General features: G+C 69.5%; 81 protein-coding genes, 3 tRNA genes and 3 pseudogenes (1 of these 87 running past the window's edge). 52 read left to right on the forward strand and 35 right to left on the reverse strand.

Annotation, left to right across the window (positions count from 1 at the left end):
• Positions 1-238 precede the first annotated feature (238 nt).
• Entirely contained in the window at positions 239-739 is a 501-nt protein-coding gene (locus BLS56_RS30815; protein WP_139190907.1) for a hypothetical protein, read from the reverse strand.
• 420 nt (positions 740-1,159) lie between these two features.
• Between BLS56_RS30815 and BLS56_RS30820 the strand changes: the two genes are divergently transcribed.
• Positions 1,160-1,630 carry a hypothetical protein gene (locus tag BLS56_RS30820; protein WP_139190908.1) on the forward strand — a complete coding sequence of 157 codons (471 nt, stop codon included), beginning with the start codon at positions 1,160-1,162 and terminating at the stop codon, positions 1,628-1,630.
• 156 nt (positions 1,631-1,786) lie between these two features.
• Here BLS56_RS30820 and BLS56_RS33090 read toward each other — a convergent pair.
• Positions 1,787-1,903 (reverse strand): annotated as a pseudogene (locus BLS56_RS33090) (Imm1 family immunity protein); the annotation flags it as partial.
• A 24-nt stretch (positions 1,904-1,927) separates the two neighbouring features.
• On the reverse strand, positions 1,928-4,690 hold the full coding sequence (locus BLS56_RS22330) for an FAD-binding and (Fe-S)-binding domain-containing protein (protein WP_228771837.1): 2,763 nt from the start codon (positions 4,688-4,690) through the stop codon (positions 1,928-1,930).
• A gap of 153 nt (positions 4,691-4,843) precedes the next feature.
• Here BLS56_RS22330 and BLS56_RS22335 point away from each other — a divergent pair, with 153 nt between their 5' ends.
• Genes BLS56_RS22335 through lexA form a run of 3 tightly spaced genes read left to right on the forward strand, consistent with a single transcriptional unit; the run spans position 4,844 to position 7,474 of the window.
• Positions 4,844-5,629: a hypothetical protein gene (locus BLS56_RS22335; RefSeq protein WP_091454312.1), complete on the forward strand. Its 786-nt coding sequence runs from the start codon at positions 4,844-4,846 to the stop codon at positions 5,627-5,629.
• Positions 5,626-6,762 (forward strand): XRE family transcriptional regulator, encoded by a 1,137-nt coding sequence (locus BLS56_RS22340; protein ID WP_091454314.1) that lies wholly within the window; start codon positions 5,626-5,628, stop codon positions 6,760-6,762. The genes BLS56_RS22335 and BLS56_RS22340 overlap by 4 nt, the downstream gene beginning before the upstream one ends.
• 49 nt (positions 6,763-6,811) lie before the next feature.
• The gene (gene lexA, locus BLS56_RS22345; protein WP_091454317.1) at positions 6,812-7,474 is read left to right on the forward strand and encodes a transcriptional repressor LexA; all 663 of its coding nucleotides are present in this window, start codon (positions 6,812-6,814) and stop codon (positions 7,472-7,474) included.
• Between the two features lie 6 nt (positions 7,475-7,480).
• Here lexA and BLS56_RS22350 read toward each other — a convergent pair whose 3' ends face one another.
• Positions 7,481-8,473: an SMP-30/gluconolactonase/LRE family protein gene (locus tag BLS56_RS22350; protein ID WP_091454319.1), complete on the reverse strand. Its 993-nt coding sequence runs from the start codon at positions 8,471-8,473 to the stop codon at positions 7,481-7,483.
• Between the two features lie 118 nt (positions 8,474-8,591).
• Between BLS56_RS22350 and BLS56_RS22355 the strand changes: the two genes are divergently transcribed.
• Positions 8,592-9,422: a helix-turn-helix domain-containing protein gene (locus tag BLS56_RS22355; RefSeq protein ID WP_091454401.1), complete on the forward strand. Its 831-nt coding sequence runs from the start codon at positions 8,592-8,594 to the stop codon at positions 9,420-9,422.
• Here BLS56_RS22355 and BLS56_RS22360 read toward each other — a convergent pair.
• A complete protein-coding gene (locus tag BLS56_RS22360; protein WP_091454403.1) occupies positions 9,419-10,306 on the reverse strand; it encodes a LysR family transcriptional regulator in 888 nt (295 codons plus the stop codon). The genes BLS56_RS22355 and BLS56_RS22360 overlap by 4 nt on opposite strands.
• Positions 10,307-10,408: 102 nt before the next feature.
• Here BLS56_RS22360 and BLS56_RS22365 point away from each other — a divergent pair, with 102 nt between their 5' ends.
• A complete protein-coding gene (locus BLS56_RS22365; protein WP_091454404.1) occupies positions 10,409-11,800 on the forward strand; it encodes an LVIVD repeat-containing protein in 1,392 nt (463 codons plus the stop codon).
• Between the two features lie 255 nt (positions 11,801-12,055).
• Positions 12,056-12,937, forward strand: a complete 882-nt coding sequence (locus BLS56_RS22370) for an SGNH/GDSL hydrolase family protein (RefSeq protein ID WP_228771838.1) — start codon at positions 12,056-12,058, stop codon at positions 12,935-12,937.
• 65 nt (positions 12,938-13,002) lie between these two features.
• Here the strand turns inward: BLS56_RS22370 and BLS56_RS22375 are convergent, their stop codons facing one another.
• From BLS56_RS22375 to BLS56_RS22390, 4 genes are all read right to left on the reverse strand, one after another.
• Entirely contained in the window at positions 13,003-13,698 is a 696-nt protein-coding gene (locus tag BLS56_RS22375; RefSeq protein WP_139190909.1) for a TetR/AcrR family transcriptional regulator, read from the reverse strand.
• Between the two features lie 64 nt (positions 13,699-13,762).
• Positions 13,763-14,380, reverse strand: a complete 618-nt coding sequence (locus tag BLS56_RS22380; RefSeq protein WP_091454406.1) for a GyrI-like domain-containing protein — start codon at positions 14,378-14,380, stop codon at positions 13,763-13,765.
• 5 nt (positions 14,381-14,385) lie between these two features.
• Positions 14,386-15,390 carry a hypothetical protein gene (locus BLS56_RS22385; RefSeq protein ID WP_091454408.1) on the reverse strand — a complete coding sequence of 335 codons (1,005 nt, stop codon included), beginning with the start codon at positions 15,388-15,390 and terminating at the stop codon, positions 14,386-14,388.
• Between the two features lie 50 nt (positions 15,391-15,440).
• Positions 15,441-19,037 carry an nSTAND1 domain-containing NTPase gene (locus BLS56_RS22390; RefSeq protein ID WP_175482979.1) on the reverse strand — a complete coding sequence of 1,199 codons (3,597 nt, stop codon included), beginning with the start codon at positions 19,035-19,037 and terminating at the stop codon, positions 15,441-15,443.
• Positions 19,038-19,249: 212 nt separating this feature from the next.
• Between BLS56_RS22390 and BLS56_RS22395 the strand changes: the two genes are divergently transcribed.
• Positions 19,250-19,708: a hypothetical protein gene (locus BLS56_RS22395; protein ID WP_091454412.1), complete on the forward strand. Its 459-nt coding sequence runs from the start codon at positions 19,250-19,252 to the stop codon at positions 19,706-19,708.
• An 11-nt stretch (positions 19,709-19,719) separates the two neighbouring features.
• Positions 19,720-20,136 carry a hypothetical protein gene (locus tag BLS56_RS22400; protein ID WP_091454413.1) on the forward strand — a complete coding sequence of 139 codons (417 nt, stop codon included), beginning with the start codon at positions 19,720-19,722 and terminating at the stop codon, positions 20,134-20,136.
• Between the two features lie 266 nt (positions 20,137-20,402).
• Here the strand turns inward: BLS56_RS22400 and BLS56_RS22405 are convergent, their stop codons facing one another.
• Positions 20,403-20,693 (reverse strand): hypothetical protein, encoded by a 291-nt coding sequence (locus BLS56_RS22405; protein WP_091454415.1) that lies wholly within the window; start codon positions 20,691-20,693, stop codon positions 20,403-20,405.
• A 44-nt stretch (positions 20,694-20,737) separates the two neighbouring features.
• Here BLS56_RS22405 and BLS56_RS22410 point away from each other — a divergent pair, with 44 nt between their 5' ends.
• Positions 20,738-21,748: an MFS transporter gene (locus BLS56_RS22410; protein ID WP_228771839.1), complete on the forward strand. Its 1,011-nt coding sequence runs from the start codon at positions 20,738-20,740 to the stop codon at positions 21,746-21,748.
• A 58-nt stretch (positions 21,749-21,806) separates the two neighbouring features.
• Here the strand turns inward: BLS56_RS22410 and BLS56_RS22415 are convergent, their stop codons facing one another.
• From BLS56_RS22415 to BLS56_RS22425, 3 genes are all read right to left on the reverse strand, one after another.
• Positions 21,807-24,155 (reverse strand): hypothetical protein, encoded by a 2,349-nt coding sequence (locus BLS56_RS22415; protein ID WP_091454418.1) that lies wholly within the window; start codon positions 24,153-24,155, stop codon positions 21,807-21,809.
• Entirely contained in the window at positions 24,152-24,409 is a 258-nt protein-coding gene (locus tag BLS56_RS22420; protein WP_091454419.1) for a hypothetical protein, read from the reverse strand. The genes BLS56_RS22415 and BLS56_RS22420 overlap by 4 nt, the downstream gene beginning before the upstream one ends.
• A gap of 1,333 nt (positions 24,410-25,742) precedes the next feature.
• Positions 25,743-25,818 (reverse strand) — tRNA-Lys (locus BLS56_RS22425).
• A gap of 165 nt (positions 25,819-25,983) precedes the next feature.
• On the opposite strand from BLS56_RS22425, the gene BLS56_RS22430 reads away from it, so the two are divergent.
• Positions 25,984-27,189, forward strand: a complete 1,206-nt coding sequence (locus BLS56_RS22430) for a L,D-transpeptidase family protein (protein WP_091454420.1) — start codon at positions 25,984-25,986, stop codon at positions 27,187-27,189.
• 7 nt (positions 27,190-27,196) lie between these two features.
• Here BLS56_RS22430 and BLS56_RS22435 read toward each other — a convergent pair whose 3' ends face one another.
• Together BLS56_RS22435 and BLS56_RS22440 are read right to left on the reverse strand one after the other, a co-directional pair.
• Entirely contained in the window at positions 27,197-27,409 is a 213-nt protein-coding gene (locus BLS56_RS22435; RefSeq protein ID WP_091454423.1) for an RNA-binding S4 domain-containing protein, read from the reverse strand.
• Positions 27,410-27,474: 65 nt separating this feature from the next.
• Entirely contained in the window at positions 27,475-28,248 is a 774-nt protein-coding gene (locus BLS56_RS22440) for a S1 family peptidase (RefSeq protein ID WP_091454425.1), read from the reverse strand.
• Positions 28,249-28,502: 254 nt separating this feature from the next.
• Between BLS56_RS22440 and BLS56_RS22445 the strand changes: the two genes are divergently transcribed.
• Positions 28,503-28,922, forward strand: coding sequence for a calcium-binding protein (locus BLS56_RS22445; protein ID WP_175482980.1), 420 nt, complete (start codon positions 28,503-28,505; stop codon positions 28,920-28,922).
• A gap of 339 nt (positions 28,923-29,261) precedes the next feature.
• Positions 29,262-30,029, forward strand: coding sequence for an AfsR/SARP family transcriptional regulator (locus tag BLS56_RS22450; RefSeq protein ID WP_228771841.1), 768 nt, complete (start codon positions 29,262-29,264; stop codon positions 30,027-30,029).
• 249 nt (positions 30,030-30,278) lie between these two features.
• Here the strand turns inward: BLS56_RS22450 and BLS56_RS22455 are convergent.
• Both BLS56_RS22455 and orn read right to left on the reverse strand, forming a co-directional pair.
• Positions 30,279-30,351 (reverse strand) — tRNA-His (locus BLS56_RS22455).
• A 74-nt stretch (positions 30,352-30,425) separates the two neighbouring features.
• Complete coding sequence (orn, locus tag BLS56_RS22460) at positions 30,426-31,034, reverse strand: oligoribonuclease (protein WP_091454431.1); 609 nt, start codon at positions 31,032-31,034, stop codon at positions 30,426-30,428.
• A 160-nt stretch (positions 31,035-31,194) separates the two neighbouring features.
• On the opposite strand from orn, the gene BLS56_RS22465 reads away from it, so the two are divergent.
• On the forward strand, positions 31,195-32,673 hold the full coding sequence (locus BLS56_RS22465) for a glutamate--cysteine ligase (RefSeq protein ID WP_091454433.1): 1,479 nt from the start codon (positions 31,195-31,197) through the stop codon (positions 32,671-32,673).
• A gap of 548 nt (positions 32,674-33,221) precedes the next feature.
• Here BLS56_RS22465 and BLS56_RS22470 read toward each other — a convergent pair.
• The 3 genes from BLS56_RS22470 to BLS56_RS22480 all read right to left on the reverse strand — a co-directional run bounded on the left by BLS56_RS22470 (position 33,222) and on the right by BLS56_RS22480 (position 36,535).
• On the reverse strand, positions 33,222-34,724 hold the full coding sequence (locus tag BLS56_RS22470; protein WP_091454435.1) for a PH domain-containing protein: 1,503 nt from the start codon (positions 34,722-34,724) through the stop codon (positions 33,222-33,224).
• Positions 34,721-35,212 carry a PH domain-containing protein gene (locus BLS56_RS22475; protein ID WP_091454438.1) on the reverse strand — a complete coding sequence of 164 codons (492 nt, stop codon included), beginning with the start codon at positions 35,210-35,212 and terminating at the stop codon, positions 34,721-34,723. Before BLS56_RS22475 ends, BLS56_RS22470 begins: the two co-directional genes overlap by 4 nt.
• A 90-nt stretch (positions 35,213-35,302) precedes the next feature.
• Entirely contained in the window at positions 35,303-36,535 is a 1,233-nt protein-coding gene (locus BLS56_RS22480) for an NAD(P)/FAD-dependent oxidoreductase (RefSeq protein ID WP_091454439.1), read from the reverse strand.
• A gap of 182 nt (positions 36,536-36,717) precedes the next feature.
• On the opposite strand from BLS56_RS22480, the gene BLS56_RS22485 reads away from it, so the two are divergent.
• A complete protein-coding gene (locus BLS56_RS22485) occupies positions 36,718-36,921 on the forward strand; it encodes a hypothetical protein (protein ID WP_091454442.1) in 204 nt (67 codons plus the stop codon).
• Between the two features lie 67 nt (positions 36,922-36,988).
• Positions 36,989-38,908, forward strand: coding sequence for an SDR family oxidoreductase (locus BLS56_RS22490; RefSeq protein WP_091454445.1), 1,920 nt, complete (start codon positions 36,989-36,991; stop codon positions 38,906-38,908).
• 108 nt (positions 38,909-39,016) lie between these two features.
• Here the strand turns inward: BLS56_RS22490 and BLS56_RS22495 are convergent.
• Positions 39,017-40,174: pseudogene (locus BLS56_RS22495) on the reverse strand (Bcr/CflA family multidrug efflux MFS transporter); the annotation flags it as partial.
• Positions 40,175-40,460: 286 nt separating this feature from the next.
• Between BLS56_RS22495 and BLS56_RS22500 the strand changes: the two are divergent.
• Entirely contained in the window at positions 40,461-41,474 is a 1,014-nt protein-coding gene (locus BLS56_RS22500; protein ID WP_091454446.1) for a tetratricopeptide repeat protein, read from the forward strand.
• A gap of 162 nt (positions 41,475-41,636) precedes the next feature.
• Positions 41,637-42,800, forward strand: coding sequence for a lactate 2-monooxygenase (locus tag BLS56_RS22505; RefSeq protein WP_091454449.1), 1,164 nt, complete (start codon positions 41,637-41,639; stop codon positions 42,798-42,800).
• A 1-nt stretch (position 42,801) separates the two neighbouring features.
• On the opposite strand, the gene BLS56_RS22510 is transcribed toward BLS56_RS22505, so the two are convergent.
• Positions 42,802-44,460, reverse strand: coding sequence for a bifunctional 3'-5' exonuclease/DNA polymerase (locus BLS56_RS22510; RefSeq protein ID WP_228771842.1), 1,659 nt, complete (start codon positions 44,458-44,460; stop codon positions 42,802-42,804).
• A gap of 173 nt (positions 44,461-44,633) precedes the next feature.
• On the opposite strand from BLS56_RS22510, the gene BLS56_RS22515 reads away from it, so the two are divergent.
• Positions 44,634-46,196: an acyl-CoA synthetase gene (locus BLS56_RS22515; protein ID WP_228771854.1), complete on the forward strand. Its 1,563-nt coding sequence runs from the start codon at positions 44,634-44,636 to the stop codon at positions 46,194-46,196.
• Between the two features lie 142 nt (positions 46,197-46,338).
• Here BLS56_RS22515 and BLS56_RS22520 read toward each other — a convergent pair whose 3' ends face one another.
• Positions 46,339-47,130, reverse strand: a complete 792-nt coding sequence (locus BLS56_RS22520; protein WP_091454452.1) for a pentapeptide repeat-containing protein — start codon at positions 47,128-47,130, stop codon at positions 46,339-46,341.
• A gap of 10 nt (positions 47,131-47,140) precedes the next feature.
• Positions 47,141-47,710: a TetR/AcrR family transcriptional regulator gene (locus BLS56_RS22525; RefSeq protein ID WP_091454455.1), complete on the reverse strand. Its 570-nt coding sequence runs from the start codon at positions 47,708-47,710 to the stop codon at positions 47,141-47,143.
• Between the two features lie 77 nt (positions 47,711-47,787).
• Here BLS56_RS22525 and BLS56_RS22530 point away from each other — a divergent pair, with 77 nt between their 5' ends.
• The 12 genes from BLS56_RS22530 (at position 47,788) to BLS56_RS22580 (ending at position 57,618) form a co-directional block, all read left to right on the forward strand.
• Complete coding sequence (locus BLS56_RS22530; protein WP_091454458.1) at positions 47,788-48,996, forward strand: acyl-CoA dehydrogenase family protein; 1,209 nt, start codon at positions 47,788-47,790, stop codon at positions 48,994-48,996.
• Complete coding sequence (locus BLS56_RS22535; protein ID WP_091454461.1) at positions 48,993-49,802, forward strand: SDR family oxidoreductase; 810 nt, start codon at positions 48,993-48,995, stop codon at positions 49,800-49,802. The genes BLS56_RS22530 and BLS56_RS22535 overlap by 4 nt, the downstream gene beginning before the upstream one ends.
• Entirely contained in the window at positions 49,792-50,541 is a 750-nt protein-coding gene (locus BLS56_RS22540) for an SDR family oxidoreductase (RefSeq protein ID WP_091454464.1), read from the forward strand. Before BLS56_RS22535 ends, BLS56_RS22540 begins: the two co-directional genes overlap by 11 nt.
• Positions 50,538-51,620: a phosphotransferase family protein gene (locus BLS56_RS22545; protein WP_091454468.1), complete on the forward strand. Its 1,083-nt coding sequence runs from the start codon at positions 50,538-50,540 to the stop codon at positions 51,618-51,620. Before BLS56_RS22540 ends, BLS56_RS22545 begins: the two co-directional genes overlap by 4 nt.
• Entirely contained in the window at positions 51,617-52,282 is a 666-nt protein-coding gene (locus tag BLS56_RS22550; RefSeq protein ID WP_091454470.1) for a histidine phosphatase family protein, read from the forward strand. The genes BLS56_RS22545 and BLS56_RS22550 overlap by 4 nt, the downstream gene beginning before the upstream one ends.
• 9 nt (positions 52,283-52,291) lie before the next feature.
• Positions 52,292-53,284, forward strand: coding sequence for an SMP-30/gluconolactonase/LRE family protein (locus tag BLS56_RS22555; protein WP_091454472.1), 993 nt, complete (start codon positions 52,292-52,294; stop codon positions 53,282-53,284).
• A 123-nt stretch (positions 53,285-53,407) separates the two neighbouring features.
• The gene (locus BLS56_RS22560) at positions 53,408-54,178 is read left to right on the forward strand and encodes a serine protease (protein WP_091454475.1); all 771 of its coding nucleotides are present in this window, start codon (positions 53,408-53,410) and stop codon (positions 54,176-54,178) included.
• A 263-nt stretch (positions 54,179-54,441) separates the two neighbouring features.
• Positions 54,442-55,389 carry an acyl-CoA desaturase gene (locus BLS56_RS22565; protein ID WP_091454478.1) on the forward strand — a complete coding sequence of 316 codons (948 nt, stop codon included), beginning with the start codon at positions 54,442-54,444 and terminating at the stop codon, positions 55,387-55,389.
• Positions 55,390-55,492: 103 nt separating this feature from the next.
• Positions 55,493-55,957, forward strand: a complete 465-nt coding sequence (locus BLS56_RS22570; protein ID WP_091454481.1) for a PPOX class F420-dependent oxidoreductase — start codon at positions 55,493-55,495, stop codon at positions 55,955-55,957.
• A 173-nt stretch (positions 55,958-56,130) separates the two neighbouring features.
• Positions 56,131-56,280, forward strand: a complete 150-nt coding sequence (locus tag BLS56_RS31680) for a hypothetical protein (protein ID WP_175482981.1) — start codon at positions 56,131-56,133, stop codon at positions 56,278-56,280.
• 227 nt (positions 56,281-56,507) lie between these two features.
• The gene (locus tag BLS56_RS22575; RefSeq protein ID WP_091454484.1) at positions 56,508-56,879 is read left to right on the forward strand and encodes an STAS domain-containing protein; all 372 of its coding nucleotides are present in this window, start codon (positions 56,508-56,510) and stop codon (positions 56,877-56,879) included.
• A gap of 316 nt (positions 56,880-57,195) precedes the next feature.
• Entirely contained in the window at positions 57,196-57,618 is a 423-nt protein-coding gene (locus tag BLS56_RS22580) for a hypothetical protein (RefSeq protein WP_091454488.1), read from the forward strand.
• Positions 57,619-57,743: 125 nt separating this feature from the next.
• On the opposite strand, the gene BLS56_RS22585 is transcribed toward BLS56_RS22580, so the two are convergent.
• Entirely contained in the window at positions 57,744-58,787 is a 1,044-nt protein-coding gene (locus tag BLS56_RS22585) for a fatty acid desaturase family protein (protein ID WP_091454490.1), read from the reverse strand.
• Positions 58,788-59,302: 515 nt separating this feature from the next.
• Between BLS56_RS22585 and kamB the strand changes: the two genes are divergently transcribed.
• On the forward strand, positions 59,303-59,965 hold the full coding sequence (gene kamB, locus BLS56_RS22590; protein ID WP_091454493.1) for a 16S rRNA (adenine(1408)-N(1))-methyltransferase KamB: 663 nt from the start codon (positions 59,303-59,305) through the stop codon (positions 59,963-59,965).
• 422 nt (positions 59,966-60,387) lie between these two features.
• Here the strand turns inward: kamB and BLS56_RS22595 are convergent, their stop codons facing one another.
• Positions 60,388-61,512 (reverse strand): DUF371 domain-containing protein, encoded by a 1,125-nt coding sequence (locus BLS56_RS22595; RefSeq protein WP_091454496.1) that lies wholly within the window; start codon positions 61,510-61,512, stop codon positions 60,388-60,390.
• A gap of 133 nt (positions 61,513-61,645) precedes the next feature.
• Between BLS56_RS22595 and BLS56_RS22600 the strand changes: the two genes are divergently transcribed.
• Positions 61,646-62,536 carry a sigma-70 family RNA polymerase sigma factor gene (locus BLS56_RS22600; protein ID WP_091454724.1) on the forward strand — a complete coding sequence of 297 codons (891 nt, stop codon included), beginning with the start codon at positions 61,646-61,648 and terminating at the stop codon, positions 62,534-62,536.
• A 3-nt stretch (positions 62,537-62,539) separates the two neighbouring features.
• On the opposite strand, the gene BLS56_RS22605 is transcribed toward BLS56_RS22600, so the two are convergent.
• Positions 62,540-63,847, reverse strand: coding sequence for a glycosyltransferase 87 family protein (locus BLS56_RS22605; RefSeq protein WP_091454498.1), 1,308 nt, complete (start codon positions 63,845-63,847; stop codon positions 62,540-62,542).
• 212 nt (positions 63,848-64,059) lie between these two features.
• Between BLS56_RS22605 and BLS56_RS22610 the strand changes: the two genes are divergently transcribed.
• The 9 genes from BLS56_RS22610 (at position 64,060) to BLS56_RS22650 (ending at position 87,654) form a co-directional block, all read left to right on the forward strand.
• Positions 64,060-64,410, forward strand: coding sequence for an MmcQ/YjbR family DNA-binding protein (locus BLS56_RS22610; RefSeq protein ID WP_091454501.1), 351 nt, complete (start codon positions 64,060-64,062; stop codon positions 64,408-64,410).
• Positions 64,411-65,126: 716 nt separating this feature from the next.
• Positions 65,127-66,365: a hypothetical protein gene (locus tag BLS56_RS22615; RefSeq protein ID WP_228771843.1), complete on the forward strand. Its 1,239-nt coding sequence runs from the start codon at positions 65,127-65,129 to the stop codon at positions 66,363-66,365.
• Positions 66,365-69,016, forward strand: a complete 2,652-nt coding sequence (locus tag BLS56_RS22620; protein ID WP_091454502.1) for a phospholipase D-like domain-containing protein — start codon at positions 66,365-66,367, stop codon at positions 69,014-69,016. The genes BLS56_RS22615 and BLS56_RS22620 overlap by 1 nt, the downstream gene beginning before the upstream one ends.
• Before the next feature lie 188 nt (positions 69,017-69,204).
• A complete protein-coding gene (locus tag BLS56_RS22625; RefSeq protein ID WP_091454506.1) occupies positions 69,205-75,420 on the forward strand; it encodes a protein kinase domain-containing protein in 6,216 nt (2,071 codons plus the stop codon).
• A 21-nt stretch (positions 75,421-75,441) separates the two neighbouring features.
• A complete protein-coding gene (locus BLS56_RS22630; RefSeq protein ID WP_091454508.1) occupies positions 75,442-78,333 on the forward strand; it encodes a DEAD/DEAH box helicase in 2,892 nt (963 codons plus the stop codon).
• Positions 78,333-82,475, forward strand: a complete 4,143-nt coding sequence (locus BLS56_RS22635; protein WP_091454511.1) for an Eco57I restriction-modification methylase domain-containing protein — start codon at positions 78,333-78,335, stop codon at positions 82,473-82,475. The genes BLS56_RS22630 and BLS56_RS22635 overlap by 1 nt, the downstream gene beginning before the upstream one ends.
• Complete coding sequence (locus tag BLS56_RS22640; protein WP_091454514.1) at positions 82,475-84,301, forward strand: DUF4357 domain-containing protein; 1,827 nt, start codon at positions 82,475-82,477, stop codon at positions 84,299-84,301. Before BLS56_RS22635 ends, BLS56_RS22640 begins: the two co-directional genes overlap by 1 nt.
• On the forward strand, positions 84,298-85,494 hold the full coding sequence (locus BLS56_RS22645) for an McrC family protein (protein WP_091454517.1): 1,197 nt from the start codon (positions 84,298-84,300) through the stop codon (positions 85,492-85,494). The genes BLS56_RS22640 and BLS56_RS22645 overlap by 4 nt, the downstream gene beginning before the upstream one ends.
• A 9-nt stretch (positions 85,495-85,503) precedes the next feature.
• Positions 85,504-87,654, forward strand: a complete 2,151-nt coding sequence (locus BLS56_RS22650; RefSeq protein WP_091454520.1) for a UvrD-helicase domain-containing protein — start codon at positions 85,504-85,506, stop codon at positions 87,652-87,654.
• On the opposite strand, the gene BLS56_RS22655 is transcribed toward BLS56_RS22650, so the two are convergent.
• The 4 genes from BLS56_RS22655 to BLS56_RS22665 form a co-directional block, all read right to left on the reverse strand.
• Positions 87,648-89,294: an N-6 DNA methylase gene (locus BLS56_RS22655; RefSeq protein WP_091454729.1), complete on the reverse strand. Its 1,647-nt coding sequence runs from the start codon at positions 89,292-89,294 to the stop codon at positions 87,648-87,650. The two genes, BLS56_RS22650 and BLS56_RS22655, sit on opposite strands and share 7 nt — an antisense overlap.
• Positions 89,295-90,057: 763 nt before the next feature.
• Positions 90,058-90,216, reverse strand: a complete 159-nt coding sequence (locus BLS56_RS31685) for a hypothetical protein (protein WP_175482982.1) — start codon at positions 90,214-90,216, stop codon at positions 90,058-90,060.
• A 220-nt stretch (positions 90,217-90,436) separates the two neighbouring features.
• Positions 90,437-93,511 (reverse strand): helicase HerA domain-containing protein, encoded by a 3,075-nt coding sequence (locus BLS56_RS22660; protein ID WP_091454522.1) that lies wholly within the window; start codon positions 93,509-93,511, stop codon positions 90,437-90,439.
• Positions 93,508-94,191: a hypothetical protein gene (locus BLS56_RS22665; RefSeq protein WP_228771844.1), complete on the reverse strand. Its 684-nt coding sequence runs from the start codon at positions 94,189-94,191 to the stop codon at positions 93,508-93,510. The genes BLS56_RS22660 and BLS56_RS22665 overlap by 4 nt, the downstream gene beginning before the upstream one ends.
• A 142-nt stretch (positions 94,192-94,333) precedes the next feature.
• Here BLS56_RS22665 and BLS56_RS22670 point away from each other — a divergent pair, with 142 nt between their 5' ends.
• Positions 94,334-95,356, forward strand: a complete 1,023-nt coding sequence (locus BLS56_RS22670) for an SEFIR domain-containing protein (protein WP_175482983.1) — start codon at positions 94,334-94,336, stop codon at positions 95,354-95,356.
• A 17-nt stretch (positions 95,357-95,373) separates the two neighbouring features.
• On the opposite strand, the gene BLS56_RS22675 is transcribed toward BLS56_RS22670, so the two are convergent.
• Positions 95,374-96,288 carry a hypothetical protein gene (locus BLS56_RS22675; RefSeq protein WP_175482984.1) on the reverse strand — a complete coding sequence of 305 codons (915 nt, stop codon included), beginning with the start codon at positions 96,286-96,288 and terminating at the stop codon, positions 95,374-95,376.
• A gap of 461 nt (positions 96,289-96,749) precedes the next feature.
• Between BLS56_RS22675 and BLS56_RS22680 the strand changes: the two genes are divergently transcribed.
• Entirely contained in the window at positions 96,750-98,927 is a 2,178-nt protein-coding gene (locus BLS56_RS22680; RefSeq protein WP_091454532.1) for an XRE family transcriptional regulator, read from the forward strand.
• Positions 98,928-98,932: 5 nt separating this feature from the next.
• Entirely contained in the window at positions 98,933-100,585 is a 1,653-nt protein-coding gene (locus tag BLS56_RS22685; protein WP_175482985.1) for a DUF6119 family protein, read from the forward strand.
• Between the two features lie 520 nt (positions 100,586-101,105).
• On the opposite strand, the gene BLS56_RS22690 is transcribed toward BLS56_RS22685, so the two are convergent.
• Together BLS56_RS22690 and BLS56_RS22695 are read right to left on the reverse strand one after the other, a co-directional pair.
• Positions 101,106-101,181, reverse strand: a tRNA-Arg gene (locus BLS56_RS22690).
• Positions 101,182-101,315: 134 nt separating this feature from the next.
• Complete coding sequence (locus BLS56_RS22695; RefSeq protein ID WP_091454537.1) at positions 101,316-101,870, reverse strand: DUF3558 family protein; 555 nt, start codon at positions 101,868-101,870, stop codon at positions 101,316-101,318.
• Between the two features lie 100 nt (positions 101,871-101,970).
• Here BLS56_RS22695 and BLS56_RS22700 point away from each other — a divergent pair, with 100 nt between their 5' ends.
• The 4 genes from BLS56_RS22700 (at position 101,971) to ettA (ending at position 106,622) form a co-directional block, all read left to right on the forward strand.
• Complete coding sequence (locus BLS56_RS22700) at positions 101,971-103,977, forward strand: cytochrome c oxidase assembly protein (RefSeq protein ID WP_091454540.1); 2,007 nt, start codon at positions 101,971-101,973, stop codon at positions 103,975-103,977.
• 157 nt (positions 103,978-104,134) lie between these two features.
• Complete coding sequence (locus BLS56_RS22705; RefSeq protein WP_091454542.1) at positions 104,135-104,521, forward strand: single-stranded DNA-binding protein; 387 nt, start codon at positions 104,135-104,137, stop codon at positions 104,519-104,521.
• A 60-nt stretch (positions 104,522-104,581) separates the two neighbouring features.
• Positions 104,582-104,839 carry a DUF7218 family protein gene (locus BLS56_RS22710; RefSeq protein ID WP_091454544.1) on the forward strand — a complete coding sequence of 86 codons (258 nt, stop codon included), beginning with the start codon at positions 104,582-104,584 and terminating at the stop codon, positions 104,837-104,839.
• A 106-nt stretch (positions 104,840-104,945) separates the two neighbouring features.
• Positions 104,946-106,622, forward strand: a complete 1,677-nt coding sequence (gene ettA / locus BLS56_RS22715) for an energy-dependent translational throttle protein EttA (protein WP_091454546.1) — start codon at positions 104,946-104,948, stop codon at positions 106,620-106,622.
• Positions 106,623-106,655: 33 nt separating this feature from the next.
• On the opposite strand, the gene BLS56_RS32415 is transcribed toward ettA, so the two are convergent.
• Positions 106,656-107,237 (reverse strand): hypothetical protein, encoded by a 582-nt coding sequence (locus tag BLS56_RS32415; protein ID WP_228771845.1) that lies wholly within the window; start codon positions 107,235-107,237, stop codon positions 106,656-106,658.
• A gap of 681 nt (positions 107,238-107,918) precedes the next feature.
• Between BLS56_RS32415 and BLS56_RS33095 the strand changes: the two are divergent.
• From BLS56_RS33095 to BLS56_RS22725, 3 genes and pseudogenes are all read left to right on the forward strand, one after another.
• Positions 107,919-108,176, forward strand: a pseudogene (locus tag BLS56_RS33095) (diguanylate cyclase domain-containing protein); the annotation flags it as partial.
• 4,398 nt (positions 108,177-112,574) lie between these two features.
• The gene (locus BLS56_RS32425; RefSeq protein ID WP_228771847.1) at positions 112,575-112,907 is read left to right on the forward strand and encodes a hypothetical protein; all 333 of its coding nucleotides are present in this window, start codon (positions 112,575-112,577) and stop codon (positions 112,905-112,907) included.
• Positions 112,908-113,167: 260 nt separating this feature from the next.
• Positions 113,168-115,343: the 5' portion of an NAD-glutamate dehydrogenase gene (locus tag BLS56_RS22725; RefSeq protein WP_091454550.1), read on the forward strand. It continues 2,798 nt past the right edge of the window; 2,176 of the gene's 4,974 nt are visible here — the first part of the coding sequence; the start codon lies at positions 113,168-113,170; its stop codon lies off the right edge, out of view.

Raw genomic sequence — 115,343 nt, forward strand, 5'->3', positions numbered from 1 at the left:
CAGATACCCTGACCCGATCCGAGAGTCCGAACAGCCCTACGCTGATGACTGTTCCGTGCACCACAACCCGGCCCATATCCACCAGATTTGAGCCGGTGCGACGATTACGGAGCTTTACCATCGCTGGTTTCTCTCGTACACCTTTCCGTCTCGCTTGCCGGGCACCAGGCCATCTGGCAGTACTGACCCGCCCCGGCTTTGTCGCGGCTGCTTCCCGTCCTCACCTGCGTTCCCAGGCTCAGACTGCCGCCAGCTTCACATTCTCTGCTACGACAGAAAATGGGTGAAGGTCTTCCACCTCCACTCGGTAAAATGACGCCTCGTGGCGCACCGGGTACTCGTCACATGACGCAGGTTTAAGTTCGACCTTCACCCGAGTCGTACACGCGAGGGCGCGCTTAGCCTCACCTGCCCCCTCTTCGCCCCTATGTAGCAGTGCGGGATGCCCGGCCGCCCACGCCTGCTGCGTGTGCCGCGCGATGTAGGGCATTTTAGCGGCATCGACCGGCAGAACGGCAAGATTCTTACAGCGCTTATCCTTGGTGAGCACTTCGGGGGTGCACTCCTTTATGCGACTAATCTGATCAGGTGGCACGATGATGTCCCCGGGTGCCGATTCTGGTTCCACTCCGAGGGAGTCGAGTACCTCCTGCCCCTGTTCGGTGAAGACAAGGAATCCCGTCACCAATGCTCCGACAACGATTAACCCGCCTAAGCCGCTACTCGTTTTCGTTCCCATGCTACCCCCTCGTTCGGTGTTGCTCTGGAATTGTGTTCCCTCAGCCGCTCATCGCCGCATAACTCGACTCTCCGAATACAACAGCAATCCTTCAATCGAACACCCGATAGACCAGAGTGGGCAATTCTATGAACTCGCTGGTGCACTCACCGCGGTGTGTGGCAACGGCGGCAGTGTAACGGCAACGGGAACTGTCAGGTCATAGACCAGCGCACGGTACGGGTTAGAATCGACTATTCTGCGTGGAGCATCGCACCGGAACGCGGGATGCTCGGCATCAACAGCGTTTTCTGCGAGGGCCAGGTGCTATGCCCGGAGTGGATCAACCAATTGGGAGCGGGTCGGACGGTGGACAACGGAACCGGCATTCACTATGTTGGAGCTGCTTCCTGAGTGAACGGTGAGAGGCCAGGGTGACACGTGGATAAGCCGGACAACGTGTACTTCGCGGACCTCGTGTCGGATGCGATGCGACAGTGGGCTGTCGCAGTCGCTCGCCATCTTGTGTGGCAAGCGGATGCGACGAAGTCTATGCAGACGGTGCGCGAGTGCTGGGTCGGCACAGGTTTCGTGCTGTACGTCCGGTATTTGAATCGAAGTGGCCGATTCGGCGCCCGGTTCGCCGGGTTGCACATCGACCCGACATCCGGTCAGCCGCTCGATCCGGCACTGCGTGTGCATTCGTCCGGGTCGGCCGCCCAGCAGGCATCCAACCTGATGGACGGCAGGATAGGCGGCGGCCCTCCGTCGGCGGCCGTCGAATGGACCGACGATCTCGGCTTCGGATGGTGGGGCGACTCCCCTCGGCCACTTGACTGGGCCGGCGCGGTGAACAGCCCCAGAATCGACACCGTCTATCCATTCATAAATCACCCACCACGGCTCCCTTGAATATGCGGCGAAACTCGCCGAATGATCCTGGTTGCGGCACCGTCCGCCCCGGAACTGCCCCGAAAGTCACCGCCGCTTTTGGGGCAGTTCTGTGAACATGTGCCCGGCTGGGGTCTCACCAGAGTCACTCCCCGTCGGGCTTTGAGGGCCGGACTGTCACTTGATTCCGCTTGGCTGTACACCTGTTGTCAGATGTTCTTCGAAGGCGCGGCGCACCTCGACCAACGGGATCTCGGCGTTTGATGGAAAACCGGTCCAGTGGTTCGCATAGAAGTACGCTAGTTCGTAATCGACACCTCAGCCACCAGCAAGCAGCTCAGCCAAGTGCAAGGCGCGCCGGTCAGCGAGATCAGCAAGCTGTGTCCGGCAAGAGAACCCGTCAGCCAGCACCACCGCGCCCGGCTCAGCCCGTGCCGCGGGCAGCAGGGCGGTTTCAGCCACGGCGACTGACACTTCGTAGTGCCCGCGTTCGACACCGAAGTTTCCGGCCAGCCCGCAGCAGCCGTCGACCCGCACGAGGTCGGCTCCCGCCTTGCGCAACAGTTCCTCGTCGGCATCCCACCGCAGCACGGCTGCGTGGTGGCAGTGCGGTTGCGCCAGAACCTTTGTCCCCGACAGATCCGGCGGACGCCAGTCGGAGGCAACCAGGAGTTCAGCGAGAGTGCGGGTAGCACCGGCGACGCTGGCGGCGGCAGGGGAGTCAAGCAACTCCAAGCTGTCCGAGCGCAATACCGCCGTGCAAGAAGGCTCCAGACCGACAATCGGGACTCCCGCCGCCGCAGCGGGAAGCAGGTCTTCCACAGTCCGGCGCAGAATCCGGCGGGCAGCGTCGAGTTGGCCGGTGGAGATCCAGGTGAGCGCGCAGCACGCGGACCGCTGAGGGATCGACACGGCGAAACCGGCGTCCTCCAGCACACCGACCGCCGCGATCCCGATCTCAGGCGCGAAATGGTCGGTGAAGGTGTCCGGCCAGAGCAGCACCGGCTTGCCCGGCCGCCGCTCGCGCCCGGCGAACCAGGACCGAAAAGTGTTGCGCGCGAAGGTAGGCAGCGTCCGCCGCTGGTCGACACCGGCGACCCACCGGGCTCCCCGAGCGAGAGCGGGCGAAGCGAGTGCGGAGTTCGCCAGCCCAGGCGCGAGCGCCGCCAGCCGGGCCCAGCGGGGGAGCCAGCCAAGCGTGTAATGACCGCGCGGGCGCAGCCGCCACCGGTAGGACTGGTGCAGGACTTCGGCTTTGTAGGCCGCCATGTCCACCCCGGTCGGACACTCGGACGAACATGCCTTGCAGGACAGGCACAAATCCAGCGCCTCGTGCACTTCCGGCGAGCGCCAGCCCTCGCGCACCAGTGAGCCGTCGACCATTTCCTGGAGAATCCGCGCCCGGCCCCGGGTGGAGTGCTTCTCGTCGCGGGTCGCCTGGAAGGACGGGCACATCGTGCCCTGGGGGTCCCGGCACCGCGCGATCCCGGTGCAGCGGTGCACCGCCGTGCCGAAATCGCCCCGATCGTGCCGGTACGCCAGGGCGAGCGGGGCGGGCAGCGGGCGCGGCGCGGGCCGGATGTCCGCGTCGAGCGGGCGGGGGCGCACGAGGACGCCCGGGTTGAGCCGGTTGTCCGGGTCGAAGACCGCCTTCACCTGGCCGAACAGGTCGAGCGCCGCCGCGGAGTACATCAGCGGCAGCAACTCGCCGCGGGCCCGGCCGTCGCCGTGCTCGCCGGAGAGGGAGCCGCCGAAGCCAGCCACGAGCCGGGCCGCGTCGGTGAGGAAGGCGCGCAGGGCGGCCTTGCCGTCCGGCCGGTGCAGCGGGAAATCCAGGCGCAGATGCAAACAGCCGTCGCCGAAATGGCCGTACGGGACCCCGGTGAGCCGGTGCTCGCCGAGCAGCCGCTCCAACTCGCGCAGATACGCGCCCAGCGCCGCGGGCGGCACCGCCGAATCCTCCCAGCCCGGAAACATCGGCAGGCCAGCGGAACCGCGGCCGACCAGCCCCGCGCCGTCCTCCCGGATGCGCCACAGCGCGGCGGCGTGCGCGGGATCGGTGACGACCGCGCTGTCCGCCGCGGCCCCGTCGGCGACCACGCGCCGCGCCGCGTCGACCGCCTGCGCCGCGGTGTCCCCGGTGGTCTCCACGAACAGCCAGCCCCCGCCGCGCGGCAGCGGGGGCATCGAAGCCTGTACCCCCGTGCCCAAGGCAGCCGCGACGATGCGGGAATCCAAGCCCTCACATGCGGTCGGGCGGTGCGCCAGGATCGCGGGCACCGCGTCGGCGGCGGTGGCCATGTCCGGGTAGCCCAGCACGGCCAGCGCGCGGTGCGGGGGATCGGCGACCAGGCGGACGGTGGCCGCGGTGACCACGCCGAGCGTCCCCTCGCTGCCGACGAACAGCCGCCGCAGGTCGAACCGGTTCTCCGGCAGCAGGGCTTCCAGCGCGTATCCCGAACCCTGCCGGGGAAAGCGGCCGAACTCGGTGCGGATCGTGGCCAACGCGCCCGCGACAATGCCGCGCAGGCGCTCGTGGCCCGCCGGGTCCGGGCCGTCGAGCCGCAGCCGCTGACCGGTCCCGGTGAGCACGTCGAGGCCGACCACATTGTCCGAGGTGCGGCCGTAGGCGAGCGCGCGGGAGCCGCAGGCGTTGTTGCCGATCATGCCGCCGATCGTGCAGCGGCTGTGCGTGGACGGGTCCGGCCCGAACCGCAGGCCGTGCGCGGCGGCGGCCCGCTGCAACCGCGCGTGCACGACCCCGGGCAGCACGGTCGCGACGCGCTCGTCCGGGTTCACGTCCAGAACCCGGTCGAGGTGCCTGCTGAAGTCGAGCACCAGGCCTGCGCCGACCGCGTTGCCCGCGATGGACGTGCCCGCGCCCCGGCACGTGACCGGAACGTCCAGCGTCCGGCAGACCTCCAGCGCCGCGGCCACCTCGTCGGGGTGCCGGGGCCAGGCGACCGCCGTCGGCGCCACCCGGTACAGCGACGCGTCCGCGGCGTAGGCGGCGCGCTCCACCGTGGCCGCGCTGGCCTCCGCCACCCCGGCCGCGCGCAGGGCCGCGACGAGATCGGTCACCACGGGTCGTCCGAACGCAGACACATGATTCCCATCATGCGTCACGGCCGACACCCGCGAGCAGGCCAGCCCGAAGTTCATCTGGCAGCGCCGAAGACACGCCGTGGTTCATTTCCGCGCGCCGCTTACTGTGATCGCGTACTGTTCGCTGCCATGGACGAGCGGGATCAGGTGCTGGGCAAGCTCGGCGACCTCGGGGCGCTGGGCGGCGTCCGCTGGGCGCACGCGTCGGCATACGGGCAGCTCTGGCAGGACTACGAGCCGGACGGCGGCCACGACCAGGCCTGGGTCGGGTTCACCGCGCACAAGTTCCTGATCAACCGGCAGGACCGCGTGTTCCAGTGCGGGGAGTACACCGCGCCGGAAGGGGAGCCCTCGGTCGGCCGCGACGTGCTCGCCAAAGGGATCGCCGACCGCGACTTCCGGACCATGCCGTGGCTCGCGCCCGGGATCGTGGTCCGGCACGACCTCAACGCATCGCCCGGGTGGGTCGCGGGCGGGTGGCGGTGGCTGATGGCCTCCTACAAGTTCGGCCACATCGACAAGATCCGGTGGCAGGACCGCAGCGAGACCAAGGGCGTGGTGGCCCGCCAGCCGCACAGCGCCGACGACGGCGGCCTGTTCGGGGTGGCCGAGCTCTTCGGGCTCCCCGAAAGCGCCGACGGCCTGCGCGGCACGCTCGTCCTCGCGCACGCCATGGACCCCGACACCGGCGAGGTCGAGCTGTTCCTCGGCCGCAGCCGGTGGAACGCGGGCGGCGGCGTCCCGTGGGTGTGGCGGGAGAACCTGCTCGCCCTGCCCCCGGCCGCCGGTGGCGGGCGGCCGCTGGTCGGCGAGGTCGGACAGGCCGACACCCGGGACGACGCCGCCGACGCCCGGGTCCACGTCCGACGGTCGATTCGGGCGGACGACAGGCCGCGTGCTATTGGTGAGGCATGAGTGACCGGCTCGACGACATCGCCTCCTTCTTCGACGGTGGGCGTCTCACCCTGGCCCGCCAGCTCGCGGGATTGCGCAAGAACGCGCTGGCCGGGCTGATCGGCAAGACACCCACGGCGGTCGCGGCGTACGAGAGCGGGTCGAAGAACCCGGCCCCGGCGACAGTCGCCGCGCTGGCGCTGGCGTTGCAGGTCGCGCCCGGGTTCTTCACCGCGCGGCCGAGCAGGCGCACGCTCGCCGCCACCGCGCCGCATTTCCGGTCGCTGCGCTCGACCAGCCAGATATCCCGCGACCAGGCCCACGCCTACGGGTGCCTGGCGCTGGACGTGGTCACCGCGATCGAGCGGCACGTCGAGTTCCCGGCCCGCGACCTGCCGTGCCGCCCGGTCGCCCCGGACGCGATCGGGCGCGGCCCGGAAGCTGCGGCGGCGGCGTTGCGGCTGGCGTGGGATCTGCCGCCCGGACCGGTCGGGCACCTGGTGCGGCTGGTGGAGAACCACGGCGGCGTGGTGGTGTTCAGCCCGCTGGCGAACGCCACTGTGGACGCTTACTCCTTCGACACCGCGCAGCGCCCGATCATCCTGCTCAACCCCCTCAAGGACGACTACTACCGCCAGCGGTTCGACGTCGCCCACGAGCTTGGCCACCTGGTGATGCACGTCGACGCCGAGCCGGGCGGGCGCGCGGTGGAGGACCAGGCGCACCGGTTCGCCGCCGAGTTCCTCATGCCCGCCGCCGAGATCGCCGACGAACTGCCGGCCAAGGCCGACTGGAGCCGCCTCGGGCAGCTCAAGCAGCACTGGAACGTCAGCCTCCAGGCGCTGCTGTTCCGCGCCAGAACCCTGAAGGTCATGAGCGACGTGACCTACCGCAACGCCATGGCCACCATCTCCGCGCGCGGCTGGCGGCGGCGCGAGCCCGGCCCCATGCCGCTGCTCGAACAGCCCTCGCTGCTGCCCCGCGCCCTCAAACTCTTGGCGGACGAGGCCCGCGTGGACGAGCACACGATCGCCGCGGAATGCCAGGCGCCGCTGGGACTGTTCCGCACCATCGTTTCCCGCTCGCCTTCCGCGCAACCGGTGAGCGCGGACGCGGCAGGCAGGCCGGTGTCGCTGCTGGCCCTTGAGGAATGAGCCGGGCCGTCACATCGTGCCGCCGCACGATGGCTCTACCATTGCCCCGGTGACCGCCTACCACGACTCCGACGCGTTCGAGCACCTGGACACCTCGGCCCTGCCGCAGCGCCAGCAGCGGATTCTGGCGACGATCCGGGACTGGGTGGTCAGGCACGGGTACCCGCCGAGCACGCGGGAAATCGGCGCCGCGGTCGGGCTGCGGTCGTCGTCGTCGGTGTCGAAACACCTGGCCAGCCTGGAGGAAAAGGGATTCCTGCGGCGAAGCGACACCATGTCCCGCCCCATCGACGTGCGCGCGTTCCTCCAGGAGCCCTCGGCCCGGGAGGCGGGCGCGGACTCGGTGTCGGTGCCCGTGGTCGGCCACATCGCCGCGGGAACCCCGATCTCGGCCGACGAGCACGTCGACGACGTCCTGACGCTGCCCCGCGAGCTCACCGGTCGCGGCACCATCTTCGGGCTCCGCGTCCGCGGCGACTCCATGATCGACGCCGCGATCTGCGACGGCGACATCGTCCTGGTCCGCCAGCAGCCCGAGGCCCACTCCGGCCAGATCGTCGCCGCCATGCTCGACGACGAGGCCACCGTCAAGGTGTACCGCCGCCGCAACGGCCACGTCTACCTGGAGCCCCGCAACCCGGCCTACGACGTCATCGACGGGGACAACGCCGTCATCCTGGGCACGGTCGTGTCGGTGCTGCGCAGCATCTGACCGGCGCTACCCGGCTGCCGCGCCAGCGTCGAGCGGGACGGCGGACAGGGTGAACGGGAGCACTTCCGGTGGGAGGCCCGCGATCCAGCGGTGGTACTGGCTGTTGACCACCAGCGCGCGGTCCCCGGCGAGGGAGATCGAGCTGGGGTGGTGGAAGCCGCCGGGCGGGACGAGGCGGGCGGTGGGGCGGCCGCGGGACAGATCCGCCGACAGCGCGACGACGGTCACCCCAGGGGGCAGGTCGGGCACGCTGTTGATGTTGCCTTGCACCACGTAGAGCAGGCCGTCGCGGAAGGCCAGGCCGTCGCCGTTGGGCAGGAGGTGGCCGCCGAGGTCGACCTCGCGCGTCTGCTTGGTGCGCCGGTCGATGCGCCAGAGCTGCCCGGTGGTGCTGTTGACGGTCAGCAGGTGGCGGCCCGCGCAGGCGATCCCGTTGAGGTTGTGCCGCCCGTCGACCCAGTCGACGGCGGTGGCGTCGAGCCAGGGTTCGAGCCGCGACTGTCCACTTGAGAACGACAGCCGGTAGACGACCGGGCGGAACGAGTCGGTGGCGTAGGCGGTTCCGTCCGGGGCGGTGGCGATCTCGTTGACGAAACCGCCGTCCACCCCGTGCGCCAGGCCCAGCAGCGCGCCGTCTGCGGTGTCGTACACCCGCAGCGTGCCGGTGTCCGCGCCGCCGACCAGCAGCCGCCCCTCGGCGTCGACGGCCATCCCGGAGGTCGTGCTGCGCCCGTCGGCGCCGTCCGGCGACCAGGGGTGGAGGTTCGGGCTGGTCAGATGGCCGCGGTAGAGCGTCCCGTCCGCCGCGCTGCCGACGTAGATTCGGCCGGTGCGCGCGTCGACGGCGTGGCCGCTGGGAAACGCCTGGTCTCCCGGAAGGACATACGCGACCGGCGGCCTGCCCGCCGCGCGCGCCGTCCAGGTCGCCGCCGTGCCCGCCACGGCAGCGGCGGCGGTGGCGGCCAGCAGTGTCCGCCGGGTCATCCGCTGGTGTCCCATCCCGGTTCCTCCCCTTGTCCGGATGCGCCCACCATCCTGACCGGACCCGAGCCCCGCTGCCGTCGCTCCGCTGTTCCCGGGGACCGGCAGGACCCCCCAAACCGGGGATACTGGCGGCATGGCTCGCCGTGCGGACCTCGCCGCTTTCCTGATCTCCCGCCGCGCCCGGCTGCGCCCGGAGGACGTCGGCCTGGCCCCGGGCGGCGGCCCGCGGCGGGTGCCGGGGCTGCGCCGGGAGGAACTGGCCCACCTCGCCGGGATCAGCGTCGAGTACTACGTCCGCTTCGAGCAGGGCCGCAGAAACGTCTCCGACGCGGTGCTGGACGCGGTGGCGACCGCGCTGCGGCTCGACGCGGACGAGCGCGCCCACCTGCGCAGGCTCGCCCGCGGTCCGGTCGCCCAGGCGCACCGCCCCCAGCAGGTCCGGCCGGGCACCGGCCAGCTTGTGCACGCCCTGTGCGCGCCCGCTTTCGTCTTCGGGCGGCGCATGGACATCCTGGCGTGGAACCGGGCGGCCTGCGCCCTGATCACCGACTTCGCCGCGCTGCCCCCGCACCGGCGCAACCTCGCCCGCCTGGTGCTGCTGGACGAGGACGTCGTCCGGCTCTACCCGGACCGCGATTTCGTCGCCAAGGACACCGTCGGTCACCTGCGGATGGACGCGGGCCGCCACCCGGACGACCCGCGGCTGGCGGCGCTGGTCCGCGAGCTTTCGCTTGGCAGCGCGGAGTTCCGCGAGCACTGGGCGAGACACACCGTCACAAGCAAGTCCCACGGTTTCAAGCGCTTCGACCACCCCGTCGTCGGTGCGCTGACCCTGAGCTTCGAGACCCTGCACCTGCCCGACGACCCCGAGCAGTACCTCACCGTCTACACCGCCGTGCCCGGGTCGCCCGACGAAGAACGCCTCCGCGTCCTCACCAGCACGCCCGCCGCTTCGACCCGTTAGCGTCCCGTCACCTCCCGGGCGGAGTCGAGGAAGGCCGAGGTGGTGGGCGCGGTGTCGGCTTTCCGCCAGACCAGCGAGGTGGTCACGTCGATCCCGCTGTCGGTGATGGGGCGGTAGACGACTTCGGGGTGACCGAGCCGCTTCATGCACGCGGGCAGGACCGAGAGCCCCAGGCCCGCCGCGACCAGGGCGACGACGGTCTGCTTGGGCCAGGCCTCCCGGGAGATCGCCGGTGCCAGCGCGAGCCGGTGGCAGCGGGCGATGAACTGGTCGTGCAGGGGCGGGTTGACCTCCCGGGGAATCATGATCAGCGGCTGCGCGCACAGGTCGGCCAGGCTCAGTTCCCGTCGCGCGGCAAGGGGATGGCTGTCCGGGACGACCGCGAGCAGCGGTTCGGTGAGCAGCGGTTCCTCGGCCAGTTCGGGATGCGGCGCCTGCGGGTGCACGAAGCCGACATCCAGCTTCCCCTCGGCCAGGTCGGCCAGCTGGGTGGAGATCCGCGACTCGGTGACGCTGATCTCGACCTCGGGGAAGCGCGCGCAGAAGTGCCGGATGACCGGCGGCGCGACGCTGTAGAGGGCGGACTCGATCACCCCGATGGCGATCTTGCCGAGATCGCCTCTGGCCGCCCGCCTGGCCCGCTCGGCGGCCTGGCCGACCCGCCGCAGGGTGTCCCGTGCCTCGTCCAGGAACACCGCGCCCGCCGCGGTGAGCGCGACGCTGCGCTTGGTGCGCTCCAGCAGCAGCACGCCGAGTTCGTCCTCAAGGCGCTGGATCTGCGTGCTCAGCGGCGGCTGAGAGATCCGCAGCCGCCGCGCGGCCCGGCCGAAGTGCAGTTCCTCCGCCACCGCGACGAAGTACTCCATGCGCCGCAGATCGACCATGACTGATATCCCATCGCTATTAGCAGCCCTGGAAAAATATATTGGACGCGCGGTTCCGGCTCGTCAAGGCTGGTGTCCAGACGTCGAGTTCAAGGAGGCGACTTGTCAGAGCCGCGTTTTTCCCGCCGCCGCGCGCTGACCACGGCGGGGCTCGCCGGGGCGACCGCGCTGGGCATTCCGGCCGCGCACGCCGAAGGGGACGTGCCGGTCGACCCGCCGCCGGGCGCCTATGCCCGCAACGTCGAAGCGGTCGGCTACTGCGATCTGGACGAACGACCCGGGTTCAAGATGGCGATCCGGGAGAAGGCAGGCCGCTGGTACCTCTACCTGGGACACTTCTGGTCGCCCGGCTGGAGCGTGGTCGACGTGACCGATCCCCGGCGGGCCAAGGTGTTGCGCCACTGGCCGACCCCGGGGCCGCAGGGCAACACGATGGGGATGCAGGTCACCCTGGCGGGCGACACCCTGATCACCGCGATGGAGAAGGTCTTCCCCGAAGGCGCTCCGGGAACCGACCCGACCGCGCCGTTCAACGAGGGCGTGCTCATCTACGACATCGCCGAACCGGCGAATCCCCGACTGCTCAGCCATTTCCGAACCGGCGGCACCGGAACGCACCGCAATATATACACCGGTGGCCGGTACGCGCACCTGTCCGCCGCGATGCCGGGATTCCGCGGCAACATCTACGTGATCCTGGATATCGCCGACCGGGCCAATCCCCGCGAAGCCGGCCGGTGGTGGGTGCCAGGCCAGGAAACACGGGGCGCCGCGCCCGAAACCCCGCCCGCGCACACCCACGGATTCTGCTGCGGCGCGGGAGAAGACGTCCACCTGCACGGCCCGCCCTATCCGACCGACGACGGCCTGGTGTATCTGCCCTACGGCGGCGCGGGCCTGATCGTGCTGGACATCTCCGACGTCTCCCGACCGCGACAGATCGGCCACCTGCCGTTCAGCCCGCCGTTTCACTCCCGGTTCGGGGTGCACGGATTCCTGCCGCTGCCCGACCAGGGCATCGGGTACGCCAACTCCGAGGACATCTCCTACGGCACCGGCCCAGCCCACCACGCGTCCATTGTGGACATCAGCGACCCGGCGAACCCGTTCCTGCTTTCCCTGCTGCCCGAACCGGTCCCGCCCCGCGACGCCCCCTATCCCGACTTCACCACTCGCGGCGGCTGGTGCGGCCCGCACAACTTCAACCACCACCAGCACCACCCGGACGTGCAGCCGCAGGGCGACCTGTTCCACCTCGCGCACTTCAACGCGGGCCTGCGGATCTACGACGTGTCCAACCGGCGCTTGCCCAGGGAGATCGGCTACTTCATCCCGCCCGAGCCCCGCAAGCGGTACGGCTACCTCCCCGAGCGCGACCTCGTCGTGCAGACCGAAGACGTCGTGGTGGACCGGCGCGGGTTCATCTACATCACCGACAAGAACCAGGGCATGTGGGTCCTGCGCTACGTCGGCCCCCAACCGGGAGCCCGCTGACCCCGGCGGAGGGGCCCGGCAGTCAAGCGCGCGGGGGTCTTTGTGTCATCGGTCCAACCTGGTCGGAGGCCCTTGTCAGGGTTGTTCAAGAGTGGGCCGCGCGCTTGCCCGCAGGGATTGAAGAACTGTAGCGTTCGCGGAGTATTGCTCGGTGTTTCGTGAATATCGGCGCGACCCCGGGTTGATCTGCCCTGGCGGCCGGGCGTTCCGGTGCGACGGCGTGCCGCCGCCGCGAACTGAGAAAGTGGGATGATCGTGAGTCGTCGGAAGATCAAGGGCAGGGTGAGCGCGGGTCTCGCGGCCATGGGGGTCGCCGGGCTGGTCGCGGGCGGTCTGCACATCGGGGCGGGAGCCAGTTCGGCCGCGCCGTCCTACGCCTCGTACGTCGCCCTCGGCGACTCGTTCAGCTCCGCGAGCGGCGTGCCGAACCAGGTCGACCTGCTGTGCACCAGGTCCGACCGCAACTATCCCTCCCTGGTCTCCAAGGCCGTCCAACCCGGGAAGTTCACCGACGTGACCTGCGGTGGCGCCGTTACCGCTGACATGACCGGCAACCAGTTCGGGATGGTGGGCCCGCAGTTCAACGCGCTGAAGCCGGACACCGATCTGGTCACGGTGGGCATCGGCGGCAACGACATCCCGTTCTCCGAGATCCTGGTGACCTGCGGCCTGCCGGGGGTGCTCGTCCCGGTCGGCTCGCCGTGCAAGACGCTGTACAACGTCGGCGGGGTGGACCGGCTCGCCGCCAAGGTCAAGGCCGTCGGCCCCAAGGTGGACGGGGTGCTCAAGGGCATCAAGCAGCGCTCCCCCCAGGCCGAGGTCGTGCTGGTCGGCTACCCGGTGATCATGCCGGACGACGGGAGCAGCTGCTGGCCGGTCGTGCCGATCGCCCCGGGCGACGCGCCGTACCTGCGGGACATCACCAAGCTGCTCAACACCGTGCTCGCGGGCGTGGCCGCCGACAACGGTGTGACCTTTGTGGACACCTACACCAGCAGCGTCGGCCACGACATCTGCAAGCCTCCCGGCGCCAAGTGGATGGAGGGCATCCTGGCCTCGGGCGCTCTGCCGGTGCACCCCAACGCGCTGGGCGCGCAGAACCAGGCCCGCCAGGTGCTCGCGGCACTGGGCCGCTGACCGAACTCGTCGGACCGGTCGCGGACCAGGGGGCCGCGACCGGTCCGACGGGGTGACCTGACCGCTTAGGACTCGCCCCCGGCGGGAAGCTTCTCGCCGAAGAGGGCCATGACCGTCGTGATGAAGTCCGGTGCCAGGTCGGGGATGGCCTCGGCGCCCTTGGTGTAGAGGCAGTAGCGAATCCGGTCCGACAATCCGCCGACCAGGACATCGAAGCTCTCGTCCGGCAGCACGGGCCTGCTCGGGTCTTCCCGGCGCACCGCGTGGTTGTAGGCGAGGCGGTACATCTCGGCGATCCGGCCGATGGCCTTGTGGTAGAGAGCGGCGACCTCGGGGCCCGCGGCCAGGCACTCGATCTGCATGGTCCAGGTCACCTTCGGCTCGGTGGCCATCACCCGCAGGTACTCCTCCATCGCGACCCGGACGCCTGCCCGCCAGTCGGCTTGCGGGACCCTGCTCAACCCCTCGGTGGCCGAGCCGAGCGCCACTTTGGCCGCGACGCGGAAGGCCCCGATGAAACAGTCCTTCTTGGTGGCGAACTGCTTGTAGAACGCCTGCCGGGACACGCCCGCGCGTTCCACGATGTCGCTGATGGTGACCGCCGCGTACCCCTTCTCCGCGGTCACCTGCAGGAACGCGACCACAATGCGTTTGCGCTGGGACTTCTCGACCTCATCGCGGGTGAGCCGATGCCGACTCGGCAGGCCGTGTCCGACGTCGGCGAAGGCCTCCATGCCGGACAGGACCAGATCGTCGCTCACCAGCGCATTCTATCGGTTGAGGCACCTGGCGTTCACCTCGCCGCGCCCCCTGTGCGGGCCGGGCCTACCTGGGCCTGACCGGCTGCCGCAAGATTGTTCTCAGTTTGGCTGGCGCGGTGCGGCGCGCGTCGCTGAGGTAGATCTCGTGGTGGTCGCCGTTGAAAGTGAGGCCGTTGTCGGGGAGACAGCGGTTGTGGAGGCGGTCCAGGGTGGGCGTCTCGTCGTCGTACGAGCCGATGTGCAGGATCTGGACGCAACGTCCTTCAACGAGGGTGAGCGGCCGGACGTCGCCGAGCGCGGGGAGGTCCTTCTTCTTCGAGACGGCGTCGACCGCGGCCTGGACCATGCCGTCGGTGACCCAGGCGGGCTGGCTGATCATCATGGTCCACTCCCAGGCTTCCTTGCGCCGCGTGGCGAACACGGCGGGATCGTCCGCTCGCCACAGTCCTTCCAGGGGGCCGACCACGAAGTCCCGGTCCATGGTCCGCTTGCTGGCGAACTTCAGCGTGTACGCCACCCCGTAGAGAGCTTCGACGGCGTGCGCGTACGCGGGTGCGGTGTTCGGATCACCTCGGCCGTCGACGGCGATGTGCCGGAACTCGGGCACGTCGACGACGGTGAACTCCTTCGCGGACGGGGAGTAGAGCGCCTTGTGCGCCTTCTTGACGTCGTACTTCTCCATCCCGGTCAGAACCCGGCGGCGGCGTAGCGGCCGAACTCGGCGGGCGGGGCCACGTCCACGGCGCGGTCGGCGCAGGTGTTCTCGGCGCTGAGCTGCCACTGGGTCAGGTAGAGCACCCCGCGGCCGGTCTCGCCGATGGCGCGGGCTATCCCGGTGGCGGCGGTCCCGTCGTCGTAGAGGGCTTCGCCGATGATCCAGGGCTGGTGGTAGCCCTGGGCGGCGAACTCGTGGTGGGCTTCGACGAACTGCTTGTGCTCGTCACCGGTCCAGTCGTCCCGGTAGAGGTGGATGTCGAAGACATCGGGGACGGTGTCGCCGTAGACGGCCGGTATCTGCCGGGCGCGTCCGGCGATCCAGACCGTCATGGAGAAGCCCACGGTGTCGGCCTTGCCGTGGCGCGCGGTGTAGTCGGCCCACAGCCTGCGCGTGTAGTCGAGCAGCACGGGCTGGTCGCTCATCGGCATCCCCTCGTTGAGCAGGTCCAGCCGGTAGGGCAGGTCCGCGGCCCGGACGATCTCGCGGACGTTGTCGATCAGGTCGCGGTTCTCCTGGTACAGGGTCTCGTCCCAGGCCGCCCAGCCGTGCGGGTCGGCGGCGCCGATGGGGAAGAACCCGACCTCGACCTCGGCGAACCCGGTCGCCTTGACCACCGCCAGCAGGTCGGCCAGGTTCCGCCGGTTCCGCGGGGACAGGTTCCCGCCGGTGGAGTCCATCACCGTGCCGGAGTCCGGGCCGTGCTGGTGGAACACCGCCAGCCGCAGCCTGCGCTGGCCGTTGGCGTGCATCCGCGCGAGCTGCGCCGCGATCGTCGCGGGCGCCTTGTCGAAGCTGTTGACCACCCCGTACGGCTCCCGGTCGCAGGCGCCGTCGGCGTCGCGGTCGATCTGGTAGAAGGCGTAGTTCGATCCGCCGCGCTCGACGGTGACGGACGTGCCGGAGGCCGCGGCCGGGACCGTGAGGAAGCCGGTGGCCAGGGCGGCGCTGAGCAGAAGCAGGGGAAGACGGCTCACCCCTGCGATGGTGGCAGGCCGACCAGGCTCACGCGGTGAAACGCCAAGAATCACGGGCACAGTGTCCGGAACGGCAGGCCGCTGACATGCCGGTCCCACTGCCGCGGCGACAGCGGCGGGCTGGCCAGCGCGCAGATACGGTCGGCGACCTCGTCGGGGTCGGTGCTCCACAGCCGCACGGTGTGGTCGCTGCCCGCGGTGGCGATCTGCCCGCCGTCCGGGCGGAACCCGACGGCGCGCACCGGTCCGGTGTGCCCGGCGAGCACGGCCAGCGGCTGCGGCCGCGCCCGGTCGGCGACCTCCCAGACGCGCGCGGCCCCGTCGTCGCCCGCGGTCGCCAGCAGCCGCCCGTCCGGGCTGAACGCGACCGCGGCGACCGCGGCGGAATGCCCGGTCAGGTCCGCGACCTGCACGGGATCGGCCGGGTCGCCGACGTCGAGCAGGTGCACGGTGTGGTCTTCCGACGCGGTGGCCAGGATGCGGCTGTCCGGCGCGAACGCCACCGCGCTGACCGCGTTGCTGTGGTCGGCCAACCGGGTCAGGAACCGTGGCGCGCGCGGGTCGGACACGTCCCACAGCTGCCCGCTGTAGTCGTTGCTTCCGGTGGCCAGCAGGTGACCGTCCGGGCTGAACGCCAGCCCGAAGATCGCGTTCTCGTGCCCGCCGAGCACCGCGAGCCTGCTGGGCCGCGCCGGGTCGGCGGTGTCCCACAGCGTGACTTTCCAGTCCGTGCCGGTCACGGCCAGCACCCGCCCACCCTGACCGAACACGGCCGCGTGCACGGCCGAGGGGCCCTCGATCGCGGCGATGGGCCGGGCGTCGGCCGGGTCGGAGACGTCCCAGACGCGGGTCGGCCGGTTCTCGCCCGCCACGACGAGCCGCCCGCCGCGCGGGTCGTACGCCAGCGCGGTGACCCGGCCGCCCGGATCGGCCAGCGCGCCCAGCTCCCGCTGGCTGCCCAGCTCGCGCAGGTGGACCGTGCCGTCCTCGTCGCCGACCGCGAGGTGCGGGCGGCCCGGGTCGTAGGCCAGGGCGGTGGCCGAGGACCGGTCGGCGAACACCGGCGGCGGCAGCCGCCACAGCCACAGCCCGCCGAGGTCGTTGCCGGTGGCCAGGAGCCTGCCGTCGGCGGCGAACGCGGCGCGGCGCGCGGGCGCGGGCTGCGCCATCGAGCTGAGCTGCGTGCCGTCCGCGGCGTTCCACATCCGCACCGTCTGGTCGTCGCTGGCGCTGGCGACCATCCGCCCGTCCGGGCTGAACGACACCCCGCGGATCGCGTTGCCGTGCCCGGTCAGCCGCAGCGTGCGCACCGGGTTCCGTGGATCGGCCAGCGACCACAGGTCGATGGTGTGGTCGTCGCTGCCCACGGCCGCCGTCGCGCCGTCCGCGCTGAACGCGACCGCGCGGATGGTGGCCGTGTGCGTGGCCAGCGACGCCAGCCGGACCGGGGCCGCGCCGGAGAGGTCCCACAGCTCGCTGGTGAAGTCGTCGCCCCCGGTCAGCAGCAGCGGCGCCGTCGGGGAGAACGCGAGGCTGCGCACTGTCTTGCTGTGCGCGGGCAGAATCCCGCGGGCGACCGGGCGGGCGCGGTCGCCGACGTCCCACACCGAGACGCCGCCGTCCGCGCGGCCGACCGCGAGCAGGTCCCCGCCCGGGCTCAGCGCCAGCGCCTCGCCCTGGCCGGTGCCGCGGACCACGCCGAGCGGCGCGGGCTGCTCCCCGACCCGCCACAGGCGGGTGTCGTCCACCTCGTCCGCCGTGGCGAGCAGGCCGGACGCGGGGTCGAGCGCCAGCGCGGTGACCGTCTCCGCGCCGCCGCGCAGCACGGCCCCGGCGACCGCGTCGCCGGTGGCGGACACGCCGAAGAACCGCGTCGCGCCGTCGAGGCCCGCGGTGACGAGTGTCTTCCCGTCAGCGGTGAAGGCCAGGTCGGTGATCGACCCGGAGTGCGGCTTCGACCTGGCCACATACGTCGTGCCCGACGCGCTCAGCAGGCTGCCCCTGGCCTGCGGCGTGTCGGCGACCCGGTACGCGGCGAGGCTGAGCTGGGTGGCCAGCGACGGGTCGGTCAGCCGCATCTGGTCGGCCTCCAGGGCCAGCTCCCGGGACACGGCGAGGTCGCGCTGCCGGTCGGACTCCGCGCCGCGCACGACGGCGACCGCGCCCGCGACCACGGCCAGCACCGCGAACACCGCCAGCCCGGCGACCAGCAGCCGCAGCCGCCGGGTCTGCCGCCGCTCCCGGCGCGCCGCGGCGTCGGCGACGGCCCGGCTGGCGGCGAGGAAGTCCCGCTCCGCCGCGCCGAGCCGGTCGCCGTGCTCGGCTGCCCAGTCGGCGGCGAGCACGAGCCGGGGGCCGCGGTAGAGCATGGTCGGATCGCGGTCCTCGGCCTCCCAGGCGCGGGCGGCCTCGGCGAGCTGGTGGTGCACGCGCAGGCCGCCGCGGTCGGCGTCGATCCACTCGCGCAGCCGGGGCCAGGCGTGCAGCAGCGCCTCGTGCGCGATCGTCACCGTGTGCGCGTCCACGGTGAGCAGCCGCGCCGCGGTCAACTCGTTGACGGCGGTGGCGGCCCTGCCCGGCAGGGCGTCACGCGGGGCGGGCCTGCGGGTGTCCTCCTCGTGCTCGCCGACCCGGACCAGCCGCAGCAGCACCTGCCGCGCGGCCTCCCGCTGGCCCGCGTCCAGCGCCGCGTACGCCTGCTCGGCGGTGGACGCGACAGCGTTCTCGATGCCCCCGGTGCGCCGGTAGCCCGCCACGGTCAGCGTCGTGTCCGACCGCTCGTGCCAGGTCACCATCAGCGCGTGCGACAGCAGCGGCAGCGCCCCGGCCGCGCTGGCCCCGACGTCGGCGAGCAGCAGCTCGACCAGCCCCGGCTCCAGCGTCAGCCCCGCGGCCTCGGCCGGGCCGGTGATCGCCGCGCGCAGCTGCGCCGCCGTCATCGGCCCCACGGTGACCTGGTTGTCGCGCAGCCCGGCCAGCAGGTCCGGGTAGGACAGGCAGCGGGCGTAGAAGTCGGCGCGCAGGCTCAGCACGACCAGCGTGCCCGCGCGGGCGAGCGCGCACAGCGCGGCCACGAAGGACTGCCTGCGGCCCTCGTCCGCGCACAGCGTGAAGATCTCCTCGAACTGGTCCACGACCAGCGCCCCCGGCTCGGGCTCGGGCGGCTCGGCCGCGGCCCCGGGCGTGACCACCCGCACCGGCCACCCGGCCGCGCCGGGGATCTCGTCGCGGGCCAGCGCGGGCAGCAGCCCGGCCAGCACCAGCGACGACTTCCCCACCCCGGACGGGCCGACGACCACGACCGGCTTGCGGTTCGCCAGCGCCCGCGCCGCGGTCGCCACCAGGTCCGCGACCGCGTCCTCCCGGCCGAAGAACCAGGCGGCGTCGCCAGCGCCGAACGCGGCGAGCCCGCGGTACGGGCACACCGGCCGCCGCTCGGCCTCGGCCAGCGCGACCAGGCGCCCGCCAGCGCCGAGCGCGTCGTCGAGCCGCTGGGCGAGCTCGACGGAGACCGCCCGCGACCCGGTCTCCAGCTTGCTCAGGTAGCTGCGGCTGTAGTGCACCGCGTCCGCCAAGCCGGTCAGCGACATCCCCCTGCCGGTCCTGGCCTGCCGCAGCTCGCTCCCGAACGACGGTGCGGGGTCCACGCGTTTCTCCTGGTCAGTGCTGTTGCCAAGGCGCGGGCCGAGGACTGTCAACAGCGGATCGCTTCCCCCCGGCCGCGGCGTCTGGCCATGATGGACACGGCCAGCGACCAACCCTAAACCGGTCGACTTCGCGGCCCACTCCCACCCAGAGCGCGCGCCGCTTGGCGTCGCCCACTGGGCATCGATCATGACCCAGAAAGAGGAACACCAGCATGGCCATCACTCGCAAAGCGGTCGCCGCGGCGGCCTTCGTCGCCGCGACGACCGCGCTGGGCGCCACCCCCGCCGCCGCCACCGTGTCCCCCGCGTCGGTGGCCGCCCCCAGCGACAAGGTGTGCGAACCGGCCCACGGCCCGGGCGACTTCAACAAGCACTGCAACGAGGTCGTGGGCAACGGGCTGTCCGTGGACAGCGTCCACGGCTTCCTGCTCTCGTCCAAGATCCCCTACTACCCGGCCCAGATCTGCCGCGTCAAGGTCACGGTGTGGGGCGAGAAGGCCAACGGCCAGCACTACGAGAACTCCCGCGTGAACAACGACTGCGGCCTCGGTTCCCTCGGAGTCCTGTTCCCGCTGAACAACACCCAGTTCAAGAACGGGTCGCTGCTGTGCACGCGGACCTCCTACGAGGGCTACGTCCCCGCGCCCGCCTGCGTCACCATCCGCGCCTGAGAGGAACCGACATGGCAACCAAGAAGACCGCCCGCGCCCTGGCCGCCCTCGCCGCCACGGCCGCGCTGACCACGACCGTCGCCGCCACCCCCGCCGCCGCGACAGCCGAGAGCGGCAAAGACTGCGGCTGGTACACCTGCGTGTCCGTCGACAGCACCGGCCTGCGGGTGAACTCCATGCGCGGCTACGTGACCGGCACGGACCCCACAAAGAACTTCTACGGCTTCTACCGCTTCTTCATAGGCTCGTGGAAGTCGGACAGCTCCACCGGCCGCTGGTGGACCTACAGCGAAGACGTGGTCGTCATCCCCCCACAGACCACCTGGCCGAACGGCACCCTCGCCTGCATGGTCCCCATGCAACAAAACACCTTCGACGACGGCTTCCACGAACTGGAGCGCCCCCACTGCGTGACCCTGCGCCCCTGACCGGGTGAGGCAGGTGGTTGACCGCGTGATCATCCGCATCACTGGGGGTGTCAACCACCGCCACCCGGAGCGGGCTCCTGACCCACTGCCCACTGGGTCAGGAGCCCGCAGGTGGTCACAAAGGACAGCCAGGTCACCCCCTGGCGGACGCTGACAGAAGGCGTCATCGATCCCGATGCCGCCGAAGCCTGCCCGCGGCAGGCCACCGGAGAGCCGAACGGGCGTCGGTTACCCGAATACGCGACCCCACGCCCAGGAGTGGCTGATCAACCCGGGCCGGTCGACTGATCTTCGCGGCGGACCGCGGCACGCCTGGCCCGATGCCAGGCCAAGCCGCCGGACGCCGCCGCTCCAAGACCCAGCGACAGCGGCAAGACCGGCCAAGAGACGCCATCGGCCAACCGCGTGGGGCAGTCATCGCGGCATTGGTAGACGACCTGGTAGCCCTGGTTGACCGAGGTGAGCACCGCGTCATCGTTGGGCAGCAGCAGATATCCCGCGCCGATCGCCAGCGAAGCCCCGGTGATCAGCAGCGTGTTGCGCCAGTCCGGCGTCATGGTGTCTCCCCCAGGTCGACGCAGTCGACATGATGGTAAGGGCGGTGGCTGAATCGACAGCCAGTCTTGCGCTTGCCGTCCAGGTGACCGTCGCGACCGGGCAGGTCGACCGCAAGCGGATGCTGTGCCTGCTGATGGTCGTGCTCGCGGTGGCCGACTTTCTGGCCGCCGCGGCGCCCGCCTACTGGGCAATGCTGCTCTCCCGGGTGCTGGTCGGGTTCGTCATCGGCGCGTTCTGGTCGATCGGCGCCGGGCTGGCCGCGCGGCTGGTCGCCCCCGAGCACGTCGGCCGCGCGACCGCGATCATCTTCTCGTCCGTTCCGCTCGGCTCGGTCCTGGGCGTGCCCGCGGGCACCTTGATCGGCGACGTGTGGGGCTGGCGGGCGGCGTTCGTCGCCATGGGTGTGCTGACCGTCGGCGTCTTCGCGGCGCTGCTGGCGTTCGTGCCGTCGCTGCCGCCGGAGACCCCGACCAGGCTGTCGGTGCTCCGCGACATGCTGCGCGTGCCTGAGACCAGGGTCGGCCTGGCAGTCACCTTCCTCATCGTCATGGCGCACTTCGGCACCTACACCTATGTGACCCCGTTCCTGGAGCAGGTCACCGGGTCCAGTTCCGGCGCCATCACCGTGTACCTGCTGCTCTACGGCGCCGCGGGCATCGTCGGCAACTTCGTCGCGGGCCCCCGCGTCGGCCAAAGCACCCGGGCGGCCTTCATGACCGTCGCCGCGATGCTGGCCGCGGCCACACTGCTGCTGCCCCTGCTCGGCGTGACGGCGGTCGGCGCGGTGGCCCTGCTGATCGTGTGGGGCCTGGCCTACGGCGCGGTCCCGGTCTGCTCGCAGACCTGGTTCGCCAAGGCCGCGCCGCACGTGCCGGAAGCCGCGTCGGTCCTGTTCACCTCGTCATTCCAGGCCACGATCTCGATCGGCGCGCTGCTGGGCGGTTGGGTCCTCGACGCCACATCGCCGTCGGTCGTCATGGTCCTCGGCGGCTGCGCCGCGGTCCTGGCGGTGCTTACCGTGGCCCTGTTCAGCAAACCGGGCAGGCTCACCTGAGTTGCTAAGCCTTGCGGTAGCGGTGAGTCCGGACCATCGCCCACGGCAGGCTCGCCGACTACTGCGGGGAATCCGGCTGGTTCGCGTGGTCGATCAACTGGTCGCCTCTGATGTCGACGCCGACTTTGGCGCCGGGGTTGACCACTACCAGAACGTCCCGCAGCAGCGGGAGCAGCGGGCGCAGGCCGATCCGTTCCGGGGGCGGGGCGCCGTGCGGCAGGAAGCGGTGGGACGAGTAGACCGGCAGCACCAGATTGCCGTTCGCGTCGCGGACGATCGCGGTTGAGCCGTCTGGGGTGGGAAGGGCGAGGAACGGGGAGTCCAGGGCCGCGGCGAGGATGGGCTCGTAGGGCAGCCAGGTCGCGGTGACGAGGTTGAGGATCTTCTCGAACGTGTTTTCCGGCTCCGGCAGGCCGAGGCGGCGGGGGCCGGGGCGGTAGTCGATGTTGAGCCAGGTCTCGCCGGTCGGCTCGCCGTCGGGGCCGATGCGGTAGGCGCCGAGCAGGGTCGGGGTCGGCAGGCCGCCGAGGAGCCGGGGCTCGGCTTCCGGGTCGGCGCACCAGAGCCAGCCGTCCGGGGTGGCGCGGGCTTCTGCGCGCATCGCGTTGGACAGCGGCGGCAGGCCGGGGTGCGGGGGTGTGCTGGGGGTGTACCTCGGGTCGAACATCATGTGCGCCTCGGTCGCCATCGCCTCCACCAGCTCCCAGTTCGGCGGTTTGCCCGGGAGGCCGGGGACGCCGTGCCGGGCGCCGACCAACGCTCCGGCCAGGGCCGCGGTGAGTGGATCCGGGGCGGCGGCGAGGGCGGCCCGCGGGGTGTGGCCGAGTTTCGCTGCGATCAGCAGGGCCCGCTCCCACGGGGTGTCGGGCAGTTGGTCGCGCACCGGGACCTCGCGCTGTTCGCGCAGGTCCAGGATGTGCGGGCACAGGCCGGTCTCGGCCAGCGCGACGTGCGTGGCCCGGGAGTAGGCGCCCCGGGACAGGACTCGGTCGAACACCGGGCTGATCCGCTCGTTCCACAGCGGCCCCGCCGTCCAGTGGTCGCCCGACACGACGGCCGCCAGCAGCGCGTCGACCTCCGGCACGGGCTCGGCGGCGGGCACCAGCGCGTCCAACCAGCCTTCCGCCCGCCGCGGCAGGCGCACCGACCGGCGCTTCTCCTCGGTGCGGATGTGCCCGGCCCGCACGACCGCGTCGGTCGCCCGCAGCAGGGCAGCGGTCAGCGTGCCGTCGCCGCCCGCGGTGGCCTCGCCGAGGGCGAAACCGGTGTACGCGCCCGCCACCCATGCCCAGCCGTGCGGCTGCTTGCCGCGGTAGTCCCACTCGACGGCCTTGCCCAGGGTGGGAGCGACCCACAGCTGCGCGCCGTCGACGCCGCCCCAGGTGCGCTGCGCGCTGGACGGTGGCGGTCCCGGCCGGTCCGCGCAAATCCAGATGAGGGCGTCGGTGAGCGCCGCGCGTTCGGCGCCCTCGATCGTGAAGCCGTTGGCCTTCGCCTCGTCCAGCCGCTCGAACAGGCGCGCCTGCACGATCTTCGCCACGTACGGGTCGACTTCGGGGTTCATGGCCCTGGCCGTCTCGACCACCCGCGCGGTCCAGGTGTCGTGGTCGTACTCCGGCACCTCCCGGTCGACCGCGGGCGGGTGCGGGAACGGCTCGGGCCAGCGGTGCATGGACTCGGTGAGGACCTTCTCCAGCCGCACCTCGGTGGGGTGGCCGGGGTTGACGCGGATCTCGTCGGCGTCCATCACCGTGAGCAGCTCCCGCACCCCGATCTCCCGCCACGACCAGGTGCGCTCGGGCATCCGCACCGGCGAGCTGTACGCGCCCACCCACCGGACTCCGTTGTCGTCCGCGGCTATGAGCCTGCTGTCCCGGCAGTACAGGGTCATGTCGAGGAAGGCGGAGAAGAACCGGGGGTCCTCGCCCAGCCAGCCGCAGTGGTAGTAGAGCAGGACTTTGTCCGCGGGCGTCGTCGGCGCGGGCCAGCCCAACCAGGTCGGGCCGGGCTTGTACTCGGGGTTGCGGCGGTATTCGTCGGACCCGGGCGCGCGCACCCAGCCCAGCACCGCGGCCCGCGGCGCCCCCAGGTGCGCGAAGGCTTGCCGGTCCCAGTCCTGGTCCACGACGGCAAGGTCAGGACCGGGCTCGGGCCAGGTCTCGGGCAGGCCGCGCGAGAACGGCGACGGCGGGCCCGAGGGGACGAACCGGCGCGGCGGGCTGCCGTCGTCGGGGACTTCGACGGCGGGCAGGGGAACGAGGTCGTCGTCCACGGCGGTGTAGGGCACGTGCCAGTGCCCGCGCACCAGCACCACGTCGTCGGCCAGCACGCGCAGCCGGTCCGCGTAGTCGCCGTGGGTGGTGCGAATCCAGGCAAGCGCGGCGGCGATCGCCTCGTCCCGGGTCATCGGTTACGGCCCAGCGCCGCGTCGAACCCACGGGCCAGCCATCCCCGGAAGGCCCGGTAGTCCGCGCTGACGCTGAGCCGCACCACGTGGCCTTCCGGGGCCGCGGTCATCCGGCCGAGCGCGTCAAGCACCACGCGTTCACGCGCGAACCCCACGTAAGGCAGCTGAAGCGCCGCGGCGAGGGCGAGCGCGTCGTGCTGGAACGCGGTGGCTGGGAAGCGGTCGAACCACCTGTCCAAGTGCGCGGCCAGCAAGGCCGCCCATGGCGCCGCGCCGGGGGTGACCAGACGGCGGTGCAGATCGCTATATCACGGCTCAACTCGATCTCCGAACAATGCGTTGTGTCGGACAGGACCAGTTTCGGCAGGCGGGCCGCGCTCACCACCGCGGCGGCAGCCATGACCAAGGCGACCGCGCCGTCCGGCTCGCCACCCGCGTCGGTGTCCACCACCAACGGCGCCCCGGCCTGCGACGGCGGAAACGGCCCACCCGACACCGTTTGCGGCAGTCCGAAGCGCTCGGCCATACCCGAGAGGTGGACTGAGCATCCAAGACCAACGCCCACCGACAAGATCCAGGTGGTCATGGGCGCTCGCTGATAGGCGTTGACACAGAGAAGTGCACGGCCAGGGACTCGAACCCCGCACCGCTGGTTAAGAATCGACTTGGTGATCTGCCAGGTGGTGTCGGACGATGCCGGTCCGGGGTGTCTTGCTGGTCGTGTCCGGTGCTGTGGGTCGGATCGTGCCGCGTGCCGGTAGGGTGTGCCGGTCTTCTCGGGCTCAGCTCGGGCTCGCAGACGTTGCCTGGTTTTGGAGCTGCTGCTCGTTGCCATTGGGCGGGGCAGGCGCGGAGACTGCGGTGATCGCGCCGAGCCGCCGGTGGAAGCGAAGCCGGGTTGTCGGCCCTCTTCGCTGTGGTCGTTGCTTTCACGGTGAGCCGCCCCAGTCGGTGTGTACCAGCCAGATTCCATGTTCTTCGGTCACAACATGTCGGTGTAGGCCGGTACCACGGAATCAGTCATGGCAAGGATGATGCCCGAGGTCGCCTGACCGGTCCGATTCGCCGGTCACCACCACGACATAGCGGCTGGCTGGACTGCCTGTCGTAGGGGCGACCAGCCACCTCACCGGTTGAGGTCCATACACGGGGTGCGCGGGCTGAGAGTTCCCCTTGACTTGATTGTCGGGTCTCGATGCCATGTGATCCTGATCGCGCCGCCGTCCACCGCTCCTCGCGTGCCATGCGACAACGCTCCACCCGCCGGTCAAGCGCAACCGCCAGGCCGAGGGCTCATAGCGTGGCTTCGCAGAAGCCGGCGGCCGTTTGCAAAGATCGTCTAGGACAGCAGGAGTACCCGCAGGCGGCGTGACATAGCGGGCGGCCTGTCCGTCGTCACAACTGAGCACGGGCGGCCTAACTGGGCACTCTCCAATGGGGACCAAACTGGTCACGCCCAAGTTCGGAACACGCCTCCGAAACGAAAGCGGAAGGTGACCCGGCCACATCGTGGATTCATCAAAGATCAACGCCCACCGGCAAGATCCCCTTGACCAGGGATACCTACAGGTGGGCGTCGATACTATGTGGTGCGCCGCCAGGGACTCGAACCCCGAACCCGCTGGTTAAGAGCCAGCTGCTCTGCCAGTTGAGCTAGCGGCGCTCGTCGGGATCTCTCCCGCTGACGGGAGAAAAGTTAGCACAGGGTGGCCGCGGAGCAGAAATCAGGGGGGTTCGCTCGCCCAGCTTGCCGGTCCCACTCCATCGTGTCGGGGTGGTCAGGCACACTGTCGGCAGAGGTCGGAGCATGGCAGAACGGCAGGTCGGTATGGCCAGGGGTGGGCGCGCGCGAGCGTGGGCGAGTGTGATCGGCGTGGCGGTGTTGGCGGTGTCGGCGTGTACGACGGCCGAGTCGACGCCCGCGGTCGGGGGTGGGGATACGACGGGGGCGAGCAGCGTGAGCGCGGCGTCGGAGGCGGCTCCGCTGGGGTTGGCGTTGACGCCCGCGGACAAGGCCGCCGAGGTGGCGCCGGGGGAGCCGGTCGTGGTCGCGGCGACCGGGGGGAAGCTCACCGACGTCAAGGTCACCGGGCAGGACGGCAAGGTGGTGGCGGGCGCGTTATCCGCCGACGGCGCCTCGTGGCGGTCCACTGAGGCCCTGGGGTACGGCAAGACGTACACGACAGCGGCGACGGGGCAAGACAGCGCCGGTAAGACTGTCAGTTCCACCTCGACGTTCACCACGGCCAAGCCGAAGCGGCAGACAGCGCTGTCGATGAACCCGCTGGACGGGCAGAAGGTCGGTGTCGGTCAGCCGTTCGCCTTCTACTTCGATGTGGCGATCGCGGACAAGGCGGCCGTGGAGAAGGCGATCCAGGTCACCGCGACGCCCGCGGCCGAGGGCGCGTTCTACTGGTTCAGCGACAAGGAGGTGCACTGGCGGCCCAAGGAGTACTGGAAGCCGGGCACCACGGTGGTGGTCGACGCCGCCGTCTACGGCAAGCACTTCGGCAACGGCTTCTACGGCCGGGAAGACCGCAAGGCCACCGTCACCATCGGCGACTCGGTGACCGCACTCGTCGACGGCGCCACCCACCAGATGACCGTCACCGTGAACGGCACGGTGGCCCGCACGATCCCGGTCTCGCTGGGCAAGAAGGCCCACGAGACCCCGGTCGGCACCTACGTCGTGATGAGCGAGCACACGAACTACACGATGGACTCGTCCACCTACGGCGTCCCGGTCGACTCAGCCGCCGGGTACCGGACGAAGGTCGCGGTGGCCAGTCGGATGTCGAACAGCGGCATCTTCTACCACTCCGCGCCGTGGTCGGTGAAGGACCAGGGCGCGCGCAACGTGAGCCACGGCTGCATCAACATGTCCACGGAGAACGCCACCTGGCTGCAGAGCATCTCCAGCAAGGGCGACGTGATCGTCGTGCAGAACTCCGGCGGCCCGGTGCTCGAACCGTGGGACGGCCTGAGCGTGTGGCAGATCCCGTGGGAGACCTGGAAAGCAGGCGGCAAGCGGTAAGACCGGGTCAGCGTGTGGTGACGCGGATCTCATCCCGGCCGACGCTCACCACGTCGCCGGGGTGGACCTGCCTGCCACGCCTGGTCTCCTGCTCACCGTTGACGGCCACCTCTTGGGCTTCCAACAGGTCCTTGGCGTGCACGCCGTCCTCGGCCAGGCCCGCCAGCTTGAGCAGTTGGCCGAGCCTGATCATGTCGTCCCGGATCTCGATGTCGCGCACCCGCCCATCATCCCCCTGGCCACGTGGGCGCCCCCACCCGGACTCGGCGGGGACGCCCACGCGCGCTACAGGGCGCCGGTGTGCTGTTCGATCCACGCCTTGTGCGCCACCACGTCGCTGTAGATCGACGGGGCCCGCGCGCACTGCGACCCGCCACCGGAGCGGCTGGTGGCTCCGATCAGCTCCCACGCCCCGCCGACGGCCTTGACCTCAGGCCCTCCCGAGTCGCCATAGCAGGCACCGGCGACGCCACCGGGGTTGTTCGTGCAGATCTCGATCGAGCCGGTGATCCCGCCGCACCGGCTGTCGGCCACGATCGAGGTGTCGAGCTGCTGCAGGGTCACCGGCGCCCCGCAGCCGCCCGGGGTCGCGCAGGTCTGGCCCCAGCCGATGGCCCGGGTCGGCGTTCCCACCGCCCCCGACGCGGCCGAGATCCGCACCGGCGCCTGCGTGACACCGCTGCTGAGCTGCACCAACGCGATGTCGTACGCGGTGCGGTAATTGGGGTGGATGATGATGCGCGACGCACGCGCCACCGTGCCGCCGCTGGTCCGGTTGGTCGTCCCGATCCGCGCCACGACGCCGCTCGGCGACTTGCCCTGGACGCAGTGGGCCGCGGTGACGACCCAGTTGGACTTGATCAGCGAGCCGCCGCAGAAGTGGCCGCCCGAGGTGTTCTGCAGGGACACCATGAAGCTGTAGGTCTGGGTGGCGTTGCCGCCGCCCACGATCATCGGAGCCATCGGCCCGTCCTCGGGCGCCGCCGTCGCAGCCGACGGCGCGACGACCGCCGTCGCCACGGCGGCCAGCACGCCCACGAGCAGGGTGCGAACCTTCATCAGGATCTCTCCTTCCGCACCGGGGCCCTCGACCCGGTGACGAACGAAACGTAGGTACCGCCCGCGGCCGGTGGACACCCGTCGATCGTCGTCACCAGTTGCCGGCGGCCCGCCGCCAGTCGGCTTCGCCCGCGTCACGCTGCGGTGACGCCCCGGCGGGAAGACTCAGGTCATCCGAACAATTCGTTCAGGGCAATGGAGGAAAAATGAGATCTCGCGCGCTTTACTCAGTTCTTTTCGCGGGAACAGTGGTCGTGGGCGGGCTGGCGACCGGAGGCTCCGCGTCCGCCGCCGCCAACTGCGTGATCGGACCCGGGGTCACGCAAACCAACACCACGGTGACCGGTTCCGGTGCGAACGACACGATCGATTGCACCAACTCGGACCCCGGCAAGACGATCTACGGCAACGGTGGCAACGACACCATCACCGGCACCGCTTTCAACGACGTCATTCACGGCAACGACGGCAACGACACGCTCACCGGAGGCATCGGAAACGACACGTTGAGCGGCGGTTTGGGCGAGGACACCGTCAACGGCAGCGCGGGCAACGACTCGCTGACCGGCCCCGGCACCGACTTCGCCGTCGACACCCTCAGCGGCGGCACCGGCACCGACAAGTGCGGCGCCATCGGCATCCCGCCGGACATCCGCAGCAGCTGCGAGTCGTAGAACGGCTCGCCCCGCGACCAGAATCGCGGGCGCGGCGACTGACGTCGAACGGCTCGGCCGGTGCGGGCCGGGTCGTTCTGGCGTTGCGCGAATGCCCCCATATTCCACTCTTTCGAGTGAAATATGGGGTGAGCTGTATCGATGGGATTTCTGCCGATTTTGGTCGAGGGTAGCGTGGGTTGCGGTAAACCGTGGCAGCGAGGATGCTGGACTTCCGAGAACACCCCGCAGGCGGCTCTCGGCGCGCTCATCCGCCGCCGCTTCTCGACAGTGGAAGAAATCGGTAGCGACCATGCCGCACACACCGGCTATCCACCTCGAACCGATGTCACCGCGATCGTGAGCATCCTGGTCTCGACGGCGACACCGCCCCGGCAGGCCATTCCGCGCGGCGGCACGGGCGTGCGGGTCTCGTTGCTCGGCGGGTTCCGGTTGCTCGCCGACGACCGTGTCCTGCCGGTCTCCGGCGGCACCGAGCGCCTGCTGGCTTTCGTGGCCCTGCATCACCAAGCCGCCGGTCGGTTGCTCGTGGCGGGCACTTTGTGGTCGGAGGTCTCGGAGGTCCGCGCGTACGCGACGCTGCGCTCTGCGCTGTCCCGGATGGACCCGGCCAGCCGCGAGACGCTGAAGGTCATGCCGTTAAGCCTGCAGTTGGCCCAGGGGGTGGGAGTGGACCTGCGCGATGCCCAGGCGCTCGCCCGTCGGCTGATCACCGCCCGCAGACCGGCCGAAGCGGACCTCGGCGCGGGCGCGGTCGCCAGTCTCTCCCTGGAACTGCTGCCCCTCTGGTACGACGACTGGGTGTTGCGCGAAGCCGAGGACTGGCGGCAACTGCGCCTGCACGCCCTGGAGGCCCTCGCCGACGGTCTCACCGCCGTTGGCCGCTTCGCCGAGGCCACCACCGCCGCGGGCGCCGCCGTCCGCGCCGACCCCTTACGCGAGACAGCCCACTCCGGCCTCATCCGAGTCCACTTGGCTGAGGGAAACCAGTCCGAAGCCCTCCGCGCCTTCGCCCGCTTCAGCCACCTCCTCCACACCGACCTGGGCCTGACCCCCACCCCCCGCTGCCAAGCCCTGGTGGCCAACCTCCTCAACCCCCACCCCTAGCAGCCAGAAACCCCCGCTACTAGCAGCCAAATATCCACCGAAGTCCAAGGCGGGCCAGTCGCGCGCGTGTGAGAAGTCCCCGCCCAACACACCCCCGCGATTGGCTCCCATCGACCCGCACGTCCTGCTGGGGCACGGCTGGTTCAGCAACCGCTCGCACCGTGGGGGGTTTGGGGGGGGGTCGCCCCCCCAACATGACGAAGGCCGACCCGGTCCGCGCTCTCCGCGGACAAGGTCGGCCTTCGGCCGGGTGAGTGACGGGACTTGAACCCGCGGCATCCTGGACCACAACCAGGTGCTCTACCAGCTGAGCTACACCCACCATCGCTCCGCCGGACCGTTGAGCCCGGGGTGCGTGAACATCCTAGCGTGTCCGGTCCGGGAGACGAAAACGGGTTAGGTCTGTGGGGGGTTGAGGACCGCTTCGGCGACGGCCCTGGCCTCTTCCGTGGTGGGGCCGGGCTGCGGGACGAAGGCGGTGCCGCGGTAGTAGCGCAGCTCGCGGATGGACTCGAGGATGTCGGCGAGGGCGCGGTGGGCCAGGCCCTTGTCGGGCTGCGCGTAGTAGATGCGCGGGTACCAGCGCCTGCAGAGTTCCTTGATCGAGGACACGTCCACCATGCGGTAGTGCAGGTGGGCGTCGAGGGCGGGCATGTCGCGGGCGATGAAGCCGCGGTCGGTGGCGATGGAGTTGCCGCACAGCGGCGCGGTCCGCACTTCGGGGACCCAGGCGCGGACGTATTCGAGGACCTTCTGCTCGGCGTCGGCCAGCGTCAGGGTGGAGGCCCGCACCTCGTCGGTGAGGCCGGAGCGGGCGTGCATGTCGCGGACCACGTCGGGCATACCGTCGAGGGTCGCGTCATCGGCGTGGATGACCAGGTCCACTCCGTCGCCGAGGACGTTCAGCTCGGAGTCGGTGACCAGGGCGGCGATCTCGATGAGGGCGTCTTTGCCCAGGTCGAGCCCTGTCATCTCGCAGTCGATCCATACCAGGCGGTCCATCACCTGTCGGAGCTTAGCCGCCCGTGTTCTGACCGCGGTCACGGTGATTGCCCGGCGCGGTTGAGCACCGTGGGCGACGGGGTGGCCACGGTGGGCTGGCGGGTGCGTCCACTTGGCCTAAGCCCTGTGGCGCGACCGTCGGCGATGGATCACGCTGGAGCGCATGGGCAAGGACGTCGAGTCGACGGAGTTCACCCGGGCCGACCGGCAGCGGTTCCGGCAGAAGGTGCGGCGCTGCCTGGATGTCTTCGCGCAGATGCTGGCCGAGTCCAGGTTCGACCACGGCCGCCCGATGGCGGGGCTGGAGATCGAGTTGAACCTGGTCGACAACGCGGGCGACCCGTCGATGCGCAACGCGCAGGTGCTGGCGGCGATCTCGGACCCGGCGTTTCAGACCGAGCTGGGCCAGTTCAACATCGAGATCAACCTCCCGCCGCAGCGGCTGGACCCGGACGGCTTGAGCCGGTTCGAGAAGCTGGTCCGCGCCGACCTCAACGAGGCGGAGGCGAAGGCGGCCAGAATCGACGCGCACATCGTGATGGTCGGCATCCTGCCGTCGTTGCGGCGCAAGCACATCAGCTTCGAGACCCTGTCGGCCAACCCGCGCTACAAGCTGCTCAATGAACAGGTGCTGGCCGCCCGCGGCGAGGACCTGGAGATCGACATCACCGGCGTCGAGCGGCTGGTGGCCCAGGCGGACTCGATCGCCCCCGAAAGCGCGTGCACCAGCGTCCAGTACCACCTGCAGGTCGCGCCGGAGGACTTCGCGAAGTTCTGGAACGCCAGCCAGGTCATCGCGGGCATCCAGGTCGCCTTGGGCGCGAACGCGCCGTACCTGTTCGGCAAGCAGCTGTGGGCCGAGACCCGCATCGCCCTGTTCGAGCAGGCCACCGACACCCGCCCGGACGAGCTCAAAGCCCAGGGCGTGCGCCCGAGGGTGTGGTTCGGCGACCGCTGGATCACCTCGATCTTCGACCTGTTCGAGGAGAACGTCCAGTACTACTCGGCCCTGCTTCCGCTGACCGACGACGAAGACCCGGCGGAAGTCCTGGCCCGCGGCGACACCCCGCAACTGCACGAGCTTCGCCTGCACAACGGCACCGTCTACCGCTGGAACCGCCCGATCTACGACGTGGTCGACGACCGCCCGCACGTGCGGGTGGAGAACCGCGTGCTGCCCGCGGGCCCCTCGGTCGTGGACACGATGGCCAATGGCGCGCTCTACTTCGGACTGGTGCGGGCGCTGGCGGACCAGGATCGTCCACTGTGGACGCAGATGAGTTTCGCCGCGGCCGCGGACAATTTCCACGCGGCCGCTCGCGCGGGTATCGACTCTCGGGTGTACTGGCCGGGGGTGGGGGAGGTGCCGGTCACGGAACTGGTGCTGCGTCGGCTGTTGCCGATGGCGCATGACGGGTTGGACGCCTGGGGTGTTTCCGCCGCGGATCGTGACCGGCTGCTGGGGGTGATCGAGCAGCGGTGCATCACCGGGCGCAATGGGGCTACTTGGCAGGTGGAGACGGTGAAAGGGTTGGAGGAGAACACTTCGGTCAACCGGGAGCAGGCTTTGCGGGAGATGGTGCGCCGGTACGCGAAGCACATGCACACCAACGAGCCCGTGCACACCTGGCCGGTTTCTTAGGGCTCGCCTGCTTCTGCGGGGGTTGGCTGTCGGGGTTGGCTCGATGGGGTGGAGTGGTTTCTTCGGGGCCCCTACGAAGGAAGATCCCGTCGCGGGGAAAGACGGGTGGGGAGCCTTCGGCCCCACGACCACGGCGAGTTTAGGGATCTTCCTTCACCCCCGAAGAAACCACTCCACCCCATCGAGCACTTGGCGGGCGCTGGTTCGGCCTGGCAGGAGGGCAGGTGGGCTGCACCGCAACCATCGAGCACCTGGCAGGGCCGGGCTTCGTTGGCAGGGGGGCGGGTGTGCTTCTTGAATCCTTCGAGCACCTGGCGAGGTCAGGTGCGGTGGCAGATGCTCGGGGCCACAGTCGGCCTGTTTCGCCGCCCACAGCCCCACACAACAAACCCCGCCCACCCTGGGGGCCGAGCCCTGTTCCATCCTATCGGCGCAGGTCAGGGCGGGAAAGAGGGTGAGCTTGGCCTGTGGATAACTCGCGATCATGGGCACGGTGGGTGCCAGTGGGTCGCGCGATCGTGGTCGTGGGTCGCCCGAAGGTGGTGGTCTCAGGGGGTGAGGAACTGGCGCAAGAGGTCGGGGACGGCGGTGTCGGCCAGGGCCAAGCCGTCGGGTTCGGCGATGTCGGGGACGGTGTAGCCGCCGTTGCCCGCGGCGGTGATCGCGGTGATGGAGAGCAGGCCCGCGCGGCGTTGGAAGAGGGTGCGGGTGATTTTCCAGCCGACGATGCCGGTGCGTCGCAGTGCGATGGTGCGGCGGTCCAGGGAGCCGGAGCGGGTGACCAGGTAGCGGTCGGTCAGGGTGTGGCCGAGGTTGCGGTAGCGGTCGAGTCCGATGAGGACGGACAGGGGGATCAGGGCGGTGCTGGTGATCCACAGCCATTCCGGCCAGGCCGCGGTCAGGGTGAGGGTCAGCAGCGCGGCGGTGAGAGCGACCGCGGGGAGGACGGCCCGGATGAGGCGGCGGGTGCGGGCTTGGGGCGGGTGCGGGCGCAGGCGGGCCGTGGTGGGGGCGGTGGGGACGCGCAGGACCGCTGCGGTGACTCGGTCGGCTTCTGGGCGGGGGGCGGGTGGGAGCAGGAGACTGCTGTTGGCCTGCCGGTTGAGGCCGGTGCTCACCGCGGTCAGGCGGGCGCCCCGGCCCGCGCGCAGGAGCAGCGGCTCGTGGAGGGCGACGCCGCGTAGGCGTTGTTCCTCGATCGACACCGAGCGGGTGGTGAGGAGGCCGCGGCGGACGCGGAGGGTGCCGTCGGCGTGCCGGGTGAGGCGGTACGCGTGGTTCTGCAGCAGGTAGGCCACCAGCGACGCCAGCACCGACAGGACCAGCACCAGCGCCGCGGCCACCGGGATCACCGCCGTCCAGTCGGCGTGGGTGAGCCAGCCGAACACCTGGCGCACGACGGCGACATCGGAGAACTCGAAGTCCAGCTCGTTGGCGAGGTTCATCCCGAAGCCCACCATGACGGCGATGCTCAGCAGCCCGGACAGGCTCAGCGGCGCGTACCGGTACCAGCGGTTGTCCAGCCGCGAGATCGGCGTCTCCTCGACCTCTTGCACCGCCTCCGCGACCGCGGGGCGGTGCAGGAAGACCTGCCGCAACCGGTCGGCCTCGGTTGCGGTCACCGCGTCGAGCAGCACGCCTTCGCCGGGGGTGCGTTCCTGTTGCCCGGTGCCGACGCGGACGGCGGCGAGCCCGAACAGCCGGTGCCCGAGCTTGGCGGTGAGGTCGACAGTGCGGATGCGGTCGCGCGGGATGGCGCGGCGCTGCCGGAACAGCACGCCCTTGTGCAGCTCGACCTGCGTGTCGGTGATGCGGTATTTCGTCGTCAGCCACGACAGCAGCCCGTAGGCGACGATCAGGCCGACCGTGCCGACGCCGATCACCACCCGCCAGGTCTCGACGTTCCCCACGACCACCAGCGCGAACAGCAGTGGCAGCAGCCCGAGCAGCTCGTTGAGCGGCCGCACCACGATCATCCGGGCGTCCAGCCTGCCCCATTCCTGGGCGGGCTCGACGAACTCGGGGGCGGCGGGCAGCGTCGACTGGGTCATGTCGCGTCCCCCGGGGTGGCCTGGGTGGTCGCGGCCAACTCGTCCACGATCCGCGCGGCCACGTCCTCGTCCAGGCCCGCGATCTTCACCGGGCCCTGCGCGGACGCGGTGGTCACGGTGACCGTGGCCAGTTTGAGCAGCTGTTGCAGCGGCCCGCGCGCGGTGTCGACGGTCTGGATGCGCGACACCGGAGCCAGCCGCCACTCCTCGTTGATCCACCCGCTGCGGGTGAACACCGCGTCGCCGGTGGTCTCCCAGCGGTGCACGCGGTAGCGCCAACGCGGCATGACCAGCACATGCACGACGCCGACGACCGCGCTCACGGCCAGCGTGACCCGCAGCCACCCCGGCGGGGCGTCAGCCAGCAGGACCACCAGCCCCTGCCCGACGACGACCACGGCCCACCCGATCACGGCCTGCAGCGTCCACTGGATGATGGCGCGCTTGCTGACCAGGTTCGCGGGCGCCCGCAACTCCGTCTTCTCCACACCCCCAGTCTGCCCGCAAGTCGAATACGCCGACGTCAGCCCTTGGGACTATCGAGGACGTCATCCATCACCCGGTCGAGGTGGACGCGGCTAGAGCAAGTCCGGCAGCGGTGCGGTGCGCAGGTCTTCGGCGGTCACCGGTTGCTGGAAGTCCACCAGCGCCTGCAACGCCGCCCCGTCGTCCCACTGGTTGACGTTCATGGCCGCCCGCACCCGGCCGCCGCGGGTCCAGAAGGCGGTGAACTCGCGGGCGGCGAGGTCGCCGCGGACGACCAGGTCATCGGTGAAGGGGTTGGCCAGGCCGCGGACTTCCATGCCCAGGTCGTACTGGTCGGAGAAGAAGTACGGGCTCTTGGCGTACGGTTCCACGTCGCCCACCAGGACACCGGCGACGTGCGTGCCCTGGTCCTTGGCGTTGGCCCAGTGCTCCACCCGCACCCGCCGCCCGTAGCGGGGGTGGAAGTGGGCGGCGATGTCGCCGACCGCGTACACGCCCGGGGCCGAGGTGCGCAGGGTGGCGTCCACCGCGACCCCGCCGCCCGCGACCGAGTCGGACAGTTCCAGGCCCGCCGCCTTCGCCAGTTCCAGGCGGGGGGACGCGCCGACGCCGACCAGGACCACGTCCGCCGGAAGTGTCGTCCCGTCGTCGAGGACCACCTTCGTGACGACGCCTTCCGCGCCGGTGAAGGCCGTGACGCCGGTGTTGAGCCGCCAGGTGACGCCGTTGGCCGCGTGCAGGTCGCGGAAGACCTCGCCCACCTCCGGGCCCACCGTCTTGTGCAGCGGCAGCGGCAGCGGCTCGACCACCGTGACCTCCGCGTCGTGGGCTCGGGCCGCCGCCGCGGCCTCGCAGCCGATCCAGCCCGCGCCGACGATCACCACCCGCACGCCCGCGCCGAGCGCGTCGCGCAGCGACAGCGAGTCGTCCAGGGTGCGCAGGGTGCGCAGGCCCGCCAGGTCGGCTCCGGGGATCGGCAGCGTGCGCGGCGCGGAGCCGGTGGCCAGGATCAGCCGGTCGTACGGGATGTGCTCGCCGTCGCCGTCCACCACCGCGCGTTCGCCCAGGTGCAGGCCAGCGATCTCGGTTCCGGTGCGCAGGTCGATGTTGTGCTCGTCGTAGAAGTCCTCGTCGTGCACCCACTCCGGCTCATCCGCGTCGCCGAGCAGGATCGCCTTCGACAGGGCGGGCAGCTCGTACGGGCGGTGGGGGTCGCGGCCCGCGAGGACGATCTCGCCGAGGAAGCCGCGTTCGCGCAGCGTGCCCGCGGCGGAGGCGCCCGCGAGCCCGGTTCCGACGATGACGATCCGGTGCGGCTCTGCCATGGCAGACCTCCGTGGACTCAGACCCCCGTTGACTCGGTGAGCCAGAGGTTAGTCCTGCGCCGGGTCGGGCGCGCCCCGGAAAATCTTGAAGCCGTCTAGCCATTTGTCGTCACCGATGGTTACTGTCCGCGTCCCACCTGTGACAGGTTCAGGTGAAATCGCACAGTCGAAAGGATGGTCGGGTGAACAGCCATAGAGAGTGGTCGGTCAGTTGCCGCGATATCGCCGGGCGCAGGCGGGAGGTGACGGTCCTGGTGCGACAGGGCCAGGTGGTGCTGGTGGCGCCGCCGGGCGAGATGGCGATCTTCACGCCGCTGGATGTGGGCAGGCTGCGGGCGGCGCTGCGGGACGCGGTGGTGGACGCCTCGGTCGACTCGAATCAGTGAGTTTGCGGTCCCCATCTTCCTACCGACGAGTAGGTAATGTCAGAATCTGCGCCAAGGAGGCACAGTGATGACAACCTATTTCGTCACCGGTGTGACAGGTTTCCTCGGACGGCGGCTCGTCGAGCGCCTGCTGGAGCGACCGGATTGCGCCGCGGTGCACGTTCTCGTGCGCCCGCGGTCGATGGAGCGCTTCACGGCGGCAGCGGCCCGCTGGTCCCGACCCGACCTGGTGATCCCGGTCGTCGGCGACCTCACCGAGCCCGGCCTCGGCGTCGACCCGGCCCCGCTGACGGGGCGGATCGACCACGTGGTGCACTTCGGCGCCGTCTACGACCTCACCGCCTCCGACGCCGCCAACCGTGCCGCCAACGTCGACGGCACGGCGCACGTGGTCGAGTTCGCCGCGGTGGTGGGCGCGCGGCTGCTGCACCACGTCTCGTCCATCGCCGTCGCGGGCGACCACCGCGGCCGGTTCACCGAGGCCGACTTCGACCTGGGCCAGCGCCACCACTCGCCGTACCACGCGACCAAGTTCGCCGCCGAGAAGCTTGTGCGCGACCAGGACAAGGTGCCCTACCGGGTCTACCGCCCGGCCGCCGTCGTCGGCGACTCGCGGACCGGCGAGACGGACAAGGTCGACGGCCCGTACTACTTCCTGCCCGCCCTCGCCCGCCTGGCCCGGCTGCCGTCCGCGCTGCCGCTGGCCGCGCCCGACCTCGGCGCGACGAACCTGGTCCCGGTCGACTACGTGGTCGAGGCGATGGCGCACCTCATGCACGTCGACGCCCCGTCCGGCACGACTTACCACCTGGCGGAAAACGGCGAGCAGCGCGTCGTCGACGTCGTCAACGCGTTCGCCAGGGCCATGGGCGCGCCGCGAATCCGCACGACGCTGCCGGTGGCGCTGCCCCGCGTGCGCAAGGTCGGCCCGGTCGCCGACGCGGTGCTGGCCGAGCTGGGCGTGCCCGGCGCGGTGCTGCCGCACCTGGACCTGCCCACCGTGTTCGACTCGTCGGCGACCGTGGCCGCGCTGGTCGGCAGCGGGGTCACCCTGCCGGAGTTCGACTCCTACGCCGACAAGCTGGTGTCCTACTGGGCCGAGCACCTCGACCCGGAGCGGCCCTGGCTGCGCGCCGGGTCGCTGCGCGGGAGGCGGGTCGTGGTCACCGGCGCGTCGTCCGGGATCGGCCGGGCCACCGCGGTCGCCGCCGGACGGCGGGGCGCCGTGGTGCTGCTCGTCGCCCGCCGCCAGGCCGAGCTGGACCAGGTGCGCGCCGAGATCGAGGCGGCGGGCGGCACGGCGTCGGTCCACCCGTGCGACCTGACCGACGCCGACGCGGTCGACGCGCTGGTCAAGGACCTCGGCGTGGTCGACGTGCTGGTCAACAACGCGGGCCGCTCGATCCGCCGGTCGGTGCGCCTGTCGGTCGACCGGCTGCACGACTACGAGCGCACGATGTCGCTGAACTACTTCGCGCCGCTGCGGCTGACGCTGGGGCTGCTGCCCGGGATGCGCGCCCGCGGCTTCGGCCGGATCGTCAACGTCACCACCATGGGCCTGCAGACCGACACGCCGCGCTTCGCCGCCTATGTGGCGTCGAAGAGCGCGCTGGAGGCGTTCGGGCGGGCCGCGGGACGCGAGCTGCTGGCCGACGGGGTCACCGTCGTCTCGGTGCGGATGCCGCTGGTCCGCACGCCCATGATCGGCCCGACCGCGGTCTACCGGGGGCTGCCCGTGATGTCGCCGGACCGCGCCGCCGCGATGGTGCTGCGCGCGCTGACGACCGGCGGCGAGGTCGTGCAGCGGCCGGAGGGGTTCGCGATGGAGCTACTGCGGGTCTTCGCGCCGAGCCTCGCCCGGCAGCTCCTCAATATCGCCTATCGAGTCTCCCCGGAATCGGCCCCGGAAGCCCGGCGGCGGGCCGAGCGGCCCATGGCCGTGCTCGCCACCGCCCTCGTGCGACCCCTGTGGCGGCGTCTTCGGTGAGTACAGCAGCTCCGGCGGAATCCGGTACTCGATCTCCACGGTAGGCGCCTCGCGGAACCTGACGTAGCGGCCGGGGCGGCGGCTGGTCGGCCGGATCAGGGCGAACGCGGCCAGGCCGCTGACCGACAGGCCCGCGACCACCAGGCCCATCGGCAGCGCCGTGTCGTGCCCGCCCAGGCCGACCAGCGGCGCGGCGAGCCCGCCGACGACGAACTGCAGGACGCCGAGCATCGCCGACGCGGTGCCCGCCCGGTGCGCGTGGTCGGCCAGCGCCAGCGCCATCGAGTTGGGCGAGACCATGCCCACGCTCGCGACCACCACGGCCAGGCCCGCGAGCAGGTACGGCAGCGGCAGGCCGCGCGCGATGGCGCCGAGCACCGCGAGCCCGCCCACCGCCGAGGCGACCAGCCCGGCGGTCAGCAGCACGCGCGGGCTGAACCAGCGCAGCAGCAGCCCGTTGAGCTGGGCGGTCAGCATCAGCCCCAGCGCGTTCGCGCCGAACACCAGGCTGAACTGCTGCGGGGACAGCCCGTGGATGTCCTGCAGCACGAACGACGAGCCCGCGATGTAGGCGAACATCGCGCCCAGGGTGAACCCGGCGGCGAGGCCGTAGGCGATGAACGTGCGGTCGGTGACGATGCGCAGGTAAGTGCGCAGGGTGCGGCCCAGGTGCGCGGGGCGGCGCGACTCGACGGGCAGCGTCTCGGGCAGGCCGAACGCGGAGACGACCAGCAGCACGACGCCGAAGCCCGCGAGGACGACGAAGACCCCCGACCACGACGTCCAGCGCAGCACCTGCCCGCCGATGATCGGCGCGAGCATCGGCGCGAGGCCGTTGACCAGCATCAGGACCGAGAAGAACCGGGCCATGGCCGCGCCGGAGAACAAGTCCCGCACGGCCGCGCGGGCGATCACGACGCCCGCCGCCGCGCTCACCCCCTGCGCGAACCGCAGCCCGATGAGCGTGTAAACCGAGGGCGCGATAGCGCAGGCCAGCGAGCTGAGGGTGTAGAGCACCAGCCCGATGAGCAGCGGCCGCCGCCTGCCGAAGGAGTCCGACAGCGGCCCGGCCACGACCTGCCCGGCGGCCAGCCCGACCATGAACGCGGTCAGCGTGAGCTGGACCTGCGACTGCCCCGTCGCCAGCCGCTCGGAAAGCTGCGGGAACGCGGGCAGGTACATGTCGATCGACAGCGGCCCGAAGGCCGTCAGCCCCCCGAGGATGAGGGCGAGCCGGGGCTTCGTTGCCCGGGGCGGCGGATACACCCGATCAGTCTAGGTACAAAAGCGTAGGAGACACCGCATCGGTGACGTAGACAGCCGATGACCCGTTCTCTCGGCGGGAATGCTCGCTGCGTGATAGTGCTCACCTATTCGGCTGACGTCAATCCGCAGTACGGTCGAGCCTCTTCGCTACGGTAAGTGCTGACTCGGGGTTGTGGCACGCGTCGGGGGAGAGATTCCGACTGATTTGTCGCGGCTGGGTGAGCGGGTCGCCGCCCGACCTGAACGGCGGCTTGACACACTGAACGCGAGACGGGCGGGAGGTGCCATGGCCGAGTCGGTCGACGCGGTGCTGGTCGAGGCCGCGCAGCTCACCGCGTCGGGCAAGCCGGAGGCCGCGATCGCGCTGCTGCGCCCGATCCTCGTCGTGCACCCGGACCACTCCGGCGCGTGGTGCCGCCTCTCCGCCGCCCTGCTCGACGCGGGCGACCCCCAGTTGTGCCTGGACGCCGCCAAACGCGCCATCACCCTGGGTGAGCGCTCCTGGGCGCACCGCCTCGCCAGCCTCGCCCTCGCCGAGATGGGCAGGCTCGACGAGGCCGTCGTCTCCGCCCGCGAAGCCGCCCGCCGCGACCCGGACGACTGGCGCGCCCACGTCGCCCTCGCCGAGGTCCTCGCCCACGAGAGCCCGGACGAGGCGCTGGCCGCGGCCACCCGCGCGGTCGAGGTCGCCCCGGAGGTGGCCCGCGCGCACGAGATCCTCGGCGCCGCCGCCGTCCGCGTCCGCGACATCGGTTTGGCCAAGCGCGCCTACGCCGACGCCGTGCGGCTCGACCCGACCAACGCCGACGTGCGCGCCGAACTCGCCCGGCTCGGCGGCCCGCGCCCGCAGCGGGTCGCCATCGAGCCGCTGCGGCGGCCGGAGCCGATGTTCGGCCGCGCCGAGCGGATCACCCTGTGGCTGGTCCTGCGCCGCTGCGCGGGCTGGCTGACCGCGGGCTCGGTGGTGCTCATGGTCGCCGCGCTGCCCCAGCCCAGCCCGCTGCTGGCGTGGTTCGCGCTCGCCCTGCTGCTGACCGTGGTCGGCCTGGCCGGGGCCGCGGTCCTGGCCACCCCGAGCGAGAACCGGCTCCCCCCGCGCGAACTCGCCCGCCGCGTCCCGCTGCTCGCCGCCGGGGCGGTGCTGCTGGCGTTGGGGCTGTTCACGCTGGCTATCTGGGCGGTTGCCCTGGCCTTGGGCGCGCTCGGCACGCACCTGCTGGTCCCGGCCCTGGTCCTGGCGCTCTGCGCGTCGGCGGTCGGCTGGTTCGGCCTCTGGCGAATGCGCTCGTTCGCCCGTTGAATCCGCTCTTTCTCGTCGCGGACCGGCCTGTTGATCTGCCTGCTTGCCACGGTCTTCGCCAGGAAGCCCGCTGAGCAACCTGAGTGGCGCTCGGGTCTGGCGCGGGGCGAACGCCGGTGTCAGACTCGCCCCCGCCCCGCATCCCGCACGGTGAGGACGTCCATGCCCGGTCAGCCCGCTCAGTACCAGAACGAGATCTACCTGCACGGGCTCGCCGACCAGGTGCCGCCGTTCACCACCGACGCGACGCTGGTGGAGTCCGTCGCGCGGGAGCGGATGGCGCCCGGCCCGTTCGGCTACGTCTCCGGCGGCGCGGGCTGCGGCGACACCATGCGCGCCAACCGGGCGGCGTTCGGCCGGTGGCGCATCGTCCCGAGGATGCTCACCGACGCCACCACCCGCGACGTCGCCACCACCGTCCTCGGCACGCCGATGGCCGCCCCGGTGCTGCTGGCCCCGGTCGGCGTCCAGTCGATCGTCCACCCCGACGGCGAACTCGCCACCGCCCGCGCCGCGGCCGCGCTGGGCGTGCCGATGGTCCTGTCCACCGCGTCGTCGTACCCGCTTGAGGAGGTCGCCGACGCCAACGGCGCAGGTCAGCGCTGGTTCCAGCTCTACTGGCCGAACGAGCCGGAGGTGTGCGCGAGCCTGCTGCACCGCGCCAAGCTGGCCGGGTACTCGGCCCTGGTCGTCACCCTCGACACCTGGACCCTGGCCTGGCGCCCCCGCGACCTCGACCAGGCCTACCTCCCGTTCCTGCGCGGCACCGGCGTGGCCAACGCGTTCACCGACCCGGCGTTCCTCGCTGGCCTGGCGAAGCCGCCGGAGGAGGACCAGGCGATGGCCGTGCTGCGCTGGGTCTCGATGTTCACCGGCCAGGACAAGCGCTGGGACCAGCTGCCGTTCCTGCGCGAGCACTGGGACGGCCCGATCGTCCTCAAGGGCATCCAGCACGTCGACGACGCCCGCAGGGCCGCCGACGCCGGGATGGACGGCATCGTCGTGTCCAACCACGGCGGCCGCCAGGTCGACGGCGCGATCGGCGCGCTGGAGGTGCTGCCCGAGATCGTCTCGGCGGTGGGGGACCGGCTGACGGTCCTGTTCGACTCCGGCGTCCGCACCGGAGCCGACCTGCTCAAGGCGCTGGCCCTGGGCGCATCGGCCGTCCTGCTCGGCAGGCCCTACGTCTACGGCCTGGCCTTGGCGGGCGAGGACGGTGTCCGCCACGCCGTCCGGAGCCTGCTGGCCGAGTTCGACCTGACCCTGGGTCTTTCCGGCCACCGCACCCCGGCCGACCTGACCCCCGAGTCCCTGCGCCACGCCTGACCTATTTGGCGTCGGCGTAGTTGGTGACCGTCTTGGCCTCCAGGGGAAAGCGGACGGCGGTCTCGGGGAAGACCAGCCTGCCTGCTTCCTCGGCCGCGTTCGCGATCTCCCGCGCCACCGCGTCCGCCGCCTCCGTCGGCGCGTGGACCAGCACCTCGTCGTGCTGGAAGAACACGATCCGCGCGCTCGGCGCGGTCGCGGCGAGGCGGCGGCGCAGCGTGGCCAGCATGGTCAGCGCCCAGTCGGCCGCGCTGGCCTGGACGACGAAGTTGCGGGTGAAGCGGCCCCATTCCCGGGCCGCCTGCCTGCCCGCCCGGTCGGCTGTCTCATCGCCGGTCACCGAGGTGCGTTCCCGCCAGGCGTCGCTCGGCGGCGGGCTGGTGCGGCCGAGGCGGGAGCGGACGACCCGGCCGTCCTCGCCCGCGCGGGCGGCCTGCTCCACGTAGTCCACCGCCACCGGAAAGCGTTTGCGCAGCACCGCGAGCAGCGGCCCGGCCTCGCCGCTGGTCCCGCCGTACATGGCTGACAGCATCGCGATCTTGGCCCGGCCGCGGTCGCCGTCGAACGCGTCGGCCGCCAGGCTGGTGTAGAGGTCGCTGGCGGCGGAGACCTCGGCGAAGCGCGGGTCGCCGGACAGCGCGCCCAGCACCCGCGGCTCCAACTGGGACGCGTCGGCGACAACCAGCGACCAGCCCGGGTCGGACCGCACGGCGGTGCGCAGCGCGCGGGGGAGTTGCAGCGCCGCGCCGCCCCGGGTCGCCCAGCGGCCGGACACGACGCCGCCCACCACGTACTCAGGGCGGAAGCGTCCGTTGTCCACCCACGAATCCAGCCACGACCAGCCGTGCGCGACATACAGCCGCGCGAGTTCCTTGTACTCCAGCAGCGGCGCCACCGCCGGGTGGTCGACCTCCTTGAGCACCCAGGCCCGCGCCGAGGCGATCTCGATCCCCTCCCGGGCGAACGCGCGGACGATGCTCGGCGGGTGGTCCGGGTTGATCGGCCTGCCCGCGAACGCCACCGAGATCCGCTCGGCCAGCGCCGCCAGCTTCGCGGGCCGCGCGCCGGGCAGCGGGCGCGGCCCCAGCAGGTCGGTCAGCAGCGCGGTGTGGACGTCGGCCCGCCACGGCAGCCCGTGGTGGCTCATCTCGGCCGCGGCCAGCCCGCCTGCGGACTCGGCGGCGACCAGCAGGCGCAGCCGGTCGGGGTGCGCGGTCGCGGCGATCCGGCGCTCCTGGTATTCCAGGACCGCGACGGCGGCGGCCACCGGGTCCGTGCCCACCGGCGTCGTGCCCCGGTCGGCTTCGAACAGGGTCGGCTGCTCGCCGCGGGCCGCCGGGCGTGGGTCCTCCGGTTCGGGCAGGCCACGGGGCCGGGCCCAGGCCGCGGCGAGGTTGCGCGGGCGGCCGGGGCGCTCCTCGAACGCCAGCAGGATGCCCTCGGCGAGCGCCAGGTCGTGGCAGCGGCCCAGCCGCACCCCGGCGCGCAGCAGCGCCGGGTAGGCGTCGTCGAGGCAGGGCAGCACCCAGCGCGGCGCCGCCCTGGCCTCGGCCTCACGCAGCCATCCGGCGAGATCCCGCACGTCACGGGGCTGATCCGGCCCGTCGAGGACCTGGACGCGGCCCGTTCCCTCCGCGCCCGGCACCACCACTACTCGCACATCGCGCATTCTGCGGCACGACTCTGACAAGTACTGCTAGTTGACTCTTGAGTAGGTATTACGGCACCGTTGCTACCGGTTGGTAACTCCGGGAGGTTTCGGTGACCGAGTATCTGACGCGTGTGCGCGACCTTGCTGCCAAGGTCCCCACCGCGGTGCGCAGCGTGGACGTCATGCGGAAGGCGGGTCTGGTCCCGTTCAGCCGCCCCGACCACATCCTGCGATCACTGGTCGCCGTGCGCAGACTGGGCCCCATCGCGGGCGCGGCGCAGGTGGCCGCGACCCGTGACCAGACCGCGGTCGGCCTGGTGGACGAACTCGGCGCGCTCACTTTCCACCAGCTCGACATCCGCTCCAACGCGCTGGCCCGCGCCCTGGCCGAGCAGGGCGTGACCGACAAGTCGGTCGTCGCGCTGCTGGCCCGCGACCACCGCGGCGCGGTCGAGACGATGCTGGCGACCGGCAAGCTCGGCGCCCGGCTGCTGCTGATGAACACCGGCTTCGCCAAGCCGCAGCTGGTCGACGTCGCCGCCCGCGAGGGCGTCACGGTGTTCGTCTACGACCAGGAGTTCACCCCGCTGGTCGAGGCGCTGCCCGCCGACCTGCCGCGGTTCCTGGCCTGGGTGGACGACCCGGCGGACAAGACCCGCACGCTGGAGCAGCTCATCGCCAGCGCCGACAACTCGCCGGTGTCCCCGCCCAAGGAGCCCGGCGGCATGGTCCTGCTGACCAGCGGCACCACCGGCACCCCCAAGGGCGCCCCGCGCCAGGTGCGCTCGTCGCTGGCCGCCGCCCAGTTCCTCGACCGGATTCCGCTGCACACCGGCGGCTGCACGGTGCTCGCGGCCCCGCTGTTCCACGCGACCGGCATCTCGCAGTTCATCATCTCCTTCGCGCTCGGCTCCGCGGTCGTCCTCCGCCGCAAGTTCGACCCGGAGGCCACCCTCAAGCTCATCCAGGACAACGTCGCCGACGCGCTCGTCGTCGTGCCGACCATGCTCCAGCGGATCATGGACCTCGGCCCCGAGATCCTGGAGAAGTACGACACCTCGTCGCTGCGCGTCGTGTTCACCGCGGGCTCGGCCCTCTCCCCGGAACTGGGCAACCGCGCCACCCGCGTCTTCGGCGACGTGATCCACAACGTGTACGGCTCCACCGAGGTCTCGGTCGTCACCGTGGCCACCCCCGAGGACTGGCGCGCCGCCCCCGGCACCGTCGGCCGCCCCCCGGTCGGCTGCAAGGTCGTCATCTACGACGAGGCCGGAAAGCCGATCACCGAACCGAACGTCACCGGCCGCGTCTTCGCAGGCAGCGGCCTGAGCTTCGCCGGTTACACCGACGGCCGGAACAAGGAACTCATCGACGGCCTCCTGTCCACCGGCGACCTGGGCCACTTCGACGCCGAGGGCCGCCTGTTCATCGACGGCCGAGACGACGACATGATCGTCTCCGGCGGCGAGAACGTCTTCCCAGCCGAAATCGAGAACCTCCTGGTCGAGTACCCCGGCGTCGTAGAAGCCGCGGTCTTGGGCGTCCAGGACGAGAAGTTCGGCCAACGCCTCAAGGCCTACGTGGTCATAGACGAGAACACCAAGGTCGCCGAGGAAGAACTCCTCGACCACGTCAAGAGCAACCTGGCCCGCTTCAAGGTCCCCCGCGAGGTCGTCTTCCTGGACGAACTCCCCCGCAACGCGACCGGCAAACTCATGCGCAAGCGTCTGCCAGAACTCGGCTGACCTCTGGCACGCCCGCTCCCAGCACTCGGCCTCCACACTGGCCAGGGTGCCCGGTGGGAGCGGGCGGACCAGCGCACCCGCCCCACCTGCCAGCCGCACCTGACGCTGCCAGCAAGCCCACCCAAGCAATCCCACACGGCAGTCACCAGTGACCAGGCCGCACCAATGCCCCCGGGATCTTCGTCCGAGCATCCCCCCGAGCGGCGTTGAGCTGCGTCTGGCAAAGAAACAGCGCACCGCTCAGGTCCGCGCCCCCAACCCGGGCATCCCGAAAATCGGCGCCAATCACATCAGCGAGGCGCAAATCGGCATCAGTGAGATCCGCGCCAATAAGATAAGCCCCACGCAGACTCACACCACGAAGATCAGCGCCAACCAGATTGGCGCCGATGAGATCAGCGTTCCGCCGATCCCGACGACGCCCCTGCACCCCCGCCCGCGCGAGTTCGCTGGCCCGCGAAAGCAGCGCGCTGACGTCATGGCGATGCGCGGCGACATCCACGTCCAGGATCGAAGAGCGGTTGGTCAGCTGCTCAGTCTCGGCCAACGCCCGGCGAAGGTCGGAATGCACCGGCCGCGCCGCGGGCAAGGCCAGCGCCTCGGTCAAATACCACAGCAGCTCATGGAGCTGGCGCATGATCGGCAGGGCGGCGAACATCTGTCGGGCGCTGCCCGGGTGGTTCCGCCAGTCCCGCCCGCCGAAGGTGACCTGGGAGACCTTCTGGCCTGCGCCGAAGCAGTCGTAGGTGGTGCAGCCCGCGAAGCCGCTGTCCCGCAGCCGGGTGTGGATGCCGCAGCGGAACTCGGGGGTCAGGTTGGGGCACGGCTCGCCCGCGGCCTTGTCGATGGCGAAGTCGGCGGAGGGGGCGAAGGCGAGGGCGACGCAGCAGAGCCCGAAGCAGTTCGCGCAGTCTGCCCGCAGGTTCGATCGCATGGATTCCTCCTCACGAGGCCGCGGCGACGACGTGGTCCAGGGTGGAAAGCAGCAGCCGGATAAGAGTCTCCTGGTCAGTGCGGCCTCGACCAGTCCATTCGATGGTCAATTCCTCGGTAAACGCCAGCCACGCGCGGATCGCGAGTTCGACCGGCTCCGACCCGCCCGGCTGTCCCAGCGCGGACAGCACGCGTTCGGTGATCGCGTTCTGGGTCTCGTCGTGGACGCGGCGGACCCAGTCGTCCTGGCCCGCGGCGCGGAACAGGCTCACGTACTGGGTGTGCCTGCGCTGGATGAACTCGACGTAGCCGGTGACGATGCCGCGCACGCCGTCGGTGTCGGTGTCGGCCGCGCGCAGCAGGCGCCGGGCCGCCGCGCGCACGACCTCGATGTAGTAGTCCTGCTTGGTCGGGAAGTAGTGGAACAGCAGGCTGCGGGAGATCCCGGCCTCGGCGGCCACCTCGTCGACGGTGATCTGGTGGATCGGGCGCGCGGTGAGCATCCGCAGGCCGATGCCGATGAGCTGCTTGCGCCGGTCCTGCGCGGTGCGCCGCACCCGGGGCGCGCTCGCCTTGGTCATCAGCCCTCCCTGTTGAGCGTCCCTCGACAATCAGGGTAGCTTGTTGAGCGACGCTCAATAGCAACCGGAGGTTCCCTGTGGACTTCGCGCACTCCGCCAAGGCCGCCGACTACATCGCGCGGGTAGGCGAGTTCATTCGCACCGAGATAGATCCGGTCGAACCCGGCTACCACCGCGACTTGGCCGCGCTTTCCGATCCGTGGGTAGTGCTGCCGGTGATCGAGGAGCTCAAGGCGAAGGCGCGCGCCCAGGGCCTGTGGAACCTCTTCCTGCCCGACGAGACGCACGGCGCGGGCCTGCGCACCGTCGAGTACGCGCCGCTGGCCGAGCTGATGGGCCGCTCGGCGATCGCGCCGGAGGTGTTCAACTGCAACGCCCCGGACACCGGCAACATGGAGGTCCTGCACCTCTACGGCAGCGACGAGCAGCAGGCCCGCTGGCTCGCGCCGCTGCTGCGCGGCGAGATCCGCTCGGCGTTCTGCATGACCGAGCCGGACGTGGCGTCCTCCGACGCGACGAACATGGCCGCCACCGCGCTGGTCAAGGGCGACGAGGTCGTGCTCAACGGCACCAAGTGGTTCTCCACCGGCATCGGCCACCCGAACTGCCGGGTCGCGATCTTCATGGGCCTGACCGACCCGGACGCGCCCAAGCACCAGCAGCACTCCATGGTCCTGGTCCCGCTGGACACCCCGGGGGTGGAGATCGGGCGGATGCTGCCGGTCTTCGGCCGCCACGACGCGCCATTCGGCCACGGCGAGGTCACCTTCACCGACGTCCGCCTGCCCCTGGACGCGATCATCGCCGGACCGGGCCGCGGCTTCGAGATCGCCCAGGGCCGCCTCGGGCCCGGGCGCATCCACCACTGCATGCGCCTGATCGGCCTCGCCGAGAAGGCGCTCGACCTGGCCTGCCGCCGCGCCACCGAGCGGGTCGCGTTCGGCAAGCCGCTGGCCAACCTCGGCGGCAACCGCGAGCGCATCGCCGACGCGCGCATCGCCATCGAGCAGGCCCGCCTGCTGGTGCTCAGCACCGCCTGGAAGCTCGACACGCACGGGCTCGCGGGGGCGCGCTCGGAGGTCTCGCAGATCAAGGTCGTGGTGCCGAACATGGCCCTGGGCGTGCTCGACCTGGCCATCCAGCTGCACGGCGGCGCGGGCATGACCGACGACTTCCCGCTGGCCGCTGGTTACGCCAGTGCGCGGGCGCTGCGCCTGGCCGACGGCCCGGACGAGGTGCACCGGGGCGTCGTCGCGCGCATCGAGCTCAAGAAGCACCAGTCGTGACCGGCCGGGTGCTGGTCACCGGGGCCGGGTCCGGCCTCGGCCGCGCGCTGGCGGCGCGGTGGGCCGGGACGGGCGCGCGGGTGCTGGTCACCGACGTCAGCGCGGGCGCTGCGGCGGCCGTCGCGGCCGAACTCGGCACAGAGCACCTGGTCCTCGACGTCACAGACGAGGACTCCTGGATCGCCGCGCGGCAGTGGTGCGAGCGGACCTGGGACGGGCTCGACGTGCTGGTCAACAACGCGGGCGTGGCCGCGTCCGGCCGCATCGAGACGGTCCCGATGGCCGACTGGGACTGGATCGTCGACATCAACCTCAAGGGCCCGGTGCGCGGCTGCCGCACGTTCGTGCCGGTGTTCAAGCGCCAGGGCGCGGGCCACATCGTCAACGTCGCCTCGATGGCGGCGATCATGAACCTGCCCACGATGGCCCCGTACAACGTGGTGAAGGCGGGCGTGCTGTCGCTGTCGGAGACGCTGCGGTTCGAGCTGGCCCCCTACGGGATCGGCACGACCGTCGTCTGCCCCGGGTTCTTCCAGACGAACCTGCCGGACCGCTCCCGCAACGCCGACCCCACGCGGGTCGACCTGACCGAGAAGCTGATGGCCGCAGCCACGGTGACCGCTGAAGACGTCGCGGACCAGGTGGTTGAGGGCGTCGCCGCCGGGGAGTTCCTGGTGCTGACCCACGAGGACGGCAGGCAATCCCACGAGTTCAAGCGGCTGCGCCCGGAGAAGTTCGAGGCGCAGGTCGTCGCTTTTTGGGACCGGTTGCGGTCGAAGATGGAGAAGGAGAACCGTGAGTCGTAAGAGGATCCTCATCACCGGCGCCAGTTCCGGGCTCGGCGAGGAAATGGCCCGCCAGTTCGCCGCGAAGGGCCGCGACCTCGCGCTCGCCGCCCGCCGCACTGAGCGGCTGGAGGAGTTGCGGGACGAGCTGGTCAAGGCGAACCCGGGCGTCAAGGTCGCGGTGCGGGCGCTCGACGTCAACGACCACGACGCCGTCTTCAAAATCTTCGGCGAGTTCCGCACCGAACTCGGCGGCATTGACCGGGTCATCGTGAACGCGGGCCTCGGCAAGGGCCAGCCGGTTGGCACGGGCTACTTCTACGCCAACAAGCAGACCGCGGAGACCAACTTCGTCGCCGCGCTCGCCCAGTGCGAGGCCGCGATGGAGATCTTCCGCGACCAGAACGCGGGCCACCTGGTGGTCATCTCCTCGATGAGCGCCATGCGGGGGATGCCCAAGAACCTGTCCACCTACGCGGCCACCAAGGCCGGGATCTCCACGCTGGCCGAGGGCATCCGCGCGGACACGCTCAAGACCCCGATCAAGGTCACCACCGTCTACCCGGGCTACATCCGCTCGGAGATGAACGACAAGGTGAAGAAGACCCCGCTGATGGTCGACACGGTGCCGGGTGTGCAGGCCATGGTGAAGGCCATCGAGCGCGAGGTCGGCTCGGCGTGCGCGCCCGCGTGGCCGTGGACCCTGCTCGGGTTCGCCATGCGGAACCTGCCGCTGGGCATCGTGGCCAAGATGTCATGAGCGCCCCGCGCGACGAGGCCCGCGACGTTCGCGCCGAGGACAGCTTCGACACCGCGGCGGTGCACGCGTGGCTCAAGACGGTCGTGGACGGGCTCGACGGCGAGCCCGTCGTGCGGCAGTTCCCCGGCGGCGCGTCGAACCTGACGTACCTGCTGTCCTACCCGGACCGCGAGCTGATCCTCCGCCGTCCGCCCGCCGGGCAGAAGGCGGCCTCCGCGCACGACATGCGGCGCGAGTACCGGGTGCAGCGGCAGCTCAAGCCGGTCTACCCGTACGTGCCGACCGTGCTCGGGCTGTGCGACGACGAGAGCGTGCTGGGCTCCGACTTCTACGTCATGGAGCGGATTCCGGGCACGATCCTGCGCGGGAACCTGCCCGAGGGCATGGCGCTGAGCCCCGAGCAGGCCCGCGCGCTTTCCACGGCGCTGGTAGACCGCCTGGTCGACCTGCACCGGGTAGACCCGGAACAGGCAGGGCTGACAGACCTCGGTAAGGGCGCGGGCTATGTCGGGCGGCAGGTGCGCGGCTGGTCCGAGCGCTTCGCCCGCGCCCGCACCGACAACGTGCCCGACTTCGCCGAGGTCATGGCCTGGCTCGCGGCCAACCAGCCCGACGACGTGGCCACCGTGGTCATCCACAACGACTGGCGCTTCGACAACGTGGTGATCGATAACAGAGTGCTCGACGGCTCTGTGTCTGACACAGACCTGGCCGTTGTCGGTGTCCTGGACTGGGAGATGTCGACCCTGGGCGACCCGCTGATGGACCTCGGCGGCGCCGTGGCCTACTGGGTGCAGGCCGATGACGACGACGTGTTCCAGGTGGCCCGCAGGCAGCCGACGCACCTGCCCGGGATGCTGACCCGCGCGGAACTCGTGGCGCACTACTGCGAGCGGATGGGCCTGCGGCCGGACAACTGGGCGTTCTACGAGGCGTTCGGCCTGTTCCGGCTGGCGGTGATCATGCAGCAGATCTACTACCGCTACCACCACGGCCAGACGCACAATCCCCGGTTCAAGGACTTCTGGATGTTCATCGGCTACCTGGAATGGCGCTGTCGGGAGGTGATTAGGCGATGAGTGCGGTTTATCTGTTACGGCATGGGCAGGCGTCTTTCGGGGCTGCGGACTACGACGTGCTCTCACCGACCGGCGAGCTACAGGCCAAGGTGCTGGGGGCGGAGTTGCGCGAGCGCGGGCTCGCCCCGGCCCAGGCGTGGTCGGGCACGCTGTCGCGGCAGCGGTCTACCGCGTCGATCACGCTTGCCGCCGCCGGGATAGACCTGCCCTGCCAGACGGACGAGAGGTGGAACGAGTACGACCACCTCGGCCTCGTCCAGCACCACCTGGCCGCGCACGAGACGAAGCAACCGGCGTCCTCCCGCGACTTCCAGGACATCCTCGACCGCGCGCTGCACGGCTGGATCAGCGACGGTGTGCCCGCGGGCCAGGCGGGCACGTTCGCCGACTTCGAGGGACGGGCCAACGCGGCGCTTACCGAGGTCGCGGAAAGCCTGGGGTCGGGCGGCACCGCCGTGGTGTTCACCTCCGGCGGTGTCATCGCCGCGATCTGCGCCCGCCTGCTCGGTATGCCCGGTGCGGGCCTGGTCTCGCTTAACCGCGTCGTGGTCAACGCCGCCGTCACCAAGATCGTGCACGGCCGATCGGGAGCCTCGCTGGTCTCGTTCAACGAGCACGGCCACTTCGAGGGCGCCAACCGCGAACTGCTGACCTACCGCTGAGAGGTGCGCATGACCCGTCCGAGGATCGACCCGGTCGTCTGGCACGCGCCGCGGCCCGGGCCACTCCCGGAGCCGACGCTGCCCCCGCTTACCGTCCTTCCGGTCAACGGTGCGGGCGCGGAGGACGTGCTGGTCGACACGTCCGGCCACATCTACACCGGCGTGGACGACGGACGGGTCTTGCGTCTCACACCTGACGGCACGCGGATAGACACCATCGCCGACACCGGCGGCCGTCCCCTGGGCCTGGAGCACTACCCGGACGGCCGGTTGCTGGTCTGCGACGCCCAGCGCGGCCTGCTCCTGGTCGACCGCGTCGACGGCGCGGTCGAGGTGCTCGTGCCCGCCGGACCCGGCCTGCGGGTCTGCAACAACGCCGGGGTCGCGAAGGACGGCACGGTCTACTTCACCAACTCCACCGACCGCTTCGACCTTCCGCACTGGAAGGCCGACCTGCTGGAGCACCGGGGCACCGGGCGGCTGCTCCGCCGCGACCCGGACGGCACAGTGGACACCGTGCTCACCGGACTGCACTTCGCCAACGGCGTCGCCCTGGCCGAAGACGAGTCCTATGTCGTCGTGGCGGATATGGGGGAGTACCGCCTGCGGCGGGTCTGGCTGACCGGTGTGGACGCCGGTAAGTCGGACGTGCTGGTCGACAACCTCCCGGCTTTCCCCGACAACATCTCCACCGGGTCCGACGGTCTGATCTGGATCGGCATGGCCAACCCGCGCAGCCCGCTCCTGGACGGGCTGCTGCGGCTGCCGCCGGTCCTGCGCAAGGCGGTGTGGGCGATCCCCGAACGGCTGCAGCCGCAGGTGGAGCGGTCGGCCTGGGTCCGGGCGGTGGACGGGAAAACCGGGCAGGTCGCGCACGACTTCTACGGCACGCCGGACAACTACCACATGGTCACCGGCGTGCGCGAGTACCACGGACGGGTGTACTTGGGCAGCCTGCATGAACCGGCGGTGGCTTTCTTCGACCTCAGTGGACACATGTAGTCAGCCGGGCCTCTCGAACGAGGAAAGCTGTTCGCTCACAAGGGTTTAACCTGGCATCAGCGGCCACTTTCCGGGGCATCCTGGCACTTACGTGCACACACAAGCACTTGTCAGGAGCCACCCATGTCCATCCTCGCGCGCGTCGCCGCCATCACCGCCCTCCTGTTCGCCGCGCTGGCTCCGCCCGCCGCCCACGCGGCGCCATGGGTGGTCGGCGGCACCCCGGCGCCTCCGGGCGCCTATCCGTGGGTGGTTCGCCTGTCCATGGGCTGTGGTGGCTCCCTCGTGTCACCGCAGGTAGTCCTGACCGCGGCGCACTGCGTCCGGGCGACCGGCCCCGACACGGAGATCACCGCAACCGTCGGCGTCGTCGACCTGTCCGACCCGACGGCCAAAGTGGTCTCTTCCACCTATGTCCATCGGGCGCCGGAGTTCATCGACGTCACCCAGGGCAACGACTGGGCGCTGATCAAGCTCGCCACGCCCGTCGAGCAGTCGGTGCTCGAACTGGAGCCAGCCGTGATCGAGACCGGGGAGTTCGCGATCATGGGCTGGGGCGCGGACAAGGAAGGCGGCTCCCAGCAGCAGGTTCTCCTGCACGCCAAGGTGCCCATGGTGGGCGACCAGGCGTGCGCGGACCGCTACAAGGTGGCGGGCTACCCGTTCATGCCTGCCGGGATGGTCTGCGCCGGACTGCTCGACACCGGCGGCGTCGACACCTGCCAGGGCGACTCCGGCGGCCCGATGGTCCTCGCCGACGCGGCCGGGGTGCTCAAGCAGGTCGGGATCGTGAGCTGGGGGATCGGCTGCGCGCGCCCGCAGTACCCGGGGATCTACACCGAGGTGGCCACCTACGACTCCAGCATTAAGGCGGCCATCACGTCGCTGCCATGAGCAGTTGGCCCGCCGTAGCTGTTACCTCCCGTAACATGCGCGGTGTCCGTCGTGGACTCCGGGGAGCAGGGGATCTCGGAGACCGCGGCGGCGGTCGGGGCCTGTGACGCACACCTCAGTAGCGCGGTGGGCAGGCGTCTCTCGACATTTCGGACACGACGCCCCCCGTGCGTTGTTTGGTGTCCGGTCGGGCGCCTGGTTTGCTTACCGCCGAGTGGGTACCGGTCCCTGGAGGTACTCGTCATCGAAGCTGGAGGCAGCACATGACCGCGACCGTCGAGGGCAGCGGATCGCCGGTGGACGCGGGAGGGCCGAAACCGATCTACGGCGCCCCACGCGCCAACTGGCCGCAGTTCGGCACCTACCTGTTCATCCTCGTCCCCTTCGTCGCGCTCATCGCCGCCGTCCCGTTCGCCTGGGGGTGGGGCCTGGGCTGGGTCGACGTCGCGCTCGCGGTGTTCTTCTACACCTTCACCTGCCTCGGCGTGACCGTCGGCTACCACCGCTACTTCACCCACGGCGCCTTCAAGGCCAAGCGCCCGGTCCGCGTCGGACTGGCCATCATGGGCAGCATGGCCCTGCAGGGCCCGATCCTGCACTGGGTCGCCGACCACCGCAGGCACCACGCCTTCGCCGACCGCGACGGCGACCCGCACTCGCCGTGGGCCTTCGGCACGTCCCCGCTGGCCCTGGTCAAGGGCTTCTGGCACGCCCACATGGGCTGGGTCTTCGACCGCAAGCTCACCAACGCCGAACGCTTCGCCCCCGACATGCTCGCCGACGAGGACATCGCCCGCGTCGACCGCCAGTTCGGCCTGTGGACCGCGGTCACCCTGCTCGCCCCCGCGCTGCTCGGCGGCCTGCTGACCTGGTCCTGGTGGGGCGCCCTCACCGCGTTCTTCTGGGCGGGCCTGGTCCGGGTGTCGTTCCTGCACCACGTGACCTGGTCGGTCAACTCGATCTGCCACATGATCGGCAACCGCCCCTTCAAGTCCCGCGACAAGGCGACCAACTTCTGGCCCCTGGCCGTGCTCTCGATGGGCGAGGCCTGGCACAACCTGCACCACGCCGACCCGACGTGCGCCCGGCACGGGGTGCAGCGCGGGCAGGTGGACGTCTCGGCCCGGCTCATCTGGATCTTCGAGAAGCTCGGCTGGGTGAGCGAGGTCCGCTGGCCCACCCCGCAGCGGCTGGCGAAGCTCGTCAAGTAGCACTCCCGCGCGGCGCGGCCTCATCTCCCGAAGGTGGCTGTCGGGACACTCGACGTTGTGAAGGTCGTCGCCGGGGTGGGGGTTCGGGCTTAGGGTCGAGGGTATGTCGCCGCGAATCGCCACCGAACGGATGCCGGAGCGGGCCGAGCTGCTGGACTTCCTGCGGGCCAGGACGCGGTGCGTGCTGGCGACCACCCGGGCTGACGGGCGGCCGCAGATGTCGCCGGTCACCCATGGGGTCGACGCCGAGGGGCGGGTGGTGATCTCGACCTACCCGCAGCGGGCCAAGGCGCGCAACGCGCGGCGCGACCCGGCGGTTTCCCTGTGCGTGGTTTCCCACGACTGGAACGGTCCGTACGTCCAGGTCGACGGTCGCGCCGAGGTCCTTGACCTGCCGGAGGCCCTGGAACCCCTGGTCGAGTACTTCCGCGTGGTCTCCGGCGAGCACCCGGACTGGGCCGAGTACCGGCAGGCCATGGTGCGCCAGGGCAAGTGCCTCATCCGGGTCGTCATCGAGCGCTGGGGGCCGATCGCCACCGGTGGGTTCCCGCCCGGGCTGGTGCGCTGAACGCTGCGACGGCACCTCATCGGGCTGGAGCGCCCCCTTTTCGGTTGACGGAAAACCGCGAATTACCCACAGCGGCGCAATTCCTTACCACGACCGTGGGCGTTACTACTTCAATCGGGTGGCGGTAGGCGCCTTTTGGTAACACAACGCTCTGTGTGGTCGATCGTCTCGGTATGTCAGTCGAACTGAGGGACCTCGCGTGGGCCAAAGCCGCGCTGGAGTGGCGTGCCCGGGCGCGGCGGCATGATATCGGGGAGTGTCCGCGCGACGAGCAGCGCCTCGTGCCGGACATCGCGGAAGCCCGCCGTCGGGCGCGGCGATGACGATGACATTGACGAAAGCGACAATCTCCGTTGTCGTGATCAACGAATAGGCGGCCCGCCCGCTGTGGTCTTGGGCACGCGGGAGTGTCGCGGTGCGGGTACCGTGAATAGCCGGCGTTATAGTCCCTCGGAAATCGAGCGGCACGCCGCGTCGGTGATCGTCCGCCCCAGCCGCTCGCGCAGGCGGTCTTTCCGCGCGCTGGCTTGAGAAGTCCGGGAGGCCCGCCGTGCAGTCGCGCGAGCCGTTGGCGGTCGCCACGCGCCGGACGCGTTCGGCCGTCGTGGTCTCGGCGGCGGGCCGGATCGACCTGCTCACCGAGCGTCCCTGGCGCGAGCAGGTCGAGGACGCGTGCGCGGAGGACACCGTCAAGCGCTTCGTCGTGGTCGACCTCACCCAGGTGACCTTCATGAGCGTGGCGACCGCGCCGCTGCTGATCCGGGCCCACTACCACTGCCTGCACCGGGGCAGGCTCCTGCGGGTGGCCGCCCCGCTCGGGCCCGCGCTGCACACCCTCCAGGTGACCGGGGTCCGGGACGTGGTGACGGTCTACCGCGATCTCAACGCCGCGCTTGAACCGCCGGTCCGCTCCTCCTGGTGACGCGGTCCGCCGATTCGGATCTCGCACCGAAAGCCAGGTCTCTCGTTCGAGTGCTTTTCGCCGCCAAGCAGGCAGTTGGCCCTAATGGGTGATCTTTTGTGTCGACGGGTAGCTCACACGTCGCAAGGCTCGCAACCGTGACGGTGCTCCCGCTGGCGGATCGGATGATTCACCCGGTCGGGGATTGAGGCCGATTATTCGAGCGCGGTTCGCATTTACTCCGGGCTCATCACTTCGGGTGATCGAATGGTCACGGTTCGATCAACCTGGTAGCGATTGGCCCCGCAAGTCGAACCCTTTTGAGAGGAACACCCGTATGAACCGTCACCTCGTTCGGATCGCGTCCGCGGCCGCGACCGTGGGTGCGATGTCGTTGGCCGGAGTGGGCCTCGCGGCTGCTGACACCCCTGAGCCCGGGCTCCCGGTCTCGGCCAGCGAGTCCGACATCGATGAGCTGCACGCCGTCGAGGTGGGCACCGACGACAAGAACATCACCGACGTCGCGAAGACCGAGGCGACCGAGAAGATCCTGCCCGCGGGCGTCATGAGCCTGGTGCAGGGCGCTCTTGGCCTCGGCGGCAACGGCGGACCCCTCAGCAGTCTGACCGGCGGCAACGGCGGGCCCCTCAGCAGCCTCACCGGCGGCAACGGCGGGCCCCTCAGCAGTCTGACCGGCGGCAACGGTGGACCCCTGAACGGACTCACCGGCGGCGGCTCCGGCACTGTCGCCGGTGAGTGACCACCCCTTCGCCCACGCGTCCCGAAACGCGAGCTGGTGAGGCAGTGACCTGGTGACCTCGTGACGCGGTGACCGACGAGCCCCGGCGACCAGGACAGGTCGCCGGGGCTCGGGTCGTGCGTGGATCAGGTTGTCGAGGAGCGCAGCGGGGCGCCGACCTCGTGCAGGTGCCGCAGCACGTGGCCGTAGGAGGCGAACAGGCCGCACTGGGCGTACTCGATGCCGTGCTCGGCGCAGTGGTCGCGGACGATCGCCTGCGCGTGCCGCAGGTTGGGGCTGGGCATGTTGGGGAACAGGTGGTGCTCGATCTGGTAGTTGAGCCCGCCCAGCGCGATGTCGGTGACCACCCCGCCGCGCACGTTGCGGGAAGTCAGCACCTGCTTGCGCAGGAAGTCGAGGGTCTGTCCGGCGGGGACGGTGGGCATACCCTTGTGGTTCGGGGCGAACGAGCAGCCCATGTACACCCCCCACAGGCCCTGGTGGACGGCGATGAACGCCAGGCCCATCAGCGGCGGCAGCACCAGGAACACGGCCGCGAGGTAGACGACGGCGTGGCCGATCAGCAGGGCCTTCTCGGTCCGCCGGGCGGACTTGACCTCGCCGGACCAGACCGCCTGCGCGCTGGACATGTGCAGGTTGAGGCCTTCGAGCAGCAGCAGGGGGAAGAACAGGTACGCCTGGTTGCGCACGGTCCAGCGCACGAACCCGCGCTTGGCTTCCGCGTCGGCCACGGTGAACGCCAGCGGGCCGATGTCGAGGTCGGGGTCGTCCTCTTCGTGGTTGGGGTTGGCGTGGTGCTTGTTGTGCTTGTTGACCCACCAGCCGTAGCTGAGCCCGACCAGGGCGCCGTGCGCGAGGCCGGTGATGTCGTTGGCCCGCTTCGTGCGGAAGATCTGCTTGTGTCCCGCGTCGTGTCCGATGAACGACAACTGGGTGAACATCACCGCGAGGAACGCGGCGACGGCCAGCGTCCACCAAGTGGCGCCGAGGAAGACGAAGGCGCCCCAGCCCGCGGCGAGCGCGATCAGGTTCAGGGTGATGCGGGCGATGTAGTAGCCGCGGCGTCGCTCGAGCAGGCCTGCCGCCCGGATCCGGCGGGACAGTGCGGTGAAATCGCTCGCTGTCGCCGGTGGCGGCCCGGTCATGGTGGCGATATCGGATGAAGTCATGTAGTTCTGTCTTCCCGTGGGTGGGCGGCGCGTCCGCGGGCGCGAGGACGAGACGCGTCGAAAGAAAGTCGCGGAGAACTTCGGCGGAATTCGCCGTAGACCTTCGCCTGGCTCGCGGAACGGACCAGCGCCGAGTAGCGGGCGAGGCGGGGTCACGGCACCTCCGTGACCTATGTTCAGCGTCTCATCGACGTGCGGGTTCGGCAAGCGCGGAGGTCAACGCCTCGGCCTGCGAACTTAGCGCGGAACCCACCCGCGCCCACCGCTCGCCCCGCTCCCTCGACGCCATGGCAGCGCTCGCTGGACAATGCGGCAGCGCTCGCCGGACTGCCCCCTGGCGTCCCTCGGGGCTCCGGCCGGACGTGCCGGAATCCGTGGCGGCGCAAAGGAGCGGATCACCCCACCGACGACAGCGCCGCGTTGTGGGCGAAGTGGACGCCCGCCGCACCGCCCCTCCCCGCCGCTGAACGGGATCGCGCCGTCCCGCGCCGAAGCCGGTCGTTAGGCTGTCCCACATGCGCCGCATCACCGGAAAGCAGGTCGTCGACCTCAGCGGCCCGGACTTCGACACCCTCCTGTCCCACCACGACGACGTGACCCTCGACGTGGGCACCGGCGACGGCAAACACGCCTTCCACCTCGCCAAGGCCCACCCCGACCGCCTCGTGATCGGCCTCGACGCGGCCAAGGACAACCTGCGCAAAGTCGCCACCAAGGCAAGCGCTCGAAAAGGCGGCCTCCCCAACCTCGTCTATCTGTGGGCCGCGGCCGAAAGCCTCCCCGCGGAACTGCACGGCGTCACCGACCTCCATGTCCTCATGCCCTGGGGCAGCCTCCTGCGCGGAATGCTCGGCTCCGACCCGGCCATGCTGCGCGGCCTCGCCGCTGTCTGCGTTCCCGACACCACCTTCCTGGTCACCCTCAACCTGCACGCCTGGCGCCCCCCGGTCCCCGAGGTCGGCGAACACCCCGAACCGACCCCCGAGTCCGCCGCCACCGAGCTGGGCCCAGCCCTCAAAGCGGCCGACTGGCGCCTCGACACCGCGGAATACCTCGACGCCGAAGCCATCAGCGCCCTCGCGACCTCCTGGACCCGCCGCCTCAACTCCTCCCGTGACCAACTCGACGTCCTCGCCCTGACCGGCCTGATCAACCCCACCCCGGACAGCACCACCTGACCGAGCCCCACTAGTCGCCAGGGCGCTCCGCAGCCTCACCCACAGCCCATCCCGCGGACTCGCGGTGCCCACTACCCCGCCCGCCGGCGAATCCCGCGCGCCCGAGCCGCCCATTCACCGCGAAGCTCCGCATACCCGGGACTCCGTTTATCCGCGGGACCCGGCGCTGATCGGGCTCCCGCTCGCCGTGAAACCCCCGCGCTCTCGGAACTCGCGCTCTCTCCGTTCCCTCGAAGTTCCCTCGAAACCTCCTCTCACCCCCATTCCTCTGGCCAGGGGCGCGCCAACCGTCTTGTCCTGTGGTGGGCAAGTTCCCCCAAGGGTGGCGGCCCTGAGTTCCTGCCCTCTTCCAAGCTATCGACGCAGGGCTCAAGCGGCAAAGGGGTGCGCGCTGCCCTGTGGATAACTTGGATTCGCCCTGGTCAGAGCTTCCGCGGACGGTCCAGGCCGAGCACGAAGTCGTATGCCTGCTTGCGCGACCACCCCGGCTGGTCCGCGAGCGCGCGGGCCAGCGTCTTCGCCGACACGTCCTGCGCCAGCAGCGCGGTGAGCAGCGCCGCCGGGGTCAAGTCCGGCGCGGGATCGCCGGGGAAGTCCTCGACCGGGTCGAGCGCGCACAGGACGTCCCCCGAGCCGCCCACCTCGCGCGCCAGAGCCAGCGGCCCCCACACCGGAATCTCCCCGGCGTGCGGCAGCACAGTCGCCGCACGGGTGCCGACCGCGCGTTCCGCTTCGTCCAGGTGCCGGGCCAGATCACTTGCCGGGCACCGGAATACCACTGTGGACGATCGGTGCGCCGTGGCCAGCCGCACGACGTCGCGGCGGGCGAATCCAGTGGCGAGCAGCACCGGTCCGCCGAGCGGGGACGCCTTCGCCACCGCCAACTCCGGTGGCAGGCCGAGCACCTCGACCACCGGCCGGTCGGCCAGCAGCGCCCGCACAGCCGGGCCTGTGGTGTCCGTTGTCGACACGGCCAGGACCCGTGCGCTGTCGGAGGGCACCTTCGCGCCGACGATCCCACCGTGCGCGGTGACGACAGACCGGGCGGCGGGGTCCTCGGCGAGGACGGCGGCCGCGGCCGCGCATTCGGCGGCGAGCCGGTCGTCGTGGCCCTGGCCTGCCCGGTAGCGGACCAGCCTGGGATCGGGCCGGTCGTCGCGCTCGACCACGACGTCGACCACCGCGGCCGGGTCGGCCATGGCGGCGGCCAGCGCGCGCGGGAGGTCGGCGGCGGCGAGGTCGGCGTCGGTGGCCAGGGTGTTCGGCAGCCGTTCGCCGCTGCGGCGCACGACGGCCGCGCCACCGGGCCGCCACCGGGAGTTGGCCAGAGCGCGCACCGTCGCGGTCTCGCCGCCCGCGCTGACGGTGATCAGCACCGGGCCCGCGAGGGCGGCAGGCGGGTCGCCGACCAGCGCGCTGTCGACGCCGACCACGCACGTCGCCCGGCCGGTGATGTCGGTGTCGACGGCGAACTCGAGGGTCTTGGCATGGGTCGCCCGGATCTGCCGGTGCCCCCGGCACCGCAGCCGCAGCAACTCGTCCGCCACCGTCCCCGCACCTCTCCCTGGTCCGACCGAGCATAGTGAGGCGCGCCCCGGGCAGGATCGCCACGGGGTCCTGTCACAACGGTCGAGGTGGGCACGTCACCCCTAAGACGGAACCTGATCGAAGGATGTGACCGTGACCGACAGCGACTGGCTGGCCAAGCGATTCGAGGACAACCGCGCCCACCTGCGCACGGTGGCCTACCGGATGCTGGGCTCGCTCCCCGAGGCGGAGGACGCCGTCCAGGAGGCGTGGCTGCGGCTGTGCCGCGCCGACACCGACGACGTGCGGAACCTGGCGGGCTGGCTCACCACGGTCGTGTCCCGGGTGTGTCTGGACATGCTCCGCACCCGCAAGACCCGCCGCGAAGACCCCGTCGGCGACGACATCCCCGAGCCACCCGCCGCGGAGACCGGCCCGGAACAACAGGCCATGCTCGCCGACACCGTGGGCCCGGCGCTGCTGGTCGTCCTGGAGACCCTGGCCCCCGCCGAGCGCCTGGCGTTCGTCCTGCACGACATGTTCGCCGTCCCCTTCGACGAGATCGCGGGCATCATCGAGCGCTCACCGGCCGCGGCCCGGCAGCTCGCCAGCCGCGCCCGCCGCCGCGTCCAGGGCGTCTCTTCCGCTCCGGAGGCAGACCTGGCCCGTCAGCGGGAAGTGGTCGACGCCTTCCTCACCGCCTCCCGCGACGGCGACTTCACGGCCCTGCTCACCGTCCTCGCCCCGGACGTCGTGCTCCGCGCCGACCCGATGGCCGTCGCGGGCGCCACGGCGAACCAGGCGGCGGGCGCGCCAGTCCTGGCGGCCGAGGTCCGCGGCGCCGCGTCGGTGGCCAAGGCCTTCACCGGCCGGGCCCGCGCTGTCGGGTTGGCGCTGGTCGACGGAGCGGTCGGGGGCATGTGGGCGCCCGACGGCGAGCCCCGCGTCGTCTTCGACATCGTCGTCAGCGGCGGCAAGATCGTCGCCATCGACGTCGTCGCCGACCCCGCCCATCTCGCCGAACTCGACCTGTCTGTCCTCTAGCGACTATTGGAGAACCCGGCCTGCGGCGAAGCCCGGGGCGAGGTCCCGTGGCCGGTCGGCGGCCTGCCCGACCACGTGGACGGCGGCGGAGGCCAGCAAGACCAGGCCGACGGTCACGTGCAGGGATTGCAGCGCGGTCACCGCGGTGTCGGGCAGGCCGTCCTTGGCGAACAGGAGGCCGGGAAACGGGAGGCCGATGTTGGTGCCGATCGGCCACGCGAACAGCAGCAGGTAGCCCGCGGCCGTCGACGCCAGCATCAGGCGGGAGCGGTTGACGTAGGCGGCGTGGGCGCCGAGCACGAGGAAGGGGACGAACCAGACCCAGTAGTGCGACCAGCCCATCGGCGCTATCAGGACGCCGGTGACGCCGACTGTCGCGACGGCGAGAAGTTCGTTTCCCTGCCTGCTGGCAAGCACCGCCACCGCGAGCGCGACCACCGCGACCAGTCCCGCGACCGAGAGCCACAGCAGGGCCGGGGGCTCCGCGTCGCCCAAGGCGCGGCCGATGACGCCGCGGAGGGTCTGGTTCTCCGAGCCGAGGGTGAACGCGGACCCCACGATCCGGTTGGCGTCGGCGACGTTGCCGGTCCAGAACCGCCAGGACTCGCCCGGGAGGACCAGGAACCCGACGCCGACTGTCGCCGCGACCGCCGACGCGGAGACCGCGGCGGCCCGGAAGCGTCTGGTGAGCAGCAGGTAGACGATGAAGATGCCCGGGACAAGCTTGATGCCCGCCGCGACGCCGACCAGGGCGCCCTTGGCGCGGTGGTGGTCGGGCAGGGCGAGGTCGAGGACGACCATGGCCATGAGGATGAGGTTGACCTGGCCCCAGGTGTTGTTCCACAGCACCGGTTGCAGCCCCAGGCTCAGCGCGCCGAGCGCGGCGGTGGCGGCGAGCCTGCCGTGGTCGCGGGCGTGGCCGAGCATGGCCCAGCCCGTCCACACCACGGCGAGCAGGGCGAAGACGTTGGCGCCGAGCACAAGGGCGGGCGCGACCGACACCGGAATCCCGACCAACGGCACGAACAGCACGGCGGCGAACGGGGTGTATTTGAACGTGCCCCCGATCGTCGGCAGCGCTGCCTTGCCCTCTTCATAGAGCGGAGCCCCGTCGAGAACGGCCTGCCCGGCGGCGACATAGGACCAGAAATCGGTCAGCGCGGAGCGCAGCGGCACCCAGCGGATTCCCCAGGCGTGGTAGACGTACAAGGCGATCAAGAGGATCATGCCCGCCCCGGCCAGCCAGGTGACGGAACCGGGTAGGGCGCGCGGTCTTGCGACAGTGGAATGCGACTTCACCGCGGTGACCATCTCACGGCCTCCGTGTCGCAACACGCCGAAAAGCCGACGACCACCCGGTCGAGCGAATTCCTCGGGGTGTCGCGGTCGATTTCTCGCCAACGGAAGAATGGGCCGGTCGGTCAGCGCATTGGTGAATACATCCGGCATCCAGTGCGTGCCTTGCCCCGCCGCGGGGCCCGGCGGCCTCCGGACTGTCGGTGGCGTGGGCGAGAATGACCCACATGGGTGTGTCCAGTGGTGAGTTCCTGCGGATGGTCGACCGGCTCGCCGAGGTCGAGCGCGCCAAGGCGCGGGACTACACGTCGTTCAGCGTGTGCGGCAAACGGTTCGGCTACCACTGGCCCAGGACGAGCACCGTCGGCCTCAAGCAGACCCTGTCCGAGCAGATCGCCCTGGTCGCCGAACGCCCCGACGTCTTCGAGGTCCAGTTCACCGCGGGCGGCTTCGGCTGGGTCGTCGTCCACCTCCCCAAGATCGACGCCGACGAGCTCCTGGAACTCCTCTACGAGGCCTGGCGCCTGTCCGCCCCCGAACCCCTCGCCGACGAGCACCCTCTCCCGGTGGGTGGCTGACTCCCGACCGTGAACGCCCCCGCTCGGACGGGGATTCTTTCCCGGCGATGCTCGTCACGGCGACATGTGCGAAGCGGCGACGGCTTTTGCCGCCAAGTCCGCTGATCGCAGCCTTGGTGCTGTGGCATCCAATGGAGACTATTTCGCCGATTTGCTGCCCAGGAAATTGTTACCGGACAGCGGGAACGAGGGGTGTCGACTCGGGCACGCGGCTGTCTTCCTGTCCGGTGATTGTCCGATTTTTGCACGTTGCGAGTCCGTTGTGTGCGGTCTCGCTACTTTTCACTCCGACCGACCGTCCGACAACAGGTCCACACGCGCCCTGCTGTGATGAGACGTCCGACTGCGGCTGATCCTTCTCCCCAGATGTCGGAGCACGCGGCACTGGGGTGTGAAGCATCTCTTCCCCAGAATGGGGCTAACGCGGTGGCCCCGGTAGCGATCACGTCAGTGTGACGAGCACGCCCTCAGTGTCGGTGGTTCACGGACCGCTCTGGTGCGATCGCGGCCTTGAGGTCCGGGGTGGCCGGTACCCGCTGTCGGTCGAAGGTCCGGTGTTGGCCGCTGTCGGCGTGCTTGTCCCAGGGGTGTCCAGCCTGACCCGACTTGCCAGGTGGTATGCGCTGTACTGGGCTTTGGCCGCGTTCGCGGCGGAGCGAGACCTGGACTCCGCGGCGTGCAGACGTGTGCTGCGTCGCTCCGAGGTGGCGCTGGCCATGGCGTACGAGCAGCACTACGCCATGGTGCCGAGCGATTCACCGTGGCCGCACGCACTTGATGCGATCAGGGGCCTGACCAACGCGGGCGAACAACGTGATCTGGACGCGGTGTACTCGCGGCGGCAGTGGGGTTTCTGGGATCAGTACAACGGGCCGAGTGTGACGCTCGGCACGGTATCGTTTGTCGATCGTGTGTTGCGCCCTGGCAGACATCGTTGCCCGGCCGCCGTTGTCGATCTTTTCCGTCCGGTGTTCGAGATCGCGATCGAAGGGCCGGTCAGTAACATCGACCTCGATGCCGCCCTCGCCTTCGATTCCCGGACCGCGCCCGAGTGCGCCCGTCTCCGGGACATCCTGTGCGCCACGCCGGACCTGGGTGAGTGGACTTCCGACGATCGCACTCGCCGGGCGACGTTGCGAGTGGTCGCCCGGGCCATCCAGCTGCATCCGAGCGGCGTCCACGATGTCGTGCGGGCTCTCACCTCGGTGGTCGCGTTCGGCCCCGCGGCCTCATCGGATCCTGTCCTCGCCGTCAGCGAACACGCACTTGACTGGCGGGGCGTCCTGCTTCGGCACTACTCGGTCGGGGCATGGCGCCGTCTGTGGGCCAGGCTCGTCGATCAGGTGCGCGTTCAACCCGGCACGGTTACCCGAGGCGACCTGCACGAGTGGGTCACCAGTGAACTTGCCGGTGTCGCACCAACTCTGCGCGCGCTCGTTGACGAACTGCCAGACTGGATCGACGATGCCGGCCACCCGCGGCAGGCCGAGGAACTGGTGCGCGCCACCGGTGCTTCCGTCGGCGCCGACATCAAGCTTCTGCTGCTCGGCGCGATCCGCGCCCGCACACTTACCGGACGTGCCCGTGCGACGTTCCTCGGGCGCGGAGGCGGCCAGTTCCTCGATCCTCGGTGGGTCGACCGGCGATGCGCCGAGCACGCCGTTCAGGTCCCGGCGGAGTTCGGCCGGGCGTTGGTGGACGATATGCTCGCGCAATCCCGCCGGGTCATGATGCGCAAGCTGATCCTCGGCGCTGATGGTCGAATGACCGTGTTCAGCAAGCTGCACGAGCGCAACGGCCGCTATTTCGCCGAGCACGCCGAGGGTACGGCGAATGTCGGCCTGCGAGTTCCCCAGCTTGCCGCGCTCGCCGAGCAGGTCGGGGTGTTCGGATCCACCCCGGCGGCGGCCTTGGCCGTCACCGACAGTGGTCGCCGAGCCCTGGACTTGCCCTGATGGCCGCGGGCGTCGTGACGTTCCACTCGCCCCTTTCGCTGCTGCGCGGGTGGACCGCGCGGACCGGCGTTCCATTGCGGGAGGCGCTGGTCACCGGGTACACCGCTGATCTGGTCTTCTTGGAGCGGCACTTCGTCGCGCTTTCCCGTGGCCTCGGCGCCCGTGTCACCGTGCTTACCGATGCGGGCCAAGCGGTGCACGATCCGGTCGACGTCCGGCACGCGGGACTCGCCTATCAGCACGGGCACGCACAGTGCGCGGGAGTTTTCCATCCCAAGCTGGTCGTGCTGGTCGGTGATGATGACGTGTGGGCAGCTATCGGTTCCGGCAATCCGACCCTTGCGGGCTGGGGACACAACGACGAGTTGTGGCTGGTTGTGCGGGCACGACGTGGCGCCGGGCCCGCCGCGCTGGGCGATTTGGGAGCCTGGCTCGGCGACCTGCCGGACGTGGTCGCCATGCCGTCGTGGATCGCTGACACCGTGCGGTACATCGGCGAGGCCGTGACGCCCGATGAGCCAGACGGGTCGCTTCCCGACCTGCGGATCGCAGGCAACCTGCGGCACTCGCTGGTGTCGGTTCTGCCAAATGGGCCTACGGACACGCTGGCCATCAGCGCGCCGTTCTTCGACGCGCATGCGGCGGCCGTGCGGGAGATCGTCGCCCGATTGGTCCCCGCCGAGCTGACTATTGCGCTCCAGCCGACGATGGCGCAGTACGACGGTGCCGCACTCGGCGCCGCGACCGCCACGGTGCCGACGATCGGCCTGCGACTTCTGGCTGAGGACCGGATGCGCCACGGCAAGCTGGTGGAGTGGTCGGTCGACGGCGCCAGATCGGCGATGGTCGGCAGCGCGAACCCGAGCGCGGCCGCCATGCTCGCCACCACCATGGCCGGTGGGAACTGCGAGCTGGTGGTCGTGTGTCCCGTCGAGACCACCCTCGTTCCGGACACCGAGACCGTGTCGATCACGCGGATCCAAGGGATTGACACCACCCCGGCATTTCGCGGTCAACCGGCGGGACCGTCGCTTGTCGTGGTAGGCGCGCGCAAGCTTGCCGACCGCGTCGTCGTCGAATTGAGCACAACCGCGACCGGACCGGTGTCGGTGCAGATGTCGCCCGATGCCACTCCCGGCAGTTGGAAGCTCGTGCATGTCCTGGAGCGGGCAGGCGCTGATGTGGTCAGTGTTGTCGAGTTCGCCATCCCCGATCCTCTCGGTCGAGCGGTGCGCGCCGTGACCGGTGATCCCGCCGCCTTGACCGTCTCCGCCGTCGTGTTCCTGACCGACACGGCACGCTGTGCCGCCCGAGACGATTCGACGCCCCGGGTGAGCCGGGACTATCCGCCGAACGAGCTGTTCACCGATCCGCTCTTGGCCAGTCGTTTCGAGCGTGACTTGGAGCAGCTGATCACCGACCTCGCCGGGCACCAGCTGCCCGATTCGACGACAACTGGGACCCGAACGAGCAACGAGGGCCAAGACGACCGGTACGGAGCGTGGGTCCGCGACACCGAGACATTGCTAGGGCCTTCGCTGGCCTCCTGGGTCTTCCCAGGACTCTGGCGAGTGTCGATGTCCGACGGGGAGGCTGAGTGGTCTATCGGGTCGACGCGGGAATTCGAGGCGGAGCCTGTCGAAGAGGCCGACGCCGCGGCTGAGGAACTTGGCGGGGTTGAGGTGGATCGGACCGACATCCATCCGGTGCCCGAGGCTCACCACAGTCGTTGGCGGCGGTTGGCGGGCAGACTCAGCCGGGCCGTCCACGGCAAACCGTCGCCGCTTGCCCTGCGCGCTGCGGTGGCCAAGCTGTTCGTCAACCTGCTCGCTGGAGGTGTCTGGGAGGACCGCGAGGAATGGCGTGACCAGCTTGCCGACGTGTTGGCAGTCTTGCCGCCCTCGGAGGCCGAGCATCAGGCGTATCCCGGTCATGCTCTGGAGGTCGTGGTCGCCTTGTGCGCGCTTGGCACGGCGTTGCTCACTCAGGACACCATTCTCAACGGGACGAGCGCGCGCGACCGGGTGACAACGGTGGCCTGGGAGCACACCCGCGCGGTGATCCCGTTCGCCGACGCCGCGGTGGTTGCCGACTACCTGGGCACAGCCGACGCTCCAAACGGTCGGATGGTGGGGACGGCTGAGTTCCAGGCACTGGTCGAGTTCACCACCGATGCGGAGGACGATCCGACCGCTGTGCTCCGGCGGAGGTTCGCGGAGCAGGGCATTCCCGCGCTCCGGCGGGACGGAGTGTGGATGGTCGACGGCGAGTTCAGGAATCCGCGCAGGGCTGCGGCAACCGCTGCGAACGTGGCAGGTTCTCCCTGCGCTGTCCTCGCTCGCAACGCCACGAAGGCGACAGCCATACTCCGGGCTGGAGATCGTATTGCCATCGCTGAGTCTGTCGGGCGCCAATGGCGGGTCTACCAGATGGGGCCCGCGAGCACTCCGGTGACGATGTTCGGTGGTGACGAAGGCTTGCCGCCTACCCGCGACCGCCATCCGCTTCATCCGGTGCCGAGGCCGGTCGTAGATCTTGCGAAACGAGTGGGCTGCGATCCCGCGCAGCTCGCGATCGCCTTGGCCCCGCGATCCGCCACTGAAGCGGCGTTGGGCAGTCGCGACACGCTCGGGAGTAGGTCATATCGGTAGCGGCACACGGTGTGAGCTAGGCCGACGAGGCTCCTCGGGAGCACAGCCACACCGTTTGTGTTGACTGTGTCAACAGATGCTTTTTTTCGAGTGTATCGAGCTCGTGTACGGTGTTGCTCGCAGGGGTTGGCGATGTCCAAGCAGCCCAACTGCGGAACCGGTCGGTCGGTGGATGGGGAGGACGAGGGGTGTCAGCGGGCGATGATGTCGTGGTGGGTCGGTTTCGGCTGCTGGATCCCATCGGCAAGGGCAACATGGGCGAGGTCTACCGCGCTGCTGACCTGAACGCGGGGGAAGGGGGCGGCGTGGTCGCCGTCAAGCGAATCCTGCGTAGCCGGATCGGCGCGGACAGCGATTTCATGGCGGCGTCGAAGACCGTCGAACGGTTCAACCGCGAAGTGCGGATCATGCGCAAGCTCGACCACCCGAACCTCCCCAGTACGGTTGACGGTGGAATCGACGCCTCGGGGTCCCCCTACTTGGCGATGGAGTACCTCGACGGGCGATCTCTGCGTGACCTCGTGGCCGAGCACCCGCAGCTGCCGATTTCCTGGGTCGCGGCTCTGGGCGCCCAGATCGCCGACGGCTTGGCGGCCGCGCACAGGGCGGGTGTCATCCACCGTGACCTCAAGCCGTCCAATGTGATGCTGGTCCAGGCCGGGACCGTGAAGGTGCTCGACTTCGGCATGGGACGGATTGTCGACGACATCGAGAACGGCAAGGTCACGAGCAGTGGAGTCACGGTCGGCACCGCCCGCTACATGGCCCCCGAACAGTTTCTCGCCTCGAATGTGGCGCACGCGGCCGATCTCTACGCCCTGGGGTGCGTGCTGTACGAGCTGCTCACTGGTGTCCCTCCTTTCCACAGCGAGTCCAGGCACTCCCTCGGGCAGAAGCACCTCAAGGAACCGGTCCCACCGATCCGGCTCCTGCGGTCGGACGTGCCGGGGGACATGGTCCGCCTGGTCGAGCGACTCCTGGAGAAGGACCCGGCTGATCGCCCGGCGGATGCCGTCGCCGTCCGTGCGGCGCTGCTTCCGCTGGTCGTGGGGACGGAAACTGTCGACGGATGGGACGACTTGAACCCGGTGACCCGGCTCGCCGTCACACCCGATGCGCCTCCCGTCGGCACCGCTCCCGCAGCGCGCCCGGCAGGCTCCGGCATGGACGTCTTCGGTGTCCATCACAAGCTTATCGAGGATTATCGGGCGTTCACCGAGGGCGGCACGATCATTCGGGACGACCGGATCGCGGCGTTCGTCGAGGACGATCTGGACTCCAAGTCGCAGTGGCCCAATCCGTGGTTGTCGTTGAACCCGTTCTTCGCCTCCGGCGGGACCGTGCTGGAGTTGGCCAACGAGGGACTGTTGCATCATGAGTGCGCTCGCATCTTCCAAGCGCGCAAGACTGAGGGGGGCACCGTCTGCGACGGTCGCCCCCTCACCCTCCACCGCCACCAACGTGACGCCATCGATGTCGCCAAGTCCGGCGAGTCTTACGTCCTCACAACAGGCACAGGCTCGGGCAAGTCGCTGTCCTACATCGTGCCGATCGTCGATCGGGTTCTCCGGGCACGCGAGAACGAAGGCCCGACGGACGCTCGCGTGCGGGCGATCATCGTCTACCCGATGAACGCCCTCGCCAACAGCCAACTCAAGGAGCTAGACAAATACCTGCTTGACGGCTACGGCAAGGGCCGCGAGCCGGTGACCTATGCCCGGTACACCGGCCAGGAAAGCGACGAGCGCCGCAAGGATATCCGCAACAACCCGCCGGATATCTTGCTCACGAACTATGTGATGCTGGAACTGATGCTCACCCGGCCAGAAGAGCGACGCTCCCTGATCAACATGGCCAAGGGCCTGGAGTTCCTCGTCTTCGACGAACTGCACACCTATCGTGGACGGCAGGGCGCGGACGTCGCGCTGCTCATTCGCCGGGTGCGCGAAGCCTGCCAGGCCGACCGGCTGCAGTGCGTGGGCACTTCGGCCACGATGTCCAGCGAGGGCGCCTTCGAAGCGCAGCGGGAGGTCGTCGCCGCCGTCGCGGGAACGCTGTTCGGGCAGCCGGTGCGCCCGGAGAACGTCATCGGCGAGACGCTAGTACGGGCCACTGAGGAGCCCCCGGAGACCGTGCCGGTCGAGCGGCTCCGGGCACTTGGAGCACCGCGGGCCTACGCGGATCTGGTCGCAGACCCGCTTGCCCGCTGGATCGAGACCCGCTTCGGCCTCCGCATGGACCCGAAGGGACGTCTTGTGCGGCAGAAGCCCGCCATGATCGAGGCAGCGGCGGCTGAGTTGGCCGGACAGAGCGGGCTCCCCGAGGACACCTGCGCCGCTGCGATTCGCGGCACGCTCAAAGCGGGGTCAGAAGCCCGACATCCGGTCACCGAGCGACCCCTGTTCGCTTTCCGGCTGCACCAGTTCCTGTCCAAGGGCGACACCGTCTACGTGACCGTTGAGGACAAGCTGACCCGTCACCTGACCCGGGACTACCAGCGGGTGCAGCCCGGCTCGGACGGCAAAATCCTCCTGCCGCTCGCGTTCTGCCGAGAATGCGGGCAGGAGTACCTGACCGTGTGGCGCAAGGAGACGGACGGCGGGTTTCGCTACGAGCCGCGTCGGGACACCGCTGCCACCGGCGGGCGGGCAGGCGACGGCTATCTCTACATCGACCCCGCCCGCCCCTGGCCGCGCACGCCCGAGGAAGCGATCGCCGACCGCCGACTGCCCGAGTCGTGGCTGGAGATCGACGACCACGGTTACGAGGTCGTGCGCGACTCGTACCGTAAGAGGCTTCCCGTCGCTGTCACCGTGGACCCATACGGCTTTGAGGGCCTGGGTGACTTCCGCGCCGCGTTCATTCCCGCGCCGTTCTTGTTCTGCATGCATTGCGGCGTCAGCTATGAGCAGACGCGCGGCAAGGACTTCGCCAAACTCGCCACCCTCGACCAGGAGGGCCGGTCCTCGGCCACCTCGCTCGTGTCGGCCTCGATCGTGCGTTCACTCAAGGCCGTTCCTGCCGACGCGCTCGACAAGAAGGCCCGCAAGCTCCTGACTTTCGTCGACAACCGGCAGGACGCCTCCCTGCAGGCAGGCCACTTCAACGACTTCGTGCAGATCACCCAGCTGCGCGGCGCGCTGTACCGTGCTGTGCTGGACGCGGGCGACGACGGCGTACGCCACGAGGAGTTGGCGTCCCGGGTGGCGGACGCGTTGGGTCTGGAGGTGGCCGACTACACCGGCTCCGCCGACCAAGCTCCGACGCTGGTTCGCAACGCGGCCAAGACGATGCGCGACGTCATCGCTTTCCGGCTCTACCTCGACCTGCAGCGCGGTTGGCGGATCACCATGCCCAACCTGGAGCAGACCGGCCTGCTGGAGATCCACTACGAGGACCTGGACTGGCTGGCGGGCCAGGACGAGCGATGGTCGGGAACCCAGGCGAGCCTCCGCGCCGCCGAGCCGGGCAGGCGCGCTGAGATCATCCGGGCGCTGCTCGACGAGATGCGCCGCGCCCTGGCTATCGATGTGCAGCATTTCCGGGACGATTTCGAGAATCTGCAGCGCGCCAGCGAGGAACGCCTCATCGACCCCTGGGTGCTGTCGCCGAGCGATCGCCCCCAGGTGGGAACCGTCTACCCCCGCGGCTCCAAGCCCGGAATGGACCGCTCCGGCCTGTTCCTGTCCGGCCGCGGCAAGTTCGGGAAGTACCTCAGGCGGGTGCATTTCGCGGGGTTGACCGTCGACGACGCCCAGCAGATCATCAGTGATCTGCTCGCGGTGCTGGCCACCGCGGGCCTGGTGCAGAAGTGTGAGGTCACACCCCAGCGCTCGGGACGCTTCCAGCGCAAGGTGGGCTCGACCATCACCGGCTACCGTCTGTCAGCCAAGGCGATCGTCTGGCGGGCCGGGACCGGCGAGACCGGGACGCACGACCCACTGACTCGCACCTACGCCAGCGGCGACGGCCCCAGGGTCAACACCTTCTTCCGCGACCTCTACCGAGGAGCTGCGGGCGTTCTCGCGGGCTTGGCGGCGCGGGAGCACACTGCCCAGGTCGCCCCGGAGGAACGTGAGCGCCGGGAGGACGCTTTCCGCAAGGGCGAACTCAAGTTGCTCTACTGCTCGCCGACAATGGAGCTCGGTGTCGACATCTCCGAGCTCAACGCGGTCATGATGCGCAATGTGCCGCCCACCCCCGCCAACTACGCCCAGCGCAGCGGCCGGGCGGGCCGGTCGGGCCAGCCCGCGCTCGTCACCACCTACTGCGCCACCGGCAACAGCCACGACCAGTACTATTTCCGGCGTTCGGACCGCATGGTCGCCGGAGCCGTGGCGCCGCCGCGTCTCGACTTGGCGAACGAAGACTTGGTGCGTTCGCACGTCCAAGCCATTTGGCTGGCCGAGTCCGGGCTCAAGCTGGGCTGGAGCATCCCGGCGACGATCGACGTCGGATATGACGAAGACGCCCGGGTGCCGAACCCGCCGCTGCCGCTGCACGACCACATCGCCGCGGGCCTGGCCGATCCGGATGCCCCGCACCGCGCCGCGGCAGCTGCCCGAGCGGTGCTCTCGGAGCTGTTGCCCGCTTTCGCCGACACCACGTGGTGGTACGACGGGTGGATCGAGGACACCGTCCGCGCCGCCGGGGCGCAGTTCGACCGCGGCTTCGACCGGTGGCGCGACCTGTTCAAGGCCGCCCTGGTCGACCAGGCTGAACAAAACCGCAGGGTCCTCGATCACACCCTGTCCGAGCGAGACCGCAAGATTGCCGTCGGGCGACGGCGGGAGGCGGAGACGCAGCTCAACCTCCTCAAGAACGAGAGCACGGACAGCAAGTCGGTGCTCTCCGACTTTAACCCGTACCGATACCTGGCGAGTGAGGGCTTTTTGCCCGGATACTCGTTCCCCAGGTTGCCGCTCGCGGCGTACATTCCGTCGACCGGCCGCCGCTTCGGCGACGGGGACTACCTGCAGCGTCCGCGGTTTCTGGCGATCCGCGAGTTCGGGCCGGGCGCGCTGATCTACCACGAGGGCGCCCGTTACCAGGTAACCCGCATCCAATTGCCGCCGGACGCCACCGGCGACGTCGTCACCACCAGCGCCAAGCGTTGCGCGTCCTGCGGCTATCACCACGACATCCAGGTGAACGCGGACAAGTGCGAGATGTGCGGCGAACGGATCACCGCGACGACTCATGGTCTGCTCCACCTGCACACCGTCTACACAAAGCGACGCGAACGGATTTCCTCGGATGAGGAGGAGCGCAGGCGAGCGGGGTTCCGCCTCGTCACCTCGTACCGCTTTCACGACCACGGCGCCCGCCCGGGGCGCCGTGACGGCGCGGTGTCCGACGACGAGGGCCCGCTGGGGGCAGTGACCTATGGCGATTCCGCCACTGTGCGCATCACCAACGTTGGCAGGCTGCGGGCCAAGGACGACGAACCCGACGGCTTCTGGCTCGATCCCGCCGACGGCCGCTGGCTCAACGAGCGGGACGCCGCCGAGGCGTCCGGGGACTCTGGCGAGATGCCGGTCGTCGATGCCGACGGAAACGAGAAGCGCCGCCGCAAGCGGGTGATCCCGTATGTCGAGGACCGCCGCAACATCTTGGTGCTCACCCTGGCTCAGCCGCTGGTCGCGGATGTGGCGCTGACCCTCATGTACGCGCTGGAACGCGGCATCGAGGCGGCCTTCGAACTGGAGGACTCCGAGCTGACCAGTGAGCTGCTTCCACCGGACGACGGCCCACGCGACCGGATGCTGTTCACGGAAGCAGCCGAGGGCGGGGCAGGCGTGCTTCGACTGCTGCAGTCTGAGCCGGACGCGCTGCGGGAGGCCGCGAAGACCGCCCTGAACATCTGCCACTTTGAGCCGGACGGAACCGACCGGGGTGGCCAGCACCCCGACCGGCCTTGCGCGCGGGGCTGCTATGAATGTCTGCTCACCTATGGAAACCAGCTCAACCACGGCGCGATCGACCGTCACTCGATTCGTGACCTGCTGCGCCGTTTCGCGGACGCGCGGACTGTCACCACCGGCCGCGGCGAAACCCGGTCTGAGCAGATGACGCGGTTGATCGGCCAGTCTGACTCCAAGTTGGAGGGCACGTTTGTCACCTGGCTCAAGGAACGCGGCCTCCGCCTGCCAGACGAGGCGCAGACGTTCATTCCCGAGGCACTGGCCCGACCCGACTACATCTACCGGACCCGGGGAGCCAATGTCGCGGTCTTCGTCGACGGCCCAGTCCATGATCACGCCGTGGTCGCCGAACGCGACCGCGACGCGGAGAATCGTCTGCTCGACAAGGGCTGGGACGTGGTGCGGTTCCGTCACGACGCCGACTGGTCGGCTGTCGTCGGGGAGTTCCAGCACTACTTCGGGCCCGGCGTGGGCGCCTGACGAGGGAAGAGACCGACACCAATGACGACCTTCACCGCTGGCTCGCTCGTTTCCGCGCGCGGACGGGACTGGATCGTGCTGCCGGACAGCGCCGACGACATGCTCGTGCTCCGTCCCTTGGGCGGCGGAGCTGACGACCTCGCGGCTGTCTTCCCGGCTTTCGAGGAAGTCCGCAGCGCGGAGTTCCCCAAGCCGGAGTCCGCCGATCTCGGCGACGCGCTGGCCGCGGGCCTGCTCCGCTCCGCTCTGCGCATCGGCTTCCGATCGGGTGCGGGCCCGTTCCGCTCGCTCGCCGGTATCGCCGTCGAGCCCAGGGCGTACCAGCTCGTCCCACTGATGATGGCCCTGCGCCAGCGCATCGTGCGCATCCTGATCTCGGACGATGTCGGCATCGGCAAGACCATCGAAGCGGGGCTCATCGCCGGCGAGCTCCTGGCGCAAGGCAGCGCGCGCGGGCTGGCCGTGCTGTGCTCGCCCGCGCTGGCCGAGCAGTGGCAGGAGGAGCTGCGCGTCAAGTTCGGCATCGACGCGGAACTGGTCCTGGCGTCCACGGTGTCCAAGCTGGAGCGCGGGCTAGACCTGGGACAGTCCCTGTTCGACAGGCACCCGAATGTGGTGGTGTCCACCGACTTCATCAAGTCCACCCGCCACCGCGACGACTTCGTGCGGCACTGTCCCGATCTGGTCATCGTGGACGAGGCGCACACTTGCGTGGCGGCCGACGACAGCGTTTCGGCCCAGAACCAGCTGCGCTACGAACTGCTGCAACGGATCGCCGCCGATGCCGAACGCCACCTGCTGCTGGTGACCGCGACACCGCACAGTGGCAAGGAAAGTGCCTTTCGCGCCCTGCTCGGCCTGATCTCGCCTGATCTCGCCTTGGTCGACCTCGATTCGGACCGGGGCCGCAGGATGCTCGCCGCGCACTTCGTGCAGCGAAAGCGCGCCGACGTTCGCCAATTCCTCACCGCGGCCGATGGAGTGGCCGACGACAGCCTGCGCGAGGAGACCACGTTTCCCGCTGACCGCGAGTTCAAGGACGAGACCTACAAGCTCTCTCCCGCGTACCGCGCGTTGCTTGACGACGCCATCGCCTTCGCGGGCGATCGCGTGGCCGCGGCCGGTGAACAGGGCAAGCGGGAGGCGCGGATCGCGTGGTGGTCGGCGATCGCGCTGCTTCGGTCGCTGGTCTCCTCACCGCGTGCCGCCGCGCAGACCTTGCGCACCCGGTCTGCGGCGGCGTTGGCCGCCACCGCGGAGGAAGCCGACCGGTTGGGCGCGCCGCTGACCAGCGACGCCTCGGACAGTGACATGCTGGAGGGACTTGATGTCGCTCCCGGCGCGGCGACTGAGCAGGCGGGCGCCCGGCTGGCCGAACTGGCCGACCGCGCGCAAAAGCTGGAGGGGCCGACCGAGGACCGGAAGCTGGCCGAGTTGGCCAAGCACGTCAAGGCTCTGCTCAAGAAGGGCTTTCACCCGATCGTCTTCTGCCGGTACATCCCCACTGCGGAGTACGTCGCCGAGCACCTCGGGAAGGCGCTTGGTGGCAAGGCAGTCGTGCGCGCCGTGACAGGGACGCTCGCCCCGCAGCAGCGTCTGCAGCGCATCGAGGATCTGGCCGAGGAAGCGGGCGCCAAGGCCAGCCGGGTGCTGGTGGCGACGGATTGCCTGTCGGAGGGCGTGAACCTCCAACACCACTTCGACGCGGTGATCCACTACGACCTCGCCTGGAATCCGACCCGCCATGACCAGCGGGAGGGCCGCGTCGACCGCTACGGGCAGAAGACGGACGTCGTCAAAGTCATCACGCTGTACGGCAGTGACAACGGCATCGACGGCAAGGTTCTCGAAGTTCTCATCAAGAAGCACCGGCAAATCCGCAAGGACCTCGGTATCTCGGTGTCCGTGCCCGACGCGGCCTCGACCGGTGTGACCGACGCGATTGTCGAGTGGCTGCTCATGCGCAGCAGCAAGCCCGAGCAGGCGGGCTTGTTCGACATGGACACGATCGTCCAGGACAAGGCCGCGGACCTGGAGACGGAGTGGAAGTCGGCCGCCGAGCGGGAAAAGACGTCTCGCTCGCGGTTCGCCCAGCGCGCCATCCACCCCGAGGAGGTCGCCCGGGAGGTGGCTGCCATCCGGGAGACCCTGGGGCGCACAGGTGAGGTTCGCGGCTTCGTCCAGCAGGCATTGTCCGGTCTGGAGGCCATCCTGCGCGATGACGGCTCAGGCGGACTCACCGCGGATATGAGTGGAACTCCTGCTGGGCTCCGCGACGTCATCGCGCCAGTGCTCGGCGGCGACGTGGTGGAGGCAGGCCGCCCGATTCCGTTCCGTGCGACGGCCGCTGTGGCGCGTGGTGAGGCTGCTCTGGTCCGCACTGATCCTGTGGTGAGCGCGCTCGCGGGATATGTGCTCAACGCCGCGCTCGATGGCAAGGTCCATGGTCCGCGGCCCGCCCGACGCTGCGGCGTCATCCGGACAAGAGGTGTCGAGAGCCGCACGACGCTGTTGCTGGTGCGCTTCCGGTTTCACTTGGCGCTGCCGTCTCGGACCGGAGAACGGCAGCTGGTCGCCGAGGATGCCCGGTTGCTGGCGTTCCAGGGATCGCCGTCTACCGCGACCTGGTTGTCCGCTGAAGATTCCTTGGGGCTGTTGGAGCTGACCGCCGATGAGAACACGGACCGGTCCTTCGGAGAACGCACCATGCGGCGCGTCCTGGATGACCTCGACTCGGCGAACCCGCATCTGGAGGCCTACGGCGACCGGCTCGCCGCCGAACTGCTGGAAAGTCATCGTCGGGTGCGCAGTGCGTCGGGCGAGATCATCCGCGGAGTGAACGTGACCGCGCAGAAGCCCGCCGACATCCTCGGCGCCTACGTGTACCTGCCGGTTTCGGGGGGAGCCGCCTGATGTCCGCCATCGCTCGCAACCAGATCTTCTCCGCTGTCCACACGATCGGCGGCCTGCTTCCAGCCGACATGCTGGTGCGCATCTCCGAGGGCAAGGACGTGCGGGGTTGTCTGCCTGCTGATTACCGGGTTATCGGCGCACGCTCGGTGCGCGACGACGCGGAACGACATTGGGACTATCTGCGGTCAGCCTGGCGTGAACTGCGGGAGCGACTGCCCGCCGCGCCGGAGGCGGAGACCCCGACTGATCCGACCGGGCTCGCGACCACGCAGTGGCTGGGCCCGCTGTTCACCGAGTTGGGCTTCGGTGAGCTGACCGTGCTTGGCGTGTCGGGCATCAGGTCTGATGACGACAGCAAGACGTTCGCGATCAGCCATCGCTGGAACCACGTCCCGGTGCATCTGACCGCGTGGCACGCGTCGTTGGACAAGCGGCCGGGCGGGCCGGGCACGGTGCCGCCGCAATCGCTGGTGCAGGAGTGTCTGAACAGGACGGACGCCCACCTGTGGGGTGTGCTCACCAATGGCCGCCAGTTGCGGCTGTTGCGCGACTCCAGCGCTCTGGCGACCGCGTCGTATGTCGAGTTCGACCTGGAAGCGATCTTCGACGGCGAGTTGTTCAGCGAGTTCGTGCTGCTGTACCGGCTGCTGCACGTCACACGGTTCACGGTCGCGGAGGATGCGCCGCCGTCGGCGTGCTGGCTGGAGAAGTGGCGCGTCGAAGCGATCGCTTCGGGCACACGGGCGCTCGACCAGCTTCGCGATGGCGTGCAGAAGGCGATCACGACGCTGGGAACGGGCTTTCTCAGGCATCCTGACAACGTCGAGTTGCGCAGGAACCTTGACGTGCACACCTACCACGCGGCGCTCCTGCGGCTTGTCTACCGCTTGATCTTCCTGTTCGTCGCTGAGGAGCGGAACGCGCTCCATCCGCCGAAGGCTCCGGACAAAGCTCGGAAGCGGTACGAGACGTATTTTTCCTCGGTTCGTCTTCGCCGCCAGGCGAGTAGGCGCAGAGGCACCGCGCACACAGATCTGTACCAGGCCGTCCGGATCGTCCTGGACGCGCTCGGGGATGTCGACGGACGACCGGAACTGGCGCTGCCCGGTTTGGGCGGAATCTTCGATGACAGCGATGCCGATGCCCCGCTGCGCGGGCTTTCGCTGGCGAACACAGACCTGCTGGAGGCCGTCAGGCACCTGTCCCGTGTCCGCGACGACCGGCGTTGGCGTCCAGTCGACTACCGCAACATGGGGGCGGAAGAACTCGGATCCATCTACGAGTCCCTGCTGGAACTGGTGCCCAAGCACAGCGCTGTGGACAGCACGTTCGAGCTGGTCAACCGCGCGGGCAACGACCGGAAGAAGACTGGTTCGTACTACACGCCCAGGTCGTTGATCGAGACTCTGCTGGATTCCAGCCTCGATCCGGTCATCGACGACGCGCAGAAGCGCGGCGAGCAGAAGGCGACGGCGGCGGGCGCGGTGGACGCCGCCGATCACATCGTCGGCGAACTGCTGTCGCTGACCGTCTGCGACCCTGCCTGCGGATCAGGGCACTTCCTCGTTGCGGCTGCCCGTCGCATAGCCAAGCGGGTCGCCGCGGTCCGGGAGCGCAACCCGGAACCGACCGTGGCGGCGGTTCGGCATGCGCTCCGGGAAGTCATCGCCCGCTGTATCTACGGCGTCGACCTCAACCCCATGGCCGTCGAACTCGCTCGGCTCGCACTCTGGTTGGAAGCCCTGGAACCAGGCAAGCCACTGAGCTTCCTCGACGCCCACGTCAAGCACGGCAACGGCCTCATCGGCGCGACTCCCGCGTTGTTGCGGGACGGCATCCCCAACTCGGCGTTCAAACCCGTCGAAGGCGATGACGAGACCTATGCGAAGTTCCTCGGCAACGAGAATCAACAGCAGCGCGCTCGTCAGGGCTTGCTTTTCGATGTGGAAGTCACGATAAAAGTTGCGAACACCGTGTTCGGTGCTGAAGTCCGGGGTATCACCAGCGCTCCATCCGACACGCTGGCGCAGGTTCGCAGGCAGGCGTCCGAGTACGAGAAATGGGAGAACTCGAAGGAGTATTCCATGGCCCGCCATGTCGCGGACGCGTGGTGCGCGGCATTCATGTGGCGCAAGACCAAAGCAGACCCGCCTGCGGTCACTCATGCCGTCTTCGAGAAGCTGCAAGACCCCGAGCAATCGGCTGCCTCTCAGCAGACCCATGACGAGATCGTGCGGCTGCGCGAGCAGTACCGGTTCTTTCATTGGCACCTGGAGTTTCCCGACGTCTTCGTTGTGCCCGAGGGTGGCTCAGGGGTGGACTCGCGCACCGGCTGGACGGGAGGTTTCTCGTGTGTACTAGGAAACCCTCCATGGGACAAGGTGGACTTCGAGGACAAGAAGTACTTCAGCGTCGTCGAACCCTCGATCGCGGGAATCTCCGGCACCGCGCGCCGAACCCGAATCGCCAAGTGGGCGGCGGAGAACCCCGACGCCGCCCATCACTACCAGGCTGAGCGGCGGAAGCAGAAGTCGACTTTCCTCTTCGCCGGAAGCTCCGGGGCTTTTCCGTTGTGTGGCAAGGGTCTGACAATCAAGGGGGTCAACTCTCTTCAGACCGACCAACTCTTCGCGGAACGCTTTGCGACAATCGTCATGCCGAGTGGTCGTGTCGGCTGCATCATCCCGACTGCCATCGCCACCGGTGCTGGGGCGCAGCACTTGTTCGCCGACCTGACCCGACGTGGCAGCATCTCGGCCCTGTTCGATTTCGAGAACCGCAAGCCGCTGTTTCTCGGCGTTCACGCCAGTTACAAGTTCTGCCTGTTGTCGCTGGTTGGTACCGGTCTGCGTGAACAGGCGGCCAAGTTCGCTTTCTTCCTCCAGGACACCGACGACCTCGAAGACCCCGAGCGAATCTTCGCACTCAGCGCCGAGGAGATCGCCCGTATCAACCCGAACACCGGCAATCTGCCCGTATTCCGCGTCCGGCGGGATGCGGACCTCACCACAGCAATCCATTCGCGTCTACCTGTACTGTGGAATGAGTCGGAGAGGAGCGGAAACCCGTGGGGTATTCGATTTAAGCGCCTTTTCGATATGACGGACGACTCCGATCTATTCCGTACGTGTGAACAGTTGAACAACGAAGGCTGGTCTCTAGAAGGAAATATTTACTTCCGAGGAGATTTGCGAATGCTGCCGCTATACGAGGCCAAGATGATCGACTTCTTCAATCATCGCGCTGCGGATGTAGTCAAGAGTGAAACGGCCGTCAATCGTCAGAATCAGCCTCGATACCTGAAAATCGAGGAGCTGCAGGCGCCTGACCGACTTGCGCAGCCGCTCCACTGGATCAGGGCGAGTGGGACCATCGCTACCCGTCGGAACGGAAAAGATCGGGACGTGTCGGGTGTCGAAGCGCGATTGGCTGAAGCCCGCTGGGAAAGGGACTGGCTGTGCGGCTGGTGTGATGTGACCTCGTCGACCAACGAGCGCACCGCCATCCCTGCCTTCTTTCCCCGCACTGCGGTCGGCCACACGCTTCCTCTTATGCTGCCGAGTGTTGCTCCCGAGTTGGTTGCCGCGCTCATAGCTGCGCAGAGCTCAATGGTGTTCGACTTCGTGAGCCGTCAGAAGGTGGGTGGAATCCATATGGCGCTGATGACCTGGAAGCAGCTTCCGGTCCCACATCCCAAAACGATGGATCCACACACTTCCTTCATAACCCCGCGAGTCCTGGAACTCGTCTACACCGCCTACGACATGGCTGGCCTCGCCCGAGACCTCGGCGACGACAGCCCACCCTTCCGATGGGATGAGGATCGCCGAACGCAGATGCGTGCCGAGTTGGACGCTTACTTCTTCCACCTCTACGGCATCGATCGCCCAGACGTGGACTACATCCTTGAAACCTTTCAGTCCGAAACCGGTGGCCTCAAGAACAACGAAATCGCCAAGTACGGCACCTACCGGACCAAGGACCTGATCCTTGCCGAGTACGACCGCATGGCCGAGGCTGGACTCAGCCTCACCACCCCGCTGATCGACGGGGAGAACTACACCTCCACGCTCACCCCACTCCCTGGCCACGGTCCCCGCCACCCCGCCGATCCCAGCAGCACCCAACCCAGGGGGACCTGATGCCCTATCCCGAGTTCCGGCTCCGTTTGCCCCACGGCGGCCCCATCGCCCACGGACGACTGCTCGACGAGGTGGGCACTAACGGCAGTCGAACGTTCCTCGTAAGCTCCGGATCACCCGCCCGCTCCGACGTGGTGCCCTCCTTCCCGCTCCGGATGCCGTCCTCATACAGATTCCGTCAACGCTTGATTGAAGAAGGTCGCATCGCGGAGTCACCCACCTGGCCTGGCTGCCTGGAAACCACCGAGGACATCATCTGTAATTCGCCGTCGGCCGCGGCTGAGATCCTGCTCGGCCGCAACGCCAACGGGTGGGCTGAGTGGAAATCCCCCGACGGTAGGCCACTCGCCGACTTCCTTGAAGTCCCCGCCAGCGGACCGAACCGAACATGGTTGGTGCGCGGCTCCAATGTGTCCGGGGTCGATCTTGTCCAGCGCCTCTGGCTGCCGGAGGGCCGGGTGAGTGTGCCCGCTTCGCACTTGCGCAAGGGCGTCGAGCAAGGCATCAGCAAAGACAGGTTGCGCACCTGGGTCGAGGAGGACTACGAGTCCACCCTCTCTTACAACCAGCGCCTCCGGATGGTTGATGAACTTCACGCCTTCCTGTCGCGGATGAAGCCTGGTGACACCGTTTGCACGATCTCCACAGGGATGCTCTATGTCGGTGAGATCACCGGTGATGTCAGCCAGATCGCATCCGACGGTGGCCGATCGAACCTACGGCGACCTGTCGAGTGGACGAGTGTCGGCTCCAAGTTCAACGACCTTCCTGAAGAACTCCAACAAAAGCTGTCCATCCAGCACGACGTGGTCGACCTCACCGCGGTCGCGGGCTTGGTCGCCGGACTCGGTCGCAGTGCCGAGGAACTCGAAGAGGCCGTGGACTCTGACGGCGATGCCAGCGTTGAGGCCGCCGCGCTCGTGGCGCGCCGCGAGCTGGAGCTTCCCGAGCCCACCGCCGAACTCGCCGCCGACCTTCTGATCCACGACCTGGCCTGGGCGAAGGAAGTCCGTGACCTGCTCTGGGATGACCGTCAACTTATCTTTTACGGACCGCCCGGAACGGGCAAGACCTATCTCGCGCTCAAGCTCGCCGAGTTTCTGGGCGGTGGTCCCGAGCAAGTGAAGCTCGTGCAGTTTCACCCTTCCTACGCCTACGAGGACTTCTTCGAGGGCTTTCGCCCGCGGGAGGACCCGAACACCCGCGAGGTCGCCTTTCGGATCACTGACGGTCCGCTGCGCGAAATCGCAGACATGGCGTCACGCGAAGGCAACCGCCACGTGCCACACTTCCTGATCATCGACGAGATCAACCGGGCGAACCTGGCCAAGGTGTTCGGCGAGCTGTACTTCCTGCTGGAGTACCGCAACAAGTCGGTGCGGCTCACCTATTCTGGGGACGATTTCGCGCTCCCACCCAACCTGTTCGTCATCGGCACCATGAACACCGCCGACCGCTCCATCGCGCTCGTGGACGCGGCTATGCGGCGCCGCTTCTCCTTCGTGGAGCTGTCTCCTCGGACCGAGCCGACCAGTGGTCTGCTGCGTCGGTGGCTCGTTCGGGAGAAGCGGGACGCCGAGCCCGCGGACCTCCTTGACGCCTTGAACGCCCGCATTGCCGATCCGGACTTCCAGGTGGGCCCGTCCCATCTGATGCAGAAGGCGGTTTACCGCGACGGCGGCCTGGAACGGACCTGGCGCACGAAGATCCTGCCGCTTCTGGAGGAACACCATTATGGCGAGGGTGTGAACGTCGAACAGCGCTATGGCCTGCACGCACTGCGGGCCGCGGTCGCGTCCAGGCCGGGTGAGCCGGAACCGTCATGACCGTGCTGGAACTGACCGAGCACGGAACGCCGCTGTCGGTGTCGCTCGACGACGCCGTTGGCCGGGCACTTGCCCGGTCGCGGTTGGTCGAGGCGGAGCCGGACACTGTGCTGGAGGGGCGCTGGCGAGTGCGTGCCAAGGGGATCGTGGGCGTGGCAACGGTTCCCGTTTCGGGTGACGATGTGATCACCCTTCGGATCGCGCCGAAGATTCCAGTCGCGCGGCTGCTGTTCTTGCTTGGCTACAGCCGAGGCCGACGATACTGGCGTCCTGAGCATGTGCAGGTGGACAAGGATGAGGAGTTGCTGCCCGCGCTGGCCCGGCTCTTTGTGCTCCAGGCGGACGAAGCAATCCGGCGAGGACTGCTGAAGGGATACCGCCTATTCGAGGACACCGCCCTCATCATGCGCGGACGAGTCCGCGAGGCGGAACAGATTCGCAGGCATCATGGGCGGCTCATCCCGCTGGAGGTTGCCCATGACGACTACACTGCGGATATCGCCGAGAATCGCCTGCTGCGCACCGCCTCCGACGTGCTGCTCCGGTTGCCCGGTGTCACCCGCGATGTGCGCGGCCAGATTCTCCGCCTGCGTGTCCGGCTGGCGGAGATCACTCCGATCGGGCGCGGCGCATCGCTGCCGTCCTGGCATCCGTCCCGGCTGAACGCCCGCTATCACAAGGCGTTGCGCTTGGCCGAGCTAGTGTTGCGCGCTGCGTCCGTAGAACATCGTCCGGGTACGGTGACTGTGCACGGCTTCCTCGTGGATATGGCCAGGGTCTTCGAAGACTTCGTCACGACCGCACTGGGTCATGCTCTTGCCAAGAGCGGTGGCTACTGTGCGCTTCAAGCCAGCCACCATCTCGACCAGGACAACGCGATCCGGATGGTCCCGGACTTTGTCCAGTACGCCATTGACGGCACTCCGCTGGCTGTCGCCGATGCGAAGTACAAGGCTGAGAAGCCCGAGGGCTTTCCCCACGCCGACCTCTACCAGATGCTCGCCTACTGCACGGCGCTCAACCTCGAGCACGGCCACCTTGTTTATGCCAAGGGAGACGCACCTCACATGTCGCACCGGATCAGGAACTCCGGCATCACCATCCACCAGCACGCCTTGGACCTCGACCAGGCTTCCGAAACGCTGCTCGCGGACACCAGTGCTTTGGCCCGGCGGCTCGCCGCACCCCTATGATCGTCAACCATGCCAGCGCTCGCATTCGCAAACAGCTTCTGGGAGACATACGACCTGCTGGAGAAGCAGGTCAAGGCCGGTGTCCGCAAAGCGATGGCCAAGTTCCAGCAACTGACCATCGCTGAGCTCTACGCGGACAAGGGCCTGCACTTGGAGTCGGTTGACAATGCTCGTGACTCGCGTATGCGCACCATTCGTGTCACCGACTTCTGGCGTGGGGTCGTCCTCGCGCCCGACGACGGAAGTGGCATCTTCCTCTTGGTGAATGTCGTGCCACACGACGATGCCTATGAATGGGCGGCCAAGCGCGTCTACACGGTCAACACGGCGACCCGCGCCTTGGAGGTGCGCAATGTCGTCGCGATCGAGCAGCTCACCCCGTCTCTGGAACAGGTTGCGGCGAATGCGCCGACCCTGCTGTTCGCCGCCTACTCCGACACCGTGCTCCGCGACTTGGGCCTAGACGACCAGGTGCTCCGCGCGGCGCGTGCGATCGCCGACAAACCCCAACTTGAAGCCTTCGGTGGAGTCCTCCCCGAGGACCAGTTCGAGGTTCTGCAGTTTCTCGCCGAAAGTTTCACGCCCGAAGAGGTCTACCGGGATGTCGTCACCGCACGCAAGCCTGCCGACGTTGCCTTCGACAGCGGCGACAGTCTGGCGGCGGCGATCGTCAACACGGCCAGCCGCATCACGCTTGTCACGGGCCCGGACGAACTGGCCGACATTCTCGACAAGCCGTTTGCGGCGTGGCGGGTGTTCCTCCACCCCTCACAGCGCCGTGTCGCCTACCGCACATCCTTCAACGGCCCGGCACAAGTGACTGGTGGACCAGGGACAGGAAAGACAGTGGTCGCTTTGCACCGGGTCAAGCACCTGCTGACCCGGAAGCCGCGCAGCCGAGTACTGCTCACGACGTTCACCAATGCCCTCGCCCGAACCCTGCGTGAGAACCTGGCACTGCTTCTCGACGACGATGACCAGCTGGCCCGAGTCCAGGTCACCACCGTGGACGCGTTCGCCAACCGCATCGTCAGGGACCTGACCGGCCTGCCATCGGCCCCGATCGGCGACGCCGAGGAACGGCAGTTGTGGCGGCGCGTGGGCAGGATGCTCGGTCTGCCCTGGACAGAGCAGTTTCTGGTTCAGGAGTTCCGGCAGGTCGTCCTCGCGCAGAACATCCGTGACAAGGATGAGTACCTGCGCGCCGACCGGCGCGGTCGAGGCATGCCGTTGCGACCGTGGCAACGGGAACAACTCTGGGCAGCCATGGAGACATTCACCACCGAACTGGCGGGTTCCGGTCGCACGACACACTTGCGGATCTGCTCCCAGGCTGCCGACCTGCTCGGGCGCCCGAACGCGGGGGCACACCAATTCGATCACGTCGTCGTCGACGAAGCCCAAGACTTGCATCCGGCGCAGTGGCGGGTGCTGCGTGCCGCCGTCCCGGATGGCCCGGACGATCTCTTCATCACCGGAGACCCTCATCAGCGGATCTACGACTCTCGGGTATCGCTGAGAACGCTCGGCATCTCGGTGCCTGGACGCAGCGCTCGACTGCGGGTCAACTACCGCAGCACAGCCGAGATCCTCGGTTGGTCCGTCGGGGTGCTCGACGGGACGCCCGTGGAGGGGCTCGGCGGCGAGGGCAGCGACAGCCTCGTCGGCTATCGCTCGCTGCTGCACGGAAAGCGGCCTCGGATGGCGGGACACGCCAACGAGACTCTCGAGATCGCCGCGCTCGTGGAGACCGTGCGGGAGTGGCTTCGCCAAGGCGTTCCGCTTAATGAAATTGCCGTGTGCACCCGGTTCAACGTTCTCTTGGACAAGGTCCACGCCCGACTTCGGGCCGAGGACATCGCCGCCGTGTGGGTGAAGGACCACCCCAGGTCGGATGTTGGCGGTGTGCGGCTGGCGACGATGCACGCTATGAAAGGCTTGGAGTTTCGGTGTGTCGCGGTGGTCGGGGCCACGGCGCGAGCTATCCCGTTCCTGGCGGGCGTCACCCCGGTGGAGGTGGACCGGCAGCAGTACGAGAACGACATGTTGAAGGAGCGCTGCCTGCTGTTCGTGGCGTGCACCAGGGCCCGGGACGCCCTTGCCGTGTCGTGGAGCGGCACGGCAAGTCCATTCCTGCCAGGAACCGCGGGCCGCTACTGATCCACGCCCGTTTTGGGGCGAAGCGCGCCTTGGGTGAGGCCGTCTCTAGCCAGCCTGGACGCGCGTTCACCCAGCTTCGTCAAAGCCGCCAGCCTGCGCTCGAACTCTTCAAGCGCACGAAACGCGGCGCCGTACCGGTGTTGGTCGCCGATACCCATTTGGGGGATGCGGGATCCCCTGACGTCCACACGGAATGTTCCACTGCCGCTAGTCGCGCGCTTGACATTCGCGGAACTGTGCAGAAAACCGCGCAAGTAGTCGGTGTCGAGTTGGTCGCTAGCGGAGGTCGCGGAACCATTTTCGATGGAGACGAGGCCTGCCCGCACCAAGTCGGCCACTTTGAGGGTGGCGCCCTCCAGCGAGCCGGGGCCCGCGGCCAGTGCGGGAAGGAGGTCACCTATCTGCTGAAGCCGGGAAGCCAGTTCCGCACAGGCCGACTGGTACTCAGCCAGGTGATCACCGACAGAGGCGGTGACATAGCGTGTCGGGGTCAGGTCGACCTCTTCGTCGAGCAGATCGATCAGCGGCACATCGACGCAGTGCCTGGAATCAGGCTCGAACGGTCCTGCGGGGTCGGCGTTCGCCATATCCACCATGCGGACGACGGAGTTGGCCTGCTCCGAACCCTTGGGACGAGCCAGCAGCCACAGCTGCACGGGCAATGGGTGGGATGCGGCCATCCCCGCAGGCAGCGCCACTACGTGGGTGAGCACGCCTCTGCGTACCAACTCCGCGCGGATTCGGCGACCGGCTTTCCGGTACGCGACTGAGGGAGGCTGCACGACGATCGCCCGCCCGCCCGGAGCCGTGTGCGCGTAGCAGTGCTGCAGCCAGGCCAGTTCACTCTCGGCGCGGGTCGGCACGCCGAACTCCCAGCGGGCGTCGAGAAGTAAGTCCTCTCGGCCCCAGTCTGCCGTATTCGTGGGCGGATCGCACACGACGAGATCGGCTTGAAGCTGCGGCCACTGGTCGTCGCGCAGCGAATCACCAGTCCTGACCGTGGCGTCATCGCGTCCGGCCAATGCTAGGCGCGCCTGGGTCAGCCGGGTCGCGTCAGGGTTGATCTCCTGTCCCACCAGCGTGATCTTGGCGTCCTCACCGAAAGCCAGAAGCAGCGTGCCAAAGCCGCAAGCCGGGTCGAAGACGACTCCCGATACGTCGCCCGCGAACTGCCGCATGGCAAGCCCGAGGCGGGCGGTGGAGGTCTGCTCCAAGCCGGTTCGGCTTGGAGAGCTGAGGAATCGCTCGACCAATCCGGAGACCACTTCGGCGGGCGAACTTTGCGCGGCCAGCTCTGACACCAGTGACCGGAGGTCCTGGGCGAGACTGTCCGCTGAGTTCCCGAGCAGTTCGGCGGTGTCGGCGAGGCCAGCGACGAGATCCTCTCCGTACGCGCTGCGCAGTGCCTGCCAGATGAGCACCTCGGAGGAGGGCGCCTGTCCCCGGCCATGCCGCTCGAGCCAGGCAGTGACCTCGGCGGCGGAGAACCGAGCGTTGCGGCCCGCACCGCTGGCAGGCGCGGGGAAGTCCGGATACCGCTTGCGCCAGTTGGATACCGCAGCCCTGGTGATCTTTGCTGATCTCGCGATGTCCGCAGCCGTCACGAGGGTGTCGGCGCTGACTGGGGCATCCGGATTCATACCCATTAGCGTACACAGTTTCACGACTAGAGGGGTGTTGTGCCAGTTGACGTCGTCAACGCATCTAGACCGACGGTCTGCGGCGCGATCGGCGAACTGGTCGGTTGGAATGGCGTCTCCTACCCAGCCCACGTGCCTGTCACCGTCGGCCGCAGTGTGAGGTTCCGCTGCTTCCGTCTTGAATCCCCTTCCGACGATGCCTGTCGCCAGCGACTCGCCTGCGGCCTGGAAATCGCTGACAATGTCAATCAAGCGTTCATTCCTACATGATGAGCAGCGCGTCGATCTGCGATCCCAGAAAAAGCGCTGCGCTCCAGCAGCGTGCGTGTTGTGGTGTCGGAGCCCCTTCATTCGACCGATGGGTGCGACTGTTTGGTTCGCGGTTTTTGAGCCGTCGTTACGCTGACCTGGTGCGCGGGGACGATCTTGCTCGGGTGACGCGTGAGTGCGCTGCGCTTCGGGATGCGGCGAGCTTGGCGGATTGGGTCGGTGCTGGTCGGCCGGTGACGGCCAGGGTGTGCTCTGCCGGGCGGCCACCACAAGCGGCCCGCCGCCCGCACCGTTCACGTCATCGACTGGTCGGCTGCCGATGCAATGACGCCCGCTCTTTCCAGTGGCCCAGCCAGCAAGCAGCCGAGAAGAACCGCCCAATGCTTGATCATTTTGAGTGCTCCCGGTAGGAGCACCAAAGGATGGGAACGGGCCTGACCAGCGGTTCCAGAGCGGATGCTTGGTGGTGCAGGCCAGTTTTGTCTTGTAGTAGTCAGGTGACGCTCACGCCCGGTGACGCGCTGTTGTCGTTTCGTCGGCACCACAGCAATCGGCACCACAGCAATACGTCGTGGATGACCACCGCCTGTTGCCAGCCAAGGCGCTCAGCTTCGCCGCCGTCGACGAGGTCGATCTCGAAGACGACGTCCATGGCGTTACGTTGCTGGCGGCGGCGGGTCCGCTGCGTGGCAGCCCGCACAGACAAAGAACGCGCCTGCCGACAACAGGGAGGGCCCGGACAATACGAAGGTGCCCATGCGGATCGACACCGCCGTTTGCCACCGCTGAGCCGTGGCACCCCGGCGTCGACGGCGTCGAACCGTCCAGGACGAGTGCAGAAGCTCAGTTCGAGGGCCTAGGGACCACGCTCGTCATAGGTTCTTTCTGGCGGCACGGGCGCGTTTGATCACCTCCTCCGGGCTGAGCGGCGCGGCGGGGTGGTGCGTCAGGCACAGCGGTGTGGTGATCTTGTGGAAGCCGGATGCCTCACCCGAGATGTAGAATTGCGCGCGTGCCAGGCGGGAGATGTCCTTGACCGGCGTCCCCTTCGCTCGGGCGAGGTCGTTCACGGCCTCGATCTGGACGTTGCTGTTCAGGCGGCCGTAGAACTGGGTCATCGCGTTCCCCACCACCTGGTTGTGCAACCCCTTCGGTGCCTGGGTGGCGAAAAGCAGGCCGAGGCCGTACTTGCGGGCCTGGGAGGCCAGCACGATCGTGCTATGGGTGCTGGCGGTCATCGATCCCGACCCGGCGAGGGACTGGGCTTCGTCCATCACGTACAGGGCACCGAGGGGGCGGTCGCCCGCCGGATTGCGTTTGATCCAGGCGAACAGTTCCATCTGCAACTGGTTTACGAAGTTGCGCCGCTGCTCCTCCGCGCGCAGGCCGACGAAACTGATCACTGACACCCTCGCGCGCTTGCCCTGGGGCGGAGTGATGAGAACCCCGGGGTCGACCGGTTCGCCGCCGCCCGCCAGCAGCGGGTCGTTCACCATCGCTGCCTTGAGGGCCTCGGCTAGATCGGCGCCGATGCGGCGACTATCGTTGAGGGTGCTGGCGTCGTCCGGTAGATCGGACAGAAGCGCGATCAAGCCGGGCAAACCACTCGCACCGCTCGTCGCGTAGTAGGTGATCGCCTCCCGCAGCACGGCTCGGCGGATGTTCGCGCGCCCCGTGGTGCCCGCGATTCGCAGTTGCGCCGCCAGGGTTCCCGCCGCCATCTCGACGGCGACCTCGAACTCGTCAGGGTCGCCGAGGACCTCGGTGAAGTCCGGCAGCGGCCGCAGCGTGAGCTGCCTCCCGGCACTCCAGCCGGGTGTCCAGATCACGACGTCGGTCTCGTCCAGATAGCGTCGCGCCAGGTCGGCGTCGCAGGCGGCCCACGCCGAGGGAGGATCCGGCCAGGCATCGCCGAGCCGCGCGAGGTCGTTGTTCGGGTCCAGCACGATCGCCGACACCCCGCGCAGGGCGCACTCCTCTACGAGGCGGCGCAGCAGCACGGTCTTGCCGGAGCCCGAACCGGCGAACACCGCGGCGTGCTGGCGCAACTCGGCCAGCTCAACGGTCACCGCCCGGCCGCCTGCCGCGGTCCCGAGCGGCACCGTGTTTGACAGCGGTGCGGTTCGGGCACCGCCACCACTCTCGACGACGGTGGGCAACACGCTCGACAGCAGCTTGGAGCTACTCGCGGGCTTGCGATCGACCAGCCACGCGAGGAACTCCGCGCTCTCCGTCCAGATCCGCGACAGCGCCCAGAACGTTCGCAGATCGTCGTCCGAAATCATGCACCGCGTGCCACCGGCCGCCTCGAACGCCTTGACCTCCGCGGACGTGGTCGGCCCCGGGGACCAGTCGCCGTTGCGGATGATGACCAGGTGGTTGCTGCCGCCCACCTCGAGCCCTGCTGCGGACTTGGCCTTGCGCAGGCGGCTGAGCACGGCGTTGTGATGCGGCGCCGAGATCATCCGGAACGCCCACTGCTCGGTCAGGTCGGACGCCTCGTCCACCGTGTGGATCAGCAGGACGTGCAGGTCACTCCCGTCGGGACCGCGTTCCCATTCCATGCGGTGCCCGCCCAGCTCGGTGACCCACGAGCGCAGAGCGGCGGACAGGGCCGCGCGGACCTCCTGGTCCTCGGCGGCCGGGGCGAGCAGCGACTCGACGTCCGCGGCCGACCGCAGCGTCTCGAACTTCTCGTTCAGCTCATCGAACCGGCCCGGCTCGACCGCCAGGTCCACCGCCGCGTGGTCCCGGCCCGCAGCGCGCGCGTCATCGTCGGTGAAGGTCGTCAGTTCGCTGATCTCGCCTGCTCGCAGGCTCGCGTCAATGTGAGTGCTGAGCCGTTTCCACAGCTCGCGCGGTGTCTGCCGTTCCCAGCCCGCCTCGAAGGCCTCGGGCGCGACCGGCCAGGTCGGGTGCGGCGGGTCGAAGCCTATCGCCTGGTAGGCGACGGACAGGCGCCGTTCAACCAGAGCGCGCCCGACATCGCCGTCGGCGACGCGGTTGAGGATGAGCGACTCGCGGAACCGGTCGCCCACCGTGTCGGATGCCGCGGCGCCGATGCTCGACCAGGTGCTGGGCAGGCACATGAGCACGGTCACCGTGCGCCGGGTGATCTCGCGCAACCGCATCAGCCCGTCGGCGATCCTCGCGACCAGGAGGTCCTCGGCCGGACCGGAGTCGTTGCCGCGCCGTTGGGACTGGGCGATCAGGCCGTCGAGTTGGTCCACGCCGATCACCACCGGCCCGGTCAGCGCCAGCAGTCGGGTGATGTCCTGGACCCGGGTTATGGCGGGTTTGGGAGTGACCCGGATGCCCCAAGGGGCCCGCTCATCGTGCTTGACCTCGTCGACCCCGGTCAGGTGGCATTCGCCGACGTAGCTCGTCTCGGGGTCGTGCCGCGCGTACAGCACCATCGCCCGCGCGGTGTCGGAACACTCGATCGCGACCTGCCGGTCGAGCGTGCGCAGGCCCGCGAGGAACGTGTCGAGATCCTCCCGCGTCACCGGCCACCCGTCGGTTATGCGGGTGGCCACATCCGGGTCGACGCGACCGCGTTCACAGGCACGCCTGAGGAACCGGCTCAACTGGGTGGTGCCGTCGTCGGAGTCGCGGGAGAGCCCGCGCCGCAGCGACTCGGCGGTGTTCTCCCAGAACGCGTCGCCCGCGGTGAGGTCGTCGAGGAAGAAATAGCCGCCCCGCTCGTGCGCCCGCCGCCGAACCAGACCCAGCAGGTGCGTCTTTCCCACCCCTTTCTGCCCCTGCAGGACCAGGCCGATCGGGCTGGGACCGATGCTGCCGCACGCGTCGGCGACGGCGTTGTCGATGGCCGCCACCGCCTCGGCGTGCAGGGCGTCGACGTGCCACGCGGAGTCCTGCCAGACGTCGTCGGGGGTGTTGGCCCAGTTGATCCGCAGCGAGGCCAGAGCCGCACGCCGGTCGGTCATGACGCCTCGATGGAGATCAGGTGGTTGTCCTCACCACCGACTCGGATCGCGGCGGCGTGGTCAGCCTCGGTGAGCAGTTTGCGGTCGGATTCCGGAACCAGATGCGCTTTGCCGGACCGGTCGAGTTCCTCCAGCACCGCGTCGACGTCCTCCCGGCGCGCTTGAACGAGCATCGCCCGCAGGGCGGTCAGCGACACCCAGGCGCGCGGTGCCCTGGCGAGCTTGTGGTAGGCGCTGTGGACCCGCTCGACGATCTCAGCCTCGGTCAGCTCGACCTCCGGGGTGAAGATTTCCTCAAGCCGCAGCCCCTCACGCTGCCGGTACTGCTCGAACGCGCCGAGCAGCGTGTACAGGGCGATCGCCAGGCTGCTGCGCGGGCGTGGCGGGGTGGGTTCGCTGTGCTTCATCTCCGATTGACACCAGATCAAACCTTTGTTTGTCAGCCGGTGCACGAAGTAATTCGTAGGCTTCTGCTTGGCGCTGTCCACCAGGTGTCTTTCGTTGAGGCCGCGCCGGTCCGCGCCGTCGAGGGTAAACCCGACGGTGTCGCGCAATTCGATGTTCGAGACCTCCCTCGACAGCGCCATAAGGATGAACATGACCGCAGTTTGCTTGTGCCCCAGCCGGTCTGTCACTCCAACTCCTCCCGCGTCCGCGAGATCGAGCTCATGGACACGCATCGGTGACGGTGGTTTGGTCGCAATCGTAAGCGACGGCGCTGAGCGCGGCCCAGAGGAAAAACACGACACTTTTACGACAGTTTCTGGACAACTATGTGTCCGGTCGCTGCGCCGCAGCTCCGGAGGAGGCACGATCGGCGACGTGACCAACGGGAACCTCTCCGCTCGGGAACCCGTGGGCGGCACCGACGATGCGGCCCCGCGCGTGTTCATCAGCTATTCCCATGACACGCCCGAGCACCAGCAGCAAGTACACCGACTAGCGACTTTTCTCCGTATGCGCATGGGCCTCGACGTGCATGTGGACCTCTGGTACGACAACGTCCGCCGGGACTGGTCCTTATGGGCGATCGAACAGCTCTCCGAGGCGGACTTCATCCTGGTGATCGCATCACCGAAGTTCAAACAGAGAGCGGACGGGCTGGCGCCGTCACACGAGGGCCGGGGCGCTCAATTTGAGGCCGCGATTCTGCGCGACAACCTCACAAGGAACCTCAAGGAACAGACCGAGCGGATCCTCCCGGTGGTACTCCCCGGGCGCTCGATCGAAGAAATCCCCGTCTTTCTCAACGCCTATTCCACTACGAGGTTCGAGATCTCGGAGTTTACCGAGCATGGCGTGGCCGACCTCATCGTCGCGATCACCGGAGATGGCCGCCACCAGATGCCCGAGCGCGGTGTGTGGCGCGGGGGAGCGCGCACGACACCGGCGGCTGAACCGCTGACGGTGGCGCGGATGCCTTGGGTGCTCAGCACGCCGGACCTCCGGCCGGGCGACGCGGTCCTCAAAGGGGTGCGGTACATCGACAGCATCGTGATGCGACCGAGTTCGATATCCACCGAAGCCACGGGGTTCCTCGACGTGGACCTTGGCGGCCGGTTCCAGACGATGTGCTCGGCGATCGGGGTGGTCGGTGACGACACCGAGCGGTCTCAGGTCGGACTCTTCAAGGTCCACGTCGACGGGGTCGCGCAGTTCGAGCGCCAGGTGCTGCCCGGGACGCCGGAGATGATCAGGGTCGACGTCGCGGGCGCGCTGCGATTGCGGCTGGAGATGTCGAGGTCATGGCGAACAGTCGCCAACGACCTGATGCACGGGGCGGATGTGGGCTGGCGGCCATCGCGGCTGCCGGAGTTGGCGTGGGGCAACCCGATCCTGCGCTAGGTCCGGCTTTGGCGCCACTAGGCCCAGAGCAGGCCGTAGGACCGGTACGGCGCGAGATCGCGGAACACGTGCCGCACCTCGCCGACCGGGTCCAGAACGACGGTGGCCCGGTGCACCGTGGGGTCGGCCGCCTCGTGGGCGAAGGCGCCGTCGACCACCTGGACCCGGCTCGGCCCGCGCGAGCGGCCGAACCGGACCCGCAGGTCGAACAGTTCGCAGGGGTAGGCCGGTGTGCAGACGTAGTACGGCGACATGACCGGCACCCCGACCATGAACTCGATGTCGTGCTCCTCGTCGGCATCGAGGACGCGGCTGAGCCGCAGGTCGAACTCGACGCGAGTGGCGGCGACGCGCCGGGTGGCGGTCACTTCGCCGCCGGAGAGCACGCGCAGCCGCAGCCCACCCACGAAGCCGCGGTCGCCCGTTCCGGGCGGCGCGACCGTGAGGGAGTGCCGGATCACGTCCAGGCCGCTCACATGGCTGGTGATCCTGCGTGTCTCGATCGCCTCGACCTCCGGTTGGTCCAGCAGCACCCTCGTCCGCAGAACAGTGGTGTGCCAGGGTGCCTGGTTTCGGGCGGCCACCTCGGCGCGCTGCTCGGCCAGCGCGCGTTCGGCGAGCAGTCGCAGCGCTTCATCGCTGCGGCGTTGCAGCGACCGCTGGCTCAGGTTGAGCGCGGGCACCCGGGGTGCCAGGGCCACCAGACGCTCGGTGTAGCGGGCCGAGGGTGGTGCGTCGAAGCCGAGCGCCGCGCGGGCGACGGCCCGGTACGGCTCCGTCAAACCGTCGGACAGACGGTCGAACGTGGCGCGGATCTTCTGCCGGGTCTGCCACTCGGTGTCGCTCTCGATCGCGCCGCTGACCAGGCGAACCCCCGGTCCGAACTCGTCGATCGGTTGAGAACCGTTGACTCCGAACCCTTTGCGCAGCAACTTCAATTCATTGAACAGGGCCTCGGCATTGCCACCTCGTCTGTCGCCAACCGTGTCCATCCGTCCACCCCCGGTGCGATGCCGCTGGTCGCGCAGTGTACCGGCGGGCGACGTGGTCGCCGCTGCGCCGAATGGCTGCCGCACCGTTTCGGAAACCCCTGAAACGCCGCAGGTAGAGGTCCTGTTGTGTAGCGAAACCGTTTCCCCGCTGGAAACCCCTTCACCGCGTTCGCCTGGCCCGCCCAAGATTGGGTCGACCGATCGGCCGACTCAATCACCAGCGAATCGCCTGTCGTACGACGGCGTGCGCGAACGCTCCGCCGAAGGGAAGACCCATGCACACGCACCTGCTCCTCACCGCGCTCGACGACCTGCTGTTCCTGCTCGGCTAGTCACCCGTCCGGTGCACGGCCGCGGGTCGTGGACCGGGCTACCACCCCTCACCACAGGAGATTCCACTGATGCGTCACATCGGCTCGGACCTGCGCCGCTGGCGAGACCGGCGCGGCTACTCGCTGGCTGAGCTCGCCAGGATGATCGACTACAGCAAGGGGCATCTGAGCAAGATCGAGAACAACAAGGAGGCCCCCTCGCCCGAGCTGGTCAACGCCTACGATCGCGCACTCCGAGCAAACGGGCAGTTGTTGGCGCTGTTCACCACTTACCGGGCCAAGTCCGTGCACCGTTCGGCTCTGCCTACCGCCACCCGTCACTTCGTCGGTCACGGGCCGAAGCTGGACCTGCTGACCAGCGTCATCGCCGCGCCGCAGGACAACCGCATCATCGTCGTCACCGGCCTCGGGGGCGCGGGCAAGACCACGCTCGCCGTCATGGCCGCGCAGTCGGTGGGGACGAGCTTCCTCGACGGCACCCTGTTCGTGGACCTGCGGGGCTACTCGGCCGAGCCTGCGCTAAGCGCCGCGGACACGGCGTACCGGTTACTGCGCCAGCTCGGAACCGACGTCCAGCTGATCCCGGCCGACCCGGACGACAGGATCACAATGGCGCGCGAGATCCTCTCCACGCGCAACGTCCTGGTCGTGCTGGACAACGCGAGGTCCACCGACCAGATTGTCCCGCTGCTCCCCGCGGGCTCGTCAAGCAGGCTGATCGTGACCAGCCGCCACCACCTCGCCGCGATGGACGAAGCGATTCGTGTGCCGCTCAGGATGCTCGACGACTCCGACGGGGTCGCCCTGTTCCGCGCGATCTGCGGTGAGCGTCCCTCGGTCGACGACGCAGCCGTGGTGCGACTGGTGCGGCAGTGCGGCGGGCTCCCGCTGGCGATCCGGATCGCGGCGTCCAGGTTCGCCACCGGATCGTGGACCGCGACCCGGTTCGCCGCGCTCGTCGACCGCCGCACCAGTCTCCTGACCGCGCTGGACGATGGCGAACGCAGCGTCACGGGCGTGCTCGACCTGTCCTACAGCACTCTCCCGCCCGCCGAGCGCAAGCTCTTGTGCCTGCTCACCATCCACCCCTACGGAACTATCGCGGAATGGTCCATCGAGGCTTGGCTCGACTTGGGCGGTGAACCCGTGGACGAGGTCCTCGACCGGCTGCACGACGCCAATCTGATCACCCGCGACGAGCACGGTGACATCGGGCTGCACGACCTGGTTCGAGCGTTCGCCGTGCGCCGCGCGGTATCCGAGGTGTGCGACCAGGACCGCCAGGCCGCGACGTCGCGGCTGATCGACCTCGCGTTGGGTGCTGCGGCGGCAGCCGATCGCCTGATCGAACCACACCGCCATCTCCCGCGCACACCGCCTCCTCCCGCGCGGCTCCCGTTCCAGGACGCGGACACGGCGCGAACATGGTTGCGTGCATGGTGGCCCATGCTGACCGGCGTGGTCGAGCTGGCGGCCGGTGACGCACGGTCCTGGCAGCTCGCGCTCGTCCTGCGGGGGTTCTTCTTCGCCGACCGCCTCTTCGAGCCATGGGTGACCACCCACCGCACCGCCCTCGCCACCGCGGATGCCTTGGGCGATCAGGTCGCCCAGGCGATGCTGCTGAACAGCCTCGGCATGGCCCACGTCGAAACGGGTGATCTGGCTGAGGCCGCCGAGGCGCACCAGCGTGCCCAGATTGTCCACGCGGAGACCGGAGACCGGCGCGGGCAGATCGACGCGCGATCCAGCCTCGCCTGGGTGCGGCTGTACGAGGGTCGCGCTGAGGAGGCGATCACCGACCTCGACGCCGCGCTGGACTACTACCGGTCTACCGGCCTGACCCGCAACACCTTGATCGCCCTGCGCGGACTGGCGTTCGCCTCCACGGCGGTGGGCAAGCACGACGTTGCCGCCGAGTATGCCCGCGAGGCGGTAGCCCGGGCGCGGCAACCGCTGGAGGCCGCCATGGGGACCAACTGCCTGGCCTGGGTCGACTTCCGCGCAGACCGTCTCGGCGACGCCTGCCGCCATTACAGCGAAGCCGTCGAACTCGCCGCGCAGGCGGACAGCCGCTACGAGATGACCCGCGCCTTCCTCGGTCTGGGCAACGTCGAGTCCCGCCAGGGCCGCTCGTCCCGTGCCGCGGACCTGTGGCGGCACGCGGACGCCCAGTCGGTCTGGGTCAACCCCGCCACCGTCGTCGAGGCCACCGCCTGCCACGACCTCGACCGCGGAAGGCGGAGGTGACCGCGGTGGAGACCTACGCGCCAACCCCGGAGTCGACTCGGACGGCGAACCTCTACCGCCTGCGTCCGGGTGTCGCGTTCGCGGACTGCTGGGCTCGTCCGAAGAACAGCGCCGACGACACCTTCGCCGCGGCACGTGTCGCCGAGCTCGGCGACGAGGCCCTGCTCGTGACGGGCAGCCCGGAGCCCACCAGGGTCGCATGGGTGGCACTGATCGAGGGGCTGACCGGCACATCGCTCAACTTCTGGGGCGGCCAGTCCTCGGCGATCCTGTTCGTCCGCGTCGGTCAGGAGGCCTTTGCCCTCACGTTCGGCGGCGGCTGGCGTATGCTGCGCTCCGGTGCCATCGACCACGACTTCGGGCTGAACCTGGCCCTGCGGGTGCTCGACTCGGCTGCTGTCCGGACCATCAGCCGGACCCACTTCAGCAGCAAAGCGCGCGTCGACCGGAACACCGTTCCCGGCGGCACTTCGCTCTGGTCGTTCGGCATCCGCGAGCACACCGAACTGGTGGGTCAGATCGCGGGCAGGATCAGGTCGACGGAGTCCCTGCGGATCAGCCAGGTCCGCAAGTCGGAACGTCGCATCACGATCGACTGCACCAAACGCGTTCGGCTGCCCATACCGTCGGACCGGGTGAACCTCATCGACGACCTCCGTGAGATCAGCCGGGTCTTGGGCGAGCCGCCGTCGCCGGAACTGGAGCTGCTCACCTGGATCAGCCGAGTCCCGTCCGACGCCGACTTTCTCCCCGAGGCTTGGGCACGCCTGGGGCACGACCTGCGAGACCGCGCCGACTCGGTGAGCGTCGCCTACCCGGCGGCCTACCACGCAGGCCCGGACGTCGTCACCTACCGAGGGAAGGTAGGCCAGAGCACGATCGATACTAGCGAGCTGACACTCGCCGACATCCGCGACGGGTTGGTGGAGGCGGAGATCGACTCCTACGCCCATGTCCTCAAGTCCGGTCACATCACCGGCTACTCCGAGGACGACGACCGCCTCGGCGACGACGTCACCGCACTGCACTGGCTCACCGCCCAGGTCGATCTGGCAGGCGGAAAACGCCTCGTCCTGCTTGACGGCCACTGGTACGACCTCACCGACCAGTACCGCGGCCACGTCGACCGCGTCATCGAGACCGCCTTCCGGCCCGACCCACCATGGCAGCTACCCGCCTGGCGGGAAGCACTTCCGGACGCCGCGGGCCAACGCGACGAGCAGGCGTACAACCTGCACGCCGGAACACTGCAGGGTTTCCTGTGCCTGGACCGAAAGCTCCTGCGTCCCACGGGGAGGCAGGGCTTCGAGGCCTGCGACCTGCTCGGGCCGAACCAGGAATTGATCCACGTGAAGCGGGTGAGCTCACGAACCGGCTCGGGTCCGCTGAGCCACCTGTTCGCCCAGGGCATCGTTGCCGTGGAGAACCTGGTGGAGAAGTCCACATGGGACATGTTCGTCGACAGAGTGAACGAGCTCGATCCCGGTCGTGCCGAGGTCCTCGGTAACCGCCCGAGCGCCGTCGTCTACGCCATACACCGCAGCGATCGGCCGCTGAACATGGATTCGTTGTTCTCCTTCGCCAAGTCCGAGCTCGCCTCGGCGACGATGATCTTCCAGCGCCTCGGCATCCCGATGTGGATCTCGGTGATCCCGTAGCCGAGAGCGGGACAGCCTCGCGCGAGCTGAACCATCCCCGAAGTCGCTGCGAGCATCGCCCTGCAGTCGTGGCGCACGGACTGCCACCTCGACCACCCTGCGTCTTCGTCCCGAGTGCCACTTGCCGGAGAAAAGTCATCGCCTTCCGTCCGATCACGCCTTGGCGACGACCTTTGCCGACCGCTCGACGCCACCCGACGCAGGAGTGCGATCAGTCTGGCCGTATCCGGTCTCGGTCGGTTTCATTCACTCCCCGTGATGGAGATCGAAGTCGACCAACAAATTTCACCGCCACCAGCCACACGGCCAGGACGCGATGGTTACCTCAAAGGGACAGAGTCACCCGCAGCGGGTGACTCTGTCCCCATCCTTGTGGTGCCCCCACCGTCAACGGCCGACGCGGCCCCATACCCCGTAAGAGACCAACGAGAACAGGCGTGACCTGGGGGTTCACGTTTCCGAGTCTGCGCTGACCGCGCAGGAGGAACAGGGCTGACCTGCGGATACCACTTGATCATGCTGGTGCCCCCGGCAGGACTCGAACCTGCGGCCAAGAGCTTAGAAGGCTCCTGCTCTATCCGCTGAGCTACGGGGGCGGGGCGTGCGACCGAGGCTGCACAGTAGTCCGTTCCATGTGACTGATCGTCGCAGGCGGCCAGACCGTTTCTGCCTCGAACTGATCGGGTGACGCAGGACGCGTTGATACGTCCGTTTGGGTCAATCTGGGGTGCTAAGCGTGTGGCAGGCGGCTCAGCACGGTCTCGGTGATCGGTTGCAGCTGGCGCAACAGTTTGTGTTCCGAGATGTCCCGTTTGTCCATTGCGACTACCAGGGATCTGTCCGGGGCGACGGCCACCGCGGCGACGCAGGTGCGGTGGCTCTTCGACACGATGCAGTGGAGCCAGGTCGAGTGGCCGAGGGTGGTCTCCTCGTGCCCGTCGGGCTGGTCTCTTCGCACCTGGTCCAGAGGTTTGTGGAAGGCGACCAAGGCCAGGTCGCCGGGTGCGCCGTTGCCGAGGGGGAAGGCGCACGACTCGGGAAAAGCGCTGGTCCGGCGCTCGGGCGGGGCCGCGAGGCCGCCTGCCTCGACGAGGTCGTCCTGGTCGAGGAGGCCGCAGAGGTCCACGCCGTCGAGGGCGCGGGGCGCGTCGATTCGCACGTCCGGGGTGGCGGCCGTCACCGGCACCGGGGCGAACCCGGCCGCGGGCACGGGGGCACCCGGCAGCGGTGTGCCGCAGGCGGCCAGCGTCAACGCTGAAGCGGCCAGTGCGACGACTCTGCGCATCACGGGACCACGGTAGTCGGTGACGTGGCGACACCGCTGGGTGTGAATAACCGGTTGGTGGACGTCACGGTCAGCCGGGGCGGCCGATTACCCTCGTCTTGTGCCCTCGGACAGCGACACCCCCAGCAAGCCCCGCCCGGGTCTGGCCCCGTTCCTGGTCGTCGGCGGCGTCTTGGCCGCCGTGGTGGGGGCGGTCCTGGTGGCGCTCGCGGGCGGCGACCGGTACGCGATCCTCGGCCTGCCTACCCCGGACGCGTTCACCGAGAACGCCCTTACCGTCGTCCGGGTAGTCACCGAAGTGGGCTCCGTGGTGACTGTCGGTTCCCTCTTGTTCGCCGCTTTCCTGGTGCCCCCTCAACGCTCTGGAGTGCTGGACGTCGGCGGCTACGCGGCGCTGCGCACGGCTGGTTGGGCCGCCGGAGTGTGGTTTGCCGGGGCGCTGCTATCGGCGCCGTTCACCGCCGCCGACGCGGTCGGCAGGCCGATCTCGGCGGTGCTGCGAACCGACGTCCTGCTTGAACTGGTCGGCACGCTGACGCAGGCCAAGGCGTGGCTGTTCACCGCGGCGTTCGCGCTGGTCGTCCTGGTCGGCACCCGGATCGTGCTCACCTGGGGCTGGACCACGGTGCTGTTCGCGGTAGCGCTGGCGGGCATCGTGCCGGTCGCGGTCACCGGGCACTCGTCCAGCGGCGGCCAGCACGACGTGGCGACCAACAGCCTCCTGTTCCACCTGGTCGCCGCCGCCCTCTGGGTGGGCGGCCTGGTGGCGCTGCTCGCCCACGGACGCAGGCGGGCCGAACACCTGGGCGTCGCGGCGACCAGGTTCTCCAAGGTGGCGCTGGTCTGCTGGATCGTCATGGCCGCCTCCGGCGTGATCAACGCCTGGGTAAGGCTGCCGTTGAGCGATTTGCTGGACACCTCTTATGGCCTCTTGGTGCTGGTCAAGACGACGGCCCTGCTGACCTTGGGGGTCTTCGGCTACCTCCAGCGCGAGCGCGGCGTGAAGGCCGTGGTCGAGCAGGGCTCCCGGGCGGCGCTGGTCCGGCTCGCGGGCGTCGAGATCCTGATCATGCTGCTCACCATCGGCGTCGCCGCCGCGCTGGCCCGCACGCCACCGCCGCAGTCCGCCTACGTCGAGCCGGGCCGCGTCGAGTTGGCGCTCGGCTACCCGCTGGACGTCCCGCCCACCTTCGGCCGACTGCTGTTCGACTGGCGGTTCGACCTGGTCTTCGGCACCGCGGCGATCGTGCTGGCGGCGCTGTACGCGCGCGGCGTGCTCCGCCTGCGCGCCCGCGGGGTCGCCTGGCCGGTCGGCCGGACCGCGGCCTGGCTGGCGGGCTGCTTCGTGATCCTGTTCGCCACCTCGTCCGGCTTCGGCCGCTACGCGCCCGCGATGTTCAGCGCGCACATGGAGACGCACATGATGCTGTCCATGCTCGCGCCGGTCCTGCTTGTGCTCGGCGCACCGGTAACGCTGGCCATGCGCGCTATCCCGCCTGCCGGTAAGGACGCCCCACCTGGTCCCCGTGAGTGGCTGTTGGCTTTCGTGCACTCACCGGTGTCGCGGGCGCTGACCAATCCCGTGGTCGCGCTGGTGCTGTTCGTCGGCTCGTTCTACGGCCTGTACTTGTCCGGCCTATTCGACTCCGCGCTGGAGCAGCACTGGGCCCACCTGCTCATGAACGCCCACTTCCTGCTGGTCGGCTACGTCTTCTACTGGCCGGTGATCGGCGTCGACCCGGCCCCCCGCAAGCTGCCGCACCTGGGCCGCCTTGGCCTGGTCTTCGCGTCCATGCCCTTCCACGCCTTCTTCGGTGTGATCCTCATGAGCACCCAGACCGTCATCGGCGAACGCTTCTACCAGGGCCTCGGTCTGCCGTGGAACACCGATCTCCTCGCCGACCAGCGCTTGGGCGGCGGCATCGCCTGGGCCTCCGGCGAGATCCCCCTCCTGGTCGTCCTGGTCGCCCTGCTGGTCCAGTGGTCCAGGGCCGACGACCGCGAGGCCCGCCGCAAGGACCGCCGGGTGGACCAGGGCGAAGCCGACGACCTGGACGCCTACAACGCCATGCTCAAGCAGCTCGCCAACGGCAAACCGCCAAGCTGACGCCCACTACCACAACCCACAGACGTTCCGGCCGCGCGAAGGCCGAGTTATCCACAATCGCGCGAGCTGTCCACAGCTCGCGCAGGCCCCTCGCCCACCGCCCCGAACCCCGCCACGCTTGTCGTATGAGCACGCCCCGACGACGAGAGGTGCAGCGATGTACGAGACCACGGTGACGCTGGTCGGCAAGGTGGTCGGCGAGATCGCCAAACGCCGCTATGAGAACGACACCCGGCTGACCCGTTTCCGCCTGATGAGCAAGGAGCGCCGATACGATCCGGAGGCGGACAAGTGGGTCGACGGCCACACCATGTTCGTCTCGGTCAACTGCTGGCGCAGACTCGGTGAGAACGTCGCGGTGTCCCTGTCCCGCGGCGACTACGTCGTGGTCACCGGCAGGCTGTACCACCGCGAGTACGAGAGCGAGAACCAGCAGCGCCTCAGCGTCGAGCTGGACGCCGTCTCCGTCGGGCCCGACCTGTCCCGGTGCGCCACCACGATCACCAGCCGCCTCTTCGACGACCAGCCGCTCGCGGCCGCGTGAGGTGTTTGCCATGCGCGCGCCAAGGGCAGTCCCACCGGAGACGACGAAGGGAGACCGAGTATGCCCAACTCGAGCGTCAAGGACGAGAAGATGTACCAGGAGTTGCGCAAGCAGGGTGACTCCAAGGAGAAGGCCGCCCGCATCTCCAACGCCGCGGCGAGCCGGGGGCGCGGCAAGGTCGGCGCCAAGGGCGGCAAGTCCGGGTCGTACGACGACTGGAAGGTGGGCGACCTGCGCAAGCGCGCCGCCGAACTCGACATCGGCGGCCGCTCCAAGATGTCCAAGGACGAACTGGTCAAGGCCCTGCGCGACCACTGACGGGATTACCCGATCGGCGGTGTCGGGGCCGCCGATCGGCCGGACGGCCCGCCGGTGCCCCCGGTCGCGCTCAGGGTCGCCGACCGACCACTCTACGATCGCGAGCATGGCCGAGTTCATCTACACCATGAAGAAGGTGCGCAAGGCGCACGGGGACAAGGTCATCCTTGATGACGTCACCCTCCAGTTCCTGCCCGGGGCCAAGATCGGAGTGGTCGGCCCCAACGGCGCGGGCAAGTCGAGCGTGCTCAAGATCATGGCAGGGCTGGACCAGCCGAACAACGGCGAGGCGTTTCTCTCTCCCGGTTACTCGGTCGGCATCCTGCAGCAGGAGCCGCCGCTCAACGAGGAGAAGACGGTCCTGGGCAACGTCCAGGAAGCCGTCGGCGAGATCAAGCAGAAGCTCGACCGCTTCAACGAGATCGCCGAGCTGATGGCCACCGACTACTCCGACGAGCTGATGGAGGAGATGGGCAAGCTCCAGGAGGAGCTTGACCACGCCGACGCGTGGGACCTCGACTCCCAGTTGGAGCAGGCGATGGACGCGCTGCGGTGCCCGCCGCCGGACGCGGACGTCACGGTGCTCTCCGGTGGCGAGCGCCGCCGGGTCGCGCTGTGCAAGCTGCTGCTGTCCAAGCCCGACCTCCTGCTGCTCGACGAGCCCACCAACCACCTCGACGCCGAGAGCGTGCTGTGGCTCGAACAGCACCTGTCGCAGTACCCCGGCGCCGTCCTGGCCGTGACCCACGACCGGTACTTCCTCGACAACCTGGCCGAGTGGATCCTCGAGATCGACCGCGGCCGCACTTACCCCTACGAGGGCAACTACTCCACCTACCTGGAGAAGAAGGCCGAGCGGCTGGCCGTCCAGGGCAAGAAGGACCAGAAGCTGCAGAAGCGGCTCAAGGAAGAGCTCGCCTGGGTCCGCTCCAACGCCAAGGCCCGCCAGACCAAGTCCCGCTCGCGCCTGGAGCGCTACGAGGAGATGGCGGCCGAGGCAGAGAAGACCCGCAAGCTCGACTTCGAGGAGATCCAGATCCCGCCGGGCCCGCGCCTGGGCAACGTGGTCGTGGAGGCCGACGGCCTGCGCAAGGGCTTCGACAACCGGGTCCTCATCGACAACCTGTCCTTCGACCTGCCGCGCAACGGCATCATCGGCGTGATCGGCCCCAACGGCGTCGGCAAGACCACCCTGTTCAAGACCATTGTCGGCCTTGAGCAGCCCGACTCCGGCCAGGTGAAGATCGGCGAGACAGTCCTGCTGTCCTATGTCGACCAGAACCGCGCCAACATCGACCCGAAGAAGACCGTGTTCGAGACCGTGTCCGGCGGCCTCGACTACATCCAGGTCGGCCAGGTCGAGATGCCCTCGCGCGCGTACGTCAGCGCGTTCGGCTTCAAGGGGCCCGACCAGCAGAAGCCCGCAGGCGTCCTCTCCGGCGGAGAGCGCAACCGGCTCAACCTGGCGCTGACCCTCAAGCAGGGCGGAAACCTGATCCTGCTCGACGAGCCGACCAACGACCTCGACGTCGAGACCCTGGGGTCGCTGGAGAACGCGTTGGAGCAGTTCCCGGGCTGCGCGGTGGTCATCTCCCACGACCGGTGGTTCCTCGACCGCACCTGCACGCACATCCTGGCCTGGGAGGGCACGCCGGAGAACCCGGCGAAGTGGTTCTGGTTCGAGGGCAACTTCGAGGGATACGAGAAGAACAAGGTCGAGCGGCTCGGCGCCGACGCCGCGCGTCCGCACCGGGTGACCTACCGCAAGCTCACCCGGGATTAGACGGGGAGCGGCGACGTGGCGGCCTGGAACGAGTTACCCGCGGCAGGCGACTCGTCCGAGTGCGAGGCACTCGTGGACGTGGCCGACCGGCTGCGGTGGAGCGCACCCGAACTGGCTGCCCAGTTCGCCGGGCGCTCCCTCTCGACCGCCGCCGCGGACGCCGCCACCGGCACCCGGGCCCGCGAGTTGCTGGCCACGTCGCTGGTCCGGCTCGGCAGGCACGCCGACGCTGTCGAGCCGGGCCTGGCGGCGTTGCACGCGGTCGCCGACGGCGGCTCGGCCGAGGCCGCTGCCCGGCTCAGGGTCGCGTTGGCCTCGTGCGCGCGGGTGCTGGGCGAGCCGCTGGCGGGCTGCGAGTTCCTGCGGCCGGTGCTGGAGCCCGCCACGGCGCCGCGGTCCCTGGCGGGGGCGCGGCCCGTGCGGCAGGCCACCCGGGCGCTCGCGCTCGGCCAGTTCGTCGCGTGCGCCGCCCATGTCGGCGTGCGCGACGACATGGAGGACGCTCTCGCCGAGGCCGACCGGCTCTTCGCCGCGGACGAGGAGCTGAGCCAGGACGCGCGCAAGGTCGAACGCGCGCTGCTGTGCGTCCGGGCCGCGTCCTACCACCGGCGGCACGGCGACACCGAGGCGGCGGCCGCGTCCGCCCGCGACGGCCTGACCCTGTTGAGCCGGCTCGGCGACAGCGCTCTCGAAGCCGGGTTGGTGCGCAGCAGGCTGGTTCTCGAGCTGGTGTGCGCGCTGTTAGACGACGGCGAGTTGGACGAGGCCGTCCGGGTCAGCGCGCCCGCGCTGGCGGAACCGGTGCGGGCGACGTCCGCGTCGGCGCTGGGCCGGTTGCGCCTCGCGCTCGCCACTCGGGTGCACCTGCCCGCGGGGCGGGCCGAGGTCGGCCGAGTCCTGCTCGTCGACGTGGTGCGCGCCGCCGAGCGGCACGGCCTCCACTCGCTGGTCGCCGACGGCTGGACGTTCCTCGCGCACGCGGAGGAGGAGGCGGCGCAACCGTCGATCGCGCTGCACGCCCTGCGGTCGGCGCGCGCGGCGGAGTACCGCCACCTGCGTTCCGCCGAGGTCGCCAGGGCGCGGCTGACCGCTGAGGTCGGCCTCGTCCGCGACGCCGACCGCGTCGTGTCGTTGCTGAGAGCCGCCGTGCGCCCGGCTTCGGTCGCCTTGCCCGAACAAGGCGTTCCGGCACGCCCCGGGGAGACGGCGGGGGATGAGAAGAACTCGTTCGCGCTGACCTTGGTCCGGGTCGCCCCGGTGGGCTCGGCCGAGCCGGTCGACCCCGGTGAGCCGCCGATGCCGGTCGGCGGTGACGTCTCGCTCAACGCCCTCGCCTCCCACGTTCGCGACCTCGCCCCGGAGGACGCCGAACTGGTGCGCTCCGACCGCGGTGAGTTCGCGGTCCTGCTGCCCAACACCACCCGCGCGGAAGCCGAACTCCTGGCCACCACCATCCGCGAGGTCGCGGCCGAAGCCAACTGGCTGATCGACGACCAGGGCGAAGAGGTCGGCATCAGCACCGGCGTCGCCGCCCTGCCAGGCACCCCCGACGGCCCGGAAGACGGTGTCGACGCGTTGCTCTTGGCCGCCCGCGACGCCCTGTCGGCCCTGGAGACCACAGGTCCGATCCCCGTCACTCCCCGCCGCGCCGACCATCTGCGCCGCCCACCGCCCGCGGCCTCCCGCGCTGCTGTGGGGCCCCGGGCCACCTCACCTCCCCCCGCCTCGCGACCCCCCACCCCACGCGACGACCGCCCCGCCATCCCCCGCCCCGCTTCCCACCCCACAGCCGAAACCCACCGCTCACCCGACTGGCCCGGTGCCGCTGAGGTGGTTGTCGAGCGTTCGGCTGATCATTCTTCGGTTCGTTCGGTTGGTGAGACGCCGCGTCACGATTCGGGTGTGACTCGCCGTGCGTCGGATTTGTCCGGTGCCGCTGAGGTGGTTGTCGAGCGTTCGGCTGATCATTCTTCGGTTCGTCCGGTTGGTGAGACGCCGCGTCATGACTCGGGTGCGACCCGGCGTCCCGCTGATTCGCCTGGTCTTTCACCGGATTCGCGGAGTGGGAAGGCTCGTCATGCTTCGGGTGTGACTCGTCGTTCGTCGGGTGAATCCGAGGTTTCTTCCCGGCAATCATCTGTTCCTCAAGTTTCGCCCGCACGGCACGATTCTGGGGTCAACCGCCGCTCATCGACTTTGGGCCGCGGCTCCGACGTTTCCGTTGAGCCGGTGTCGGGTCCTTCTGTCGATTCCCACGTATCGGATTCGGTGGGTGAGTCGGTATCCGAGGCCATTTCGGCTCGGCACGACTCCGGGGTCACGCGGCGCTCAGCGGCGGGGGTCGCGCATATCAGCCGTCGTGATTCCGGGGTCACTCGTCGGTCGAGGGCGGCCGATGAATCGGGTCGCGAGGTCGCTGGGGGCGGGCGGCATGATTCCGGGGTGACGCGCCGTGTCGGGGCCTCCGGAGTCGGACGCCACGATTCTGGGGTCACGCGGCGTTCGTCTGGGGTGCTGGGGCGTGTGGACACGGCAGGTGAGCAGCGGGCGGCTGACCGCGACAAGGGCGTGCGGTGGCCTGGTGATTCCGACGTCCAGCGCTCAGGGGAAATCGACCGTTCGCCGCAGGCGGAGGCGCCAAGGCCGGGGCGGCACGATTCCGGGGTCGCCCGACGGCAGTTGAGGCTGTCTTCGGCCGAGCAGGGGGAGGCGGCGTCGGCCGCGGAGGCCCGGCCGCGCTCCCACCGCTCCGACGCCATCGCCCGCGCCGAACAGGAGAAGGAGCGCGCTCGCCCCTCGGTCGCGCCCGCTGACCAGCAACCGCCCGCCGACCGACCTGCCCGCCACCTGTCCGCGGCCACGAGGCGGCGTGCTGAAACCGACCAAAACGATGACGAGCAGGCCACGTGGCCCACTGCGGACACGCGGGCCGAGCCCGCCACCGCGAATGCGCCGATCGAGCCCGCCACCGGAAAGCCGTCATTGGGGTCCCTTCACCCGCGTGCGTCATTCGGGTCCCCCACCATGAATGCGTCAATCGAGTCTGCCGCTGGGGAGGCGTCGTTGGAGTCTTTCCGGGCGGGTGGGTCGTTTGGGTCCCCCGTTGGGAGTGGGGCGATTGAGTCTGCCGCTGGGGACGCGTCGTCGGAGTCCTCCCACACGGCTGCGTCGTTCGGGTTCCGTGCCGGGAGTGCGGCGATCGAGTCTCACGCCGCGAAGACGTCGTCGTCTGGGCCCTTGCACACTGGTGCGTCCTTCGGTTCCCCTGCCGCGGAGGCGTCGTCGGAGTCCTTCCGCGCGGGTGCGTCGTTTGGGTCCCCCGCAGGCAGTGCGGCGACCGAGTCTCCCGTTGCGGACGCGTCGTTCGGGTTTCACGCAGGTGGGGCTTCCGATGCGGCGACCGGGTCTCCCAATGTGGAGGCGTCCGAGTCTTCTACCGCGAGGGCGTCGTTCGACTCTCCCGCCGCAGACGCGCCGGTTTCTCCGGTCGACGATGTGTCGACCGGAACGTTCGGTCGTCGTGCCGCTCGTCGTACGCGGGACGAGGGTGCGTCGGTTTCCCCAGGATCGGCCGCACCGTCCGAAAGCGACAGTGCTGACACTTCTGACTCCGCGCGGGCAAGCGGCGATTCCCGGTCATCTCGGCGGTCCCAGCCGTCAGCCGACGCGCGGTCAGTGCTGAGCCGTTTCGGTGTGACCGCGGCGGGTGGCGGCCGCCGCCGTGCCCCCGATGACGACGGCTACTACTTCGACCCCAACGCCCTGGTCGACTTCAGCCCACCGGCGCCGCCTATGCCACCGGAGCCGTCCCCCGATCCCCGGCCCGGCGCCGCCGCGACCTCCCATCGGGTCGAGCGGCACTCGACGTCCGGCAGGCTCAGCGGCAGCCACGCCCGTCCAGATCACACAGGACAGTCCACTAGGGACAGTAAGGCGACCCGTCGCAGTCGTTCCCTGGAACGCCGCCAGGAGACCGACCAAGCGACGATTCCGCCCGTCCCCGACCCGCCCGAGATCCCCGAACCTCCCGCGCGCCCCGACATCCCGACTCCGCCCGAGCCGGACGACATCCCACCCGCCGACCCGGAACCCACGGCCCCCGAGGTCGAGCCCCCGCCGCACATCGACGAGCCGACCACCAGTTCCCGTGTGACGCCCCTGCCCAGCGGGCCCCGGCACAGTCGAGCACTGTCCCGGCGCGACCTCGCCCGCCACTCGCCTCCCACCGACCCCCCGGCGCCGACCAAGCCGGACAGCCTCGCCGACCGTCGAGCCATCGACTTCGCCGCTCGCCTCCGCGGCCTCCCCCGGTCATCCGCGCTCGGCCTCGTCGGCCCCGAGTTCCGCGACCCCCCTTCCACGCACCAGCCCCCAGCCGAACAGCCCTCGGAGGACAGCGACGAACCTGGCTCCCCAGAACAGGAGGAGCGCGACCGCACCCCTTTTCCGGTAGCCGCCGAGCGCACACCGCTTGGCGGCTGGCCGTCGTGGCCCAGCACCCCGACACCCGCGAACGCGAGCGGTAGCGCGGGAGAGAGCGCCGCTGCCCCGTCCGGCGGCACCACGCAGGCAAGCGACAGCCCCACCGGTGGCTCTCGAACGGCTAGTGGGACCGCGGACACGACTGAGCTTTCGAGGGCGACGGGCGAGAGTTCGCCCGGTGCGGTCGAGCGCGGTGCAGCGCTGGGGACTGGGACTGCCGGACTTGGCAGGCTTTCGGGTGTGGACGGCGGTGGGGCGGGTGGCCGCTGGGGGAGTGGAGCGGCTGGCCTGGGTGGGCTTTCGGGTGTGGGTGGCGATAGCTCGGAGGGCGGGGCACTTGGCCTGGACGGGGTTTCGCAGACGGAGAGCGACAGTTCGACCGCGAGTGAGAGTGCCGGGGCGGGAGGTGTGGGCTCGCCGAGTTCGGGTGGTGCCGCAGGCCTCGGTGAAGGTGGGCCCGGGGGACCGGGTGGGCTTTCTGGGGCGGGTGGTGGCGCGGGGCAGGTGAGCGGCGGGTGGGGCAGTGCCGCGGAGCTGTTTCGATCCGGTGCGTTCAGGCGGGGCGCGGAGTCGGCAGAGGACGATTCTGTTGAGCCGAGTGGGATCTCGCGGACGCTCGCGGGCGCTGGGGCCGATGCGGCGAGCGTCGAGCGGGACTGGGCGGCTCCGGAGGCGTCCACGCGCTCGGGTGTGTTCTCGCGGGGAAATGACGGTGACGATTCGCCGGTGTCGGTGCCGCCGTTGGGCGGAGACGCGTTGACGGGAGACAGCCCGCTGTCGAACACCGACAGCGGGCGGGCCCGGGACGAGTGGCCCACGGAGGACGTTGCGGTGGCGAAGGACCGCGCCCACGCCGAGGACAATGCGGCGGGGTTGGGTGGTGCCGGTGGTAGCGCGTTGGTGGGTGTGGATGCGCGTGCTGTGGGCGGTGTGCCGGTGAAGGATCCCGCTGGTGCTGGGGACAGTGTGGGGTTGGGTGGTGGTGCCGGTGGTAGCGCGTTGGTGGGTGTGGACGCGCGTGCTGTCGGCGGTGTGTCGGGGGCTGGGGACAGTGTGGGGCTGGGCGGCGGCGTGGGTGACAGCGCTGCGGCCTGCGGGGATGCGAGTGGTGTCAGTGGTGTGCGCGCCGAGGACAGCGTGCCCGTGCAGGAAAGCGCTCCGGCTGCGGGTGTCGGGGGTGATGTCGGGCCGGACGGTGCGCTTGCGGAAGGCGAGCCGGCTGCGGGAAGCAGTGTTCGCGCGATAAGGGATGCGGCCGCGGGGGAAAGCGGTGCGGGTGAGCGGGCTGGCGGGGACGTCGCGGAGGTGAGTGGGGGTGGCGCTTCTGAGGGCGCTGCCCAGGGCGACGTGGACGGCAGTGCTCCGGACGAGAGTTCGGTGCCGTCTTCCGGGCCGGTGAAGGGTGAGGGGGCTTCGGGTAGCTCGGCGGCTGATGGGACGTCGGGGCGTGGAGGTGCGCAGCGGCGGCGGTTGGGCAGTCGGCGGGAGCGGGCGAACTCCAGTGGGCTGGCGGATTTGCTGGCCGAGGCGATGGTCGCGTTTCAGGAGACTCAGCCGGAGCGGTCCGTCGACGAGCAGAACCGGGGCACGCCGCAGTCGGACGCGGCTCGGTGGTCGGACTCCGGGTGGTCGGACAGCGCGCCGTCGGGGCGGCGCGGATCCGAGTCCGGTGAGCCGCGGCGGACGGGGGCTGAGTCGGGCGAGTCGGGGCGGCGGGGGGTCGATCTCTCCCCGTCCGCGGGTGGGATTCGCGGTAGGCACCGGTCGTCGGAGTGGGCGCCCGCGGACATCGACAGCGGCTGATCTGACGAATCGCGGGAAAGCGGGAGTAGGTGCGGGGTTCGCGGGGCACACTGGTCGGGTGTCGGGAGCGCGATATCGCCGCCGGAGGGGAGCGGGTGTGATCAACACGCCGCCGAAACGTGTCGTTTCTGTGCTGGAAAACCGGCCTTCACATCGATGTTGATCTTGATCCCGAGGTGCGTTGACGGATTCCCGCCGCACTAGTGTGTAAGGGGTTCGCGGCACACCGACGTGCCGCCTAACGTGGAGCCAAGGACACAATGACCTCGACTGGATATACGTTCCGCACCGAGAGAGCCGTCAGCGCCGACGGTTCGGAGTCGGCGGGGCGGCCGGTCAGCACCAGCCCGGAACAGACCCGAGACGACCTCATCGAGCGGGCCGCCCAGCAGGCCGCCGACATCGCCGACCTCATCCGCTTGTACTACCGGTACATCCCGCCGGAGGAGGTCATCGACGACGACCCGGTGAACCTCGTCGGCGCCGTGCGGTCGCACGCGCAGCTCGCCGAGCAGCGGGTCAAAGGACGGCCCGCCGTCCGGATGCTCAACCCCAACCCCACCGACGACGAGTGGAGCGCGCACGGCTCCGTCGTGCAGCTTGTCACCGACGACATGCCCTACCTGGTCGAATCCGTCAGCGCGGAACTGGTGCGCCGCGGCGTGCAGGTGCAGCGCGTGGTCCACCCGATCGTCGTGGTGCGGCGGGATGTGGCAGGCGGGCTCAAAGAGGTGCTGCCCACCGCCGACCCCGACAATCCGCCGCCGGACGCGTTCGCCGAGTCGTGGATGCACATCGAGGTCGACCTGATCACCGACGCCGACCGCTCCCGGGAGATCGAGACCGGGCTGCTGTCGGTGTTGAACGACGTGCGCGAGGTCGTCGAGGACACCGACCGCATGGCGGGCACCGCCCGCGCGCTGGCCGACCAGCTCGAAGCGTCCCCGCCGCCGCTGGACGCCCCCCAGATCGCCGACGGGGCCGCGCTGCTGCGCTGGCTCGCCGACGGGCACTTCACCTTCGTCGGCTACCGCAACTACGAGCTTGTCGCGGGCGAGGAGGACGGCGAGCCCGCCCTGCGCGCCGTCCTGGCCAGCGGTCTCGGCGTGCTGCGCCAGGACAGCCTGGCCGCCCGCAGCCTCACCGCGGGCCCGGACACCGTCGCGCACGCGCTCGCCCCGAACCTGCTGGTGCTCACCGAGGCCAGCGCCCCCTCGACGGTCCACCGCTCGACTTACCCGTACTACGTCGGCGTCAAGACGTTCAACGACGCCGGTGAGGTCACCGGAGAGCACCGCTTCCTGGGTGTGTTCACCACTACCGCGTTGCACGAGAACGTTCTCGACATCCCGGTAGTGGAGCGGCGGGTACGCGAGGTGATCCACCGCGCGGGCTTCCCGATGGAGTCTTACTCCGGGCAGCGCATGTTGGAGGTCATCCAGAACTGGCCGCGCGCCGAGCTGTTCTCCACCACCACCGACGCGCTCTACGCGACCGCGACCGGTGTGCTCGCCCTGGCCGACCGGCGCAGGCTGCGGCTGTTCCTGCGCCGCGACCCGTACGCCCGGTTCTTCTCGTGCCTGGTCTTCCTCCCGCGCGACCGCTACACGACGACCTCGCGCATCGCGATGCAGGAGGTGCTGCTCGACGAGCTGGGCGGGACGAACCTGGAGTTCAGCACGCGGGTGGGCGAGACCGCGTTGGCGCAGGTGTACTTCATCGTCCACACCGACCCCGGCAGGCACGTCGAGCCGGACGTCCAGCGCATCCAGGAGCGGCTCACCGAGGCCGTGCGGAGCTGGGACGACCGCATGGTCGAGGCGATCTTCGCCGAGCAGCGCGGCCAGGTCGACGCGGGCGCCGCGGTCGGCGCGGAGTCGGCCACCGAGCAGGGCCAGCGCTACGCCAGCGTGTTCCCCGAGGCGTACAAGGAGGACTTCACCGCCGTCGAGGCGCTGGCCGACCTGCGCGAGTTGCAGGGCCTGCGCACCGAGTCCGACCTGGGCATGTCGTTCTACGTGCCCGCGAACGCGGAGCCGGGGGAGCGGCGGTTCAAGCTGTACCTGGCCGGTCGGGGCGTGACGCTGTCGCAGGTGCTGCCGGTGTTGCAGCGCATGGGCGTCGAGGTCGTCGACGAGCGCCCGTACGAGTTGCGCCGCGAGGACGGCGCCCGCTGGTGGATCTACGACTTCGGGCTGCGGATCGACCCGTCGGTGCTGGAGGGCCGCGGCGACGAGGCGCCCGACCGGCTCAAGACCGACTTCGAGGACGCGTTCGCCGCCACCTGGCGCGGCGACGCGGAGTCCGACCGGTTCAACGCCCTGGTCCTGCGCGGCGGGCTCACCTGGCGGCAGGCGGTCGTGCTGCGCGCCTATTCGCGTTACCTGCGGCAGGCAGGCACGCCGTACAGCCAGGAGTACATCGAGGACGCGGTCT

The sequence above is a fragment of the Actinokineospora iranica genome (assembly GCF_900101685.1).
In the GTDB taxonomy this organism is placed as follows: domain Bacteria; phylum Actinomycetota; class Actinomycetes; order Mycobacteriales; family Pseudonocardiaceae; genus Actinokineospora; species Actinokineospora iranica.

Bases quoted from the DNA above. Each gene is read 5' to 3' on its own strand.
- BLS56_RS22405 (WP_091454415.1), bottom strand. From the start codon at position 20,693: ATGACGCCGGACTGGCGCAACACGCTGCTGATCACCGGGGCTTCGCTG.
- BLS56_RS22710 (WP_091454544.1), top strand. From the start codon at position 104,582: ATGCCCAACTCGAGCGTCAAGGACGAGAAGATGTACCAGGAGTTGCGC.
- BLS56_RS22440 (WP_091454425.1), bottom strand. From the start codon at position 28,248: ATGAAGGTTCGCACCCTGCTCGTGGGCGTGCTGGCCGCCGTGGCGACG.
- BLS56_RS22480 (WP_091454439.1), bottom strand. From the start codon at position 36,535: ATGGCAGAGCCGCACCGGATCGTCATCGTCGGAACCGGGCTCGCGGGC.
- BLS56_RS22355 (WP_091454401.1), top strand. From the start codon at position 8,592: ATGGCTCGCCGTGCGGACCTCGCCGCTTTCCTGATCTCCCGCCGCGCC.
- BLS56_RS22565 (WP_091454478.1), top strand. From the start codon at position 54,442: ATGACCGCGACCGTCGAGGGCAGCGGATCGCCGGTGGACGCGGGAGGG.
- BLS56_RS22630 (WP_091454508.1), top strand. From the start codon at position 75,442: ATGACGACCTTCACCGCTGGCTCGCTCGTTTCCGCGCGCGGACGGGAC.
- BLS56_RS22465 (WP_091454433.1), top strand. From the start codon at position 31,195: ATGGGCAAGGACGTCGAGTCGACGGAGTTCACCCGGGCCGACCGGCAG.
- BLS56_RS22635 (WP_091454511.1), top strand. From the start codon at position 78,333: ATGTCCGCCATCGCTCGCAACCAGATCTTCTCCGCTGTCCACACGATC.
- BLS56_RS22665 (WP_228771844.1), bottom strand. From the start codon at position 94,191: ATGCGTGTCCATGAGCTCGATCTCGCGGACGCGGGAGGAGTTGGAGTG.
- BLS56_RS22490 (WP_091454445.1), top strand. From the start codon at position 36,989: ATGACAACCTATTTCGTCACCGGTGTGACAGGTTTCCTCGGACGGCGG.
- BLS56_RS22335 (WP_091454312.1), top strand. From the start codon at position 4,844: ATGGACGAGCGGGATCAGGTGCTGGGCAAGCTCGGCGACCTCGGGGCG.
- BLS56_RS22610 (WP_091454501.1), top strand. From the start codon at position 64,060: ATGGGTGTGTCCAGTGGTGAGTTCCTGCGGATGGTCGACCGGCTCGCC.
- BLS56_RS22695 (WP_091454537.1), bottom strand. From the start codon at position 101,870: ATGCGCAGAGTCGTCGCACTGGCCGCTTCAGCGTTGACGCTGGCCGCC.
- kamB (WP_091454493.1), top strand. From the start codon at position 59,303: ATGCGCCGCATCACCGGAAAGCAGGTCGTCGACCTCAGCGGCCCGGAC.
- BLS56_RS22400 (WP_091454413.1), top strand. From the start codon at position 19,720: ATGGCAACCAAGAAGACCGCCCGCGCCCTGGCCGCCCTCGCCGCCACG.
- BLS56_RS22430 (WP_091454420.1), top strand. From the start codon at position 25,984: ATGGCCAGGGGTGGGCGCGCGCGAGCGTGGGCGAGTGTGATCGGCGTG.
- BLS56_RS22570 (WP_091454481.1), top strand. From the start codon at position 55,493: ATGTCGCCGCGAATCGCCACCGAACGGATGCCGGAGCGGGCCGAGCTG.
- BLS56_RS22505 (WP_091454449.1), top strand. From the start codon at position 41,637: ATGCCCGGTCAGCCCGCTCAGTACCAGAACGAGATCTACCTGCACGGG.
- BLS56_RS22550 (WP_091454470.1), top strand. From the start codon at position 51,617: ATGAGTGCGGTTTATCTGTTACGGCATGGGCAGGCGTCTTTCGGGGCT.
- BLS56_RS22650 (WP_091454520.1), top strand. From the start codon at position 85,504: ATGCCAGCGCTCGCATTCGCAAACAGCTTCTGGGAGACATACGACCTG.
- BLS56_RS22705 (WP_091454542.1), top strand. From the start codon at position 104,135: ATGTACGAGACCACGGTGACGCTGGTCGGCAAGGTGGTCGGCGAGATC.
- BLS56_RS30815 (WP_139190907.1), bottom strand. From the start codon at position 739: ATGGGAACGAAAACGAGTAGCGGCTTAGGCGGGTTAATCGTTGTCGGA.
- BLS56_RS22605 (WP_091454498.1), bottom strand. From the start codon at position 63,847: ATGGTCACCGCGGTGAAGTCGCATTCCACTGTCGCAAGACCGCGCGCC.
- BLS56_RS22470 (WP_091454435.1), bottom strand. From the start codon at position 34,724: ATGACCCAGTCGACGCTGCCCGCCGCCCCCGAGTTCGTCGAGCCCGCC.
- BLS56_RS22555 (WP_091454472.1), top strand. From the start codon at position 52,292: ATGACCCGTCCGAGGATCGACCCGGTCGTCTGGCACGCGCCGCGGCCC.
- BLS56_RS22645 (WP_091454517.1), top strand. From the start codon at position 84,298: ATGACCGTGCTGGAACTGACCGAGCACGGAACGCCGCTGTCGGTGTCG.
- BLS56_RS22545 (WP_091454468.1), top strand. From the start codon at position 50,538: ATGAGCGCCCCGCGCGACGAGGCCCGCGACGTTCGCGCCGAGGACAGC.
- BLS56_RS22655 (WP_091454729.1), bottom strand. From the start codon at position 89,294: ATGAATCCGGATGCCCCAGTCAGCGCCGACACCCTCGTGACGGCTGCG.
- BLS56_RS22620 (WP_091454502.1), top strand. From the start codon at position 66,365: ATGGCCGCGGGCGTCGTGACGTTCCACTCGCCCCTTTCGCTGCTGCGC.
- BLS56_RS22415 (WP_091454418.1), bottom strand. From the start codon at position 24,155: ATGACCCGGGACGAGGCGATCGCCGCCGCGCTTGCCTGGATTCGCACC.
- BLS56_RS22680 (WP_091454532.1), top strand. From the start codon at position 96,750: ATGCGTCACATCGGCTCGGACCTGCGCCGCTGGCGAGACCGGCGCGGC.
- BLS56_RS22660 (WP_091454522.1), bottom strand. From the start codon at position 93,511: ATGACCGACCGGCGTGCGGCTCTGGCCTCGCTGCGGATCAACTGGGCC.
- BLS56_RS22515 (WP_228771854.1), top strand. From the start codon at position 44,634: ATGCGGAAGGCGGGTCTGGTCCCGTTCAGCCGCCCCGACCACATCCTG.
- BLS56_RS22395 (WP_091454412.1), top strand. From the start codon at position 19,250: ATGGCCATCACTCGCAAAGCGGTCGCCGCGGCGGCCTTCGTCGCCGCG.
- BLS56_RS22615 (WP_228771843.1), top strand. From the start codon at position 65,127: ATGGCGTACGAGCAGCACTACGCCATGGTGCCGAGCGATTCACCGTGG.
- BLS56_RS22560 (WP_091454475.1), top strand. From the start codon at position 53,408: ATGTCCATCCTCGCGCGCGTCGCCGCCATCACCGCCCTCCTGTTCGCC.
- BLS56_RS22340 (WP_091454314.1), top strand. From the start codon at position 5,626: ATGAGTGACCGGCTCGACGACATCGCCTCCTTCTTCGACGGTGGGCGT.
- BLS56_RS31685 (WP_175482982.1), bottom strand. From the start codon at position 90,216: ATGGACGTCGTCTTCGAGATCGACCTCGTCGACGGCGGCGAAGCTGAG.
- BLS56_RS22380 (WP_091454406.1), bottom strand. From the start codon at position 14,380: ATGGAGAAGTACGACGTCAAGAAGGCGCACAAGGCGCTCTACTCCCCG.
- ettA (WP_091454546.1), top strand. From the start codon at position 104,946: ATGGCCGAGTTCATCTACACCATGAAGAAGGTGCGCAAGGCGCACGGG.
- BLS56_RS22640 (WP_091454514.1), top strand. From the start codon at position 82,475: ATGCCCTATCCCGAGTTCCGGCTCCGTTTGCCCCACGGCGGCCCCATC.
- BLS56_RS22500 (WP_091454446.1), top strand. From the start codon at position 40,461: ATGGCCGAGTCGGTCGACGCGGTGCTGGTCGAGGCCGCGCAGCTCACC.
- BLS56_RS22360 (WP_091454403.1), bottom strand. From the start codon at position 10,306: ATGGTCGATCTGCGGCGCATGGAGTACTTCGTCGCGGTGGCGGAGGAA.
- BLS56_RS31680 (WP_175482981.1), top strand. From the start codon at position 56,131: ATGTCAGTCGAACTGAGGGACCTCGCGTGGGCCAAAGCCGCGCTGGAG.
- BLS56_RS22580 (WP_091454488.1), top strand. From the start codon at position 57,196: ATGAACCGTCACCTCGTTCGGATCGCGTCCGCGGCCGCGACCGTGGGT.
- BLS56_RS22585 (WP_091454490.1), bottom strand. From the start codon at position 58,787: ATGACTTCATCCGATATCGCCACCATGACCGGGCCGCCACCGGCGACA.
- BLS56_RS22525 (WP_091454455.1), bottom strand. From the start codon at position 47,710: ATGACCAAGGCGAGCGCGCCCCGGGTGCGGCGCACCGCGCAGGACCGG.
- BLS56_RS22520 (WP_091454452.1), bottom strand. From the start codon at position 47,130: ATGCGATCGAACCTGCGGGCAGACTGCGCGAACTGCTTCGGGCTCTGC.
- BLS56_RS22350 (WP_091454319.1), bottom strand. From the start codon at position 8,473: ATGGGACACCAGCGGATGACCCGGCGGACACTGCTGGCCGCCACCGCC.